Annotated in this window: 97 protein-coding genes and 2 pseudogenes (2 of these 99 cut by a window edge); 52 read left to right on the top strand and 47 right to left on the bottom strand. The window is 64.0% G+C overall.

Features of this window, described 5'->3' with window-relative positions:
- From QZ497_RS04310 to yaaA, 14 genes are all read right to left on the bottom strand, one after another.
- A protein-coding gene (locus QZ497_RS04310; RefSeq protein ID WP_295471368.1) for a hypothetical protein crosses the window boundary here: on the bottom strand, positions 1-224 show its 5' portion. 142 nt of this gene lie to the left of the window's left edge; the window shows 224 of its 366 coding nt (coding positions 1-224); its start codon is at positions 222-224; its stop codon lies off the left edge, out of view.
- 232 nt (positions 225-456) lie between these two features.
- Positions 457-1,908 (bottom strand): mannose-1-phosphate guanylyltransferase/mannose-6-phosphate isomerase, encoded by a 1,452-nt coding sequence (locus tag QZ497_RS04305; RefSeq protein ID WP_295471366.1) that lies wholly within the window; start codon positions 1,906-1,908, stop codon positions 457-459.
- 161 nt (positions 1,909-2,069) lie between these two features.
- Positions 2,070-2,753: an alginate O-acetyltransferase AlgF gene (locus QZ497_RS04300; RefSeq protein WP_295471365.1), complete on the bottom strand. Its 684-nt coding sequence runs from the start codon at positions 2,751-2,753 to the stop codon at positions 2,070-2,072.
- 13 nt (positions 2,754-2,766) lie between these two features.
- Positions 2,767-3,942 (bottom strand): alginate O-acetyltransferase, encoded by a 1,176-nt coding sequence (locus QZ497_RS04295; protein ID WP_295471363.1) that lies wholly within the window; start codon positions 3,940-3,942, stop codon positions 2,767-2,769.
- A 10-nt stretch (positions 3,943-3,952) separates the two neighbouring features.
- On the bottom strand, positions 3,953-5,506 hold the full coding sequence (locus tag QZ497_RS04290; protein ID WP_295471361.1) for an MBOAT family protein: 1,554 nt from the start codon (positions 5,504-5,506) through the stop codon (positions 3,953-3,955).
- A 109-nt stretch (positions 5,507-5,615) separates the two neighbouring features.
- Positions 5,616-6,743 (bottom strand): mannuronate-specific alginate lyase, encoded by a 1,128-nt coding sequence (locus tag QZ497_RS04285; RefSeq protein ID WP_295471359.1) that lies wholly within the window; start codon positions 6,741-6,743, stop codon positions 5,616-5,618.
- Positions 6,744-6,751: 8 nt separating this feature from the next.
- Positions 6,752-8,194 (bottom strand): alginate O-acetyltransferase, encoded by a 1,443-nt coding sequence (locus tag QZ497_RS04280; protein ID WP_295471357.1) that lies wholly within the window; start codon positions 8,192-8,194, stop codon positions 6,752-6,754.
- 14 nt (positions 8,195-8,208) lie between these two features.
- Positions 8,209-9,816 carry a mannuronan 5-epimerase AlgG gene (algG, locus tag QZ497_RS04275; RefSeq protein WP_295471355.1) on the bottom strand — a complete coding sequence of 536 codons (1,608 nt, stop codon included), beginning with the start codon at positions 9,814-9,816 and terminating at the stop codon, positions 8,209-8,211.
- A gap of 26 nt (positions 9,817-9,842) precedes the next feature.
- The gene (locus tag QZ497_RS04270) at positions 9,843-11,351 is read right to left on the bottom strand and encodes an alginate export family protein (RefSeq protein ID WP_295471353.1); all 1,509 of its coding nucleotides are present in this window, start codon (positions 11,349-11,351) and stop codon (positions 9,843-9,845) included.
- Positions 11,348-12,790, bottom strand: a complete 1,443-nt coding sequence (gene algK / locus QZ497_RS04265) for an alginate biosynthesis TPR repeat lipoprotein AlgK (RefSeq protein WP_295471351.1) — start codon at positions 12,788-12,790, stop codon at positions 11,348-11,350. Before algK ends, QZ497_RS04270 begins: the two co-directional genes overlap by 4 nt.
- 2 nt (positions 12,791-12,792) lie before the next feature.
- Entirely contained in the window at positions 12,793-13,965 is a 1,173-nt protein-coding gene (locus QZ497_RS04260) for an alginate biosynthesis protein Alg44 (RefSeq protein WP_295471349.1), read from the bottom strand.
- 40 nt (positions 13,966-14,005) lie between these two features.
- A complete protein-coding gene (alg8, locus tag QZ497_RS04255; RefSeq protein WP_295471347.1) occupies positions 14,006-15,490 on the bottom strand; it encodes a mannuronan synthase in 1,485 nt (494 codons plus the stop codon).
- A 120-nt stretch (positions 15,491-15,610) separates the two neighbouring features.
- The gene (locus tag QZ497_RS04250; RefSeq protein ID WP_295471345.1) at positions 15,611-16,927 is read right to left on the bottom strand and encodes a nucleotide sugar dehydrogenase; all 1,317 of its coding nucleotides are present in this window, start codon (positions 16,925-16,927) and stop codon (positions 15,611-15,613) included.
- Positions 16,928-17,748: 821 nt separating this feature from the next.
- Positions 17,749-18,528: a peroxide stress protein YaaA gene (gene yaaA, locus QZ497_RS04245; protein ID WP_295471343.1), complete on the bottom strand. Its 780-nt coding sequence runs from the start codon at positions 18,526-18,528 to the stop codon at positions 17,749-17,751.
- Between the two features lie 164 nt (positions 18,529-18,692).
- Between yaaA and QZ497_RS04240 the strand changes: the two are divergent.
- The 5 genes and pseudogenes from QZ497_RS04240 to moaE all read left to right on the top strand — a co-directional run.
- A pseudogene (locus tag QZ497_RS04240) lies at positions 18,693-19,811 on the top strand (polysaccharide deacetylase family protein); the annotation flags it as partial.
- Positions 19,812-20,288: 477 nt separating this feature from the next.
- Entirely contained in the window at positions 20,289-21,683 is a 1,395-nt protein-coding gene (locus QZ497_RS04235; protein WP_295471342.1) for a PhoH family protein, read from the top strand.
- Positions 21,684-21,784: 101 nt separating this feature from the next.
- Positions 21,785-22,267: a cyclic pyranopterin monophosphate synthase MoaC gene (gene moaC, locus QZ497_RS04230; RefSeq protein WP_295471340.1), complete on the top strand. Its 483-nt coding sequence runs from the start codon at positions 21,785-21,787 to the stop codon at positions 22,265-22,267.
- Positions 22,264-22,509, top strand: a complete 246-nt coding sequence (locus QZ497_RS04225; RefSeq protein WP_295471339.1) for a MoaD/ThiS family protein — start codon at positions 22,264-22,266, stop codon at positions 22,507-22,509. The genes moaC and QZ497_RS04225 overlap by 4 nt, the downstream gene beginning before the upstream one ends.
- 2 nt (positions 22,510-22,511) lie before the next feature.
- On the top strand, positions 22,512-22,961 hold the full coding sequence (moaE, locus tag QZ497_RS04220) for a molybdopterin synthase catalytic subunit MoaE (protein ID WP_295471338.1): 450 nt from the start codon (positions 22,512-22,514) through the stop codon (positions 22,959-22,961).
- A gap of 109 nt (positions 22,962-23,070) precedes the next feature.
- Here moaE and rhlB read toward each other — a convergent pair whose 3' ends face one another.
- Positions 23,071-24,555, bottom strand: coding sequence for an ATP-dependent RNA helicase RhlB (gene rhlB / locus QZ497_RS04215; protein ID WP_295471336.1), 1,485 nt, complete (start codon positions 24,553-24,555; stop codon positions 23,071-23,073).
- A gap of 125 nt (positions 24,556-24,680) precedes the next feature.
- Positions 24,681-25,337: an alpha/beta hydrolase gene (locus QZ497_RS04210; protein ID WP_295471334.1), complete on the bottom strand. Its 657-nt coding sequence runs from the start codon at positions 25,335-25,337 to the stop codon at positions 24,681-24,683.
- A 486-nt stretch (positions 25,338-25,823) separates the two neighbouring features.
- On the opposite strand from QZ497_RS04210, the gene QZ497_RS04205 reads away from it, so the two are divergent.
- The 8 genes and pseudogenes from QZ497_RS04205 (at position 25,824) to QZ497_RS04170 (ending at position 33,274) form a co-directional block, all read left to right on the top strand.
- Positions 25,824-26,852, top strand: coding sequence for an amino acid ABC transporter substrate-binding protein (locus tag QZ497_RS04205; RefSeq protein ID WP_295471333.1), 1,029 nt, complete (start codon positions 25,824-25,826; stop codon positions 26,850-26,852).
- Between the two features lie 73 nt (positions 26,853-26,925).
- Positions 26,926-28,107, top strand: a complete 1,182-nt coding sequence (locus tag QZ497_RS04200) for an amino acid ABC transporter permease (RefSeq protein WP_295471331.1) — start codon at positions 26,926-26,928, stop codon at positions 28,105-28,107.
- A gap of 10 nt (positions 28,108-28,117) precedes the next feature.
- On the top strand, positions 28,118-29,215 hold the full coding sequence (locus QZ497_RS04195) for an amino acid ABC transporter permease (RefSeq protein ID WP_295471329.1): 1,098 nt from the start codon (positions 28,118-28,120) through the stop codon (positions 29,213-29,215).
- Positions 29,216-29,225: 10 nt separating this feature from the next.
- Positions 29,226-29,990, top strand: coding sequence for an amino acid ABC transporter ATP-binding protein (locus tag QZ497_RS04190; protein ID WP_295471327.1), 765 nt, complete (start codon positions 29,226-29,228; stop codon positions 29,988-29,990).
- Positions 29,991-30,274: 284 nt separating this feature from the next.
- A pseudogene (locus QZ497_RS04185) lies at positions 30,275-31,432 on the top strand (CynX/NimT family MFS transporter); the annotation flags it as partial.
- Positions 31,433-31,498: 66 nt separating this feature from the next.
- Positions 31,499-31,990 carry a nuclear transport factor 2 family protein gene (locus QZ497_RS04180; RefSeq protein ID WP_295471324.1) on the top strand — a complete coding sequence of 164 codons (492 nt, stop codon included), beginning with the start codon at positions 31,499-31,501 and terminating at the stop codon, positions 31,988-31,990.
- Positions 31,983-32,285: a GIY-YIG nuclease family protein gene (locus QZ497_RS04175; protein WP_295471322.1), complete on the top strand. Its 303-nt coding sequence runs from the start codon at positions 31,983-31,985 to the stop codon at positions 32,283-32,285. Before QZ497_RS04180 ends, QZ497_RS04175 begins: the two co-directional genes overlap by 8 nt.
- Positions 32,286-32,338: 53 nt before the next feature.
- The gene (locus tag QZ497_RS04170; RefSeq protein WP_295471320.1) at positions 32,339-33,274 is read left to right on the top strand and encodes a glutathione S-transferase family protein; all 936 of its coding nucleotides are present in this window, start codon (positions 32,339-32,341) and stop codon (positions 33,272-33,274) included.
- A gap of 45 nt (positions 33,275-33,319) precedes the next feature.
- Here QZ497_RS04170 and QZ497_RS04165 read toward each other — a convergent pair whose 3' ends face one another.
- Both QZ497_RS04165 and yejK read right to left on the bottom strand, forming a co-directional pair.
- Positions 33,320-33,670 carry a glutaredoxin family protein gene (locus QZ497_RS04165; RefSeq protein ID WP_295471318.1) on the bottom strand — a complete coding sequence of 117 codons (351 nt, stop codon included), beginning with the start codon at positions 33,668-33,670 and terminating at the stop codon, positions 33,320-33,322.
- 4 nt (positions 33,671-33,674) lie between these two features.
- On the bottom strand, positions 33,675-34,676 hold the full coding sequence (gene yejK, locus QZ497_RS04160; RefSeq protein WP_295471316.1) for a nucleoid-associated protein YejK: 1,002 nt from the start codon (positions 34,674-34,676) through the stop codon (positions 33,675-33,677).
- Between the two features lie 353 nt (positions 34,677-35,029).
- On the opposite strand from yejK, the gene QZ497_RS04155 reads away from it, so the two are divergent.
- Positions 35,030-35,311 carry an HU family DNA-binding protein gene (locus QZ497_RS04155; RefSeq protein WP_295471314.1) on the top strand — a complete coding sequence of 94 codons (282 nt, stop codon included), beginning with the start codon at positions 35,030-35,032 and terminating at the stop codon, positions 35,309-35,311.
- Positions 35,312-35,768: 457 nt separating this feature from the next.
- On the opposite strand, the gene rlmF is transcribed toward QZ497_RS04155, so the two are convergent.
- The 5 genes from rlmF to QZ497_RS04130 all read right to left on the bottom strand — a co-directional run bounded on the left by rlmF (position 35,769) and on the right by QZ497_RS04130 (position 42,242).
- Positions 35,769-36,770 (bottom strand): 23S rRNA (adenine(1618)-N(6))-methyltransferase RlmF, encoded by a 1,002-nt coding sequence (rlmF, locus tag QZ497_RS04150; protein WP_295471312.1) that lies wholly within the window; start codon positions 36,768-36,770, stop codon positions 35,769-35,771.
- A gap of 109 nt (positions 36,771-36,879) precedes the next feature.
- Positions 36,880-39,726, bottom strand: a complete 2,847-nt coding sequence (locus QZ497_RS04145) for a valine--tRNA ligase (RefSeq protein ID WP_295471310.1) — start codon at positions 39,724-39,726, stop codon at positions 36,880-36,882.
- 132 nt (positions 39,727-39,858) lie between these two features.
- Complete coding sequence (locus tag QZ497_RS04140) at positions 39,859-40,263, bottom strand: DNA polymerase III subunit chi (RefSeq protein ID WP_295471308.1); 405 nt, start codon at positions 40,261-40,263, stop codon at positions 39,859-39,861.
- Positions 40,264-40,270: 7 nt separating this feature from the next.
- Positions 40,271-40,699, bottom strand: a complete 429-nt coding sequence (locus QZ497_RS04135; protein WP_295471307.1) for a DNA polymerase III subunit chi — start codon at positions 40,697-40,699, stop codon at positions 40,271-40,273.
- 52 nt (positions 40,700-40,751) lie between these two features.
- Entirely contained in the window at positions 40,752-42,242 is a 1,491-nt protein-coding gene (locus QZ497_RS04130) for a leucyl aminopeptidase (RefSeq protein WP_295471305.1), read from the bottom strand.
- A gap of 302 nt (positions 42,243-42,544) precedes the next feature.
- Here QZ497_RS04130 and lptF point away from each other — a divergent pair, with 302 nt between their 5' ends.
- On the top strand, positions 42,545-43,666 hold the full coding sequence (lptF, locus tag QZ497_RS04125) for an LPS export ABC transporter permease LptF (protein WP_295471303.1): 1,122 nt from the start codon (positions 42,545-42,547) through the stop codon (positions 43,664-43,666).
- Positions 43,659-44,720, top strand: a complete 1,062-nt coding sequence (gene lptG / locus QZ497_RS04120; RefSeq protein ID WP_295471301.1) for an LPS export ABC transporter permease LptG — start codon at positions 43,659-43,661, stop codon at positions 44,718-44,720. Before lptF ends, lptG begins: the two co-directional genes overlap by 8 nt.
- A gap of 44 nt (positions 44,721-44,764) precedes the next feature.
- Here lptG and QZ497_RS04115 read toward each other — a convergent pair whose 3' ends face one another.
- The 13 genes from QZ497_RS04115 to gap form a co-directional block, all read right to left on the bottom strand.
- Entirely contained in the window at positions 44,765-45,256 is a 492-nt protein-coding gene (locus QZ497_RS04115) for an RDD family protein (protein ID WP_295471299.1), read from the bottom strand.
- Positions 45,257-45,365: 109 nt separating this feature from the next.
- Positions 45,366-45,578 carry a cold-shock protein gene (locus QZ497_RS04110; RefSeq protein WP_285861563.1) on the bottom strand — a complete coding sequence of 71 codons (213 nt, stop codon included), beginning with the start codon at positions 45,576-45,578 and terminating at the stop codon, positions 45,366-45,368.
- Between the two features lie 399 nt (positions 45,579-45,977).
- Positions 45,978-47,102 (bottom strand): glycine cleavage system aminomethyltransferase GcvT, encoded by a 1,125-nt coding sequence (gene gcvT / locus QZ497_RS04105; RefSeq protein ID WP_295471296.1) that lies wholly within the window; start codon positions 47,100-47,102, stop codon positions 45,978-45,980.
- A 69-nt stretch (positions 47,103-47,171) separates the two neighbouring features.
- Positions 47,172-50,036, bottom strand: coding sequence for an aminomethyl-transferring glycine dehydrogenase (gene gcvP / locus QZ497_RS04100; protein WP_295471294.1), 2,865 nt, complete (start codon positions 50,034-50,036; stop codon positions 47,172-47,174).
- A 10-nt stretch (positions 50,037-50,046) separates the two neighbouring features.
- A complete protein-coding gene (gene gcvH / locus QZ497_RS04095; RefSeq protein ID WP_295471293.1) occupies positions 50,047-50,430 on the bottom strand; it encodes a glycine cleavage system protein GcvH in 384 nt (127 codons plus the stop codon).
- 272 nt (positions 50,431-50,702) lie between these two features.
- Positions 50,703-52,211 carry a sigma-54-dependent transcriptional regulator gene (locus QZ497_RS04090; protein WP_295471291.1) on the bottom strand — a complete coding sequence of 503 codons (1,509 nt, stop codon included), beginning with the start codon at positions 52,209-52,211 and terminating at the stop codon, positions 50,703-50,705.
- A 118-nt stretch (positions 52,212-52,329) separates the two neighbouring features.
- On the bottom strand, positions 52,330-52,689 hold the full coding sequence (locus tag QZ497_RS04085; protein ID WP_295471289.1) for a DUF5064 family protein: 360 nt from the start codon (positions 52,687-52,689) through the stop codon (positions 52,330-52,332).
- 61 nt (positions 52,690-52,750) lie between these two features.
- Complete coding sequence (locus tag QZ497_RS04080; protein WP_295471581.1) at positions 52,751-53,221, bottom strand: YbaN family protein; 471 nt, start codon at positions 53,219-53,221, stop codon at positions 52,751-52,753.
- A 1-nt stretch (position 53,222) separates the two neighbouring features.
- Positions 53,223-53,825, bottom strand: coding sequence for a biliverdin-producing heme oxygenase (locus QZ497_RS04075; protein ID WP_295471288.1), 603 nt, complete (start codon positions 53,823-53,825; stop codon positions 53,223-53,225).
- Positions 53,826-53,934: 109 nt separating this feature from the next.
- On the bottom strand, positions 53,935-56,511 hold the full coding sequence (locus QZ497_RS04070; RefSeq protein WP_295471286.1) for a TonB-dependent receptor: 2,577 nt from the start codon (positions 56,509-56,511) through the stop codon (positions 53,935-53,937).
- A 145-nt stretch (positions 56,512-56,656) separates the two neighbouring features.
- Entirely contained in the window at positions 56,657-57,553 is an 897-nt protein-coding gene (locus QZ497_RS04065; protein ID WP_295471284.1) for a FecR domain-containing protein, read from the bottom strand.
- 106 nt (positions 57,554-57,659) lie between these two features.
- On the bottom strand, positions 57,660-58,178 hold the full coding sequence (locus QZ497_RS04060; RefSeq protein WP_295471283.1) for a sigma-70 family RNA polymerase sigma factor: 519 nt from the start codon (positions 58,176-58,178) through the stop codon (positions 57,660-57,662).
- 117 nt (positions 58,179-58,295) lie between these two features.
- Positions 58,296-59,297: a type I glyceraldehyde-3-phosphate dehydrogenase gene (gap, locus tag QZ497_RS04055; protein WP_295471281.1), complete on the bottom strand. Its 1,002-nt coding sequence runs from the start codon at positions 59,295-59,297 to the stop codon at positions 58,296-58,298.
- 219 nt (positions 59,298-59,516) lie between these two features.
- Between gap and edd the strand changes: the two genes are divergently transcribed.
- The 18 genes from edd (at position 59,517) to urtE (ending at position 83,839) form a co-directional block, all read left to right on the top strand.
- Entirely contained in the window at positions 59,517-61,343 is a 1,827-nt protein-coding gene (gene edd, locus QZ497_RS04050) for a phosphogluconate dehydratase (protein WP_295471279.1), read from the top strand.
- Positions 61,340-62,350: a glucokinase gene (locus QZ497_RS04045; RefSeq protein ID WP_295471278.1), complete on the top strand. Its 1,011-nt coding sequence runs from the start codon at positions 61,340-61,342 to the stop codon at positions 62,348-62,350. The genes edd and QZ497_RS04045 overlap by 4 nt, the downstream gene beginning before the upstream one ends.
- Before the next feature lie 49 nt (positions 62,351-62,399).
- Positions 62,400-63,131, top strand: coding sequence for a response regulator transcription factor (locus tag QZ497_RS04040; RefSeq protein WP_295471276.1), 732 nt, complete (start codon positions 62,400-62,402; stop codon positions 63,129-63,131).
- 49 nt (positions 63,132-63,180) lie between these two features.
- Positions 63,181-64,581: an ATP-binding protein gene (locus QZ497_RS04035; RefSeq protein ID WP_295471579.1), complete on the top strand. Its 1,401-nt coding sequence runs from the start codon at positions 63,181-63,183 to the stop codon at positions 64,579-64,581.
- 172 nt (positions 64,582-64,753) lie between these two features.
- Complete coding sequence (locus tag QZ497_RS04030) at positions 64,754-66,046, top strand: ABC transporter substrate-binding protein (protein WP_295471275.1); 1,293 nt, start codon at positions 64,754-64,756, stop codon at positions 66,044-66,046.
- A 129-nt stretch (positions 66,047-66,175) separates the two neighbouring features.
- Positions 66,176-67,084, top strand: coding sequence for a carbohydrate ABC transporter permease (locus QZ497_RS04025; protein WP_295471273.1), 909 nt, complete (start codon positions 66,176-66,178; stop codon positions 67,082-67,084).
- A complete protein-coding gene (locus QZ497_RS04020) occupies positions 67,077-67,907 on the top strand; it encodes a carbohydrate ABC transporter permease (RefSeq protein ID WP_295471272.1) in 831 nt (276 codons plus the stop codon). Before QZ497_RS04025 ends, QZ497_RS04020 begins: the two co-directional genes overlap by 8 nt.
- Before the next feature lie 16 nt (positions 67,908-67,923).
- Positions 67,924-69,090, top strand: a complete 1,167-nt coding sequence (ugpC, locus tag QZ497_RS04015; RefSeq protein WP_295471270.1) for a sn-glycerol-3-phosphate ABC transporter ATP-binding protein UgpC — start codon at positions 67,924-67,926, stop codon at positions 69,088-69,090.
- A 167-nt stretch (positions 69,091-69,257) separates the two neighbouring features.
- The gene (locus QZ497_RS04010) at positions 69,258-70,547 is read left to right on the top strand and encodes a carbohydrate porin (RefSeq protein WP_295471577.1); all 1,290 of its coding nucleotides are present in this window, start codon (positions 69,258-69,260) and stop codon (positions 70,545-70,547) included.
- A gap of 100 nt (positions 70,548-70,647) precedes the next feature.
- Positions 70,648-71,499 (top strand): D-hexose-6-phosphate mutarotase, encoded by an 852-nt coding sequence (locus QZ497_RS04005; RefSeq protein ID WP_295471268.1) that lies wholly within the window; start codon positions 70,648-70,650, stop codon positions 71,497-71,499.
- A 451-nt stretch (positions 71,500-71,950) separates the two neighbouring features.
- Positions 71,951-73,753 (top strand): allophanate hydrolase, encoded by a 1,803-nt coding sequence (gene atzF, locus QZ497_RS04000; protein WP_295471267.1) that lies wholly within the window; start codon positions 71,951-71,953, stop codon positions 73,751-73,753.
- A 19-nt stretch (positions 73,754-73,772) separates the two neighbouring features.
- On the top strand, positions 73,773-77,399 hold the full coding sequence (gene uca / locus QZ497_RS03995; RefSeq protein WP_295471265.1) for an urea carboxylase: 3,627 nt from the start codon (positions 73,773-73,775) through the stop codon (positions 77,397-77,399).
- Position 77,400: 1 nt separating this feature from the next.
- Positions 77,401-78,123: a GntR family transcriptional regulator gene (locus QZ497_RS03990; RefSeq protein ID WP_295471264.1), complete on the top strand. Its 723-nt coding sequence runs from the start codon at positions 77,401-77,403 to the stop codon at positions 78,121-78,123.
- A 73-nt stretch (positions 78,124-78,196) separates the two neighbouring features.
- Positions 78,197-79,462, top strand: coding sequence for an urea ABC transporter substrate-binding protein (urtA, locus tag QZ497_RS03985; RefSeq protein ID WP_295471262.1), 1,266 nt, complete (start codon positions 78,197-78,199; stop codon positions 79,460-79,462).
- A 70-nt stretch (positions 79,463-79,532) separates the two neighbouring features.
- The gene (urtB, locus tag QZ497_RS03980; protein WP_295471260.1) at positions 79,533-81,110 is read left to right on the top strand and encodes an urea ABC transporter permease subunit UrtB; all 1,578 of its coding nucleotides are present in this window, start codon (positions 79,533-79,535) and stop codon (positions 81,108-81,110) included.
- Entirely contained in the window at positions 81,110-82,189 is a 1,080-nt protein-coding gene (gene urtC, locus QZ497_RS03975) for an urea ABC transporter permease subunit UrtC (RefSeq protein ID WP_295471259.1), read from the top strand. Before urtB ends, urtC begins: the two co-directional genes overlap by 1 nt.
- Positions 82,186-83,046, top strand: coding sequence for an urea ABC transporter ATP-binding protein UrtD (urtD, locus tag QZ497_RS03970; RefSeq protein WP_295471257.1), 861 nt, complete (start codon positions 82,186-82,188; stop codon positions 83,044-83,046). The genes urtC and urtD overlap by 4 nt, the downstream gene beginning before the upstream one ends.
- Before the next feature lie 94 nt (positions 83,047-83,140).
- Positions 83,141-83,839, top strand: a complete 699-nt coding sequence (gene urtE / locus QZ497_RS03965) for an urea ABC transporter ATP-binding subunit UrtE (RefSeq protein ID WP_295471256.1) — start codon at positions 83,141-83,143, stop codon at positions 83,837-83,839.
- 157 nt (positions 83,840-83,996) lie between these two features.
- Here the strand turns inward: urtE and QZ497_RS03960 are convergent, their stop codons facing one another.
- A complete protein-coding gene (locus tag QZ497_RS03960; protein WP_295471254.1) occupies positions 83,997-84,863 on the bottom strand; it encodes a MurR/RpiR family transcriptional regulator in 867 nt (288 codons plus the stop codon).
- 206 nt (positions 84,864-85,069) lie between these two features.
- Between QZ497_RS03960 and zwf the strand changes: the two genes are divergently transcribed.
- The 4 genes from zwf to QZ497_RS03940 all read left to right on the top strand — a co-directional run bounded on the left by zwf (position 85,070) and on the right by QZ497_RS03940 (position 89,049).
- Complete coding sequence (zwf, locus tag QZ497_RS03955; RefSeq protein WP_295471252.1) at positions 85,070-86,539, top strand: glucose-6-phosphate dehydrogenase; 1,470 nt, start codon at positions 85,070-85,072, stop codon at positions 86,537-86,539.
- A complete protein-coding gene (gene pgl, locus QZ497_RS03950; RefSeq protein WP_295471250.1) occupies positions 86,526-87,239 on the top strand; it encodes a 6-phosphogluconolactonase in 714 nt (237 codons plus the stop codon). The genes zwf and pgl overlap by 14 nt, the downstream gene beginning before the upstream one ends.
- 17 nt (positions 87,240-87,256) lie before the next feature.
- On the top strand, positions 87,257-87,931 hold the full coding sequence (locus QZ497_RS03945; RefSeq protein WP_295471248.1) for a bifunctional 4-hydroxy-2-oxoglutarate aldolase/2-dehydro-3-deoxy-phosphogluconate aldolase: 675 nt from the start codon (positions 87,257-87,259) through the stop codon (positions 87,929-87,931).
- Between the two features lie 200 nt (positions 87,932-88,131).
- Complete coding sequence (locus QZ497_RS03940; protein WP_295471246.1) at positions 88,132-89,049, top strand: pyridoxal-phosphate dependent enzyme; 918 nt, start codon at positions 88,132-88,134, stop codon at positions 89,047-89,049.
- 101 nt (positions 89,050-89,150) lie between these two features.
- Here the strand turns inward: QZ497_RS03940 and QZ497_RS03935 are convergent, their stop codons facing one another.
- Positions 89,151-89,378 (bottom strand): DUF3820 family protein, encoded by a 228-nt coding sequence (locus QZ497_RS03935; protein WP_295471244.1) that lies wholly within the window; start codon positions 89,376-89,378, stop codon positions 89,151-89,153.
- A 42-nt stretch (positions 89,379-89,420) separates the two neighbouring features.
- Positions 89,421-89,870 (bottom strand): helix-turn-helix domain-containing protein, encoded by a 450-nt coding sequence (locus QZ497_RS03930; RefSeq protein ID WP_295471242.1) that lies wholly within the window; start codon positions 89,868-89,870, stop codon positions 89,421-89,423.
- A 140-nt stretch (positions 89,871-90,010) separates the two neighbouring features.
- Between QZ497_RS03930 and QZ497_RS03925 the strand changes: the two genes are divergently transcribed.
- From QZ497_RS03925 to QZ497_RS03915, 3 genes are all read left to right on the top strand, one after another.
- The gene (locus QZ497_RS03925) at positions 90,011-91,276 is read left to right on the top strand and encodes an MFS transporter (protein WP_295471240.1); all 1,266 of its coding nucleotides are present in this window, start codon (positions 90,011-90,013) and stop codon (positions 91,274-91,276) included.
- Positions 91,276-92,172 carry an EamA family transporter gene (locus QZ497_RS03920; RefSeq protein WP_295471238.1) on the top strand — a complete coding sequence of 299 codons (897 nt, stop codon included), beginning with the start codon at positions 91,276-91,278 and terminating at the stop codon, positions 92,170-92,172. The genes QZ497_RS03925 and QZ497_RS03920 overlap by 1 nt, the downstream gene beginning before the upstream one ends.
- Positions 92,173-92,443: 271 nt before the next feature.
- A complete protein-coding gene (locus QZ497_RS03915; protein WP_295471237.1) occupies positions 92,444-92,914 on the top strand; it encodes a PA2169 family four-helix-bundle protein in 471 nt (156 codons plus the stop codon).
- 61 nt (positions 92,915-92,975) lie between these two features.
- Here the strand turns inward: QZ497_RS03915 and QZ497_RS03910 are convergent, their stop codons facing one another.
- From QZ497_RS03910 to QZ497_RS03890, 5 genes are all read right to left on the bottom strand, one after another.
- Positions 92,976-94,502 carry a sensor domain-containing diguanylate cyclase gene (locus tag QZ497_RS03910; RefSeq protein WP_295471236.1) on the bottom strand — a complete coding sequence of 509 codons (1,527 nt, stop codon included), beginning with the start codon at positions 94,500-94,502 and terminating at the stop codon, positions 92,976-92,978.
- Between the two features lie 155 nt (positions 94,503-94,657).
- Positions 94,658-96,025 carry a heavy metal sensor histidine kinase gene (locus QZ497_RS03905; protein ID WP_295471235.1) on the bottom strand — a complete coding sequence of 456 codons (1,368 nt, stop codon included), beginning with the start codon at positions 96,023-96,025 and terminating at the stop codon, positions 94,658-94,660.
- Complete coding sequence (locus QZ497_RS03900) at positions 96,015-96,692, bottom strand: heavy metal response regulator transcription factor (protein WP_295471234.1); 678 nt, start codon at positions 96,690-96,692, stop codon at positions 96,015-96,017. The genes QZ497_RS03905 and QZ497_RS03900 overlap by 11 nt, the downstream gene beginning before the upstream one ends.
- A gap of 10 nt (positions 96,693-96,702) precedes the next feature.
- On the bottom strand, positions 96,703-99,816 hold the full coding sequence (locus QZ497_RS03895) for a multidrug efflux RND transporter permease subunit (protein WP_295471233.1): 3,114 nt from the start codon (positions 99,814-99,816) through the stop codon (positions 96,703-96,705).
- Entirely contained in the window at positions 99,813-100,970 is a 1,158-nt protein-coding gene (locus QZ497_RS03890; RefSeq protein ID WP_295471232.1) for an efflux RND transporter periplasmic adaptor subunit, read from the bottom strand. The genes QZ497_RS03895 and QZ497_RS03890 overlap by 4 nt, the downstream gene beginning before the upstream one ends.
- Before the next feature lie 415 nt (positions 100,971-101,385).
- Between QZ497_RS03890 and QZ497_RS03885 the strand changes: the two genes are divergently transcribed.
- From QZ497_RS03885 to QZ497_RS03865, 5 genes are all read left to right on the top strand, one after another.
- Positions 101,386-101,970, top strand: coding sequence for a fimbrial protein (locus tag QZ497_RS03885; protein WP_295471231.1), 585 nt, complete (start codon positions 101,386-101,388; stop codon positions 101,968-101,970).
- A gap of 60 nt (positions 101,971-102,030) precedes the next feature.
- Positions 102,031-102,780: a molecular chaperone gene (locus QZ497_RS03880; RefSeq protein WP_295471230.1), complete on the top strand. Its 750-nt coding sequence runs from the start codon at positions 102,031-102,033 to the stop codon at positions 102,778-102,780.
- A 381-nt stretch (positions 102,781-103,161) separates the two neighbouring features.
- Positions 103,162-105,618, top strand: a complete 2,457-nt coding sequence (locus QZ497_RS03875; protein ID WP_295471575.1) for a fimbria/pilus outer membrane usher protein — start codon at positions 103,162-103,164, stop codon at positions 105,616-105,618.
- Positions 105,615-106,370, top strand: coding sequence for a molecular chaperone (locus QZ497_RS03870; protein ID WP_295471229.1), 756 nt, complete (start codon positions 105,615-105,617; stop codon positions 106,368-106,370). Before QZ497_RS03875 ends, QZ497_RS03870 begins: the two co-directional genes overlap by 4 nt.
- 2 nt (positions 106,371-106,372) lie before the next feature.
- The gene (locus tag QZ497_RS03865) at positions 106,373-107,365 is read left to right on the top strand and encodes a fimbrial protein (RefSeq protein WP_295471573.1); all 993 of its coding nucleotides are present in this window, start codon (positions 106,373-106,375) and stop codon (positions 107,363-107,365) included.
- Position 107,366: 1 nt separating this feature from the next.
- On the opposite strand, the gene QZ497_RS03860 is transcribed toward QZ497_RS03865, so the two are convergent.
- The 3 genes from QZ497_RS03860 to QZ497_RS03850 form a co-directional block, all read right to left on the bottom strand.
- Complete coding sequence (locus tag QZ497_RS03860; protein WP_295471228.1) at positions 107,367-108,104, bottom strand: YkgJ family cysteine cluster protein; 738 nt, start codon at positions 108,102-108,104, stop codon at positions 107,367-107,369.
- Between the two features lie 97 nt (positions 108,105-108,201).
- Positions 108,202-108,516 (bottom strand): hypothetical protein, encoded by a 315-nt coding sequence (locus tag QZ497_RS03855; protein ID WP_295471227.1) that lies wholly within the window; start codon positions 108,514-108,516, stop codon positions 108,202-108,204.
- Positions 108,517-108,608: 92 nt separating this feature from the next.
- Positions 108,609-109,502: a chemotaxis protein gene (locus tag QZ497_RS03850; RefSeq protein WP_295471225.1), complete on the bottom strand. Its 894-nt coding sequence runs from the start codon at positions 109,500-109,502 to the stop codon at positions 108,609-108,611.
- A 574-nt stretch (positions 109,503-110,076) separates the two neighbouring features.
- Here QZ497_RS03850 and QZ497_RS03845 point away from each other — a divergent pair.
- From QZ497_RS03845 to cyoE, 6 genes are all read left to right on the top strand, one after another.
- Positions 110,077-110,601: a disulfide bond formation protein B gene (locus QZ497_RS03845; RefSeq protein WP_295471224.1), complete on the top strand. Its 525-nt coding sequence runs from the start codon at positions 110,077-110,079 to the stop codon at positions 110,599-110,601.
- Positions 110,602-111,038: 437 nt separating this feature from the next.
- Positions 111,039-111,983, top strand: coding sequence for a ubiquinol oxidase subunit II (cyoA, locus tag QZ497_RS03840; RefSeq protein WP_295471222.1), 945 nt, complete (start codon positions 111,039-111,041; stop codon positions 111,981-111,983).
- A gap of 3 nt (positions 111,984-111,986) precedes the next feature.
- Positions 111,987-113,999: a cytochrome o ubiquinol oxidase subunit I gene (gene cyoB / locus QZ497_RS03835; RefSeq protein WP_295471219.1), complete on the top strand. Its 2,013-nt coding sequence runs from the start codon at positions 111,987-111,989 to the stop codon at positions 113,997-113,999.
- A 1-nt stretch (position 114,000) separates the two neighbouring features.
- Positions 114,001-114,624: a cytochrome o ubiquinol oxidase subunit III gene (gene cyoC, locus QZ497_RS03830; protein ID WP_295471216.1), complete on the top strand. Its 624-nt coding sequence runs from the start codon at positions 114,001-114,003 to the stop codon at positions 114,622-114,624.
- A complete protein-coding gene (gene cyoD, locus QZ497_RS03825) occupies positions 114,625-114,960 on the top strand; it encodes a cytochrome o ubiquinol oxidase subunit IV (protein ID WP_295471215.1) in 336 nt (111 codons plus the stop codon).
- 11 nt (positions 114,961-114,971) lie between these two features.
- On the top strand, positions 114,972-115,343 hold the 5' end (the start) of the coding sequence (gene cyoE, locus QZ497_RS03820) for a heme o synthase (protein WP_295471213.1). Its footprint extends 516 nt past the window's final position; the window shows 372 of its 888 coding nt (coding positions 1-372); the start codon lies at positions 114,972-114,974; its stop codon lies off the right edge, out of view.

The raw sequence follows: 115,343 nt of genomic DNA, 5'->3' as shown, positions 1-115,343 counted from the left end.
CCCTGGGTGTCGATGTCGGCTTCGGCCTGCAGGCTCCTGCTGGCGTCCGGTGTGGCCAGCAGGACCAGCCGGACCCGGTCATACGCTTGCGGGTCGACGGCGGGAAGCTGTACGCGCAGGAAGGCGGCGTCGAGGTTGATGAGCTGGTCGGTGCTGTCCACCAGGATCGGCCGTGGCAGTGAGTCATCCGGTTCGGCAGTGTACAGATCAATGTCGTCAGTCATGTCGGCGTTCTCCTCATACCGGGCCTCATGCCAGGCCCAGGGGCGATTCTCTTCCACTTTAGGCGGCTGGCCGGCCATACGGCACTGGCAGAACTGTCAGTGGGCGACCGGTGGACACGCCATACGTCACTTGCTGCGCCGGGCCGCCAGAGGCATGAACGACGACGGCCCCGCCCCTGTCGCGCAGCAGCCAGTGCGCGACAGGGGCGGGGCCGTCAGGCCTGCGCCGGGATCAGCGAGCGATGGTCTGGGTACGCACACCCGACTCGACCGAATCGGTACGCCCGTAGACGTCTTCGAAGCGTTCGATGTCGTCTTCGCCCAGGTAGCTGCCCGACTGCACTTCGATGATTTCCAGCGGGATCTTGCCTGGGTTCTTCAGGCGGTGCACCGAGGCGATCGGGATGTAGGTCGACTGGTTCTCGGTGAGCAGGAACACGTTCTCGTCGCAGGTCACCTGGGCTGTGCCGGACACCACGATCCAGTGTTCGGCGCGGTGGTGGTGCATCTGCAGCGACAGGCTGGCACCCGGCTTGACCGAGATGCGCTTGACCTGGAAGCGGCCGCCCATGTCCACCGAGTCGTAGGAACCCCACGGACGGTAGACTTCCAGATGGCTCTGGGTCTCGCTACGGCCCTGCTCGTTGAGGGTGTTGACCATCTGCTTGACGCCCTGGACCTTGTCCTTGTGGGCGATCATCATCGCGTCCTTGGTTTCCACGACCACGATGTTGTCCAGACCGATCACCGACACCAGCTTGCCGTTGCCGTGGATCATGCAGTTGCGGCTGTCCTGGATGACCACGTCGCCCTTGGTGACGTTGCCGTTCTCGTCTTTCTGGTGAACGTCCCACAGCGACGACCAGCAGCCCACGTCGCTCCAGCCGGCAGTCAGCGGCACCACGCAGGCGCGCTGGGTCTTTTCCATCACCGCGTAGTCGATGGAGTTGTCCGGGCAGCAGGCGAAGGTGGCTTCGTCGATCTCGATGCCGCCGTCTTCATGCTTGCTGCGCTCAAGGGTCAGCACGCAGGTTTCGTAGATGTCCGGATCATGCTTTTTCAGCTCTTCGAGGAAGCGGCTGGCGCGGAACAGGAACATGCCGCTGTTCCAGTAGTAGCCGCCGGCCTCGACGAATTCCTGGGCACGTTTTTCGTCAGGCTTCTCGACGAAGCTCTGCACGCGGCGCACGCCTTCAGGCAGCAGCGAGTCGCCAGTGGACTTGATGTAGCCGTAGCCGGTTTCCGGCTTGGTGGCCGGCACGCCGAACAGCACCATCTCGCCACGCTCGGCGGCCACGGTGGCCAGGGCCAGGGCGCGCTGCAGGGCCTTCTGGTCTTCGATCACGTGGTCGGCCGGCAGGACCAGCATCAGATCGTCTTTGCCTTCGTTGACCATCATCATCGCGGTCAGGGCCACGGCCGGCGCTGTGTTGCGGCCGAAGGGCTCCATGATCACTGCCTGGGTCTCGAGGTTCACTGCCGCCAGCTGCTCGTTGACGATGAACCGGTGCTCCTTGTTGCACACCACGATGGGCAGTTCCATGCCTTCGAACACCAGGCGCTCGAGGGTCTGCTGGAACAGGGTGTGTTCACCGGTCAGGGCCAGGAACTGCTTGGGGAATTGCTTGCGCGACAGTGGCCAGAGTCGAGAACCGCTACCGCCTGACAGGATGACTGGAATCATTTTGTGTCTCTCCGAAAACGTTCAAAAAGGGGCTGTACGGGTTACTGCCATTTGCGTCTTGTCATTGTTTCCTGGGTCCTGCACGGCGCCGGTATTTCCCGCCGGCCTGCCATGCAGTTCCCCGGTGCCCGGTGGTCGAGCCGACCGGGCACACGCATCACTTAGCGGGTTTCGACCGGTGGCTTGACCCACACCGGCGACAGGTTGCTGCCGCTGCCGGTGACGTACAGCACGGCTGCTTCGCCGCGCTCCAGGGCGACCGGCTTGACGTCAGCGACTTTCTTGTCGCCGCTGTACAGGGCCAGGCTGACCTTCACCGGGTTGATTTCACGCTGGCCGGTGCCCTTGGCGGAGACGGCCTGGACCACGTCGGTCTTGCCATCGGCGGTCTTCAGGGTCAGCGACTGGTCGCTGAGGTTCTGCAGGCGTACCAGGGACTTCTGCTTGTTCTTGAACGGTGCTTCCTCGACCAGCAGCGGCTTGCCGCTGGCAGGGTTGACCAGGGTGTAGTAGTGGTCGCCAGCCAGCTTCACCGGCATGCTCTGGCTGCCCACCTTGGCGGTGTAGTCGCCGCCAGGCATGAAGCTGAACGCGGTGCTGCCCAGGGGCGCGACGTCGTTGAGGTTGGTGTTGCCGACGGTGGCGCTGACTTCGCTGTTGCTGGCGTTGTACACGCGGATGAAGGTCGAGCCTTTCGGCGCGGTCGGGCCGTACAGCGCGGCGTCACCGGCGGCATAGGTCGGCAGGGAAACCATGCCCAGACCGAGGCTCAGGCCCATGGCCAGGGCGCAGCGCTTGATCAGGGTGTTTTTGGCCGAACGATTGGCAGTGTTCTTCAAGGTCATAAGGACAGTCCTCTCAGTTTTGCGCCCGCTCGGGCGACTCGGATGGTTGGGTGTTCAGGGCCAGGTTGTCCTGGCTGCCAGGGGTTTTCTTCAGCTGAGCGATCCAATTGGCATCGAATTCGCGCAGGTCGTTGTGGGCCGGCAGGTAGCGCTCGGGGAATTCCCAGATCACCACTTGCGGCGGGTTGTTCTTGAAGTCGTCGGTCTGCAGGTACTTGAGCATCGGCAGGATCGGACCATGGCCGTCTTCGGCGTAGTTCACCACGTCGCTGCGCAGGGCCTGCTTGAGCGCGCCGACGAAGTTCCAGTTGGGGTTGGCGCTGTAGCTGGTGCCGACCAGGCCGACCGGAATGTCGCTGTCGGCGAACAGCGCGTCCTCACCCTCGCCAGTGCCGCCGGCCGCTTCGGTGGTGCGCTTGTCCAGGGCGTCCGGCTTGGGCAGCAGGTTGCTGAACAGCGGGTCGAGCGGCAGGAAGTTGGTCAGGTCGCCCTTGTAGGGCTCGGTGCCCTTGTCGGCGGTGACGAAGGTCTGCGGCTCGGCTTCCAGCGGTGCCTGGCTGGCGATGGTCTGGCCCAACTGCTGCGCCGCCACCTCGGCACCCATCGGCGTCCAGTGGGTGTCGGTGCGCAGAAACACCTGGCCACGTTGCTTGGCGTCGCGCAGCGGTTGCAGCAGGTCAGGGGCCAGGATACCGGCCTGGGCCGCTTGCTCGTGGAAGCGCTGGTACAGGTCCTGGTGCAGGCGCGCCGGGGTCTGCTCGCCGATGTGCTCCGGGTACAGGCGGGTCTTGGCCGGAATGATCGCCAGCACCAAGCGGGTACCCTGTTTGTTCAGGGTCTCCTTCACACCGCGCACCAGGGCCAGGTTGTCGGCCATGTTCTGCTCGCCGTGGGCGATGGCGTCGAACTCTTCATCGGTATACAGCCACTGGTCCTTGCCCAGTACCACGCCAGGGCGACCTTCGTTGAACAGCTTGTAGTCCAGCGCGGCCCAGAGGTTGGTGCCCAGGCGCTTGATGGGAAACTCATCGTCGTAGTGGGTTTCCACGGCCTTGGTCCAGCGCCCGTTGAGCACGGTCTGCTCCGGGGTCTTGGTAAAGCTGCCGAAGCTGCGCAGCGACCAGATGCCCAGCACCAGCAGCAGGCCCATGAAAGTCACGACGTAGAGGATGCGTAATGAACGGGTCATGTCTGGCTCCTCAGAACTGGAAGTACAGGAACGGCGAGAAGCTCTGCGCCGACAGTTTCAGGATCGACGCCACGAACAGCAGCAGGATCAGCACGCGCATGGCGTAGCGTGGCCAGTCGGCCTGCCAGGTGGCCGCCTGTACCTGGGCTTCCTGGCCCACGATGTAGCCGGGCTGATGGATGCTGCCAGGCGCATCGCCAGGCACGGCCTTGATGGTGCCGGGCTGCTCGGTGGCCGGGCCGTCGGCACGGGCCTTGCCCTGGTTGGCCGGACGATCGGTGTAGAAGTCGCGCAGGCCGAAGAAGGCCAGGGTGGCGTAGGCCACGACCAGGGTGGCGATCTGCAGGCCGGTCAGGTTGGCGCGGGTCAGTTCCGACAGCTGCCAGTCGCCGAAGCTGAACATGGCGCCGTACATGCGGGTGGCCACGTGCAGGTTCTCGGCACGGAAGATCACCCAGCCGATGACCACCAGCAGGAAGGTCAGGGCCCAGCGGATGATGTTGAAGCTGTGTGGCTTGGTGTTGATGCCCACGGCTTTTTCGATGGCCAGCCACATGCCGTGCCAGGCGCCCCAGATCACGTAGGTAATGTTCGCACCGTGCCACAGGCCACCGAGCAGCATGGTCAGGAACAGGTTGCGGTAGGTGGCGACCTTGCCGCCGCGGTTGCCGCCCAGGGTGATGTACAGGTAGTCACGCAGCCAGGTCGACAGGCTGATGTGCCAGCGCCGCCAGAACTCGGTGATCGACTGGCTGATGTACGGCTGCTTGAAGTTCTCCATGAAGCGGAAGCCCATCATCAGGCCCAGGCCGATGGCCATGTCGCTGTAGCCGGAGAAGTCGAAATACAGCTGTGCGGTATAGGCCAGCGCACCCAGCCAGGCGTCGCCGGTGGTGGGGTTCTCCAGGGCGAAGCAGTGGTCGGCGACCACCGCCAGGGTGTCGGCGATGAACACTTTCTTGATGAAGCCCTGCATGAAGCGCGTGCAGCCTTCAGAGAACTTGTCCAGGGTGTGGGTACGGTTGTTGAACTGGTCGACCAGGTCACGGAAACGCAGTACGGGGCCCGCGATCAGGTGCGGGAAGATCGCCACGAACGCCGCAAAGTCGATCAGGTTGCGGGTAGCCGGAGTATCGCCACGGTAGACGTCGATGATGTAGCTGATGGACTCGAAGATGTAGAACGAGATACCGATCGGCAACAGCACGTGGGTCAGGATGAAAGGCTCCAGGCCCATCGAGGTCATGATGGCGTTGAGGCTGTCGACACCGAAGTTGGCGTACTTGAAGTAGCCCAGGATGCACAGGTCGACTGCAACACCCAGCAGCAACCAGCGCTGCGCCTTCTTGGTCCGCACGCCGGCGGCGCCCACCTGCAGGCCGATCAGGTAGTTCCATACCGTTACAGCGATGAACAGGCTGAGGAAGTCCACACGCCACCAGGCGTAGAAGACATAGCTGGCGATCAGCAGCAGCAGGTTGCGATAGCGTTGCCCGCTCACGTAGTACAAGCCGAGGAAGATCGGCAGGAACAGGAACAGGAACACGTTGGATGAGAACACCATCCTTCTTTACTCCGTCAGTCCAGCGATAAGGGCCAAAGCCCCCCCAAACCCCCCATCCATGTGGGAGGTTGCAGAAGCGGCCGCAGCCGCTCCTACGGTGTTACGAACGTTACTTGTTGTGATCCTTGTCGTGACTCGGGTCATAGACCCGGGTCAGGTCGCCGCCAAGACGGAAGGTCTTGAATGGCTGTTTCTCGTGCTTTTCCTCCAGCACCTGCTGATCGCAGTTGTAGAGGCTGCAGTAAGGCTCCAGCCAGGCGAATTTCGGATCTTTCTTGAGGTCGGTCATGTCCTGCTTCTCGCCGCCTTTGGCAGCGAATTCGTCAGGGTCACGCACGCCTTCGAGCACCCGGTCGGCGAGGCGCTTGAGGGCGCCGTTGTTTTCCTGACGCAGGTCCACACCGTTGGCCTGGGCGAAGCTGGCGATCATCGCCAGAGGTGGCAAGGCGTAGTTGTGGTAGGCCAGGGCACGCTGGCGACGCTTGACCTCGTTAGGCAGGAAGCCCTGCGGGTCGACCTGATTGGCGGCGACCTTGAACTCCTTCACCGCCCAGTCGAACAGGTCACGACGATTGGTGGCCACGGCGGTGGACATCACCGACCAGGCCGCCCAGTAGGAGTGGTTGTTGATCTTTTCCAGCGGCAGGTTGCTCCAGTCGACGATCACCTGGTCGGCCAGCTTGCTGAACCAGGCTTCGATTTCCCGGGCCTGTTCCTGGTGGTTGGCCAGCGGGCGCGAGTCGGAGAACTTCAGCCGCAGGTAGGCCGAAGACAGACTGCCCAGCGCCCATTTGCGCATCGATTTGCCGGTGTGGTTGTAGTCCTGGGACTCCAGGGCGTCGGCCTTGGCCCAGGTGGTCATCATGTTCAGCGCGCAATCGAGCTGTTCAGGACGGCCATCACGCATGTACTGCATGACCACCTTGCTCACGCCGCGCTCCAGGTCGGTGATGTCCTTGGTGGAGTCGCGGAAGGCCTCTTCGGCACGCAGGTTGAGCGTGGCACGGGCCTTGTCCGAGCCTTCGTACTTGCTGCGGAATACCAGCGAACCGGTATAGGGCTGCGGAACCGGGCCGCAGCGGAAGTCGTTGTCACCCGTCTTCATTTTCTCGATGGGCGCCGAGTAGCCCTGGGGCGGAATCAGCGGTGCGGCCGCCGAAGCCGTGCCGCCCCATGCCAGCGTGGCCACGATGGCCAGCGACAGCAGGGCAGGGCGCATGGGTTTGCGAGTCTGCATGGGTCACCTCATTGTCCGGCTTGCGCAGTGTGCTGCGCGGAACCAGGCAGTGCATTGCGTCTGCACACCTGAGCTTTGACTTTCTGTGGTTCGCTACCTGCTTCGGGTCCTTCGATTTCCACGGCCAGCAACTGCTGGCTGGCCCAGTCTTCGTCTTCACGCAAATCGAAGGCGAAGCGTCCATTGGTGTCGGTGGTTTCCGGCTTCTCCAGCTTGAGGTCTTCGTGACGACCGTTCATGTACCAGAGGCGTGCCTTGAGGGTTTTCACCGAGGTGTCTTCGAACTGGATATCCACGCGGTTGGCACTGTTGCGGATGTCCTTGATGCCATTCTTGCCGTTGACCAGTACTTCGGTGGTGCCGCCTGGCTTGACGGTGGCTTCGCCGCTGAGCACCACTTGCTTGTCGTCGCAACCCTCGTCGAGCAGGGCGAACATCTGGCGCCAGATGCTTTCCTGGTCGAGGCGGTACAGCGGCGAGAATTCCCAGATGATGATCTTGGGCGGGTTGTTCTTGAATTCGTCGCTGGCCAGGTACTCGATCATCGAACCTTCCAGACCGCCACCGGGGAAGGCCACGTTGAGCACGTCGGCGCCGATGTACTGCTGCAGGAAGCCGCTGAAGTTGTAGTTCTTGCCACTGTGGCTGGTACCCACCAGGGTGATCTGCGGGTTGCCGGAGTCGCCGAACAGATCACCGTCGCCGGCTTCACCCTTGGGCTCGGTGGCGAACTGGTCCATGTACTGGATCGCGTAACTGGTACCGCACAACTGACCGGCCATGTTGTGCAGGGTGCCGGTCTTGCCCATGCGGCCGATCTTGTGGGTCTCGAACTCACGCTTGGGAATGTCGCTGAACCCCGGGATCTTCTTCACCGTCTCGGCCACCACCTTGGCGGTGCGTTCGGCGCCGTAAGGGGTCCAGTGCTGGTCACCGCGGAAGTAGAAGTCGTGGGCTTCGTTCTCGTTGGTCAGCGGCGACAGGTCCGGTACCCAGTAGCCCATCTTGCTGAAGCGACCGAGCATGGCCTGGTAGTTCTTCATGGCCTTGTCGTAGTCGAAACCGGCCTTGTCGGCAGCGAACAGCTTGTTGCGGTCGACCATGCCGCGGGTCGGCTGGTAGACCACGACCAGGTCGATGCCCTTGCGCTTGAACGCCCGTTGCAGTTCCTGCAGACGCTTGTAGCCCGCTGGCGTGGTGTCGAACTCGGTACGCAGGTCTTCGCGGGTCCGGAACAGCCAGTCACCTTCGGCCTGGATCAGCGTGGTGAAGTTCTGCTGGTAGCGGGTGGTGTAGTTGCTCGCGTCGTGCGCGGCCGGGCACAGCTGGCAGCATGGCTCGGCGGTGAAGCTCGGCGGTGCGGCCTGGTCGGCACGGGCCGCTCCGGCTGCGGCCATCAGGCCCAGGGTCAGGCCGGACAAGCCCAGGATCTTGAACAGGTGTGTATGCATGGAAATTCCTCGGCTCATTGGCGCAGCTCGCTCTGGCTTTCAACCGGGTCGATCAGTACGGCTTTCTTCTGGCGCACCAGCAGATCGAGGATCTGGCTCTGGTGCTCGCCCAGTACGCCGTTGAAGCTGATGCCGCTGCTCTTGGTCGGAGCCAGCATGGACACGTCGTAGAGTTCCACGCTCAGCGGCGAGTCGATCGACAGCGGGCCGGACTTGTTGCCTGCCAGTTCGCCGCCTACCACGATCAGCGAGACTTCGGCGTCGAAGGGGTCGAGCTCGATGTCGCGGTCGGTGTCGGTGAGGTCCTTGATGTGGCCATAGATGCCCATCAGACCGTTGGCCATGGCAAAGTTCTCGTAGAGCTTGATATTGGTGCTGTTACGCACGCGGATGCCATGCCGACGGTTGGCGACCACGCGGTTGCCCCACAGCAGGTTGTCACCGCTCTCGTACAGGGTGATGCCGTCGGTGTGGTTCTGGTAGATGTCGTTGTAGGCGACGATGTTGCCCACGCTGTTACGGTCCAGGACCACGCCAGACAGTTTGTTGTCGTAGCTCTTGTTGCGGAAGATGAAGCTGCGGTCCACCTCGCGGGAGATGATGATGCCGTGCTTCTTCTTCGTGCCATGCACCGTGTTCTCGGCAATGATCAGCCCGTGCGAACGGTCGTGCGGGTCGATGCCGTAGACGATGTTGTCTCGGTAGGTGTTGCCCTTGATCACGAAGTCGCGGGTTTCATAGCAGTAGAAGCCGTACCACAGGTCGGAGAACTCCGAGTCGATGATCCAGCCGGTCGGCTCGGGACGGTTGAGGACCTTCGCGGTGTTCGGCGTGTACTGGGAAATACTCACGCCATAGGACTTGCTCTGGTCGTAGCCGAGGCTGGCCATCTTGGTGTTGGCGATCCAGGTTTCCGAGCCGCCCCAGGTCAGCAGGAACGGACGGAACTCGCTCGGCTTGCGGAAGGTGGCCGGGCCGTTGCGGCTTTCGCTCCAGCCGTTGACCTGGCTCTGGGTGATCAGCAGCTTGCCTTCGCTGACGATGAACGAGCCTTTCTCCTGGGACAGGCGCAATTCCTGGGTGCGCTTGTCGATTTCCAGAATGCCGCTGTCCTTGACCAGGATCGGCAGGCGCGCCACGTAGACGCCGGGCGAGACTTCGCTGAGGAACTGCTTGGGCACCTGGCGGGCGACGTCCTGCAGGCTCACATAGCCGTCCTGGATGATGATCGCGTCAGGGATGCCGTGCTGACGGGCTACCCATTCGGCCATCTTGTTGTCACCGCCGATGAATTCCTTCAGGCCGGTTTCTTCCATCATCCGCGACACCCGCACCTTGCCGGGCTTGCTGCGGTCGATCTTCTTCAGCGCTGCTTCCAGGGTGTAGCCCGAGAGGTCCGGCAGCTTGGGCTTTTCCATCGCCAGCGGCTCGACGGCCGGGCTGGTGATGTTGTAGCTGTTGGTTTCCTGCAGGTCCTTGACCACGATCTTGGCCGCTTCGGACACCGCTGGCGTATTGGCCAGCGCAACACTGGCCATCAGCAGGGCACCACCGAACACCGCGCTTTCCAGCAGGGTGTGCGGCCAGGTGCGCCCGCGGGGATTATTGATCTGACGATTCATCTCATCGCACTCCTTTCGCGGCTGCCTCAGAAGCGCCAGATGACGTCGACCATGGCCCGGTGCATGTAGCTGTCGACCTGGTCGTGGTAGGCGTCGCCGGGCTTGAATACACCCGCACGCAGACGGATCAGCGCCGAAGGCTCATCCACCGACTGGCTGAGAGCGGCAGGCAGCAGGCCCTGCTTGAAGTACTTGGTGACCACCAGGTCCATCTCCTGACCCAGGTCCTTGCGGCCGTCTTCCAGCGGCAGGGAACTGAAGGTGTTGGTCGGTACGCCATCGGCGTCGACCACTTCGCGGGTCGGGTTGATGCCGGCGTTGCCGATGCCCGAGTTGCCGTCCACGCGACGGAACTTGTGGTAGATCAGCGAGGCGTCGTACTCCTCGTTGAACTGCCAGGAGGCGAACAGCGAGGCGGTTTCCACGTTGGCCATCTCGCCCTGGAAGGCTTCACCGAAGCGATGGATGCGCGAGCGGGTGCCGGTCCAGTTCGAGCGGTTGCTCTCCAGGCCGTTCTGTTCGTAGTCCTTGCTGGCGCGCGCATAGGCGGCACCGATCTGCCATTGCGGGTCCAGACGCAGGCGCACGCCCAGGTCGGTGGCCCAGCCGTTGACGTTCTGGCCAACTTTCTGCCCGGCCAGGTACTGGTCGGTGGCGCTGTCGTAGTTGGCACCGATGCGGTCACGGTCACCGGTCAGCCAGGTCAGGCTGCCCCAGTAGTTGACGGTATGGGTGTTGCGATGGTTGTAGGCATCGCTGTCGACGTTCAGGCCGATCCAGGTCAGGTCGCCATTGGCGGTCTTGTCCAGGTCATCGAGCCGTTCGCCGGCGTTCTTCAACTTGCCGTCGTCGTGGCTGTGGTGGGCACGAATGCCGGCCCAGTGGCCGGGAGTCCACTGGTAGGCCGCCGAACCGAACAGGTGCTGGCGGTCTTCGTCTTTGGGGTCCAGCTCGGTCAGGTCGGTGCGGTACTCGCTGAAGCGCTGGGCGGCGCCCAGTTCGGCACGCAGCAGGGTGGTGTCGAAGCTCCAGTTGACGGCCTCGATGTTGGTGTCATGCCATTGGCCGTCGTCGTTGCGCAGACGCTGGCGACCGACCTTGAGGATCTCACCGGGGTAGGGCGTGAAGCCGCTGTAGCCGACCCAGAACTCACGCAGGGCGGCGTAGGTCTTGTCGACCTTGCGCTCGCTGGCGTTGCCACGCGAGGTGCGGCTGCCGATCTGGCCATCGCTGTCGGTGGTGGTCTCGTCCAGCGGGTCGGTCTGAATGGTGTCGGTGGCGGTCACCACCTGGCCCATCGCGTAGCCGCTCCAGTTGCCGCGCTCGCCGTACACCCAGGGACGCAGGTCAAGGCCGAGACCGTTGACGTCGCCACCGGAGCGGGTGCCCAGGTCGCGGTCGTCTTCGCTTTGCCCGGTGATCTTCACTTCCAGGCCGAAATTCTGCTGCTCGGTCAGTGCGGCCAGAGTCGGGCATGCCCAAAGCAGGGTGAAGCCAAGGCCCATGCCGGCGGCCATCAAGGGTTTCAACTTCATAGTGCTTCCTCACCGTCATCTTTTTCCAGGGTCTGGATCACCAGCGCGGTCTGGCTGGCTGAAGTACCCCGGGCCTGTTGTTCGCGTTGCAGCAACTGTTGGGCAGTGGCGAGTTGTTCGGGTGGCAGCTGTTGGGCGATCTGCTGAGCCAGTTCGCCGGACTGCGGTGTCGGGTTGTGGCTCTGTGCCAGCTGGCTGAAGACCCACGCGTTGACCATGTTCGGCTTGATGCCACGGCCGCCCGAGTACAGCTGTGCCAGGGCGAAGTCGGCGCTGGCCTGGCCACCACGGGCGGCGAACAGCAGCTCGTCCACGGCTTTCTGCGGGTAGACCTGGCCCAGGTAGCCACGACGGTACAGCTGGCCCAGGTAGTAGTGCGCGGACAGCTCGGTGGGCGCGGCCTTGAGCAGGTGTTGCTCGGCCTGCTGGGCATCGGCGGGCAGCAGCTTGCCTTCGTAGTAGATGCGCCCCAGCAGCAGTTCGGCGCGCGGTTGGTCGGCGGCACGGCCGTTGTCCAGGTACTCCATCAGCTTGTCGACATCGCCCTGCTCGGGGAAGTCGTAGAGCAGCTGGGCCAGGGTGACCCAGGAAGCCGGGTAGCCGGGTGCGATCTCTTCGAGCATTTGCTGGGCGGTCTGCGGGTCGGGCGTGCCGATCTCCGAGTTGCCCAGTACCCGCGCCACGCTGTCGACGCGCTGGGCGCCGACACGGCCGGAGGCATGCGCGCTCTTGAGCTGGTCGATCAGGGCCTTCTGCTGCTCGGCCTGGCCGCTGGTCTGGTACACGGTGGCCAGCTCGACATAGCACATGTCGGTGGTGTTCAACGCCTGCTTGCAGATGGTTTCCACTTCGTCCAGGTGCTGGTCGTAGGTGCCCTGGGTGCGGTACAGAACGATCTGCGCCAGGCCCGCCTCGGCGTAGCCCTGGCTGCGCCACTGGCTGATTTTCTGCTGCGCGTTGACCTCGGGGAAGGTGTGCGGGTATTGCAGATACATCAGTGCCAGGGCCAGCAGGCTGCCCGACTCGCCATTGGCGAAGGCTTGTTGCAGCAGGCTCTCGGCTTCACGGCGTTCGGCGTCAGTGGCGTCCGGCTTGACGGCCAGCAGCTTGCCCAGGCGCGACTGGGCGCGGGGCGACGTGGCAGCGGCAGCGCGGTAGGTGGCTTCGGCTTCCTTGAGCTGCGCCGGGTCGCCACTGGCCACCTGGATATCGGCCAGGCCGACCTGGGCGTCGGTGTAGCCAAGCTCGGCCAGTTGCCGATAGTTGCGTTCGGCCAGGGCCGTGTCACCGTTCTGCAGGGCCTCGTTGGCCAGGCGCTGGTCCGGCAGGCCGGCACAGCCGCCGAGCCCCAGGGCCACGGCCAGGCCAAGGACCTTGGGCGTGAACCGCGTGGGGAACATCAGCGTGGGAGTCGACGGGCGTCGAAGCGCGCGGTTCATGGTTACAGACCTGCAGCCACGGCTTTATCGACCAGCCAGTTCATGGACGGGCCACGGTCGCTGACCACTTCCACTGGGCGGCCGATCAGCGAGCTGTTCAGCGACTCGTCAGGCTTGATCTGCACGCGGATGTCGGTGGACAGGTCTTTGTCGGTCAGGTTGGTGCTGCTGATCACGCGGCCGGTGCGCACCTGGTCTTCGCCAGCGATCTGGAAGCTCACCGCAGTACCTGGCTTGACGTCGCGGAACTGGCGGTAGGTGAAGCGCGCTTCGACGGTGGCCGGGGTATTGCGGGGCACCAGTTGGAAGATCACCTGACCCTTGGCGGCGTACTGGCCGTCGGCGACCAGCTGGCGGGCCACGACGCAATCGCATGGGCTGGTCAGGGTGCCGCTCAGTTGCTTGCCGTACAGCTCTTCGATTTTCGCCGGCTGCAGGTCGTCGCCGGTCAGGCCGCCCTTGAGCAGTTCCAGCATGTTGGTATCGAACGAGGCCAGCGGCGCGCCTTTCTCGGCCACCTGGTTGACCGGGATCAGGCTCTTCACGGTGCCTTCGCGCGGCATGGTCACGTCCATGCTCGGTACGGTGACCAGGCCGGCGGAAGCGTGGCTGACGAAGTACAGGTCGTAGACGGTCTTGGCGATGAAGCCGAAGGCGCCGATACCGACCACGAAGATCCCCAGGCTGAAGCCCACGGCACGCACGCGGCCGAAGAAGCCCATCGAGCTGTCGCCGCCCTTGTTCTTGCGCGCCTTGGTGAAGTTGTCACGCTGCAGGGTCGCCAGCACTTCGCCCATGCTGACCAGGTCGCCGGCCAGGTGCGAGGTGATCAGGTGGCGCAGGGTGGAGATGTCCTGGGCGTCGAGGTTCTGGAATTGCGTGCCGACACGGCCGGTCTTGCTGTCGATGGTGCGGATCTGCAGTTCGACATCCATGGACAGGCCGAGGTTGTCGATCAGGAACTGCAGGCGTGCCTTGACGATCTCGCCGACGCGCAGCGCAGCCGGATCGGGCGCGACGAAGCTCAGGCCACCGGCTGACAGGTCTTCGACCTTGACCACCGGGGCGTTTGGCGCACCGTTGAGCAGGCGCAGCTTGGCAGGCAGCTTGACCCGCGCATGCTGGCGCTGGGCTTCGGATTCATGCACGACATTGGCGTTCACGGCTGTATTCATGGTGAGTTTTCCTGATTGATCGATTGATTCAGAGGACCGGTCAGACCATGGTCAGCAGCACGGCGACAAAGATGCTGCCGGCTGAAAAGGTCATGGTTCGGGACGACCAGGTGTTGAACCAGCCTTGGAAGCTGGCCATGTCGCGGCTGAGTTTGGTGTCCTGGCGAGTCCAGGACTGGCGGTCGAGGCGGAAGAACACGTAGATCTTCATCAGCGCGCCGACGATCTGGTTGTAATAGAGAATCACCGGATAGGCCGGGCCGATGCGGTGCCCCGAGCAGGACAGCAACAGGGTCAGGATCAGGCGGGTGATGCCGATCCACAGCAGATACATCAGCAGGAACTGGCCGCCGTACTTGACGCTGGCGATGATGGCCACGGTCAGGCCGAGGATCGAGGTCCACATCGACACGCGCTGGTCGAACAGCACGATGCTGGTGAACAGCCCCAGGCGACGGATACCCAGCCCCAGGGCCCGGGAGTTCTGCCGCAGGTTGTTGCCGTACCAGCGGTACATCAGCTTGCGGCTGGCCTTGAAGAAGCTTTTCTCCGGCGGGTGCTCCACGGTGTTGATCGCGGCGTCCGGCACGTAGAAGGTGTCGTAGCCCAGGCGCATCAGGCTGAACCAGCTGGACTTGTCGTCACCGGTCAGGAAGCGGAAGGTGCCCAGGCGCCAGTGGTGCAGCGAGTCGGCTTCGACGTCGGCGATGAATTCCGGGTCGGTGACCACGGTGGCGCGGAACATCGACATGCGCCCGGTCATGGTCAGTACGCGCTTGGACAGGGCCATCGAGCACATGTTGATGTGCCGCTGGGCGAAGCGCAGCTTGTGCCATTCGCTCATGACGTAGCCGCCCAGTACTTCGCAGAATTCGTTGGTGGTCAGGCCACCGACGTTCGGGAACAGGTGGAACCATGGCACCGTCTTGGTCACCACGCCTTCGTTGAGCACGGTGTCGCCGTCGATCACCGCCACCACTGCACGCTCGTCGGGCATGTGCCGGGAAATGGCGCGGAAGCCGTAGGCCAGGCCGTCACGCTTGCCGGTACCGGGAATGCGCACGAAGTCGAGGGTGACGCGGTCTGGCGGATTGAGGCGTTCCCACAGGCTCTTGACCAGCAGTTCGTCGGACAGCTCCACCAGCGAGCAGACCACGGTGGTCGGCAGGCCGCAGTTGATCGCTTCCTTGATGACCGAGCTGTACACCTGGGCGGTGGTCGAGGCATCGATACGGAAGCTGGTGACCATCAGGAACACGTGCGACGGATCGGCGTCCTTGCCCAGCTTGCGCACCTTGCGGCGCAGGTGGGGGTAGACGATGTAGAGGAAAATCATGCCGCGCACGAAATGCGTGGCACCCATCGAGTAGCGCCAGATACCGACGATACCGATGAGGAAAATGAAGTTCTTCGATTGCGAATCGAAGATGCTGGTTGGCAGCGCAGTGATCAGCGCACCCAGCAATGTCAGGTAAAACAGCCAACCGGCGGCCTGCAGAAGGCCGTTCTTGAGCCTGTCCATCAAAGAATCCTTCGGAAGAGTTGCAAGGTTCAAGCGGCAAGCCGCGAGTCGGGAGCCAGTGGCTCCGGACCCGGGCTTGATGCTGACAACTTGAAGCTTGTCGCTTGCAGCTTGCCGCTGGGTTTACCAGCAGATGCCTTCGGCGCGGCCGTGCTCGTGGGTCGGCTTGGACATGAAGCCCACCAGGTCGACGACACGCTTGCCTTCTGGCGCCTTGTCGGCCAGGGCGCGGAAGCGCTCGTCACCGTTACCGAGGATGATGACGTCGGAGTTGTTGATGACTTCGTCGAAGTCGGCGTTGAGCAGGGACGACACGTGAGGAATCTTCGATTCGATGTAGTCCTTGTTCGCACCGTGAACGCGGGCGTATTCGACGTTGCTGTCGTAGATGCTCAGCTCGAAGCCCTTGCCGATCAGCATCTCGGCCAGTTCAACCAGCGGGCTTTCACGCAGGTCGTCGGTACCGGCCTTGAAGCTCAGGCCCAGCAGGCCGACCTTGCGGGTGTCGTGGCTGGCGACGATGTCGAAGGCGTTCTGTACCTGGGAAACGTTGCTGCGCATCAGCGAGTTGAGCAGCGGGGCTTCCACGTCCAGGCTGCCGGCGCGGTAGGTCAGGGCACGAACGTCTTTTGGCAGGCAGGAACCGCCGAAGGCGAAGCCTGGGCGCATGTAGTACTTGGAGAGGTTCAGTTGTTTGTCCTGGCAGACCACTTCCATCACTTCACGACCATCGACGCCGACGGCCTTGGCGATGTTGCCGATCTCGTTGGCGAAGGTCACCTTGGTGGCGTGCCAGACGTTGCAGGTGTACTTGATCATTTCGGCGACGGCGACGTCCTTGCGGATGATCGGCGCGTCGAGTTCTTCGTAGAGGGACTGCAGCAGGTCACCGGAGGTCTTGTCGAATTCCCCGATGACGGTCATCGGCGGATGGTCGTAGTCCTTGATCGCGGTGCTTTCACGCAGGAATTCCGGGTTGACCGCCACGCCGAAGTCGACGCCGGCCTTCTTGCCCGAGCAGTCTTCCAGAATCGGGATGACCACGTTGGCGACGGTGCCTGGCAGCACGGTGCTGCGCACCACGACGGTGTGGCGCGAGGTCTTGTCGCGCAGCACGTAGCCGATTTCACGGCATACCGATTCGATGTATTCCAGACCCAGATCGCCGTTCTTCTTGCTTGGCGTGCCGACGCAGATCATCGACAGGTCGGTGTCGCGGATGGCTTCGGAAAAGTCGGTCGTACCGCGCAGTTTGCCGGTGCGAATACCTTGTTCCAGAAGTTCGCCCAGGCCGGGTTCGACGATGGGGGACTTGCCGCTGTTGATCAGGGCGATCTTGTCGGCGGAGATGTCCACGCCCACTACATCATGACCCCGTGCAGATAGGCATCCGGCACAGACTGCACCGACATAACCCAAACCAAAAATGCTGATACGCATCGCACTCTCCTCGATTGTTCACGCCATAAGTTGGCTGGATATAAATTTTGGCCAGCAGTTGCCACACGTCACGCAGCGACAGCTTATTTAAGCCGTGCAACTAACGGAGGCATGTTTAATAGGTGAGTTGCCGAATAGGGCGCCGCTCACTCAACTGACATCAAATACGAACGGCAAGTATCCGGCCCGAGCGGGCGGGGGTCTTGCTCTGAGATTTGTGTATCACCTTGCGAAGGCGCTCAGCAGCCCATGTGATCAGAAAACCCTTGATTCAGAGCCTTGGGCATTGCTGTCTTGTCCTGTCTGGAGCATTCCTTCGACACACGTCATGGTCAGATTAACCAACTTTGGTGTGATTCCTTATTCGATGCACAACAGCGATTTGTTAGTAGTCTGCAATGTCATCGAACGAGTCCGGTAATAACTTCATCAGCTTCTCATCCTTGTGTAAGCCATCGCCTACATGAAGGGCGAGAATTGTTACGCGATGTAGGAGCCTGGGTGTTACGAAATAGTTCCGGGCCACTCGTCCTCTTTTTGGGAATTTTTCACATCGCGGCGCGCGGCGGGCTAGTTGCAAAATGATGGCAGCTCTTGGAGGCGCCCTTGTGTGGCGGGGGTTTTCGCTAGTTGGATGCTTAGTTGCCAGCATCGGGGCAGGGCAGGATGCCAGCTTGTAAAAAAATCGTTTTTTTTTGCGGAACTCGGTGAGCGTTACATGTTGATGATGGAATTGACTTGTTTATGGCGCCAGAAATACGGCGAAGCGTTACAGCGAGTTGACAGCGGCCGGCGCAGCGAGGGGCTGCACCGGCCGACGATCAGGCGTCGGGGGTATCGCGCAGGAATACCAGCTTGTCGGGCGAGGACTGTTCGGCACTGTAGTAGTAGCCCTGCACGTCGAAGCGCTTGAGCGCCTCGGGTGAGTCGATGCGCTGGTCGATCACGAAGCGGGCCATCATGCCGCGGGCCTTCTTGGCGTAGAAGCTGATGATCTTGTACTGACCGTTCTTGAAGTCTTTGAACTCGGTGTCGATGACCCGGGCCTTGAGGGCGCTGCGCCTGACCGCCGAGAAGTATTCGGTGGAGGCGAGGTTGAGCAGCAGGTCGTCACCCTGTTCGGCCAGCGCCTGGTTCAGCCATTCGCTGATTCGCGTGCCCCAGAAGGCGTAGAGGTCCTTGCCGCGGGCATTGGCCAGGCGGGTGCCCATTTCCAGGCGGTAGGGCTGCATCAGGTCCAGGGGGCGCAGCAGTCCGTACAGGCCCGAGAGCATGCGCAGGTGCTTCTGCGCGTAGTCCAGGCCAGCGTCGTCGAGGGTTTCGGCGTCCAGGCCGGTGTACACGTCACCCTTGAAGGCCAGCAGCGCCTGCTTGGCGTTGTCCAGGTCGAAGGCTGGCGTCCAGCTGCCGAAGCGCGCGGCATTAAGGCCGGCCAGTTTGTCCGACAGGTGCATCAGTTCGCCCATCTGTGCGGGCGTGAGTTCGCGCAGTTGGGCGATCAGTTCCTGGGAGTGGTCCAGGTACTCGGGCAAGGTATGGCGCGTGGTGGTCGGCGGGGTTTCGTAATCGAGGGTCTTGGCGGGCGAAATCACCATCAGCATGGCAGGCTCTCCTGGAATCGTCGGGGGATTCTAGGGGCTGACGATGGCTGACTCCAGCTATGAAGGTCATAGCCGCGCTACCTTCCTGACACATGAAGCGGGCGTCGAATCGGCTATAGTGCCGCGTTGAGCGGATTCGGAAGCATGTCGAGGGAGCATTGGGTTTGCGTATCGTTCTGGCTGTTTGCGCGTGTCTGGTGGGGTTGAAGGTGCATGCGGCGGTGCCGGATGTCGCCTTGGTCGATCGCAGTATCTGGCCTGAGCGCCTCGAAAGCCCGGTGCTGTTCGACGTGGCTTCGCGCGCGGAAATCCTTGGCTTCGCGCATGCCTTGTGGCTCAGCGAGCAGCAGAGCGAAGAGGCGCTGAAGGCGCGCCTGGGGCTGCGCTACATCAATATGGCGTCGATCAACCTGATGCGTCATCGCCTGTGGGTACGTCTGGTCGAGAATTTCCGCCAGGCGCGCAAGAGCTGCACCGAGGACGCCAACTTCTGCGTGTACGCCCAGGACATGGAGCAACTGCGCCAGCGTGCCGAAGAGTTCAATATCGCCCCCGACTCCTTCTATGCCGCCTGGAGCGAGCCCAGTGCACTGTTCCATCGGCGCTACCTGGATGAGCTGTTGTACAAGGCAGCGTTGTTTCCACAGACCAGCAGCGAGATCGCCCGCTACAACTCTGACGAAATGAGTGGCGACGAGCTGCCCGACCGGACCTTCATGCTCAACTTCGAGGGCGGCCCCAGCGCGGCCAATGGCGATACCGACTGGCTGGCCGATTTCATGCGCCAGCAGAAGATGACCGCCACCTTCTTCGTCCAGGGCAAGTTGTTGCAGGAGCGCCTCGACGCCAGTTCGCCCGCTGCCCTGCAGAATCTCTACCGCCAGCAATGCGTGGGTATCCAGGGCTGGGAGTACCGCTCGCACAGCCAGTGGCGCGACTGGCAAAGCTCGGTGCAGCGCAGTGCCGAGCTGGTCGAGCGAGTACTGCCGGACAACATGGTGCCGCTGTTTCGGCCGCCCTATGGGCATCGTCGTCCGGACAGTGGCGAGTTCTTCCGTGCCCATAACCTGCGCGTCTCGCTGTGGACCATCGATGCCCAGGACAACCTGGGGCGCCTGAGTTCGGCGCAGATCAGCGACCGGGTGCAGACTCTGATGCTGCTGTGGCGGCGTGGCACGGTGGTGTTCCACGACTCGGGCTACCGCGCGCAGTCGGCCTTGCCGCTGCTGCTGGCCAACAGTGCGCAGAGCGAGTTGACCTGGGAGGACTGTCGCAACCTGTCGCGGCTGCAGGATCCTGAAGAAGACGAAAGCGTTCCGGAGGACGAGTTGCCGGACGACTCGCAAGAGCCGCAGCAGATGCCGGAGGAGGACCAGCCTGCCCAGGACGGGGCGCAGCCGGTGCAGCGGGTGGAGCCCAGCCAGATGCAGATGCAGGGCGCCGAGCAGGGCCCCGGTGAGGAAAAACCGGAGCAATCGGAAACGGTCAATTAGCGAATGTAAACGCCTTGGCAGGGCGCGCCAAGGGCTTTTCGTCATCCTGTGAAATAAACTTCAAAAAACTGTCAAAGAGCTTTTTTCTGTCATCTGTTTTGCGGTATTACCTGAGGCAGACCGCCGAAACCTGCAACACAGGTGGCGTCACACAAGACCCATCTTGAGCTCCCGCTGTCCTGCCGCAAGGACAGCACCCGGCGGCCTTCCCGTGGCGCGGGATCGCATCGATCCCGCGTCGCCAGGCATCTACAAAGGTGAGCGAGTATGGATGACCACGGACGCAGCCCTTCCAACAACCAGCCAATCCTTTACGTGCTCGATACCAATGTATTGATCCATGATCCAAATGCCCTGCTGAACTTCGAAGAACACCACGTCGCCATTCCCATGACCGTCCTGGAGGAACTGGACAAACTCAAGGATGGCAAGCATTCGGTCGCCGCCGAGTGCCGTCAGGCCATTCGCTTGATCGACAAGACCCTGGGCGAGGCCTGCCCCGAGGATGTCGAGAAGGGCGTGCCCATCGACCGCGGTACCGGAATCTTCAAGGGGCACCTGTCGATTCTGATGAGCCGTCACGACGAACCCAACAGCCCGCTGCCTGAACACCTCAACGACAACATCATCATCAACCAGCTCATCGACCTGCATGCGCGTAACAAGGAACGCGACGTGGTGCTGGTCACCAAGGACATCAACATGCGCCTGAAGGCGCGTGCCTGTGGCATCGCCGCCGAAGACTACAGCACCGACCAGCTGGTCGATGACGTATCGCTGCTGTCGCGCGGTTATCACGAACTCAGCGGTTCGTTCTGGGAGCGTGTCAACAAGGTCGACACCCGCCAGGATCATGGCCGTACCTGGCACCGGGTGCAGCTCAACGAGAACCTGCCTTCGGTACACATCAACGAGTTCATCATCGATGAACAGGGCTTCGTCGGCTGGGTCAAGGGCGTGCGCAACGACGAGCTGATCATTCTCGACATGCACCAGGAGCCGTTGCTGCATCAGGAGGCGTGGGGGCTGAAGCCGCGTGATATCCACCAGGCGCTGGCGCTGTTCGCGTTGCTCGACCCGGATATCCACCTGGTCAACCTGTCCGGTGCCGCCGGCTCCGGCAAGACCATCCTGGCCCTGGCCGCCGCCATCGAGCAGACCATGGTCACCAAACGCTACCGGCGCATCATCGCCACCCGCAGCGTGCAGGGGCTGGACCAGGAGATCGGCTTCCTGCCGGGTACCGAGGCCGAGAAGATGGAGCCCTGGCTGGGGGCCATCACCGACAACCTCGAAGCCTTGCACATGGAGGACGAAAACACCCACGGCAGCGTCGACTACATCCTCAGCAAGGTGCCGCTGCAGTTCAAATCCCTCAACTACATCCGCGGGCGCAGCTTCCAGCAGAGCCTGATCCTGATCGACGAATGCCAGAACCTCACGCCGCACCAGATCAAGACCATCATCACCCGCGCCGGTGCGGGCTCGAAGGTCGTGTGCCTGGGTAACCTGGCGCAGATCGACACCCCCTACCTGTCGGCCACCAGTTCGGGGCTGACCTACATGACGGAGCGCTTCAAGGACTTCCCCAACGGCGTGCACATCACCCTTCAGGGCGTGCCACGTTCCATTCTCGCCGAATACGCCGAGAGCCACCTGTAAGCGGCAAGCCGCAGGCCGGAGCCTTACCGTCCGGCCTGCGGCTGGTAGCTTGTCGCTCGTCGCTTGCCTACAATCCTCACTCCTGTTCCGGAGTGAAGGCTGTGCTGACTCATCTCGATTCCCAAGGCCATGCCAACATGGTCGACGTCACCGACAAGGCCGTGACCTTCCGCGAAGCGGTCGCCCAGGCGCGTGTGCGCATGCTGCCCGCCACCCTGCAGATGATCGTCGCCGGTGGCCACCCCAAGGGCGACGTATTCGCCGTGGCGCGCATCGCCGGCATCCAGGCGGCGAAGAAAACCAGTGACCTGATCCCCCTTTGTCATCCGCTGATGCTCACCGGCGTCAAAGTCGAGCTGCGCGCCGATGGCGACGACGCGGTGCTGATCACCAGCCGCTGCAAGCTGGCCGGGCAGACCGGTGTGGAAATGGAAGCGCTGACCGCCGCCAGCGTCGCGGCCCTGACGATCTACGACATGTGCAAGGCGGTGGACCGCGGCATGGTCATCGAAGCGGTGCAACTGCTGGAAAAGCTCGGCGGCAAGAGCGGCCACTTCATCGCCGGTCAGGAGTCCCAGGCATGAGCCTTACCGTGCAGTATTTCGCTCGTTACCGTGAAGCGCTGGGACTCGATAGCGAAGAGCTGGCTGCCTCTTTCGCCAGCCTCGCCGAGGTGCGCGAACACCTGCTGGCACGCGGCGCTGCCTGGCAGGTGCTGGCCGAGCCCGGCCTGATGTGCGCGCGTAACCAGGAGCTGTGCTCATTGGCCGAGCCCGTGCAGGACGGCGACGAGCTGGCATTTTTCCCGCCCGTGACCGGAGGCTGAGCATGGTCGTGAGGGTGCAGCAGGCGCCGTTCGACGCCGGTGCCGAGGTCAATGCGCTGCACGCCGCCAACCGTGGCGTCGGGGCGGTGGTCAGCTTCGTCGGCTATGTGCGGGATTTCAACGACGGCAATGCGGTGTCGGGGATGTTCCTGGAGCACTACCCCGGCATGACCGAGAAGGCCCTGGGGCAGATCGTCGAGCAAGCGCGTGAGCGCTGGCCGTTGCTGGGGGTCGAGGTGCTGCACCGCGTCGGCCAGCTGGAGCCTGGCGAGCCCATCGTCTTCGTCGGCGTGACCAGCGCACATCGCGGCGCTGCCTTCGAGGCCTGTGAGTTCATCATGGATTACCTGAAGACCCGCGCGCCCTTCTGGAAGCGCGAAGACACCCCTGCCGGCCCGCGCTGGGTCGACGGCCGCGCCAGCGACCAGCAGGCCGCCAAGCGCTGGGAATAGCCTCGCCAGGCATCTGGCTGAAGCCTGTGCGTTCGGTCTGGCGTTGCGTGGCTCGGCAAGCGGCGTCAACCGCGAATAGGCCGGTCCTGCCGGCCCATTCCCATTCCGCTCAGGAGCGCTGGCGTACCACTGGGCGCAGCAGTTCGGTGGGTGGCATCTCGCAGCTGATCTTGCGCCCCAGCTTCTCTTCGATGGCTGGCAACTGGTAGGAGTCGTCTTCGCCGGCAAAGCTGATCGACACGCCATCGGCGCCCGCACGGCCGGTACGGCCGATTCGGTGCACGTAATCGTCGGGCACTTCGGGCAGGGTGAAATTGATCACATGGCTGATGCCGTCGATATGGATGCCGCGACCGGCCACGTCGGTGGCCACCAGCACGCGGATCTTGCCTTCCCGGAAGCCTTCCAGGGTCTTGATACGCTTGTGCTGCGGCACGTCGCCGGACAATTGCGCGGCATTCACGCCGTCGCGTACCAGACGCTCTTCGATGCGCCGTACTTCGTCCTTGCGATTGGCGAAGACCATGACCCGCTCCCAGCCATTGTCGTTGACCAGGTTGTACAGCAGCTTGTACTTGTCGGCCGAGGCCACGGCATATACATGCTGCTCGACGTTCTTGTTGGCCACGCCTTCGGCTTCGATCTCGACGATGGCCGGCTCGACGGTCCACTGGCGTGCCAGGTTCATCACGTCGTCGGTGAATGTGGCAGAGAACAGCAGGGTCTGGCGTTCGCCCTTGTAAGGGGTCTGGCGGATGATCTGGCGCACCTGCGGGATGAAGCCCATGTCGAGCATGCGGTCGGCTTCGTCCAGCACCATGACCTCGACCATGTCCAGGTGCACTTCGCCGCGCTGGTTGAAATCCAGCAGGCGGCCTGGCGTGGCGACCAGGATGTCGCAGAAGCGGGCTTCGAGCTGTTTGAGTTGCTTGTCGAACTCCATGCCGCCGACGAAGGTCATGACATTCAGCCCGGTGTAGCGGGTCAGCGCTTCGGCGTCCTTGGCGATCTGTACCACCAGCTCGCGGGTAGGCGCGATGATCAGTGCTCGCGGCTCACCCATGTAGCGTTCCGCCGGGGGCGGGGTCTGCAGCAGCTGGGTGATGGTGGAGATGAGGAACGCGGCGGTCTTGCCGGTGCCGGTCTGGGCGCGACCGATGGCGTCCTGGCCCTTGAGGGTGTAGCCCAGTACGCCGGCCTGGATCGGTGTGCAATACGGGAAGCCGAGGTCGTGGATGGCGTGCATCAGCTCGGGGGCGAGCTTGAAGTCGTGGAAACGGGTCTTGCCTTCCTGTGGCTCGACGACGAAGTCCTCGAGCTTCCAGGTGTCTACAGGCTTGGGTGACCGCTCACGGCGCGGGTTGGGCTGCGCCGGTTTGTCGCTCCTGGCTTTCTCGGTTCTTTCGGTCTTGGCCGCTTTCTCGGCCCTGGGCGCACGCGGGCGTTCGGGCTCGCTGGCCTTCGCCACTGGCGCTTCAGGGGCGGCTGGCGGGGCAGGGCGGTCTTCGCGGATCACGGCGGCGGATGTTGTCGGAGCAGGCTCGAATGGCTCGGCGGCGCTTTTTCCGAACATCTTCTTGAGTGCTTTGAGCACGGTCTTCTCGTCAATTGGTCAAGGAATGTACGCCCAGCAGTGTAAAGCAAGTTGCTGGCTCGGCGTAGTGGCATGCAAACCTGGCTACAGGCTGCCTGGCGAAACGGTCCAGACAGCCTGTGCTGTTACCGCAGCCTGTCACTCAGCCAGGTGCGAATGTCGGAAATCTCCTGGGGTAACACTTGGTGGCCCATGGGGTACTCCTGCCACTGCACATCGACGCCCAGCGACTTGAGGTATTCATAGGCGGTGCGGCCCATGGCATTGAGCACCACTTCGTCGTGGTAGCCATGCAGGCAATATGCCGGAATGCGCTGCTGGCTGGCCGAGAGGGTCATGGTATCGGTGAAGGTCGGCGCATAGGTCGATAGCGCCAGGACTCCGCCCAGCGGACCCTGCCAGCGGCGATAGGCGGTGTGCAGCACCACGGCGCCGCCCTGGGAAAAACCGGCCAGGAAGATGCGCGCCGGGTCGATGCCGCCGTCGCGCTGGGCTTCGATGAGGTCCATCACGGTCTGTGCCGACACCTCCAGTTCGTCATGGTCGATGGCCCGTGCCGGACTCATTGCCTTGATGTCGTACCAGCTGGGCATCTGATAGCCGCCGTTGATGGTAACGGGGCGATGGGGCGCCTGGGGTAACACGAAGCGTGTACTGCTCAGCGACTCCTGCAGGGCTTCGGCAACCGGCTCGAAGTCATGGCGGTCGGCACCCAGGCCGTGCAGCCAGATCACACAGGCGTCCGCCGGGCGGGAAGGTTCCAGGATCAAAGGTGTGGTCATGTGTGCTCCATATATGTGCGCAGCGTTTCCGAGCGTGCATTCAATGGGTGCGTGGTCAGCGCAGTTGCTAGCAAATCTGAACGAAGATGTCGCAAGGGTACAAGTTTTGAACTTGACCTGCCGGTTTATCGAATCAGCTCCCAGTATGGTACGCGGTTTGCTATGCAAGACGCGGAGTCAGAGCGCTCACATCGACCGGTAACACTATTGCGCCATTATCACCGACGTCGAAGGCAAAGCGGGAATCCCAGCTACAGGATACCCGTACGATTCAGTCCGCAACTCAGGCTGCGGAACAATCAGGGAGCTTCGGTCCGCGGGACTGAGGGTAACGGTTACAGGCGGGTGCCAGGGATATCCTGAGCCCCTCATGGACAGACCCAACGTCGCATGACCCAAAAAAAAGCCAGCACGGGTCATTGATGCCTCACAAGGGTGCGACGTGACTGAGGCTCCAAACAACAAAGAGCAAACCGGAGGTTATGAATGAAGATGTTGAAATCCACCCTGGCTGTAGTGACCGCTGTAGCCGCACTGGGCGTAACTGGTGTGGCCAATGCCGGCGCGACCCTGGATGCCGTACAGAAGAAGGGCTTCGTACAGTGCGGCGTCAGTGACGGTCTGCCAGGTTTCTCCGTTCCGGATGCCAAGGGCACCATCACCGGTATCGACGCGGACGTCTGCCGCGCCGTGGCCGCTGCCGTATTCGGCGACGCCACCAAGGTCAAGTTCAGCCAGCTGAACGCCAAGGAGCGCTTCACCGCCCTGCAGTCCGGCGAGATCGACGTGCTGTCGCGCAACACCACCTGGACCAGCTCGCGTGACTCGGGCATGGGCCTGGTCTTCGCTGGCGTGACCTACTACGACGGCATCGGCTTCCTGGTGAACAACAAGCTGGGCGTGAAGAGCGCCAAGGAACTGGACGGCGCCACCATCTGCATCCAGGCCGGTACCACCACCGAGCTGAACGTCTCCGACTACTTCCGCGCCAACGGCCTGAAGTACACCCCCATCACCTTCGACACCTCCGATGAAAGCGCCAAGTCGCTGGAAAGCGGCCGTTGCGACGTACTGACCTCCGACCAGTCGCAGCTGTACGCACAGCGCAGCAAGCTGGCCAGCCCTGACTCCTACATCGTTCTGCCGGAAGTGATCTCCAAGGAGCCTCTGGGCCCGGTCGTGCGTAAAGGCGACGAAGAGTGGTTCTCCATCGTCAAGTGGACCCTGTTCGCCATGCTCAACGCCGAAGAAGCCGGCATCACTTCGAAGAACGTCGAAGCCGAAGCCAAGAGCACCAAGAACCCTGACGTCGCCCGTATGCTGGGTGCCGACGGTGAGTACGGCAAGGACCTGAAGCTGCCGAAGGACTGGGTCGTCAAGATCGTCAAGCAGGTCGGTAACTACGGTGAAGTGTTCGAGCGCAACCTGGGCGAGAACACCCCTCTGAAGATCAAGCGTGGCCTGAACGCCCTGTGGAACAAGGGTGGCATCCAGTACGCTCCACCAATCCGCTGATATGACCCTGCGCCCGGCCGCCTGAACAGGCCGCCGGGCGTTCTGTACTGTTCCATCTCTTCCGGGGCATTTCATGCAAAACAACATCGACGCACCCAAGCAAAGGCTCACCCTGAGCGACCCCAAAGTGCGCGCCTGGCTATTCCAGATCATCACCGTCGTGGCGGTGGTCTCCCTGGGCTGGTTCCTGTTCGATAACACTCAGAACAACCTGGAGCACCGCGGAATCACTTCCGGCTTCGGTTTCCTGGATCGCAGCGCAGGCTTCGGTATTGCCCAGCACCTGATCGACTACACCGAGGCGGACAGCTACGCCCGGGTCTTCCTGATCGGCCTGCTCAATACCTTGCTGGTGTCTTTCATCGGCATCGTCCTGGCGACTCTGCTGGGCTTCATCATCGGTATCGCACGTCTGTCGTCCAACTGGATGGTCAACAAGCTGGCGACTGTCTATGTCGAAGTCTTCCGTAACATTCCGCCGTTGCTGCAGATCCTGTTCTGGTACTTCGCGGTGTTCCTGACCCTGCCGGGTCCGCGCGCTGCGCATGGCTACTTCGACATGTTCTACGTCAGCAGCCGCGGCCTGAACATGCCCAAGGCGCTGGCCGCCGAAGGCCTGACCCCCTTCCTGGTCAGCGTACTGGTGGCCATCGTCGCCACTGTGTTCATGAACCGCTGGGCCAACAAACGCTTCGAACTCACCGGCGAACCTTTCCACAAGTTCTGGGCCAGCCTGGCCATCCTGATCGTGGTTCCCGGCCTGAGCATGGCGCTGTTCGGCGTTCCCGTGCACTGGGAAATGCCCGAGCTGCGTGGCTTCAACTTCGTTGGCGGCTGGGTGCTGATTCCCGAGCTGCTGGCCCTGACCCTGGCCCTGACCGTCTACACCGCGGCGTTCATCGCCGAGATCGTACGCTCGGGTATCAAGTCGGTCAGCCATGGCCAGACCGAAGCGGCCCGTTCGCTGGGCCTGCGCCCCGGCCCGACGCTGCGCAAGGTGATCATTCCCCAGGCCCTGCGGGTGATCATTCCGCCGCTGACCAGCCAGTACCTGAACCTGGTGAAGAACTCTTCGCTGGCGGCCGGTATCGGCTACCCCGAGATGGTCTCGCTGTTCGCCGGTACCGTACTCAACCAGACCGGTCAGGCCATCGAGGTCATTGCCATCACCATGAGCGTGTACCTGGCAATCAGCATCAGCATCTCCCTGCTGATGAACTGGTACAACAAGCGCATTGCGCTGATCGAGCGGTGAGGAAACGCGCATGAGCACACATATCTTCAAACCCAACCTGGCGCCGCCCAAGACCACCGTCGGCGTGGTCGGCTGGATGCGCTCGAACCTGTTCTCGAGCTGGTTCAACACCCTGCTGACGCTGTTCTCGCTGTATCTGGTGTGGCTGATCGTACCGCCACTGATCAGCTGGGCCATCCTGGATGCGAACTGGAGCGGCACCACCCGCGCCGACTGCACCAAGGCTGGCGCCTGCTGGGTGTTCATCGAGCAGCGTTTCGGCCAGTTCATGTACGGCTACTTCCCCAGCGAACAACGCTGGCGCGTCGACCTGACCGTGATCCTGGCCATCGTCGGCGTCGCCCCGCTGTTCATCAAGGCCATGCCGCGCAAGCTGGCCTACGGCCTGGTGTTCCTGGTGGCTTATCCGATCATCGCCTTCTACCTGCTGCGTGGCGGCGCCTTCGGCCTGACCCCCGTGGCGACCAGCCAGTGGGGCGGCCTGATGCTGACCCTGGTGATCGCCACCGTGGGCATCGTCGGTGCCTTGCCGTTGGGTATTCTGCTGGCGCTGGGGCGGCGTTCGAACATGCCGGCGGTGAAGGTGGTCTGCGTGACCTTCATCGAGTTCTGGCGTGGCGTGCCGCTGATCACCGTACTGTTCATGTCTTCGGTGATGCTGCCGCTGTTCCTGCCTGAGGGCATGAACTTCGACAAGCTGCTGCGGGCGCTGATCGGCGTGATCCTGTTCCAGTCGGCGTACATCGCCGAGGTGGTGCGCGGTGGCATGCAGGCCATTCCCAAGGGCCAGTACGAGGCCGCTGCGGCCATGGGCCTGGGCTACTGGCGTGCCATGGGCCTGGTGATCCTGCCGCAAGCCCTGAAGCTGGTCATTCCCGGCATCGTCAACACCTTCATCGCCCTGTTCAAGGACACCAGCCTGGTGATCATCATCGGCCTGTTCGACCTGCTCAACAGCGTCAAGCAGGCTGCGGCCGACCCGACCTGGCTGGGCATGGCCACCGAAGGCTATGTCTTCGCGGCCCTGGTGTTCTGGATTTTCTGTTTCGGTATGTCCCGCTACTCCATGCATCTGGAGCGCAAGCTGGACACTGGCCACAAGCGTTAGGAGTTTCGTGATGAGTGAAGCAGTCAAAAAGCCTCTGGGCCCTGAAGGCATGATTCGCCTGGAAGGTGTCCACAAGTGGTACGGCCAGTTCCATGTGCTCAAGGACATCAACCTGAACGTCCGTCAGGGCGAGCGTATCGTGTTGTGCGGGCCGTCCGGCTCGGGCAAGTCGACCACCATTCGCTGCATCAACCGCCTGGAAGAGCACCAGCAGGGTCGGATCATCGTCGACGGGACGGAGCTGACCTCCGACCTGCGGCAGATCGAGACCATCCGCCGCGAGGTGGGCATGGTGTTCCAGCACTTCAACCTGTTCCCGCACCTGACCATTCTGCAGAACTGCACCCTGGCTCCGATGTGGGTGCGCAAGATGCCGAAGAAGCAGGCCGAAGAGATCGCCATGCACTACCTGCAGCGCGTGCGTATTCCGGAGCAGGCCAACAAGTATCCAGGCCAGCTGTCCGGTGGCCAGCAGCAGCGTGTGGCGATCGCCCGCGCCCTGTGCATGAAGCCCAAGATCATGCTGTTCGACGAGCCGACCTCGGCTCTCGATCCGGAAATGGTCAAGGAAGTACTGGACACCATGGTCAGCCTGGCCGAAGAAGGCATGACCATGCTCTGCGTGACTCACGAGATGGGCTTCGCCCGCACCGTGGCCAACCGCGTGATCTTCATGGACCGTGGCGAAATCGTCGAACAGGCCGCGCCTGACGACTTCTTCGACAACCCGCAGAGCGACCGCACCAGGCTGTTCCTCAGCCAGATCATCCACTGATCGGCCGAACCTGCAGCGTAGAAGAACCGGGCCTGGCGCCCGGTTTTTTTATGCCTGGCGCAGGGGCCTCGGATGCACGCCGGGGCCAGGCAATTGCGCTGAACCTTGTCAGCCGCCGCCTTCTCCAACAGGATAGCTGCCCCCCTTACTGCCCGAGGGGCCTGACTGTTCCTGAGGATTCAATGACTGCCCAGCTTCCCCGCCAGCCCGATCACCCGTCCAGCTCGGACGCAAGCCAGAGATCCGACCCGGCCAAACCCGGCGTCAGCGCGCGGCGCAGCGGGTTGTTGCTGCTGGGCCTGGTGCTGGTGGCGCTCAACTTGCGGCCGGCGTTGTCGAGCATCGCGCCGCTGCTCAACGATGTTTCCGCCGCCCTGGGCCTGTCGGCCGCCGAGGCGGGCTTGCTGACCACGCTGCCCGTGCTGTGCCTGGGGCTGTTCGCACCGCTGGCGCCGTTGTTGGCGAGACGTTTCGGCAGCGAGCGGGTGGTGCTCTGGGTGCTGTTGTTGTTGGCCAGCGGCGTGCTGCTGCGCAGTAACCTGGGGGCGTTCGGGCTGTTCGCTGGCAGCCTGGTGGCAGGCGCCTGCATCGGCATCATCGGCGTGCTGTTGCCGGGCATCGTCAAGCGCGATTTCCCCCACCAGGCCGGCACCATGACCGGTGTCTACACCATGGCTTTGTGCCTGGGCGCGGCCACGGCGGCGGCCAGCAGCGTGCCGTTGAGCCAGGCGTTCGGCGACCTGTGGACGGTCGGCCTGGGCTTCTGGGTCGTCCCGGCTGTACTGGCTGCAGTGGTCTGGTGGCCGCAGGCGCGCAGCGCCCATGCCCTGCAGCAGGATCGCTACCGGGTCATCGGTTTGTGGCGTGACCGCCTGGCCTGGCAGGTCACTCTGTACATGGGGCTGCAGTCATCGCTGGCCTATATCGTGTTCGGCTGGCTGCCCTCGGTACTCATCGATCGCGGACTGGCCCCGGCGCAAGCCGGCCTGTTGCTGTCCGGTTCGATCCTCGTGCAACTGGTCAGTGCGTTGAGCGCACCTTGGCTGGCCACCCGAGGCAAGGACCAGCGGCTGGCGATCATCCTGGCCATGCTGCTGACCCTGGCGGGCCTGTTCGGCTGCCTGTATGCGCCGCTGCAGGGGCTGTGGGGCTGGGCCATTCTGCTGGGCCTGGGGCAGGGCGCGGCATTCAGCCTGGCCTTGGCGCTGATCGTGCTGCGCGCGGGCAATTCGCAAGTCGCCGCCAACCTGTCGAGCATGGCTCAGGGTGTGGGCTACACGTTGGCGTCCATGGGGCCTTTCGCCGTGGGGGTGGTGCATGACCTGACCGGCAGTTGGCAGGCCATCGGCTGGATCTTCGCCTTTCTGGGCTGTGGTTCGATGATCGCCGCGCTGGGCGCGGGCAGGGCGCGCCAGGTACAGGTCAGCTGTGAAAAGGTCTGATATGCCCCATGACAAATGCTGGCCTACTGCTTATCGTGCTCGGATCCCATTCCCGCGAGTCATTCCATGAGCGACGATCCGCAAAGCCAGGCCAACGCCGACCTCATCACCGCTTTCTACCAGGCCTTCGCGCGCCTGGATGCCGAAGCCATGTGCGCCTGCTACAGCGACGACGTGCTGTTCAGCGACCCGGTATTCGGTGAATTGCGCGGCGCACAGGCCAAGGACATGTGGCGCATGCTCACGTCTCGGGCCAAGGAATTCTCCGTGCGTTTCGACCAGGTGCAGGCCGACGCGCATACGGGTTCGGCGCACTGGGTGGCGACCTACCTGTTCAGCCAGACCGGCAACACCGTGGTCAACGACATCCAGGCGCGTTTCGTGTTGCGTGACGGCAAGATCGTCGAGCACCACGATCACTTCGACCTGTGGCGCTGGTCGCGCCAGGCCTTGGGTACCAAGGGGCTGCTGCTGGGCTGGACGCCACTGGTGCAGAACGCCATCCGTGCCCAGGCGCAAAAGGGTCTGAAGGCCTTCTCCGGGCAACGCAATGCCTGAAAGCCTGGCCACGGCCGATGGCAAGCCCTGGTTCGTGTATCTGGTGCGGGCGGCCAACGGTTCGTTGTATTGCGGTATCAGCGATGATCCGCAGCGGCGTTTCGCCGCGCACCAGAGCGGCAAGGGCGCGCGATTCTTCCGCGCCAGCCCGGCGGTGGCCCTGGCCTACGTGGAGTCCTGGCCCAGCAAGGGCGAGGCGCTGCGCCACGAGCGGATGATCAAGAAGCTGCGCAAGAGTGCCAAGGAAGCCCTGGCCCGTTCCGACTGGCAGGCGAGCGTCGCGCTACCCGCCTGAGTCAAGGGCGGGCGGCTACTCTGTGAGTTTGCCCATTCTTCAAGAGGTGACCGATGTCCGAACTGATTCTGCACCATTACCCCGCTTCGCCCTTTGCTGAAAAAGCCCGCCTGATGCTCGGTTACAAGGGCCTGTCGTGGCGTTCGGTGTTCATCCCGCCGGTAATGCCCAAGCCCGACCTGATGGCCCTGACCGGTGGCTACCGCAAGACACCCGTCTTGCAGGTGGGCGGGGATATCTATTGCGACACCGCGTTGATCGCCCGCCGTCTGGAGCAGGAGAAGGCCATTCCGGCGCTGTTTCCACAGGGTCAGGAATTCGCTGTTGCGGGCTTGGCAGCCTGGGCCGATGCCACGTTGTTCCAGCATGCGGTGAGCCATATCTTCCAGCCCGAAGTGCTGGCCGCGCGTTTCGCCAAACTGCCGCCCGAAGCGGTCGAGGCCTTCAAGGTCGATCGCGCCGGGCTGTTCAGTGGCGGCACCGCTACACGCCTGCCGCTGGAGCAGGCCAAGCACCAATGGCCGGTGTTCATGTCGCGCCTGGACCAGCAGTTGCAGCGTAATGGCGATTTTCTGTTTGGCGAGCCGTCCGTCGCCGACTTTGCTGCCGCCCATTCGCTGTGGTTCCTGCGTCAGACGCCGCATACCGCGCCGGCCGTGGATGACTACCCGAACGTGGCCGCCTGGCTGAAGCGGGTCGAAGGCTTCGGCCACGGGGCCTTGACGCCGATGAGCAGTGCCGAGGCTATCGAGGTGGCTCGTAATACCACCCCAGTGGCTGTGCCTGTGGAAACCTTCACTGACCCTAACGGCTTCGCCGTGGGCGACCGGGTGGCGATTGGCGCGATCGACTATGGTGTCGATGCCGTGGAAGGGGAGCTGGTCTTCGCCGGCACCGAAGAATTGATTCTGCGCCGCGAAGACCCGCAGGCCGGCACCGTGCACGTGCATTTCCCGCGCCTGGGCTTCCGTATCGAAAAGCGCGGCTGAGCCGACGCCGGGCGGGTAGGCTGGCCCGAGCCTGCTCCTGGCCCTTCAGCGCAGCGCGTTCTCGACCTGCTCCGGGCTGAAATCGCGCAGCAGCCTGCCATTGACGTCGAGTAGCGGAATGCCGCGCCCTCCCAGGGCTTCGTAGGCCTGACGGCCTTCCTGGGAGGTTTCGATGTCGTAGTCGCGGTAGGCGATGCCCTTGCTGTCGAGCCAGCGCCGGGTCTGCTTGCAGTAGCCGCACCAGGACGTGGAATACATCACCACCCGGGCCTGGCTGTAGCGCTGCGCATCGGCCTCATCGGGCGGGTCGATGAGGTGCTCGATGCGTCCCCAGTTCTGATAGGTCACCACCACCAGCAGGATCAGGGCGACCTTTTTCAGGGTTCGCTGCAGCATGCGTTCAGCGGCGCTTCAACTGGTCGGTAAGCTGGGTGGGCAGGCCACGGATGATCAGGGTGCCGGCCTCCTCGTCATACTCGATGCGCTCACCCAGCAGGTGCGCCTCGAAGCTGATCGACAGGCCTTCGGCGCGACCGGTGAAGCGGCGGAACTGGTTGAGGGTGCGTTTGTCGGCCGGAATCTCCGGCGACAGCCCGTAATCCTTGTTGCGGATGTGATCGTAGAAGGCCTTGGGGCGTTCTTCGTCGATCAGCTCGGAGAGTTCTTCCAGGCCGATGGGCTCGCCCAGCTTGCTCTGGCTGCTGGCGTAGTCGACCAGGGCCTTGGTCTTTTCACGGGTGGCCTCTTCGGGCAGGTCTTCGCTCTCGACGTAGTCGCTGAAGGCCTTGAGCAGGGTACGGGTCTCGCCAGGGCCGTCGACGCCTTCCTGGCAGCCGATGAAGTCGCGGAAGTACTCCGAGACTTTCTTGCCGTTCTTGCCCTTGATGAACGAGATGTACTGCTTGGACTGCTTGTTGTTCTGCCACTCGGAGAGGTTGATGCGCGCGGCCAGGTGCAGCTGGCTGAGGTCCAGGTGCCGCGAAGGGGTCACATCCAGCGAATCGTTGACCGCCACGCCTTCGCTGTGGTGCAGCAGGGCGATGGCCAGGTATTCGGTCATGCCCTGCTGGTAATGGGCGAACAGCACATGGCCGCCGGTGGACAGGTTGGATTCTTCCATCAGCTTCTGCAGGTGCTCGACCGCGATGCGCGAGAACGCCGTGAAGTCCTTGCCGCCATCCAGATACTCCTTCAGCCAGCCGCTGAAGGGGTAGGCACCGGATTCACCGTGGAACAGGCCCCAGGCTTTGCCTTGCTTGGCGTTGTAGCTTTCGTTCAGGTCCGCCAGCAGGTTTTCGATGGCCACGGACTCGGCCAGTTCGCTGTCACGGGCGTGCAGCACAGCAGGGGTGCCGTCGGGTTTCTTGTCGATCAAATGGACGATGCAATGACGGATCGGCATGGAGGTCTCGGCTGAAAAGGGTGAAAAGCAATGCAGTCGGCAAGTGTACCGCAGGGCCGGGATAAATGAGGTGACCTGGTGATTTTTCGAGCGGTAAAGAATTTTTTACGGTTTTTTTCGCCGCAAAGCCCGCAAAACCTGACCAAAAGGCTCGGCGGAGGCGGATATTTGCCCGGCTCTGTGCTAGTTTTGCGCCGTCCTGCGCACTCCAGCTCGCCAGGCATGCAGTTTGTGCACGTGCTGGCCGAACCAATTCATGGTTTCAGTATCTACATTTCGCGATTGATCGTGGCTGCCAATGGCCGACGTTGCACTCTGCAATCCATATGAATTTTATAGGGAAGGAACACCACATGGCTCTTACCAAAGACCAGTTGATCGCCGATATCGCAGACGCTATCGACGCGCCAAAGACTACCGCGCGTAACGCTCTCGAGCAGTTGGGCCAGATCGTTGCTGATCAGCTGGAAAACGGTGCTGAAATCACTCTGCCAGGCATTGGCAAGCTGAAAGTCAGCGAGCGCCCGGCTCGTACCGGCCGTAACCCGTCGACTGGCGCCGCCATCGAAATCGCTGCCAAGAAAGTGGTCAAGTTCGTACCAGCCAAAGTGCTGAACGACGCGATCAACAAGTAAGCATCCGCTTGCTGCGAAAAGCCGCGCTCTGGACCACCAGGCGCGGCTTTTTTTATGGGTGGGTGTTTTTGCCAGGAGCGGCTTGCGCCACGAAAGGCTTCCCGGCTGAAGCCATTACTGTTCGCTTAAGCGGCATGTGGCCCGGTGGGAGCGGCTTTAGCCGCGAAAGCGCCAGGAAATTCACTGCATCTGTTGTGAGCAGGCGGTCGCTTCGCGGCTGAAGCCGCTCCTACCCGGTCTAACTGACCTGTATGGCGGCTAAAGCCAATACTGTTCGGTTAAGCGCTTTACGGCTTGGTGGGAGCGAGCTTGCTCGCGAAAGCGCCAGGAAATTCACTGCATCTGTTGTGAGCAGGCGGTCGCTTCGCGGCTGAAGCCGCTTACCCGGCCTAACTGACCAGTATTGCGGCTGAAGTCGGTCCTGCTGGGTCAAGGCGGCAGCGGGTGGCCAGCGGCCTCAACGCCAATGCGCGGCGCGCCAGGCTTGCTGTTCGGTGTGGTCCTGGAAGGTCCAGGCGACGAAGCGGCTTTGCTTCTGACCCTGCCCCATTTCCACCACCTGCACGTCGAAGGCACCGATCCTGTTCAGGCGTTGGCGGATCTCGGGCAGGTTGGCGGCCTTGGACACCAGGGTGCTGAACCACAGCACCTGTTCGGGGATCTGCGCGCTCTCCTCGATCAGCCGCAGCACGAAGGCAATCTCGCCGCCCTCGCACCACAGCTCCTGGGCCTGGCCGCCGAAGTTCAGTACCGGCAGCTTGCGACGCGGGTCGAGCTTGCCAAGGTTCTTCCATTTGCGCTGGCTGCCCCGTGTGGCCTCTTCCAGGGAGGCATGGAAGGGTGGGTTGCACAGTGTCAGGTCGAAGCGCTCCTGGGGCGCTACAAGGCCGCTGAGGATCTTCTGGCGGTCTGCTTGCTGGCGGATCTCGATGGCCTTGTCCAGGCGGTTGGCCTTGACGATGGTGCGCGCTGCGGCAATCGCCGTGGCGTCGATCTCCGAACCGACGAACTGCCAGCCATAGTCGGCATGCCCCAGCAGCGGGTAGATGCAGTTGGCGCCGGTGCCCACGTCCAGCACCTTGACCGCCGCTCCGCGCGGAATGGCTCCGGCATTGCCGCGTGCCAGCAGGTCGGCGAGAAAATGCAGGTAGTCGGCGCGGCCAGGAATCGGCGGGCACAGGTAGTCGGCCGGGATATCCCAGTGCGCGATGCGGTATTGGGCCTTGAGCAGGGCGCGGTTGAAGGTCCTCACCGCCTGTGGGTTGGCGAAGTCGATGCTTTGCTTGCCATAGGGGTTGAGGATGACGAATTCGGCCAGCTCCGGGCTGCTCTTGATCAGCGCCGGGAAGTCGTAACGACCCTGGTGTCGGTTGCGTGGGTGCAGGGTGGCCTTGGCGGCCGCAGCAGCCGGTTTGCCGGGCTTGGCTTTTTTGCGCGGTGGTTTTGCTGTGTCGGTCATGTGCAGGTCCTGCGGTTCGCAAGCAGGCTTGCGCCTACGGCGACAGGGTGGGGTCGCGGCAATAAAAAAGCCAGCCCGCGAAGGGGCTGGCTGTTTGCGTCAGGCGGCTTCAGAGGCTGCTGATGCGGGCGTGCTGCTCGGCCAGTTTGCCCAGCGCCTGTTCGGCCTCGGCCAGTTTGGCGCGTTCCTTGGCGATGACGTCCGCCGGGGCCTTGTCGACGAAGGCCGCGTTGGACAGCTTGCCGCCCACCCGCTGCACTTCACCTTGCAGGCGCTGGATTTCCTTATCCAGGCGCGCCAGCTCTGCGCCCTTGTCGATCAGGCCGGCCATCGGCACCAGTACCTGCATTTCACCTACCAGGCCAGTGGCCGACAGCGGTGCTTCGGCGCCCGGCTGCAGAACGGTGATGGACTCCAGCTTGGCCAGCTTCTTGAGCAGGTGCTCGTTGTCGTGCAGGCGGCGCACGTCTTCGGCGGTGGTGTTGCCGAGGAACAGTTGCAGCGGCTTGCCCGGGCCGATGTTCATCTCGCCACGGATGTTGCGCACCGCGAGCATCAGGCCCTTGAGCCATTCGATATCGCCTTCGGCGGCTTCGTCGATGCGCGTTTCGTTGGCCACCGGCCACGGCTGCAGCATGATGGTCTTGCCCTGGATGCCGGCCAGCGGTGCCAGGCGCTGCCAGATTTCCTCGGTGATGAACGGCATGAACGGATGTGCCAGGCGCAGTGCCACTTCCAGCACGCGCACCAGGGTACGGCGGGTGCCGCGCTGGCGCTCGATGGGCGCGTTTTCGTCCCACAGCACCGGCTTGGACAGTTCCAGGTACCAGTCGCAGTACTGGTTCCAGATGAACTCGTACAGCGCCTGGGCAGCCAGGTCGAAGCGGAACTGGTCGAGCTGGCGAGTGACCTCGGCCTCGGTGCGCTGCAGCTGCGAGATGATCCAGCGGTCCGGCAGCGACAGCTCATAGGCTTCGCCGTTCTGGCCGCAATCTTCGCCCTTGTCCAGCACGTAGCGAGCGGCGTTCCAGATCTTGTTGCAGAAGTTGCGGTAGCCCTCGACACGGCCCATGTCGAACTTGATGTCGCGACCTGTGGAGGCCAGCGAGCAGAAAGTGAAGCGCAGGGCATCGGTGCCGTAGCTGGCGATGCCTTCCGGGAATTCGGCCTTGGTCTGCTTGGCGATCTTGTCGGCCAGCTTGGGTTGCATCAGGCCGTTGGTGCGCTTTTCCAGCAGGGCGTCGAGGGTGATGCCGTCGACGATATCCAGCGGGTCAAGAACGTTGCCCTTGGATTTGGACATCTTCTGGCCCTGGCCGTCGCGCACCAGGCCATGCACATAGACGGTCTTGAACGGCACTTGCGGCGTGCCATCCTCGTTCTTCACCAGGTGCATGGTGAGCATGATCATCCGCGCGACCCAGAAGAAGATGATGTCGAAGCCGGTGACCAGCACGTCGGTGGAGTGGAAGGTCTTCAGCGCTTCGGTCTTCTCCGGCCAGCCCAGGGTGGAGAAGGTCCACAGGCCCGAGCTGAACCAGGTGTCGAGCACGTCGTTGTCCTGGCTCAGCACCACATCGGCAGCCAGGCCGTGCTTGGCACGCACTTCGGCTTCATCGCGGCCGACGTAGACCTTGCCGGACTGGTCGTACCAGGCCGGGATGCGGTGGCCCCACCACAGCTGGCGGCTGATGCACCAGTCCTGGATATCGCGCATCCAGGAGAAGTACATGTTCTCGTACTGCTTGGGCACGAACTGGATGCGACCGTCTTCCACGGCGGCGATGGCCGGCTCTGCCAGAGGCTTGGTGGACACGTACCACTGGTCGGTCAGCCACGGCTCGATGACGGTGCCGGAGCGGTCGCCCTTCGGTACTTTCAGGGCGTGGTCGTCGATGCTGACCAGCAGGCCGGCGGTCTCGAAGGCGGCGACGATGCGCTTGCGCGCTTCGAAGCGGTCCAGGCCGGCGTATTCGGCGGGCAGGGTGGTATCGACGCTGTCGTTCAGGCTGCCGTCGAGGTTGAACACCTGAGCGCTGCCCAGAACGCTGGCGTTCTTGTCGAAGATGTTGATCAGCGGCAGGTTGTGGCGCTTGCCGACTTCGTAGTCGTTGAAGTCGTGGGCCGGGGTGATCTTCACGCAGCCGGTGCCGAACTCGGGGTCGCAGTATTCGTCGGCGACGATCGGAATGCGGCGGCCGATCAGTGGCAGTTCCACGAACTGGCCGATCAGTGCCTTGTAGCGCTGGTCTTCGGGGTGAACGGCCACGGCGGCGTCGCCGAGCATGGTTTCCGGACGGGTGGTGGCGACCACCAGGTGGTCCTTGCCTTCAGCGGTCCTGGCGCCGTCGGCCAGCGGGTAGCGCAGGTTCCACAGGTGACCTTTCTCGTCGTGGTTTTCCACTTCCAGGTCGGAGATCGCCGTGTGCAGCTTGGTATCCCAGTTGACCAGACGCTTGCCCCGGTAGATCAGGCCGTCTTCATAGAGACGCACGAAGGCTTCCTTGACCGCTTCGGACAGGCCGTCGTCCATGGTGAAGCGCTCGCGGGTCCAGTCCACCGAGGAGCCCAGGCGGCGGATCTGCCGGCTGATGTTGCCACCCGACTCGGCTTTCCATTCCCAGATCTTGTCGAGGAATTTCTCGCGGCCCAGCTCGTGACGGTTCAGGCCCTGGCCTTCGAGGCGACGCTCGACCAGCATCTGGGTGGCGATGCCGGCGTGGTCGGTGCCCGGCTGCCACAGGGTGTTGCGGCCTTGCATGCGGCGGAAACGGATCAGGGCGTCCATGATCGCGTTGTTGAAGCCGTGGCCCATGTGCAGGCTGCCGGTCACGTTCGGCGGCGGGATCATGATGGTGTAGGAGTCACCCGCGCCCTGCGGAGCGAAATAGTTCTCGGACTCCCAGGTCTGGTACCAGGAAGTTTCGATGGCGTGCGGCTGGTAAGTCTTGTCCATGCGCGGCGGGAACCTGTGGCCTTGATTCGGAAACCGGCAAGTATACCCTTGCCGGGGATCAGCAGGCCACAAGCTGCGAGCGGGCGGGGGGAAGGGCGCTGGTTAGCGGGACTTCGCCCTTCCGGAATGGGCTCAGCCCTTGCCGCCAGCGGCGGCGATCAGGCGTTCCAGCCTGGCTTCCAGGCGGCGCTTGATCTCGTTCTCGATGTGCGGGGCGAAGTCGTTGATCACGTCCTGCATGATCAACTGCGCGGCAGAGCGCAGGTCGGCGTCCAGGTGCAGCAGGGTGTCGACGCTCGGTGGCGCGCCGGCCTCGGCGGGCGGTGCGTCGGGTGTCGGTGGCGGCAGCGCTTCGACGCTGGCGGCTTGCGAAGGCGGCTGGCTGTCGACCACGTCGAACAGCAGTGGGATCTGCTCCTCGCGGTGGACCGTTTCGGTCAGCAGCGGCGGCTGCAGGTTTTCTTCTTCGAGCAGCTTGCGGATCGACTCCAGGTCATCCAGCAGGTGCGCGGATTCGGCTTTTTTCGAAGTATCCATCGGTCACTCAAAAGCGCTGTAGTCGGTGGTCTTGCGGAGCATAGCCCTGTTCACGATAGCTACGGAAGTTGTCGCGGGCGCTCTGGCGCACCGCCGGGTCTTCGATGACCAGTTCAGCCACCCGCGCGAAGCGCTTGAAGAACGCCGGGATGCGCAGGTCGAGGTTGATCAGCAGGTCCTGGTGGGCGCCAGGGTCGTCACCCAGGCCGAGTACCACGGGGGCAACCTCATCGCTTTCGGCATCGCCATGCGGCACGAAGCTTTCGCCCTTGAAGCGCCACAGCCGTTCGTCCAGGTCGTCGCGCTGGGCGGCGTCGCTGCAATGCAGGTAGACCCGGTGCCCGAGGCGCCAGGCCTTGTCGGCCAGCTTGCAGGCGAAGTCCAGCCGCGCTTCGTTGGCGGGGCTGGGCAGAATGTAGAAATCGACTTGGGTCATGTACGTTCCGCTGGCGGCCATGTCCCGCGACATGCGGGGCATGGGGTAGGGATCAGACGCCGGCGCGATCCAGCAGGTACTGGGTCAGCAGCGGTACCGGGCGGCCCGTGGCGCCCTTGTCCTTGCCGCCGCTCAGCCAGGCGGTGCCGGCAATGTCCAGGTGCGCCCAGTCGTAGGCCTTGGTGAAGCGCGACAGGAAGCAGGCGGCGGTGATGGTGCCGGCTTTCGGCCCGCCGATGTTGGCGATGTCGGCGAACGGGCTGTCCAGCTGTTCCTGGTACTCGTCGAACAGCGGCAATTGCCAGGCACGGTCGTCGGCCAGCTTCCCGGCGTCCAGCAGTTGGTTCATCAGCGCGTCGTTGTTACCCAGCAGGCCCGAGGTATGGGCGCCCAGGGCGACTACGCAGGCGCCGGTCAGGGTGGCGATGTCGATGACCGCCTGCGGATTGAAGCGCTCGGCATAGGTCAGGGCATCGCACAGCACCAGGCGGCCTTCGGCGTCGGTGTTGAGGATTTCCACGGTCTGGCCGCTCATGGTGGTGACGATGTCACCTGGCCGGGTGGCGGTGCCGCTGGGCATGTTCTCGGCGGCGGCGACGATGCCCACCAGGTTGATCGGCAGGTTCAGCTCCAGCACCGCGCGTACGGTGCCGAACACGCTGGCGGCGCCACACATGTCGAACTTCATCTCGTCCATGTTGGCCGCCGGCTTGATGCTGATGCCGCCGGTGTCGAAGGTGATGCCCTTGCCGACCAGCACGTAGGGCTTGTCGCTCTTCTTGCCACCCTGGTACTGCATGACGATCAGGCGCGGTGGCTGGGCGCTGCCCTGGCCCACGGCCAGGAACGAGCCCATGCCCAGCTCCTTGATTTTCTTCTCGTCGAACACTTCGACCTTGAGGTTCTTGTGCGCCTTGCCCAGTGCCTTGGCTTGTTCGCCCAGGTAGGTCGGGTGGCAGATGTTCGGTGGCAGGTTGCCCAGGTCGCGGGTCAGCGCCATGCCGGTGGCGATGCCGTGGGCATGGCTGACGGCGCTTTCGACTTCGGCGACGCTGGCCTTGGCGGTCAGCAGGGTGATTTTCTTCAGGGGGCGGGCTTCGGCCTTCTGGCTCTTGAAACGGTCGAACACGTATTCGCCGTCGAGCAGGCTTTCGGCCAGCAGGCGGGTCTTGCCATAGGTTTCGCGGTGTTTGACCTTGACGTCGTCCAGCGCCAGGGCCGCATCGCTGCCGCCCAGGCTCTTGAGGGTCGAGAGCACGCCGGCGATGACCTTGCGCAGCTGGCGGTCGGACAGCGCTTCATCCTTGCCGACACCGACCAGCAGAACGCGCTCGGCCTTGAGGTTGGGCAGGTTGTGCAGCACCAGGCTCTGGCCGACCTTGTCGGCCAGGTCGCCGCGCTTGAGCACGGCGCTCAGGGCGCCGCCGCTCAGGGCGTCGAGGCTCTTGGCCGCCGTGCCCAGAACCCGGCCTTCGCTCACGGCGACGACCAGGGTGGCGGTTTTCAAGGTTTCTGGATTGACGCTTTTGACAACCAATTCCATGTCGGGTCCCCGAATGACTGAGCTTTGCGAAAAGAAATCTGTGCGGCGAGGCCCGTCTGCGGGCCTGGCGTATGAGCGGACCCGCAGTTTGACCCTGCCGGGCGACCGCTGACAACCCCACGGGACGTTCGTAGGACATGGATGACCGAACTATCCCCGACGCGAAGTGACAGAAGCAGTCAATCACAGGATAATGCCGCATATTTTTGCCGGAGCGCGCAGTCCCTCTGCCGCCTCCTTTACCGTGGCTCGTCTTTTTCCTTGTCCGGCAGCCGCTGCCTGGCAAATCTGGAGTGTCTGGTTTGATCGTCTTTCGTTATCTGTCCCGGGAAGTGCTGGTTACACTGAGCGCCGTCAGCGCCGTGCTGCTGGTCATCATCATGAGCGGGCGCTTCATCAAGTACCTCGCGCAGGCGGCGTCCGGGGCCCTGGACCCTGGCGTACTGTTCATGATCATGGGCTTCCGCCTGCCCGGCTTCCTGCAACTGATCCTGCCGCTGGGGCTGTTCCTGGGCATCCTGCTGGCCTACGGCCGGCTGTACCTGGAAAGCGAAATGACCGTACTGGCCGCCACCGGCATGAGCCAGCAGCGTCTGCTGGCCTTCACCATGGGCCCGGCGCTGGTGGTGGCGCTGCTGGTGGCCTGGCTGAGTTTCAGCCTGGCCCCGCAGGGCGCCGCGCAGTTCGGCCTGCTGATCAACAAGCAGGACGCCCTGACCGAGTTCGACACCCTGGTGCCGGGGCGCTTCCAGGCGCTGCGCGACGGCACGCGAATCACCTACACCCAGGAGCTGTCCGAAGACCGCACCCAGCTGGGCGGTGTGTTCATTTCCGAGAAGCGCCTTGGCGCCGATAAAAAGAATGACGGCAGCATCACCGTGCTGGTCGCCGAGAAGGGGCGCCAGGAAGTGCGCCCCGATGGCAGCCGCTTCCTGGTTCTGGAGAACGGCTACCGCTACGACGGCAATCCCGGCCAGGCCGACTACCGCGCCATCCAGTACGACACCTATGGTGCGCTGCTGCCCAAGCCGGAAATCAGCGAGGAAGTGACCGAGCGCGATGCGATCCCGACCCGCGAGCTGTTCGGCAACGACAACCCGCGTTACCAGGCCGAGCTGCACTGGCGTATCTCGCTGCCGATCCTGGTGTTCATCGTGACCCTGATGGCCGTGCCCCTGGCCCGCGTCAATCCGCGCCAGGGTCGCTACCTGAAACTTCTGCCTGCGATCCTCCTGTACATGGCCTACCTGACGATTCTGATCGCCGTTCGTGGCGCGCTGGAAAAGGGCAAGCTGCCCATGGCGCTGGGCATGTGGTGGGTCCACGCCCTGTTCCTGCTGATCGGCCTGGGGCTGATCTATTGGGAGCCGCTAAGGTTGCGGCTGGCGGGGCGTCGCGCAGGTGTGGAGGTGAGCCGTGGTTAAACTCGACCGCTACATCGGCAAGAGTGTCTTCATGGCCATTCTGGCGGTGCTGGGCATCATCCTCGGCTTGGCCTCGCTGTTCGCCTTCATCGATGAGATGGGCGACCTGAGCGACAGCTACACCCTGCTCGACGCCGGCTCTTTCGTGCTGTTCACGGCCCCGCGACGGGTTTACGACATGCTGCCCATGGCCGCACTGATCGGCTGCCTGATCGGCCTCGGCACCCTGGCCAGCAGCAGCGAGCTGACCATCATGCGCGCGGCCGGGGTGTCCATCGCGCGCATCGCCTGGGCGGTGATGAAGCCCATGCTGGCGCTGATGCTGGTGGGCATACTGGTCGGCGAATACGTTGCCCCCGCTGCCGAGAGCAAGGCCCAGGCCGACCGCTCCCTGGCCCAGGGTACGGGCGATGCGCAAAGCGCCAAGCACGGCATGTGGCACCGCCAGGGTGACGAGTTCATCCACATCAACAGCGTGCAGCCCAACGGCCTGATGTACGGCGTGACCCGCTACCGTTTCGACGAGCAGCGCCACATGCTGAGCGCCAGTTTCGCGCGCCAGGCCAAATACCACGAAAACTACTGGGAGCTGACCGACATCAGCACCACGCATTTTCGCAAGGATCACACCGAGGTCATCCAGGAGCCGAGCGAGCGCTGGGACGTTTCCCTCAGCCCGCAGTTGCTCAGCACCGTGATCATGCCACCCGAATCGCTGTCGATCAGCGGCCTGTGGAGCTATTCCCATTACCTGGCCGACCAGGGCCTGAACAATGGCCGCTACTGGCTGGCGTTCTGGACCAAGGTGCTGCAGCCGGCGGTTACCGTGGCCCTGGTGCTGATGGCCATTTCGTTCATCTTCGGCCCGTTGCGATCGGTGACCCTCGGCCAGCGAGTGTTCACCGGTGTGCTGGTGGGTTTCACCTTCCGCATCTTCCAGGACCTGCTGGGGCCTTCCAGCCTGGTGTTCGGCTTCTCGCCGCTGTTCGCGGTGTTGGTGCCGGCCAGTATCTGCGCCCTGGCGGGTGTCTGGCTGCTGCGCCGCGCGGGCTGAGGCTTGCGTATCCACGGGGCCTGGTCCAAGGCCCCGTGGGCTGATCAGGCTGCCGTACGCCGTGGCAACCTGACCAACTGGCTATTGGAATAGATGTCGTGCCAGGTACGCCCTTGCTTGTCGTACAGGCACCAGAGAAAGCCCAACCCCAGGCACAACGCCGAAGCGATGGCCACCATGAAGCGCAGCAGCGCCTGGGTGAGGCTGATCGCGCTGCCGTCGGCATTCTGCACCCGCACACCCCATACCTGCATGCCCAGCGTCTGCCCGCCATGGGTCCAGAACTTGGCGAAGAATCCGAAGGTCACCAGAAGCAGCAGCGATGACAGCAGCGGGTCGCCGTCCGTGGCGCCGGCATCGCTCAGCTCGCGCAGACGGGCCTCACCCACGAATGCCATCCAGATGAGCTTGTAGACGAAGGCGGTGACGATCTGCACGGCCAGGCACAGCAGCAGGTCGTAGGCGATGGCTGCCAGGCGGCGCAGCAGGTGCGCAGGCGCGAAGTGGCCTTGGGGTTGTAGCGGGCGGGAGGGCATATCGAGGTCTCGCTGGCTGGGCAGTGGGAAGTGCCATGGTACCGGGAGACAGAAATCAAAAAGCCCCTGGTACGTCAATACCAGGGGCTTTTGGCGATCACGCAGCTGCTTAGGCTTCTGCGATGACTTCGTCAGCTTGCATGCCTTTCTGGCCTTGCACGGCGATGAAAGTCACTTTCTGGCCTTCTTTCAGGCTCTTGAAGCCGCTGCCCTGAATCGCGCGGAAATGCACGAACAGATCCGGACCGCTCTCAGGAGTGATAAAACCAAAACCTTTTTCGTCGTTGAACCACTTGACGGTGCCGCTCTGACGTTGAGACATTTTCTTATTTCCTTGACGCTTGAATTTAATGACAGCCTTTTACGGCATTGGAGCCGCAAGAGTACTGGAGCTGGTTGCAGGAAGTAAGAAACGTAGAACGGGATGTAGCAAGTCTTTGAGCTACTGCCCAGGTCCCGATTCAGCGACCTTTGCAAACACAGTCAGGGAACTCTACGCCAACTCTCGTTACAAAAACAAGCCCCGCGAAACCCCGTATTTCAAAGGGCTGAGGCAAGGCACACGGAATGCACACCGCCTTGGGGCACGGCTCATGCCTGGTCTGATTCCTGCACTTTCACGGTGCATGAATCAGGCCGACAGAACTGTTGCATCGTCATGAAAGAACATCGACAGAACCGTGACGATTTTCTTCCTCGAGCTGTTTTATTGACGCCTTTATCAGCCCCTGAAATAACGTGGCGTCACGAAAGGCATTTTTGTCACTTTCATCGGCACTTTCTTGCCGCGCACCACCGCCCAGACAGTGGTCGCCAGCGCGCTGTGATCGCTGTCCAAATAGCCCATTGCCACTGGCGCGCCCAGGGTCGGACCGAAGCCGCCGCTGCTCACCTCGCCGATAGGACGGTCCTGCTCGTCGACGATCTGCGCGCCTTCGCGCACCGGAACGCGTTCCTGAGGCAGCAGGCCGACGCGCTTGCGCGCCACGCCGTCCTGCTGTTGGGCAAAGATCGTCGCCGCGCCCGGGAAGCCGCCGGCCCGCGCGCCATCGCTGCGCCGCGCCTTGGAGATCGCCCAGAGCAGGCTGGCCTCTACGGGAGAAGTCGCAGCGTTCATGTCGTGGCCATACAGGCACAGGCCTGCTTCCAAGCGCAGCGAGTCGCGGGCGCCCAGGCCGATGGCCTCGACTTCCGGCTCGGCCAGCAGGCGGCGGGCGAATGCGTCGGCTTCGGCGGCGGGCACGGAAATTTCGAAACCGTCTTCACCGGTGTAGCCCGAGCGGCTGACGTAGCAGTCGCTGCCGAGAATGTTCCGGCGGGCGAACTGCATGAACGTCATGCCGGCCACCTCGGGTGCCAGGCGCGCCAGCACGGTAACCGCTGCCGGGCCCTGCAGGGCGAGCAGGGCGCGGCTCTCGAACAGTTCTTCGATCTGGCAGCGGCCTGACAGGTGCTGGCGCAAGTGCGCCAGGTCCTGTTCCTTGCACGCCGCGTTGACCACCAGCAGCAACTGGTCGTCGGCCAGGCGCGCGACCATCAGGTCGTCGAGAATGCCGCCGGCCTCGTTGGTGAACAGTGCATAGCGTTGCAGGCCTACCGGCAGATCGACGATATCCACCGGCACCAGGCTTTCCAGGGCGCTGGCGGCCTCGGCGCCGCCGAGCAGGATCTGGCCCATGTGCGACACGTCGAACAGGCCGGCCTGTTCGCGGGTGTGCAGGTGTTCCTTCATGACGCCAAGGGGGTATTGCACCGGCATTTCGTAGCCGGCGAAGGGCACCATCTTCGCGCCCAGTTCACGGTGCAGAGCGTGCAGCGGGGTCACCCGCAGGGATTGCTCGGACATGATCGACTCCACAAGAGATTCGCAGGGCCTGCCCGCGCAGGGCGGGCAGGCTGGCGTGAGGGCGAGAGGTCAGGCTTGCTGGTAGCTCTCGATGGACGGGCAGGCGCAGACCAGGTTGCGGTCGCCATAGACGTTGTCGACACGACCGACCGGTGGCCAGTACTTGCCGTCCACCAGCGAGGCCACCGGATACACCGCCTGTTCGCGGCTGTACGGATGACTCCACTGGCCGACCAGTTCGGCCGCGGTGTGCGGTGCGTTCTTCAGCGGGTTGTCTTCCTTGTCCAGGGTGCCGTTTTCCACCGCGCGGATCTCTTCGCGGATGGCGATCATCGCGGTGCAGAAGCGGTCGAGTTCTTCCTTCGACTCGCTCTCGGTCGGCTCGATCATCAGTGTGCCGGCCACCGGGAAGGACATGGTCGGCGCGTGGAAGCCGAAGTCGATCAGGCGCTTGGCCACGTCGTCCACGGTGATGCCGCTGCTGTCCTTGAGCGGGCGCAGGTCAAGGATGCACTCGTGGGCGACCAGGCCGTTGCTGCCGGTGTACAGCACCGGGTAGTGCTCTTCCAGGCGGCGGGCGATGTAGTTGGCATTGAGAATGGCCATCTGCGAGGCACGCTTGAGGCCTTCGCCACCCATCATGCGGATGTACATCCAGGTGATCGGCAAAATGCTCGCGCTGCCGAACGGCGCGGCGCATACCGCGCCTTCCTGGCGCTCCATGTGCGCATGGCCGGGCAGGAACGGCGCCAGGTGCGCCTTGACGCCGATCGGGCCAACGCCCGGGCCGCCACCGCCGTGAGGAATGCAGAAGGTCTTGTGCAGATTGAGGTGCGAGACGTCGCCACCGAACTTGCCGGGGGCGCACAGGCCAACCATGGCGTTCATGTTGGCGCCGTCGATGTACACCTGGCCGCCGTTGTCATGCACGATGGCGCAGATCTCGCGAATGCCTTCTTCGAACACGCCGTGGGTCGAAGGGTAGGTGATCATCAGCGCGGCGAGGCGGTCGCGGTGTTCTTCGGCCTTGGCGCGCAGGTCTTCGATGTCCACGTTGCCGCGGGCGTCGCAGGCGGTCACCACCACGCGCATGCCGGCCATCTGGGCGGTGGCCGGGTTGGTGCCGTGCGCCGAGGAGGGGATCAGGCATACGTCGCGGTCGTTGTCGCCACGGCTCTGGTGATAGGCGCGGATCGCCAGCAGGCCGGCGTACTCGCCTTGGGAGCCGGCGTTGGGCTGCAGCGACACGGCGTCATAGCCGGTGGCGGCGCAGAGCATGGCCTGCAGCTCGTCGGTCATGGCCTTGTAGCCCGTGCTCTGCGACGCGGGGGCGAACGGGTGCAGGCTGCCGAACTCGGCCCAGGTGACCGGGATCATTTCGCTGGCGGCGTTGAGCTTCATGGTGCAGGAACCCAGCGGGATCATGCTGCGGTCCAGCGCCAGGTCCTTGTCGGCCAGCTTGCGCAGATAGCGCATCAGCTCGGTTTCCGAGTGGTAGCGATTGAATACCGGGTGTTCGAGGATCGCCGACTCACGCAGCAGGCTATGCGGCAGGCGCGAGTGGGTGCTGGCGGCCAGGGCGTCGAAGTCCGGCAGCGTCTGGCCGTCGTCGGCGAACAGCGCCCACAGGGCCTTGACGGCTTCGACGGTGGTGGTTTCGTCGAACGACAGACCCAGGCGCTGGCTGTCGATCACCCGCAGGTTGATCTGCTGGGCTTGGGCGCGGGCATGCAGGTCGGCGGTGCGTGGGCCGCTGGCCAGGGTCAGGGTGTCGAAGAAGAACGCCTGTTCCACCTCAAGGCCCAGCTGGGCGACGCCGGCAGCGAAGATCGCGGTCAGGCGGTGCACGCGGTTGGCGATGCGGGTCAGTCCCTGGGGGCCGTGGTAGACGGCGTACATGCTGGCAATGTTGGCCAGCAGCACCTGAGCGGTGCAGATGTTGCTGGTGGCCTTCTCACGGCGGATGTGCTGCTCGCGGGTCTGCATGGCCAGGCGCAGTGCCTGCTCGCCGTGGCGGTCGACGGAAACGCCGACCAGACGGCCTGGCATGTCGCGCTTGAAGGCATCACGGGTCGAGAAATACGCGGCGTGCGGTCCACCGAAGCCCAGCGGCACACCGAAGCGCTGTGCCGTGCCGATGGCCACGTCGGCGCCGAATTCGCCGGGCGGGGTCAGCAGGGTCAGCGCCAGCAGGTCGGCGGCGACCGCGACCAGGGCGTTGCTGCCGTGGAAGCGTTCGATCAGTTCGCGGTAGTCGAACACGTCGCCGTTGCTGGCCGGGTACTGCAGCAGGGCGCCGAAGTAGTCGCTGATATCGCCCAGCTCGTTCTCGTCGGCGACCACCACGGTAATGCCCAGTGGCTCGGCACGGGTGCGCAGCACGTCGAGGGTCTGTGGATGGCAATGGCTGGAGGCGAAGAAATGCTGGCTGCCCTTGTTCTTGCTCAGGCGCTTGCAGAAGGTCATGGCTTCGGCGGCGGCGGTGGCTTCATCGAGCAGCGAGGCGTTGGCGATGGGCAGGCCGGTCAGGTCGCTGATCAGGGTCTGGAAGTTCAGCAGGGCTTCCAGGCGGCCCTGGGAAATCTCTGGCTGGTACGGGGTGTAGGCGGTGTACCAGGCCGGATTCTCCAGCAGGTTGCGCAGGATCGGCGCCGGCGTGTGGGTGTTGTAGTAACCCTGGCCGATGTAATGGGTAAACAGCTGGTTGCGGCCGGCGATGGCCTTGAGCGAGGCCAGGGCGTCGGCTTCGCTCTGTCCGGCCGGCAGGTCCATTACGCTGGTGCCCTTGATGCTGTCGGGGATCACGCTGGCGCTCAGGGCCTCCAGCGAATCGAAGCCCAGGGTCTGGAGCATGGCCTGCTCGTCTGCCGCCCGTGGCCCAATGTGGCGGGCGATGAATTCGTTGGCAGTGTCCAGCTCGAAACGATCACTCATGACGTGCTCCTCAGGCTTGCGCGTTGGCTTGGATCAGGCGGTCATAGGCGTCCTGATCGAGCAAGGTGTGGATGGCATCGGCGTCGGCAGGCACGAAGCGGAAGAACCAGCCTGCGCCCAGGGCATCCTCGTTGACCAGCTCGGGGGTGTCGGACAACGCGTCGTTGACCGCGACCACTTCACCGTCGAGGGGCATGTAGATGCTGCTGGCGGCCTTTACCGACTCGACCACCGAGACTTCGGCGTGTTGAGTGTAGGCCTGCAATTCGGGGAGCTGTACGAAGACCACATCACCGAGGGAATTCTGGGCATAAGGAGTGATGCCGACCGTGATGCTGCCATCGGTTTCGGCCCTCAGCCATTCGTGTTCTACGGTGAATCGCAACTCGCTCATAAAGACTCCTAGGGGGCAGGTGCATGCTGCATGGGCATGCGTTATGAGTCTGATTAAGCAAATTTGCGGCCAGAACCTTTTATTCCTTGTTTATCAATGGCTTGGGTTGATTCTGCAGAAGCCGAGGGGTGGGTCGCTGTAACGAAATCGATACGGATCGCCAGGCACGGGGAAATGGCTGGAGGATCAACGCCTTGATCGACGTGAGGCAGCCTGCAATGGAATGAATTCGATACGGTGTATTGAATTCATTCCGTTTGGTGTGCAGCGCGTCAGGCTCGGGCGCCGATACCGTATTTGCGCAGCCGGTGGGCGATGGCCGTATGCGAGGTGCCCAGGCGTGCGGCCAGCTGGCGGGTCGAGGGATAGTCGCTGTACAGGCGGCTGAGCAGGTCTTTCTCGAAGCGCTCCACGGCATGCTCCAGGCTGTCGACCGTCTCGGACGGTTGTCTGGCCGCCACGCCCGCCGCGATATCCAGGTCGGCCAGGCCGATCTGGTTGCCGTCGCACACCGCGGCAGCGCGGAAGATCACGTTCTGCAACTGGCGCACGTTGCCCGGCCAGCGGTGGCCGAGCAGGGCGGCCTGGGCGTCGGCGGCCAGGTGGCACAGCGGGCGCTGGATCTGCGTGCAGGCCTGCTGCATGAAGAAGCGCGCCAGCAGCAGGACGTCCTGGCCACGTTCATACAAGGGTGGCACCTGCAGGTTGAGTACGTTCAGGCGGTAGAACAGGTCTTCGCGGAAGCTGCCCTCGGCCACCATCTTTTCCAGGTCGCGGTGGGTGGCGCTGATGATGCGCACGTCGACCTTCACTTCGCGGTCACCGCCTACCCGGCGGAAACTGCCGTCGTTCAGAAAGCGCAGCAGCTTGGCTTGCAGATACGGCGACATCTCGCCGATCTCATCGAGAAACACCGTGCCACGGTTGGCCAGCTCCATCAGGCCCGGCTTGCCGCCGCGCTGCGCACCAGTGAACGCCCCTGGTGCGTAGCCGAACAGCTCGCTCTCGGCGAGGTTTTCCGGCAGCGCGGCGCAGTTCAGCGCCAGGAAAGGTTCGCCATGCCGGGCGCTGCCAGCGTGGCAGGCCCGCGCCACCAACTCCTTGCCGGTGCCGGTCTCGCCGCCGATCAGCAGCGGCGCATCGAGGGCCGCCACCCGTTGGGCGCGGGCCTTGAGGGTGCGGATCGCCGCCGACTCGCCGAGCAGGGCGTCGAAGCCTTCGGCATGGTCATGATGCAGCGCCGACAAGCGTTCGCCGATGCGGCTGGGCGGGTAGAGGGTCACCAGCCCACCGGCTTCGGTGATGGGCGTGGCTTCCAGCAACAACGCCTGGCCGGCCAGGGTGATCTCGCGCATCGGCAGGCGGAAACCGTTGTCCAGCAAGGCGGCCTGCAGGTCGGGGTCGTCGAGCAGCGTACCCAGCGATTCGCCGGCCGGCTCGCGGCCGATCAGCGCCACCAGCGCCGGGTTGGCCAGCAGCACCTGGCCCGCGCTGTCCAGGGCCAGCACCGGGTCGGTCATGGCGGCCAGCAAGGCATCGAGCTGCAAGTGGCGGCGCTGGCCGGGGAGGATGTCGACCACCGTGATGGCCTCGACGCCCCGCACGCGAAACAGCGCGTCCTTGAGTTCTTCGAGCATCTTGTGGCTGAGCGTCGGTGCATCGATGTACACGTTCGGCGGCACCATCTCCACTGCATCGAGGTTCAAGTTGCGGCTGCCAAGGATGGCCAGCACTTCCTGGGTTATTCCGACACGGTCGATGAAACAGACATGGATGCGCATGGCGGGCTAAAGAGGGCAGCCGAAGAGGACGCCAGTATGCCTTGGCGCGACGGGCAAGTCCTGTACCGATGCTGTCTGGTTATCGCGTGGTGACGACTTGTCGACCGGTCCGTGCGGATCAGCGCTCCAGGTGTTCGGGCTTCACCGGTTCGCCGGACCTGGCATGCAATTGGGCGCGAATGTCTTCGAACATCCGGTCGTAATCCGCGTGCTGGGCAATGGGCAGCCCGGCGGGATTGGGCAGGCCATGGCGGATGGCGATGCGGCTGGCTTCGTGGGCGAAGTTGAAGGCCAGGTCGCGGGGCAGCACGAAGGTCTCGTTGAACGCCTTGCCGTCGATCTCGCCCTGCATGTCGAAGCTCATGCAGGTGCCTTCGGCGGGATCCTCGACTTTCTGGTAGCGCAGATGAATGTCGAAGCTGTGATCGGTCTTTTGCAGTGCGCTGTGGACGATATGCAGATGGCCAGGCTCGAACATGGACGGGCTCCCACGCGGGCAGGTGTATGTGTCGGGGTAGACACTACCCTGCCGGGCGGGTTCAGCGATTGTCGTCGGTCAGTTGCGGCTGCCTGGGGGGCTCTGGCCGCGACCAGATCCACAGGTTGCCCATGGCCATGCCGGCGATCGCCAGGTACAGCCACCAGACATGCTTGAGCAGGCACAGCATGAGGATGGCGCAGGCCAGCATGCTGATCGTGGCGCTGATCTTGCTGGCCCGCGAGACCAGGCGGCCATTGCGCCAGTTGCGCAGCATCGGCCCGAACAGCCGGTGGTTCTCCAGCCAGGCATTGAGCCGCGGCGAGCTGCGCGTGGCTGCCCAGGCCGCCAGAAGCACGAACTCGGTGGTGGGCAGGCCGGGCACGAAAATGCCGATGATGCCTATACCGAGGCTGGTATAGGCGAGGATGCCGAAGAGCAGGCGCGAGAGTCGTGAGCCGGGTGGTCTGTAGGTCATGGTCATGATCGGTGGACTTGAAAGCCCGGCAAGCTTAACAGGCTGGTCGCCAATGTCATGCCTGGACCGTCTCGGCCTGTGGCGCGTCGGCATAGGCATGCTCCAGCAGAACGGTAAAGCGTTCGAAGGCCGCCAGGGCGCCCCGGTCCAGTTCGGCCTCCTGCTCGGCCGTCAGCGGCAGGGTGTCGAGCATACGCGTGAAGCTTTTCCAGCCGGCTGCGCGGCCGCCTTCGGGTTCGCCCAGGTGACGGGCGCCGAAGCTTTGGCTCAGGCCCAGGGCCTCGGCGCGCTTGATGAGAAAGGCTGCGCCGAGCTTGGAACCCTCGGACACGAACAGCCAGCCCAGCGCCTCGGCCTGGCTCGGCTGCTGTACGGCGCCTGGCAAGCCGGCCGGCAGCGCCGCGTTGAGGTCTGCCAGGTCGGCGGCGGCCTGGGCGGCGCGACAGCGTTGCGGCAGGTCGCCGATCAGGATGGCCAGTTGCGGGTCGCGATAAAGGGCCTGCAGTTCGTTCTGGAACAGGTACTGGGCCTTCACGAAGCGCGTATAGCCGGGCAGGCTGGCGAAGGGCGCGTGGGCCTTGACCAGCTGGTCGAGGCGCGCATGCGGTTCGTGGGTGATCTGGTTCAGGCGTTGCGAGCGAAGTTCGGTGCTGCTCATCGAATCATCCTTGTAGGGGGCAGGTGGGCTGTTGACTAGACGAATGGGCGCCGGCTGGCGCGTAAAAAAAGCGTGGGCCGCGCCAGCTGCGCGACCCGCTGTGGCGTGCTCAGATGTCCCACACCAGGTTGACGCTGAAGTTGCGCCCAGGCTGGGTCAGGCGATCCAGATTGGCCGGAGCGGTCACCCCGGCTTCGCCTACGCCGTCGTAGCCGCGCACGTCATCCCATAGCCAGTATTTCTTGTCGGTCAGGTTGTACAGGCCGGCGCTGAGGGTCAGGTCCTGGCTGAGCTTGTAGTAGCCGCTGAGGTCCAGCACGCCGAAGCCTGGCGTCTTGAACTGGCTGGAGACGCCATCGGGGGTGTGGAAAGTGCTGTCGTCCACGCGGGTCTTGCGCTTGACCAGCGTCCAGCTCAGCAGCCCGCCGTAGGTGTCCTGCTCGTAGCCCAGGCCGAATACTCCGGTCAGCGGGTTGATGCTGTTGAGCGGCTGGCCGCTGTCATCGTTGCGGCCATGCAGGTAGGTCAGCGCCGCCTGGGTATACAGGCCTTGTGGTGCGCCAAGGCCTGCCAGTTCCAGGCGGCCCTTGAGTTCCACGCCCTTGATGGTGGCGTGGCGGATGTTGCTGGACTGGAAGGTCACCTGATCGTAGCCCGGGCTCAGGGCGTCCTCGTTGATGAAGTCGCGGTACTTGCTATAGAACACCGCGACATCGAACGAGGCTGTGTCGAAGCGGCCCCGCAGGCCGGTTTCCAGGCTTCTGCTCTTTTCCGGGTCGAGGTTGGGGTTGGGCGCGACCGAGTAGCCCAGGCTGGGGTTGTCGAAGCGTCCATACAGTGCCTTGGCCGACGGCGTGCGGAAGCCTTCGGCGTATTGCCCGTAGCCGGTGTAGTGCTTATCGAAGGCGTAGGTCACGCCGAACTTGGGCGATACCCGGTGCCAGGTCCGCTCGCTTTCCTGGACCTGGCTGCGGTCTTCGGCGCTCAGCGAATTGAGAAATTCCGGGGTCAGCTTCGGTTCCAGGCGCGTGTGGTCGTAACGCAGTCCGGGGGTGAAGGTCCAGGCGTTCCAGGCGATCTGGTCCTGGATGAACAGCGCACGGCTGGTGAGGGTCGGGTCCGGGAAGTCGCTGGTCGGCAGCAGGCGATCGCCGGGGCTGTCGGCGCCCACCGCGCGGCAGGAACCGAACACCCGTGCGCAGGTGCCGAAGCCGCTGCGCAGCCCGGTGACCTTCTGCTGCTTGAGGGTGGCGCCGTAGGTTAGCTGATGTTCGGTAGCGCCCAGGCTGAAGGCCTTGTCGGCCTGGAGGTCGAAGATCCACTGGCGTTCCCGGTAAGTGGTCTCGCGGGTGCGATAGACATCCCGGGAGAACGGGAAATAGCGCTCGTCGGTGGACTGGTCGGTCTTGGCATTCTGGTAGTTGAGGCTCCACTTCAACTGGTCGGCCAGCCGGCTGTCCAGGGCCAGGCGTTGGTCGATGCCGAAACGCTCGCGGCTGATGGTGTCGTTGCCCAGCCGTGACTGATACATGCCCAGGCCACTGCCGGCGTTGAAGGGGCCACCGACCGCGCTGCGCAGGTTGGTGTCGCGGTCATCCTTGTAGCGCTCGTAGGTCAGGCCCAGACGGTCGTCGTCGGCGTAGTTCCAACCCAGCTTGGCCAGCACGTTGGTGCTGCGCACGTCCTGCGGGTTGGCCTGGGTGCGCGTCAGGCCGTCGCCGCCGCGGCCGCCGTGCGATTCGGTCTCGTGACCATTGCGTTGGCTGAGGTGCAGCAGGGCGTCGACGTCATCGTGGCGCCCGGCCAGGGTCGCCGAGGTCAGCCAGCTGTCGTCGGCGGAGCTGTAGCCGGCCTTGAGCCGCGCGCCGGAGTCCCGGCCCGCCTTGATGATGTCGTCGGGGTCCAGGGTGTAGTAGCTGACCACGCCGCCGATGGCGCTGCTGCCATACAGGGCCGAAGCCGGGCCACGGAGGATTTCCACGCGCTTGACGATTTCCGGGTCGACGTAATTGCGCTGGGTCTGAGCGTAGGGGCCGCTGAAGAAGCGGTCGGGCACCTCGACGCCGTCGACCTGGGTGAGGATGCGGTCGCCGTCGATACCGCGGATGTTGTAGCCGCTGGTACCGGCACGCTGGCCGGCGCCGCCTACCGAAACCCCCGGTTCGTAGCGCACCAGGTCGCGGATGCTGTTCACGTTGTCGCGGTCGAGCTGCTCGCGGCCCTGCACGCTGACGGTGCTGCTGACCGCCGTGATGTCCTGGGCCTGGCGGGTGGCGCTGATGGTGGTCTGCTGCAGTTCCAGCATGCCGTTCGCCGCACGGCGCTGCAGGATGACGTTCTGCGTGCCGGCGCGGCGATAGCTCAGGCTGGTGCCGGCCAGCAGCCGCTCCAGTGCCTGTTCGGCGGAAAGCTGGCCTTCTGCGCCGGGCGAGGTGGTGTTGCGGGTCAGGTCCGACGTGGCGCCCACCTGCCAGCCGGTGACCCGACTGAATTCGTTGAGGGCGGTGGCCAGCGGTTGTTGAGCGATGTTGAAGCGATACTGGCCGGCGCTGTGCTGTGCGACCGGCGCGGCTTCCGCGGCGAACGCCGGAAACACTGGCAATCCTGCGGCCAGCAGGGCCAAGCCGAGCAACGATGGAGCGAACCTGGCGCAAGGATGAGCAGAGGATGAAACGGCGGATGGCATCGGAAAGGGCTCCCTGTCGTGCATCTTTTTTGAGTCATGGCTGATGGCTTGTAATGCGAATCAGTTGCATTGGCCATGACTAGACGAACGACCGCCGCAAACCACGTAAAAAGATTTCGATTGGGGAGTGCGCCGCAGCGGGATTTCAGTTGAGGATCAGCAGCCTGGGCAGCTCGTGAAGGCTCGCCGAGGTGACCTGCGCCAGTGAGCGCACCACATCCAGCGGGTCATCGAGGCGGTAGTTGCCGGTGACGTTGACCTTCGCCAGGGTCGGGCTGGCCGTGACGATCAGGCCGGGGTAGTAGCGGCGCAGCTCGTCGAGGACCTGGCCCAGCGGGCAGTTGTCGAACACCAGGCGTCCCTGCACCCAGGCCAGGTCGCGAGCCGGGTCCAGGCGCTGGCGCTGGCCGAGCCCGTCCGGCCCGAGGCTGACACTATCACCGGCCGCCAGGCGCAGGCGCGCGCCCCCCGAGGCGGCATGGATATCCGCCGCCCCGCGTTGTACCTGCACCCTGGCCTGGCCATCCAGGTAACGCAGCGACAGCGCCGAACCCTGGGTGCTGACGCGTAGCGGCCCGGCGGCGATTTCCAGGGGCAGGCCCCGGGCTTCGGGAACGTCGAGGAAGGCTTCGCCCTCGTACAGGCGTGCTTCGCGATGCTGGCTGTCGATCTGGCTGGAGAATGCCGAGCGGGTATTGAGCAGCACGCTGGAGCCGTCGGCCAGTTGCAGGCGCTGGCGCTCGCCGGCCACGGTGAGGTGGTCGGCTTGCAGGCGTAGCGGCAGGTCGATGCCGTAGCCGATGCCAAGTAGCACGGCAGCCGCGACCATCGGCCGAATCCAGGCGCGCAGGCGCTGCCGGCGTGAGGTGCGGGTGCCCAGGGCATTGGCCGTGTCGCGTATCACCTGGCCGTTCCAGATCGCCTCGGCCTGGGCGAAGGCTTCGGCATGCGCCGGGTCGGCGCGCAGCCAGGCCTGGAAGCGCGCCTGCTGGACGGCATCGGCGCTTTCCAGTTCGATCAGCCAGTCCAGGGCCTGATCCATTGCGCGCTGGTCCGCTGCCCGGGCGGCAGGTCCTTGCGGGCGATGAGGGGGTACGGCCACGGTCATCCTCGGAGAAGCTTGAATGGAGGGCAGTTTTGGTGAGCGCTCAGGCGGGGTCAAGCCTGGCGATGACGCCGATGCAGATCGCCATGATCAGCTTCAGCTCCTTCTGCACGGTGCTGGGCGAGACATTCAGCGCATCGGCGATTTCCTGGTAGCTGCAACCGTGCAGGCGGCTGAGCACGAAGATCCGCTGTTGGCGTGGGCTGAGCTGGCCGAGGCGCGCGCCCAGGCTGTCGAGCAGGCGCCGGGCATGTGCGCAGTCCTCGGGCGAGCCCAGCTGCGCCGCGACGCTCTCCAGCTCCTGGGGCGACACGTCCTCCACCAGGGTGCGCTGACGGACGCGCCGGGCGCGCAGGTGGTCGAGGGCCAGGTTGCGGGCGGTCTGGTAGACGAAAGGTTCGAGGTGCTCGACACCGCGCTCGTTCAAGGCACGGGTGACGCGCAGCCAGGTTTCCTGCAGCAGGTCTTCGGCGGTGCTGCGGCTGCCGACCATCCGCTGCAGGATTTTCAGCAGCACGTCGCGTTGGGACTGAAACACAGCGTTGAAGCGAGAGTGGGGCACGGGAAGGCTCGCACGGAAAACGAGCCGATGATAATGCTTATCAATAGCGTAAGTTTCAAGCTGCAAGTTCAAGTGCTTCGCACAGGCGGCGACTCACTCTTGCTTGCAGCTTGCCGCTCAGGAAGCGTTGTGCAGCGCCAGGCAGTTGTCGAGCATGCGGTTGGAGAACGCCCATTCGTTGTCGTACCAGGCCAGCACCTTCAGCAGGCGTCCGCTGACCTTGGTGTGGTTGGCGTCGAAGATCGACGACAGCGGGTTGTGATTGAAGTCGTGGGACACCAGCGGCAGGTTGTTGTAGCCCAGCACGCGGGAGTGTTGACTGGCTTCTTTCATCAGCGCATTGACTTCATCGGCAGTGGTATCGCGCTGCAGTTGCACGGTGAGGTCGACCAGCGAAACGTTGATAACCGGTACGCGCACCGCCATGCCGGTGAGCTTGCCGGCCAGCTCCGGCAGCACCAGGCCCACGGCTTCGGCGGCGCCGGTCTTGCTGGGGATCATCGACTGGGTGGCGGAACGGGCACGGTAAGGATCGGTGTGGTAGACGTCGATCAGGTTCTGGTCGTTGGTGTAGGCATGCACGGTAGTCATCAGGCCGCTTTCGATGCCCAGCTCACGATGCAGTACCTGGGCCACGGGGGCCAGGCAGTTGGTGGTGCAGGAGGCGTTGGAAATGATCTGGTGCGACTGGCGCAGCACGTCATGGTTGACGCCGTAGACCACGGTGGCATCGGCACCCTGGGCCGGTGCGGAGATGATCACCTTGCGGGCGCCGGCGGCGATGTGCGCGGCGGCCTTTTCGCGGCTGGTGAACAGCCCGGTGCACTCGAACACCACATCGACCTGCTGGGCCTTCCACGGCAGTTCGGCAGGGTTGCGGATGGCGCTGACCGCAATACGGTCACCGTTGACGGTCAGGCTTTCGCTGTCGCATTCGACGGTGCCGGCAAAGGCGCCGTGGACGGTGTCGAAGCGCAGCAGGTGGGCGTTCATCTCGCTGTTGCCCAGGTCGTTGATGGCGACGACCTGCAGGTCTTGCCTATAACCTTGGGTATAGAGTGCGCGCAGGACGTTACGACCGATGCGGCCAAAACCGTTGATTGCAATGCGAAGAGCCATGAAGTCGTCCTCAGTCGATTTGTTGTTTGAATTACAAGATTATTCTCATGAAAATAGAAAACAAGCCTTTTTGGTGGCAATATTTTCATAAACCTACAAATACAAACCTGTAAGGTCCACTGTCATGTCCCTGGTCGTGCCGCTTTCCGTCCTGCCGCAGACCGGTGAATGTCCGCATCCTTTACGGGTAACCATAGACCCGAGCCTGGAGTTCATCACATGCATCCCCGCATCCTAGAGGTCACCCAACGGCTGATCGAACGCAGCCGCCCGACCCGCCAGCGCTACCTGCAACTGATCCGTGACGCGGCCAGCGACGAGCCCATGCGCGCGCGGCTGCAATGCGCCAACTTCGCCCACGGCGTGGCGGGTTGCGGGGCCGACGACAAGCAGACCCTGCGACTGATGAACGCCGCCAACGTGGCCATCGTCTCGGCCTACAACGACATGCTTTCCGCCCACCAGCCCTATGAACACTTCCCGGAGCGCATCAAGCAGGCACTGCGCGAGGTCGGCTCGGTCGGCCAGTTCGCCGGCGGTGTGCCGGCCATGTGCGATGGCGTGACCCAGGGCGAGCCGGGCATGGAGCTGGCCATCGCCAGCCGCGAGACCATCGCCATGTCCACCGCCGTGGCGCTATCGCACAACATGTTCGACGCCGCGCTGATGCTCGGCATCTGCGACAAGATCGTGCCGGGTCTGATGATGGGCGCGCTGCGCTTCGGCCACCTGCCGACCCTGCTGGTGCCAGGCGGGCCGATGGTTTCGGGGCTGTCCAATAAGGAAAAGGCCGACGTGCGCCAGCGCTACGCCGAGGGCAAGGCCAGCCGCGAGGAACTGCTGGACTCGGAAATGAAGTCCTACCATGGGCCGGGCACCTGCACCTTCTACGGCACCGCCAACACCAACCAGCTGGTCATGGAGGTGATGGGCCTGCACCTGCCCGGCGCGTCGTTCGTCAACCCTTACACGCCGTTGCGCGATGCGCTGACCGTCGAGGCCGCGCAGCAGGTCACGCGCATGACCCGGCAGAGCGGCAACTACATGCCACTGGGCGAGATCGTCGACGAGAAGGCCATCATCAACTCCATCGTCGCCCTGCACGCCACCGGCGGTTCCACCAACCACACCCTGCATATGCCGGCCATCGCCCGCGCGGCGGGCATCCTGCTGACCTGGCAGGACATGGCCGAACTCTCCGACGTGGTGCCGACCCTCAGCCACGTCTATCCCAACGGCAAGGCCGACATCAATCACTTCCAGGCCGCTGGCGGCATGTCGTTCCTGATTCGCGAACTGCTCGATGCCGGCCTGCTGCACGAAGACGTCAACACCGTGGCCGGCCACGGGCTGCGTCGCTACACCCAGGAACCGTTTCTCGAAGACGGCCAGTTGGTGTGGCGCGAAGGTCCGCTGCACAGCCTCGACGAGAACATCCTGCGCCCGGTGGCGCGGCCATTCTCGCCGGAAGGCGGCCTGCGGGTGATGGAAGGCAACCTGGGCCGCGGGGTGATGAAGGTTTCGGCGGTGGCACCCGAGCATCAGGTGGTCGAGGCGCCGGCGCGGGTCTTCGAGGACCAGCAGGCGCTGGCCGATGCCTTCAAGGCCGGCGAACTGGAGCGTGATTTCGTCGCCGTGATGCGCTTCCAGGGGCCGCGCTGCAACGGTATGCCCGAGCTGCACAAGATGACGCCCTTCCTTGGCGTGCTGCAGGACCGCGGCTTCAAGGTGGCGTTGGTCACCGACGGGCGGATGTCTGGTGCCTCGGGCAAGATTCCGGCGGCCATCCATGTATGCCCCGAGGCCTACGACGGCGGCCCGCTGGCCCTGGTGCGCGACGGCGACCTGATCCGCGTGGATGGGGTCAAGGGAACATTGCAAGTTCTGCTCGAACCGGGAGAATGGGCCGCCAGGACACCGGCCACCGCGCAGATCGACAGCAGCGTGGGTTGTGGCCGTGAGTTGTTCGGTTTCATGCGCCAGGCCTTCAGCTCTGCGGAGCAGGGGGCCAGCGCCTTCACCGCAAGCCTGGAGGGACTCAAGTGAAGCTGGCTCTGGTAGGAGACATTGGCGGGACCAATGCGCGTTTCGCCATTTGGGAGGATGACCGGCTGCACTCGGTGCGGGTATTCGCCACCGCCGATTATCCCGGCCCGGAACAGGCCGTAGAGGTGTACCTGCAGGACCTCGACCTGCAGCGCGGCGATGTCAGCCATGCCTGCCTGGCGGTCGCCGGGCCGGTGGACGGCGACGAGTTCCAGTTCACCAACAGCGCCTGGCACTTCAGCCGTGCCGGCTTCTGTTCGCACCTGAACATCGAACAGCTGCTGCTGGTCAACGATTTCACCGCCATGGCGCTGGGCATGACCCGCCTGGGCGACGACGAGTACCTGACCATCTGCCATGGCAAAGGCAAGCCGGAGCGGCCCTTCGTGGTGATCGGCCCGGGTACCGGCCTGGGCGTCGGCACCCTGCTCAAGACCGGCGGCGGTCGCTGGATGGCACTGCCCGGCGAGGGCGGGCATGTCAACCTGCCGATCGGCACGGCCCGCGAAGCCCTGTTGTGGACGCGCCTGATGGCGACCCACGAGCATGTCAGCGCCGAGACCGTGCTCAGCGGCGCCGGTCTGCTGAACCTTTACCGTGCCAGTTGCGAGCTGGACGGTATCGAGGCGCAGCTCAAGTCGCCGGCGGCGATCACCAAGGCGGCCCTGGAGGGCGACGCGGTGGCGGCGGCGGTGCTGGAGCAGTTCTGCGTGTTTCTCGGCCGGGTGGTGGGCAACAACGTGCTGACCCTCGGCGCCCTGGGCGGGGTGTATATTGCCGGGGGCATGGTGCCGCGCTTCACTGAATTCTTCCGCAACAGCGGCTTTCAGCGCGCCATGGGCGAGAAGGGCGTGATGAGCGACTATTGCAAGGGCTTGCCGGTATGGCTGGCCACCGCTGAATATCCGGGGCTGACGGGCGCGGGCGTGGCCCTGCAACAGGCCTTTGGCGACAGCGATGCCATCGAGCGGCCCGCCGAGGCGGCGGACCTGCCTGGCCAGGCGTAAGGCCCAGAGTGCCCCATAACAGAAACCATGGTTAACAGGGACGACTCTCTTGAGTGCTGCCAACAAGACCATTCTCCTGGTCGACGATGACCAGGAGATTCGTGAGCTGCTCGAAGCCTACCTGAGCCGCGCCGGGTTTCTGGTGCGCGCTACGGCCAATGGCGCGCAGTTTCGCCAGGCCTTCGACGAGGCGCCGGGTGACCTGCTGATCCTCGATGTGATGCTGCCCGACGAAGACGGCTTCAGCCTGTGCCGCTGGGTGCGCCAGCATCCGCGCCAGCCCCATGTGCCGATCATCATGCTCACCGCCAGCTCCGACGAGGCCGACCGCGTCATCGGCCTGGAGCTGGGCGCCGACGATTACCTGGGCAAACCCTTTAGCCCCCGCGAGCTGCTGGCCAGGGTCAAGGCGCTGCTGCGTCGTGCGCAGTTCGGCCAGGAGCGCCCGGCTGGCGAGATCCTGGTCTTCGACGACTGGCGCCTGGACATGGTCAGCCACCGGCTGTTCCACAACGATGGCGAAGAAGTGATTCTCTCCGGCGCCGACTTCGCGCTGCTCAAGCTATTTCTCGACCACCCGCAACAGATCCTCGACCGCGACACCATCGGCAACGCCACCCGTGGCCGCGAGCCGATGCCGCTGGAGCGCATCGTCGACATGGCGGTCAGCCGCCTGCGCCAGCGCCTGCGTGATACGGAAAAACCACCGCGCCTGATCCGCACGGTGCGCGGCAGTGGCTACCTGCTGGCCGCCACCGTCCAGCCGGGCCACGGCCATTAAGCTGTTCGGCGGGCGGCGCCTGCCGCTGCCGCGCTCGCTGCTCGGGCGCATGCTGTTGCTCACCCTGCTGGCGGTGCTGCTCGGCCAGGCGCTGTCCAGCGTCATCTGGCTGTCGCAGCTGCGGGCCACGCAGATGGAAGGGCTGCTCAACAGCGCGCGCAGCCTGGCCTATTCGATGGCTGCCAGTGTCAGTTACTTCCGCTCCCTGCCGGTCAGCTACCGCCCCCTGGTGCTGGACCAGTTGCGCAGCATGGGCGGTACGCGCTTCGTGGTCTCGCTCAACGAACACCCGCTGGACATGCAGCAGCTGCCCGCCACGCCGCGCAAGGACGCGGTGATCCAGACCGTCGACGACGTGTTGCGTCAGTCGCTGGGGCGGCAGTTGCGCATCGCCGTGTGGTTCGTCGGCCCGGACGACCTGCGGCTGTTCAACAGCGGCCTGAAGCTTGATGAACTGCCGCGCTCCTGGGCCCACTACGCGCTGACCCTGGAGCCGGTCAATCCGCCGGTGCTGGTCACCCAGATCGAAATGGCCCCCGGTGAGTGGCTGTACATCGCTTCGCTGCTGCCCGAGCCCTACACCCTGCTGGAAGATCCCCAGCCACCGGTGCAGCAGGTCTGGTCCATCGCCCTGACCAGCGCCTTCCTGCTGCTGTTCATCGGCCTGCTGGTGCACTGGCAGAGCCGGCCGCTCAAGCGCCTGGCGCGCGCGGCCCGCGACCTGTCCCTGGATGTCGACAGCGCGCCGCAGATCGAAGGCGGCGGCAGCGAAGTGCAGGAGGTCAGCCGCGCCTTCCACACCATGCGCAACCGCATCAGCCGCTATCTGACCGAGCGCGGGCAGTTGTTCAGCGCCATTTCCCATGACCTGCGCACGCCTATCACGCGCCTGCGCCTGCGCGTCGAACTGCTCGACGACCCGGCCTTGCAAGCACGTTTCGAACGCGACCTCGACGAGCTGGAGCTGCTGGTCAAAGGTGCCCTGCAGTGCGTCAAGGACACCGACATCCACGAGAACATCGAGCCGGTGGACCTCAACCATCTGCTCGACTGTCTGGTCGAGCCGTATCTGCTGCCCGGTGGGGAGGGGCGGGTGATCGTCTACGGCACCGCGCAGGCGCCGTATGCTGGCAAGCCCCTGGCGCTGCGCCGCTGCATCGGCAATCTCATCGACAACGCCCTCAAGTACGGCCATCGCGCGCACCTGCGCATCGAGGACAGCGACGAGGCCTTCGTCCTGCATGTCGACGACGAAGGCCCCGGCGTGCCGGAGCAGCGCCTGGAACAAGTGTTCGAACCCAGCGTGCGGCTGGCCTCCAACCAGCCCGGCTACGGCCTGGGCCTGGGCATTGCACGCAACATCGCCCACAGCCATGGCGGCGAGGTGAGCTTGCAGAACATTCGCGACGGCGGTCTGCGCGTCACCCTGTGCCTGCCGCGCATCGAGTAGGCGCCTTTGCGGCTGCGGCCGCTTTTGCCGAGATATCCAAACGCTATCAAATGTCACAATTCGGTGACCATCGCGCATCCCTTCGTTACCAAAGAGGAATATCCGCTTGGCTAGACTGCCTTCACGCGCAGGCAAAGATCTGCACCCGCATAACAACAAAAAGGTTGAACCGATGAATTCTCTGTCCCAGCTCGCTGCTGCTGTCGCCCTCGCATCCCTGTTTCCTCTCACCGCCATGGCCGCCGACCCCAAAGGTTCGGTGGAAGTCGTGCATTGGTGGACGTCCGGCGGTGAAAAGGCCGCTGTCGACGTCCTGCGCGCACAAGTCGAAAAAGACGGTTTCACCTGGAAAGACGGCGCCGTGGCCGGCGGTGGCGGTGCCACTGCGATGACCGTGCTCAAGAGTCGTACCGTGGCGGGTAACCCGCCTGGCGTGGCGCAGATCAAGGGGCCGGACATTCAGGAGTGGGGCGCCATGGGCCTGCTGTCCACCGACACCCTGACCGAGGTTGCCAAGCAGGAGAAATGGGACGAGCTGCTCGACAAGACCGTCTCCGATACCGTCAAGTACGACGGCGAGTACGTCGCCGTGCCGGTCAACATCCACCGCGTCAACTGGCTGTGGATCAACCCGCAAGTCATGAAAAAGGCCGGCGTGGACAAGGCGCCGACCACCCTCGACGAATTCTACGCTGCCGCCGAAAAACTCAAGGCGGCGGGCTTCATCCCGCTGGCCCATGGCGGGCAGCCGTGGCAGGACAGCACCGTGTTCGAGAACGTGGTGCTTTCGGTAATGGGCGCCAAGGGCTATCACCAGGCGCTGGTAGAGCTGGACGACAAGGCTCTGACCGGCCCGGAAATGGTCAAGTCCTTCACCGAGCTGAAGAAGATCGCCACCTACATGGACCCCAACCGCGCCGGTCGTGACTGGAACATCGCCGCCGCCGACGTGATCAACGGCAAGGCCGGCATGCAGATCATGGGCGACTGGGCCAAGAGCGAGTGGACTGCCGCCAAGAAGATCGCCGGCAAGGACTACCAGTGCGTAGCCTTCCCTGGCACTGACAAGGCTTTCACCTATAACGTCGATTCCCTGGCGATCTTCAAGCTCAACGCCGATCGCAAGGGCGACATCGCCGCCCAGCAGGACCTCGCCCGCGTCGCCCTGGGCGAAGACTTCCAGAAGGTCTTCAGCATCAACAAGGGTTCGATCCCGGTGCGCAAGGACATGCTGGCCAACATGACCAAGTATGACTTCGACAGTTGCGCCCAGGCCTCGGCCAAGGACTTCCTGGCCGATGCCGGCAACGGTGGCCTGCAGCCGAGCATGGCGCACAACATGGCCACCTCGCTGGCCGTGCAGGGTGCGATCTTCGATGTGGTGACCAACTACATCAACGATCCGAAGGCCGACCCGGCGCAGGCGGCCAAGAAGCTCGCCGCGGCGATCAAGGCCGCCCGCTGAGTGCCTGATGCAGGAGTGGCCAGGCCGCTCCTGCGCAATGCAGTTCTCCATGCAGTCAGTGACGCCAGCACCTCCTGTGGGGCGCTGCGGCCAGCTGCTGCCTGAAATCGACCCGACCGGATGTTTACGATGAGTTCTGTCGCTGTGTTCAACAAGGCTTCACCGCTCGATGCGCTGCAGCGCTGGCTGCCCAAGCTGGTACTGGCGCCGAGCATGGTCATCGTGCTGGTGGGCTTCTATGGCTACATCCTGTGGACCCTGGTGCTGTCGTTCACCAACTCGACCTTCCTGCCGTCCTACAAGTGGGCGGGGCTGGCGCAGTACGCGCGGCTGATGGACAACGACCGCTGGTGGGTGGCGAGCAAGAACCTGCTGCTGTTCGGCGGCCTGTTCATCGGTATCAGCCTGGTGGTGGGGGTGATCCTCGCCGTCCTGCTGGATCAGCGCATTCGCCGTGAAGGTGCGATCCGCACCATCTACCTGTACCCCATGGCGCTGTCGATGATCGTCACCGGCACCGCCTGGAAATGGCTGCTCAACCCTGGTCTGGGCCTGGACAAGCTGCTGCGCGACTGGGGCTGGGAAGGCTTTCGCCTCGACTGGCTGGTCGATCCCGACCGCGTGGTCTACTGCCTGGTGATCGCTGCGGTGTGGCAAGCCTCCGGCTTCGTCATGGCGCTGTTCCTGGCCGGGCTGCGCAGCGTCGACCAGTCGATCATCCGTGCCGCGCAGATGGATGGCGCCAGCTTGCCGCTGATCTACTGGCGCGTGGTGCTGCCGAGCCTGCGCCCGGTGTTCTTCAGTGCGGTGATGATCCTCGCGCACATCGCCATCAAGAGCTTCGACCTGGTCGCGGCAATGACCGCCGGTGGCCCTGGCTACTCCTCGGACCTGCCGGCGATGTTCATGTACGCCTTCACCTTCAGCCGCGGGCAGATGGGCATGGGCTCGGCCAGTGCGATTCTGATGCTCGGCGCGATCCTCGCCATCCTGGTGCCTTACCTGTACTCGGAACTGCGGAGCAAGCGCCATGCATAACACCTTCTCGTTCAACCGGCTGCTGATCCACGCCGTGCTGCTGCTGGCTTGCGTACTGTACCTGGTGCCGCTGGTGGTGATGCTGCTGACCAGCTTCAAGACCCCCGAGGACATCGGCAGTGGCAACCTGCTGAGCTGGCCGGCGGTGGTCACCACCATCGGCTGGGTCAAGGCCTGGGACATCGTCGATGGCTACTTCTGGAACTCGATCCGCATCACCTTTCCGGCGGTGATCATCTCCACCGCTATCGGTGCGCTGAACGGCTACGTGCTGTCGATGTGGCGCTTCCGGGGTTCGCAGCTGTTCTTCGGGCTGCTGCTGTTCGGCTGCTTCCTGCCGTTCCAGACCGTGCTGCTGCCGGCGTCCTTCACCCTCGGCAAGCTGGGCCTGGCCAGCACCACCCCCGGCCTGGTGCTGGTTCATGTGGTGTACGGCCTGGCGTTCACCACGCTGTTCTTCCGCAACTTCTACGTGACCATCCCCGACGCCCTGGTGCGTGCGGCGCGGCTGGATGGCGCGGGATTCTTCACCATCTTCTGGCGCATCGTGCTGCCGATGTCGACGCCGATCATCATGGTCTGCCTGATCTGGCAGTTCACCCAGATCTGGAACGACTTCCTGTTCGGCGTGGTGTTCTCCAGCGGCGACTCGCAACCGATCACCGTAGCCCTGAACAACCTGGTCAACACCAGTACCGGGGTCAAGGAATACAACGTAGACATGGCGGCGGCGATGATTGCCGGGCTGCCGACCCTGCTGGTCTACATCCTGGCTGGCAAGTACTTCCTGCGCGGCCTCACCGCTGGCGCGGTCAAGGGCTGACTGAAAAGGTTTAAGCATGGCGACTCTCGAACTGCGAAACGTAAACAAGAGCTACGGCAGCGGCTTGCCGGATACCCTGAAAAACATCGAACTGAAGATCAAGGACGGCGAGTTCCTCATCCTGGTCGGGCCTTCGGGCTGCGGTAAGTCGACCCTGATGAACTGCATCGCCGGCCTGGAAAGCATCACCGGCGGGGCGATCCTCATTGACGGCCAGGACGTCAGCAGCACCAGCCCCAAGGATCGCGACATCGCCATGGTGTTCCAGTCCTACGCGCTGTACCCGACCATGAGCGTGCGCGAGAACATCGAGTTCGGCCTGAAGATCCGCAAGCTGCCCAAGGCCGAGATCGACGAGGAAGTGGCGCGGGTGGCGCGGCTGCTGCAGATCGAGCACCTGCTCGAACGCAAGCCGGCGCAGCTATCCGGTGGTCAGCAACAGCGTGTGGCGATGGGCCGGGCGCTGGCGCGGCGGCCGAAGATCTACCTGTTCGACGAACCGCTGTCGAACCTCGACGCCAAGTTGCGCGTCGAGATGCGCACCGAAATGAAACTGATGCACCAGCGCCTGAAGACCACCACGGTGTACGTCACCCACGACCAGATCGAGGCCATGACCCTGGGCGACAAGGTGGCGGTGATGAAGGACGGCATCGTCCAGCAGTTCGGTACGCCGCGGGAGATCTACAACGACCCGGCCAACCAGTTCGTCGCCAGCTTCATCGGTTCGCCACCGATGAACTTCATTCCCCTGCGCCTGCAACGTCGCGATGGCCGCCTGCTGGCGCTGCTCGACAGCGGCCAGGCGCGCTGCGAGCTGCCGTTGGGGATGAACGATGCGGGGCTGGAAGACCGTGACGTGATCCTGGGCATTCGCCCCGAGCAGATCGGCCTGGCCAGCGGCGATGGCCAGGGCCAGGGCCTGCCCAGTGTGCGCGCCGAGGTGCAGGTGGTGGAGCCCACCGGGCCGGACACCCTGGTGTTCGTCAACCTCAACCAGACCAAGGTCTGCTGCCGCCTGGCGCCGGACCAGGCACCGCAGGTGGGCGAAAGCCTGACCCTGCAGTTCGATCCGGCCCGGGTGCTGCTGTTCGATGCGGCCACCGGTGAGCGCCTCGGCGTGCTGGGCCGTGCCGCCGGGGCCGAGCGCGGCGGCAACGTCACACAGTTGAGCCGCAAGTGATCCTCCGCGGCTGGCCGGGCTGCCAGCAGCCAGCCGTGGTTGCAACCAAAGGAAGTCGCAAGACCCAAAGCAATAACAATAAATCGAGGACCAGAACAATGAGCAACAGCAAAGCGCAATCGCGTCCACGCCTGAACTGGGCGCACAAGCTGTCGGTGGTCGGGGCCATGGCCCTGGCCGGCAGCGCCCAGGCGGCCGACGCCTTCAGTGCCGATTCGCCCTGGATGACCGGTGACTGGGGTGGGACGCGCACCGAGCTGCTGGACAAAGGCTATGACTTCTCCCTGGAGTACGTTGGCGAAGCGGCGAGCAACCTCGATGGCGGCTACAACGACAACACCACGGCACGCTACAGCGACCAGTTCGCCTTCGGCCTGAAGGTCGACCTGCAGAAAGCCTTCGGCTGGCACGACGCCGAGTTCAAGCTGGCGATCACCGAACGCAGCGGGCGCAACATTTCCAACGACCGCATCGGCGACCCGCGTGCCGGTACGCTCAGCTCCTCTCAGGAGGTCTGGGGCCGTGGCCAGACCTGGCGCCTGACCCAGATGTGGATCAAGCAGAAGTACTTCGACGGTGCCCTGGACCTCAAATTCGGTCGCTACGGACCGGGTGAGGACTTCGCCTCCTTCCCTTGCGACTTCCAGAACCTGACCCTGTGCGGCGCACAGACCGCCAACTACGTGAACACCTGGTACAACTGGCCGGTCAGCCAGTGGGGTGGGCGGGTCAAGTACAACCTGACCCCTGAGGTCTATGCGCAGGTCGGCGTGTTCGAGCAGAACCCCTCCAACCTGGAAATCGGCAACGGCTTCAAGCTCAGCGGCAGCGGCACCAAGGGTGCGTTGATCCCGGTCGAGTTGGTGTGGACGCCCAAGGTCAATGCGCTGCCCGGTGAATACCGTGTCGGTTACTACTACAGCACGCCGAAGGCTGACGATGTCTTCGAGGGCGCCGATGGCCGTCCGCAGCCGGTGTCGGGCGGCGACTTCAAGACCCATGGCAGCAAGCACGGTTTCTGGGTCGCAGGCCAGCAGCAGCTGACCACCCACAACGGCGATGCGTCGCGGGGCCTGAGCGTGTTTGCCACGGTCACCATCCACGACAAGGACACCAACTACATCGACAACTTCCAGAACCTCGGCCTGGTCTACAAGGGCCCGTTCGATTCGCGGCCCAAGGATGACATCGGCATCGGCGTGGCGCGCATCCACGTCAACGATGACGCCCAGGATCGTCGCCGTCTGGTCAACCAGCTCAGCGGCATCAGCGACTACGACAACCCTGGCTTCCTGCCGGTGCAGGACACCGAGTACAACTCCGAGATCTACTACGGCTTCCATGTCACCAACTGGCTGACCGTGCGTCCCAACCTGCAGTACATCCGCCATCCGGGCGGTGTGGACAAGGTGGACGATGCGCTGGTCGCGGGCCTGAAGATCCAGTCCAAGTTCTAAACGCGTTCGTGTGTGCTTGCGGGCAGCCTGGCTGCCCGCTTTTTTTGTGCGGGTGACGGCCCATGGCCGGCGCTCGCGGTGAACCGATCGGGACAGGGCGATGGACGAACATCCTTTGCAGCGATTCTTCAGCGCACGCCGGCCGCGTGCGACGTTCGAGTGGGAGCGCTACCAGGCCCATGAGGTGCTGCTGATCGATCACCCGCGTTGTCAGGCGGCGTTCAGCCGCCAGGGCGCGCAATTGGTGCATTTCCAGCCCCGCGATCAGAAGCCCTGGTTGTGGTGCGCCACGCACTGGCCGGCGGTGGGGGCGATTCGTGGTGGCGTGCCAGTGTGCTGGCCGTGGCATGGCCGGCACCCGGAGGAGAGCGGCTGGCCGGCGCATGGCTGGGCCCGGCTGCTGAACTGGAAACTGCTCGACAGCCAGGCCGAGGAGCACGGCGTACGCCTGCACTGGCGCCTGCAACTGTGGGACTGGCAGGCGGATCTGCATGCCGAGCTGGGCGACACCCTGCGCCTGGACCTGAGCACCCGGCACCAGGACAGCGAGCCGTGTCATTTCAGCCAGGCCTTGCATGCCTATTGGCGCATCAGCGATGTCAACGAAGTGGCCCTGCAGGGCCTGGATGGCGCGCCCGGTTATGACCAGTTGCGTCGCCAGAGCTGTCGGCAGAGCGGCGAACTGCGCGTTCAGGGCGCCTGCGAGCAGGTCTTCGAGCACGAAGGTCGTGTGCGCCTGCAGGACCCGGGCTGGCAGCGCGGGCTGAATATCGATGTCGACGACAGCCCCAAAACGGCCGTGTGGCACCCTGGCAAGCGGCCTTTGCTGGGCCTGGGCGGCAACGAGGTGCAAGGCTTCGTACGCGTCGAAGCGGCCGGCAGCCACGGTCCGCGGCAAGGTCTGCAACCGGGCGAACAGGCTCGCTTGAGCCTGCAGGCCAGCCTGGCCTGAGCCCGTTATGAACGGACCGTGCCTTGTCCGGCTGAAGCGGCTTGCGCCGCGAAAAGCTTCCCGGCTGAAGCCGGTCCCACCGGCCACTGCCCGGCACCGCGTGCCTCTGCGAAATTGTGTTCACCCGGCAGAAGCGGCTTCAGCCGCGAAAAGCTTCCCGGCTGAAGCCGGTCCCACCGGTCACTGCCCGGCACCGCGTGCCTCTACTAAATCGCGTTCAACCGGTAGGCGCGGCTTCAGCCGCGTACAGGTTCTCATCGGGTCAGGCCAGGGCGGCTGTTGCACCGCATTCAGGCGTGCTGCGCGAAAAGCGTGCGCCATCGAGGCTGCGACAAGGGGGCGAAAAGCCCGCGAAAATTCGCTAAATATATGAATTTATTAGGTAAATGAATTCTGGCATTGCCCTTGCTCTGTCGATTCCAAACTTGGATACAAGATGGAATCTCAGTGTATGTCCCCAGCACCTGTCGCCTGCACCCTTGCTGACTGGCAAGGTTTCTACCGTAACGCTCAACAGCCCCGTGAGCTGCTCCATGCCCTGCTGGGCAGCCTGAGCCAGGACGATGCCGCCTGGATCACCCTGGCCAGCCCGGCGCTGCTGGAGGCCCAGCTCGATGCCTTGCAGGCACGCCTGGACGCGGCGGGTGGCAACCTGGACAGCCTGCCGCTGTACGGCGTGCCGTTCGCCATCAAGGACAACATCGACGCCGCCGGCTGGCCGACCACTGCGGCCTGCGAGGCCTTCGCCTACATGGCCGAAGCCGATGCCACCGTGGTGCAGCGCCTGCGCGCCGCCGGTGCGGTGCTGATCGGCAAGACCAACCTCGACCAGTTCGCCACCGGCCTGGTCGGCACCCGTTCGCCGTTCGGTGCCGTACCCAACAGCTTCAATCCCGACTACGTCAGCGGCGGCTCCAGCTCGGGTTCGGCCAGCGTCGTAGCGCGCGGCCTGGTGCCGTTTTCACTGGGCACCGACACCGCCGGGTCCGGACGCGTGCCGGCCGGCTTCAACAACATCGTCGGCCTCAAGCCGACCAAGGGCTGGCTGCCCAACACCGGCCTGGTGCCGGCCTGCCGCTCGGTGGACTGCATCTCGGTGTTCGCCCTGAGCGTCGACGACGCCGAAGCGGTGGCCAAGCTCGCCGGCGGCTATGACGCCGCCGACCCCTACAGCCGTCAGAACCCATACCGCGCGCCGGTGGCCATTGGCGCCGCACCGCGCCTGGCGGTGCCCGACAGCCTGGAGTTCTGCGCCGATGAGCAGACCCAGGCCGTCTTCGAACAGGCCCTCAAGGACCTGCAGGCCCTGGGCGCGCAGCTGGAAACCATCGACTTCAGCCCGTTCCGCACCCTGGCCGAGCAGCTTTACCAGGGCCCTTGGGTGGCCGAGCGTACCGTGGCGGTCGAGGGCGTCGACCCCGAGACCATGGACCCGGTGGTGCGCGGCATCGTCGAGGGCGGCAAGCGCTACAGCGCCTGCGATGCCTACAAGGCCGAATACCTGCGCGCCGAGCTGTCGCGCCAGATCAACGACAGCCTGGCCGGCTTCGATGCCCTGGTGGTGCCGACCTCGCCGACCATCCGGCGCATCAGTGAAATGGCCCGGGAGCCAGTGCTGTTCAACAGCCAGTTCGGCACCTACACCAACTTCACCAACCTGGCCGATCTCTCGGCCCTGGCCGTACCGGCCGGCCTGCGTGGCGACGGCCTGCCGGCCGGCATCACCTTCCTCGCGCCGGCCTGGCACGACCTGGCCCTGGCCAGCCTGGGCAAGCGCTGGCAGCAATCGCTGGACCTGACCCTGGGCACCACCGGGCGCCGCCTGCCGGCTCCGGCACCTGTGGTGCAGGCGCCGGGCAGCGTGCGGGTGGCGGTGGTTGGTGCGCACCTGACCGGCATGCCGCTGAACTTCCAGCTCACCAGCCGCGATGCGGTGCTGGTGGAGCAGACCCTCACCGCCAGCGATTACCGCCTCTACGCGCTGCCCGGTACCGTGCCGCCCAAGCCGGGCCTGGCGCGCAGCCAGGAGGGCAGCGCGATCATCGTCGAGTTGTGGGACATCCCGCTGGCGCGCTTCGGCGAATTCGTCGCGGAAATCCCGCCACCGCTGGGCATCGGCAACCTGCAGCTGGCCGACGGCCGCTGGGTCAAGGGCTTCATCTGCGAGCCGCTGGCGATCCAGGGTGCCCGTGACATCACCGCTTTCGGCGGCTGGCGCGCCTTCATCGCCAGTCTGTCTGCCACCGCCTCGTAACGCGCACAAGGAGCCCGTCATGTTCGATACCGTACTGATCGCCAACCGCGGTGAAATCGCCGTACGCGCCATTCGCACGCTCAAGCGCCTGGGCGTACGCAGCGTCGCGGTGTACTCCGACGCCGACCGCAATGCCCAGCATGTGCGCGATGCCGATGTGGCCATTGCCTTGGGCGGTGACAAGCCGGCCGACAGCTACCTGCGCACCGACAAGATCCTGGCTGCCGCTCGGGAAACCGGTGCCCAGGCGATCTATCCGGGCTATGGCTTCCTGTCCGAGAGCGCCGAGTTCGCCGAGGCCTGTGAACAGGCCAGTATCGCCTTCGTCGGCCCGACCCCAGGGCAGATCCGTGAGTTCGGCCTCAAGCACCGTGCCCGTGAGCTGGCCGCCGAGGCGGGCGTGCCCATGGCCCCCGGCACCGGCCTGTTGCAGAGCCTGGAAGAAGCCGTCGAGGCGGCGGCCGCCATCGGCTACCCGGTCATGCTCAAGACCACCGCCGGTGGTGGCGGTATCGGCCTGACCCGCTGCGCCGACGAACCATCGCTGCGCAGCGCCTATGAAAGCGTCAAGCGCATGGGCGAGCAGTTCTTCAGCGACGCCGGGGTGTTTCTCGAACGTTTCGTCGACCAGGCGCGCCATGTCGAAGTGCAGATCTTCGGCGACGGCCAGGGCCGTGTCGTGGCACTGGGCGAGCGCGACTGCTCGCTGCAGCGGCGCAACCAGAAAGTGGTCGAGGAAACTCCGGCGCCGAACCTGCCGCAGGCCACCCGCGAACGCCTGCATGCCGCAGCGGTGCAACTGGGCCAGTCGGTGAGCTACCGCAGCGCCGGCACCGTGGAGTTCATCTACGACGCCGCCCGCGACGATTTCTACTTCCTCGAAGTGAATACCCGCCTGCAGGTCGAGCACCCGGTCACCGAGATGGTCACCGGCCTGGACCTGATCGAATGCATGCTGCAGGTGGCAGCCAGCATGACGCCGGACTGGCCGGCCCTGGAGCGCGCGCCGCAGGGTGCGGCCATCGAAGTACGCCTGTACGCCGAAGACCCGCTGAAGAACTTCCTGCCCAGCCCCGGTGTACTCACCGATGTGTATTTCCCTGACGACGTACGCGTGGATGGTTGGGTCAGCACCGGCAGCGAAGTGTCGGCCTTCTACGACCCGATGATCGCCAAGCTGATCGTGCATGGCCGCGACCGCGCCGAGGCCATCGAGCGTATGCGCGCCGCCCTGGCCGCCACGCGCCTGCACGGCATCACCAGCAACCTCGACTACCTGCGCCAGGTGGTGGCCGACGAGCGCTTCGCCCGTGGCCAGGTGTGGACCCGGCTGCTCGATGACTTCGCCTTCCAGGCCAGCGTCATCGAGGTGCTGGAGCCGGGCACCTATTCCAGCGTGCAGGACGCACCGGGCCGCCTCGGCTACTGGGACATCGGCGTGCCGCCGTCCGGGCCGATGGACGAATATGCTTTCCGCCTGGCCAACCGCATCGTCGGCAACCATGCCAGTGCCGCCGGCCTGGAGTTCACCCTGCAGGGCCCGAGCCTGCGCTTTCACTGTGATGCACTGATCGCCCTGACCGGTGCCGATTGCCCGGCCGAGCTGGATGGCCAGGCCATCGACTACTGGCAGCCGGTGGCGGTACGCGCCGGCCAGGTGCTGCGCCTGGGCCGTGCGCGCAGTGGCTGCCGTACCTACATGGCGGTGCGCAATGGCCTGGACGTGCCGCTGTATCTGGGCAGCCGTTCGACCTTTGCCCTCGGCCAGTTCGGCGGGCATGCCGGGCGCATCCTGCGTACCTCCGACATGCTCGCGGTGTCGCAACCGGCGTTGCCGGCCTGCACCACACCCGCGCCAGTCAGCGTGCCGCAGGCGGTACACCCGGAGCTGATCCCCCGCTACGGCACCACTTGGGACATCGGCGTGCTCTACGGCCCGCACGGTGCTCCGGATTTCTTCACCCGCGAAGCCATCGAGCAGTTCTTCGCTGCCGAATGGGAGGTGCATTACAACTCCAACCGCCTGGGTGTGCGGCTGTCCGGCCCCAAGCCGAGCTGGACCCGTGCCGACGGTGGTGAGGCCGGTCTGCATCCGTCCAACGTGCACGACTGCGAATACGCCATCGGTGCGATCAACTTCACCGGCGACTTCCCGGTCATCCTCACCAAGGACGGCCCGAGCCTGGGCGGTTTCGTCTGCCCGGTGACCATCGCCAAGGCCGAGCTGTGGAAGGTCGGCCAGGTCAAGCCGGGCGACCGCCTGCGCTTTCACCCGATCAGCTTCCAGCAGGCGCAGAGTCTGGAGCAGGCGCAGCTGGGCTGCATCGAAAGCCTGGCGCCGATCAGTGCGCTGCCGCTGCCGGCCCCGGCTCTGGCGCCTGCCGGCACCGCGTCGGCAACCATCCTGGCCGAGCTGCCGGCCGCAGGCAGCCGCCCACGGGTGGTCTATCGCCAGGCCGGCGATGCCTACATCCTTCTCGAATACGGCGACAACGTGCTCGACCTGGCCCTGCGCCTGCGCGTGCACCTGCTGATGGAGGCGCTGAAGGCCGAGCCGCTGCGCGGCCTCGAAGAACTGGCGCCGGGCGTGCGTTCCCTGCAACTGCGCTACGACAGCCGCGTGCTGCATCAGCAGGCGCTGGTCGAGCACCTGCTGGCGTTGGAGTCGCGCCTGGGCGATGTCGCCGGGCTGAAGATTCCCACGCGCATCATTCATCTGCCGATGGCCTTCGAAGACAGCGCCACCCTCGGCGCGGTGCAGCGTTACCGCGAGACGGTGCGCAGCGAAGCGCCATGGCTGCCGAACAACGTGGACTTCCTGCAGCGCATCAACGGCCTCGACGACCGCGAACAGGTACGCCAGATCCTCTTCGATGCCAGCTACCTGATCCTCGGCCTGGGTGACGTCTACCTCGATGCACCCTGCGCGGTGCCGGTGGACCCGCGTCATCGCCTGCTCAGCTCCAAGTACAACCCGGCGCGCACCTACACCGCCGAAGGTACGGTGGGCATCGGCGGCATGTACATGTGCATCTACGGCATGGACTCGCCCGGTGGTTACCAGCTGGTCGGTCGCACCCTGCCGATCTGGAACAAGTACGTGAAGAACCCGCAGTTCGCCAATGGCCAGCCCTGGCTGCTGCACTTCTTCGACCAGGTGCGCTTCTACCCGGTCAGCGAGGCCGAGCTGGACGCGTTCCGCGAGGCGTTCCGCGAAGGGCGTGCCGAAGTGCGCATCGAGCACTCCGAGTTCGATTTCGCCGCCTACCAGGCGTTTCTGGCTGACAACGCCGAAAGCATCGCGGCCTTTCAGGCGCGCCAGAAGGCGGCGTTCGACAGCGAAGTGCAACTGTGGCGGGACGATGAGCCCGAGGCACCCAAGGCCGCTGCTGCGCAGGAAGACGCCGCCGACCTGGAAGGCCACCTGGTCAGCGCCGAGATGTGCGGCAGCGTGTGGAAGGTGCTGGTCGAGCCTGGCCAGCGCGTCGAGGCCGGGACGCCGCTGCTGGTGGTCGAGGCGATGAAGATGGAACTGTCGGTGGTCGCGCCGGTGGCCGGAGTGGTCAAGTCGGTGCGTTGCCAGCCCGGCAAGGCGGTGACGCCGGGCGATGCCCTGTTGCTGCTCGACCCGGAAGAGGCCGCCTGAGATGCAACTGCTCGGCCCGGCGCCGCGTGGCAAGGAGCGCCCTGAAAGCCTTGCCGAGCGCATCTATGCGCAGCTCAAGGATGACATCTTCGAGTTTCGCCTGTTGCCGGGCGACCGCTTCTCCGAAAGCGAGATCGCCGTGCGCATGTCGGCCAGCCGCACCCCGGTGCGTCTGGCGCTGTATCGCCTGGAACGCGAAGGCTACCTGGAGGTGTATTTCCGCAGTGGCTGGCAAGTACGGCCGTTCGATTTCCAGCACTTCGAAGAGCTGTACGACGTGCGTGTGGTGCTGGAGATGGAAGCGGTCAAGCGCCTCTGCGAATGGCCCGATACCTGTTGGCCCGAGGCCCTGCAGCAACTGGTGCAGACCTGGCAGGTGGCGCCCGCGGCGCGCCTGCAGGACGGTGCCGAGGTGTCGCGGCTGGACGAACGCTTCCATTGCCAGCTGCTGGAGGCGGCGGGCAATCGCGAGATGGCCCGCCTGCACGCCGAGGTCAGTGAAAAGATCCGCATCATCCGGCGCCTGGATTTCACCCGCCAGCCGCGCATCGAACTCACCTACGAGGAGCATGCGCGAATTCTGGAGGCGATCCTGCGTCGGCGCTGTGAGCAAGCCCAGTCGTTATTGAAGGCCCACATAGAGGTCAGCAAGGCCGAAGTCCGCAAGGTCACCCTGCACATGCTGCACAACGCCCGGCAACGGGCGCTGGCCGGGCAGGGCTGAAGGGGAGGACTGTTTCGATGCTGCCGCCCAACCGTCACGCGTTAACAATCGAATCTGTCAATGGAGAGTTCCTATGCGCCGTCGTAGCCTGATCAAGGCCTTCACCCTGTCCGCTTCCATCGCCGCCATGGGCATGAGCTGGACCATCCAGGCCGCCGACACCATCAAGGTCGGTATTTTGCACTCGCTGTCCGGCACCATGGCCATCTCCGAGACCTCGCTCAAGGACATGGCGCTGATGACCATCGACGAAATCAACGCCAAGGGCGGCGTCAACGGCAAGCAGCTGGAGCCGGTGGTGGTCGACCCGGCTTCCAACTGGCCGCTGTTCGCGGAAAAGGGCCGGCAGCTGCTGACCCAGGACAAGGTCGCTGTGGTGTTCGGCTGCTGGACCTCGGTGTCGCGCAAGTCGGTGCTGCCGGTGTTCGAGGAGCTCAATGGCCTGCTGTTCTACCCGGTGCAGTACGAAGGTGAAGAGATGTCGCCGAACGTGTTCTACACCGGTGCGGCGCCGAACCAGCAGGCGATTCCGGCGGTGGAATACCTGATGAGCGAGGACGGCGGTGCGGCCAAGCGCTTCTTCCTGCTGGGCACCGATTACGTCTACCCGCGCACCACCAACAAGATTCTGCGCGCCTTCCTGCACAGCAAAGGCGTGAAGGACAGCGACATCGAAGAGGTCTACACGCCGTTCGGCCACAGCGACTACCAGACCATCGTCGCCAACATCAAGAAGTTCTCCGCCGGCGGCAAGACCGCAGTGATCTCCACCGTCAACGGCGATTCCAACGTGCCGTTCTACAAGGAGCTGGCCAACCAGGGCCTGAAAGCCACCGACGTACCGGTGGTGGCCTTCTCGGTGGGTGAGGAAGAACTGCGCGGCATCGACACCAAGCCGCTGGTCGGTCACCTGGCCGCCTGGAACTACTTCCAGTCGGTGGATAACCCGGTCAACAAGAAGTTCGTGGCCGACTGGAAAGCCTACGCCAAGAAGAAAAACCTGCCGGGTGCCGACAAGGCAGTGACCAACGACCCGATGGAAGCCACCTACGTGGGCATCCACATGTGGGCCCAGGCGGTGGAGAAGGCCAAGTCCACCGATGTCGACAAGGTCCGCGAGGCCATGGCCGGGCAGACCTTCGCTGCGCCGTCGGGCTTCACCCTGACCATGGACAAGACCAACCACCACCTGCACAAGCCGGTGATGATCGGCGAGGTCGAGGACAACGGCCAGTTCAACGTGGTCTGGCAGACCAAGGAGCCGATCCGCGCCCAGCCGTGGAGCCCGTACATCCCGGGTAACGACAAGAAGCCGGACCATCCGGTGAAGAGCAACTGAGGCCGTTTCCTTTTTTACCCTTATGGCTGTGGGAGCGAGCGTGCTCGCTTTCACGGCTCAGGTCATTGCCATGCCCAATTCCCTATTGCGTCTGCTCCTGATCCTGGCCTTGCTGCTGCCTGCGCTGGCGCGGGCCAGCGATGCCGGTGATTTCGTCGCCGGCAATTCCACGCAGCAGGCCGACCTGCTGGAAAACTGGGCCGCCAACCCGGTGGCCGAGCGCCTGCCCCTGCTCGAGGCCTTGCGCGATGGCCGTGTCGCGGTCGACGACTGCAAGCGGGCCTATATCGAAAGTGGCGAACGCTACGTCGCCGTGGAGGCCGATGCGTCGGCCGCTGCCACGGATGAACTGCGCAAATTGCGCCTGAACAACCGCCTGCGCGGCCTGGTGGACACCGCGCTGGCCACTCATCAGCTTACTGCCGCCGATGCCAGCCTACGCCTGGCCGCCGCGCAGCTGCTGCAACGCACTGCGCGCCCGGCGCTGCTGGGCGTGATCAGCCATCAGGTCGCCAGCGAACAGGACAGCCAGGTGCGCGACGCTCTGCGGCTGGCGCAGGCCAACCTGCAGTTGACCGACGGCAGCCCGAGCGTGCGCCTGGCCGCCGTGCGCCTGCTTGGTGAAACCGGTGACCCGCTGGCCCGCACACGCCTGGAGACGCTGCTGGAGCCGGGCGTGGAGCCCGATGCCACGGTGCGCATCGCCGCACAGACCAGCCTGGCGCAGGTCAAGCGCAAGCTGCTGATCGGCGACCTGCTCGGCCAGGCGTTCTCTGGCCTGTCGCTGGGTTCGATCCTGCTGCTCGCCGCCCTGGGCCTGGCCATCACCTTCGGTCTGCTGGGGGTCATCAACATGGCCCACGGCGAGATGCTCATGCTCGGCGCCTACACCACTTACGTGGTGCAGTTGTTGTTCCAGCGCTATGCACCGGGTGCTCTGGAGTTCTACCCGCTGGCCGCGCTGCCGCTGGCTTTCCTGACCACCGCGCTGATAGGCATGGCCCTGGAGCGCACGGTGATCCGCCACCTGTATGGCCGGCCACTGGAAACCCTGCTGGCCACCTGGGGTATCAGCCTGATGCTGATCCAGGCGGTGCGCCTGATCTTCGGTGCGCAGAACGTCGAGGTCGCCAACCCCGGCTGGCTGTCCGGGGGTGTGCAGGTGCTGCCGAACCTGGTGCTGCCGTACAACCGCATCGTGATCATCGGCTTCGCGCTGTTCGTGGTGGCACTGACCTGGCTGCTGCTCAACCGCACGCGCCTGGGTCTGAACGTGCGCGCCGTGACCCAGAACCGCAACATGGCCGCCTGCTGCGGCGTGCCCACCGGGCGTGTCGACATGCTCGCCTTCGGCCTGGGCTCGGGCATCGCCGGCCTGGGCGGTGTGGCCCTCAGCCAGATCGGCAACGTCGGCCCGGACCTGGGCCAGGGCTACATCATCGACTCGTTCCTGGTGGTGGTGCTTGGCGGTGTCGGGCAGCTGGCCGGCAGCGTCCTGGCGGCGTTCGGCCTGGGCGTGGCCAACAAGGTACTCGAACCACAGATCGGCGCGGTGCTGGGCAAGATCCTGATCCTGGCGCTGATCATTCTGTTTATCCAGAAACGCCCCCAAGGGCTCTTCGCACTCAAGGGTAGGGTGATCGACTGATGAACCAGCCATTGATGATGACCGCCGTACAAAAGGCCGGCCCGCGGCTGTCCGTGGCCGTGGGCGCGATGGTGCTGGCCGTGCTGCTGGCCATGCCGCTGCTCTCGCTGCTGCCTGCCGACAGCCCGTTGCAGGTGTCGGCCTACACCCTGACCCTGGTGGGCAAGATTCTCTGCTACGCCATCGTCGCCCTGGCGCTGGACCTGGTGTGGGGCTACGCCGGCCTGCTGTCGCTGGGCCATGGCCTGTTCTTCGCGCTGGGCGGCTACGCCATGGGCATGTACCTGATGCGCGAAGCCGCCGGTGACGGCCTGCCGGCGTTCATGACCTTCCTGTCGTGGACCGAGCTGCCGTGGTACTGGGCTGGCACCGAGCATTTCCTTTGGGCGCTGTGCCTGGTGGTGCTGGCGCCGGGACTGCTGGCCCTGGTGTTCGGTTTCTTCGCCTTCCGCTCGCGAATCAAGGGCGTGTATTTCTCGATCATGACCCAGGCCCTGACCTTCGCCGGCATGTTGCTGTTCTTCCGTAACGAGACCGGTTTCGGCGGTAACAACGGCTTCACCAACTTCCGCAGCATTCTGGGCTTCTCGATCAGCGCGCCAGGCACCCGGGCGGTGCTGTTCCTGGCCACGGTACTGCTGTTGGTGGCCAGCCTGTACCTGGGCTGGCGCCTGGCGCGCAGCAAGTTCGGCCGGGTGCTGACCGCGCTGCGCGATGCCGAGAACCGCCTGATGTTCTGCGGCTACGACCCGCGCGGCTTCAAGCTGTTCGTCTGGGTGCTCAGTGCGGTGCTGTGCGGCCTGGCCGGTGCGCTGTACGTGCCGCAGGTGGGCATCATCAACCCCAGCGAGATGTCGCCGACCAACTCCATCGAGGCCGCCGTCTGGGTCGCCCTGGGTGGTCGCGGCACGCTGATCGGCCCGTTGCTCGGCGCCGGGGTGGTCAACGGCATGAAGAGCTGGTTCACCGTGGCCTTTCCCGAGTACTGGCTGTTCTTCCTCGGCGCGCTGTTCATCGTCGTGACCCTGTACCTGCCCAAAGGCGTGATCGGCCTGCTGCACAGAAGGAGTGAACCATGAGAACCCAGCCCAGCCCGGCCTACATGCCCAACCCGGTGCTGCCGCCGAACGCCGACGCCGGCACCAGCCGTGAATCCCTGGGGCTTGGCGGGCGCGCCGGCCAGGGTCTGGACACCCGCCACGGGACCATCCTGACCCTGGAAGACATCAGCGTCAGCTTCGATGGCTTCAAGGCGCTCAACGACCTGAACCTGTACATCGGCGTCGGAGAGCTGCGCTGCATCATCGGCCCCAACGGCGCCGGCAAGACCACTCTGATGGACGTGATCACCGGCAAGACCCGGCCCACCGAAGGCGCGGCCTGGTTCGGTGAGACCCTCGACCTGACGCGCATGAGCGAGGTGCAGATCGCTCAGGCCGGCATCGGTCGCAAGTTCCAGAAGCCCACGGTGTTCGAAGCGCTGAGCGTGTTCGAAAACCTCGAACTGGCGCTCAAGACCGACAAGTCGGTGTGGGCCAGCCTGCGCGCGCGGCTTGGCGGCGAACAGCAGGCGCGTATCGACGAGGTGCTGCAGACCATTCGCCTGGAGCCCTCGCGGCATCGGCCGGCCGGGCTGCTGTCGCACGGCCAGAAGCAGTTTCTGGAGATCGGCATGCTGTTGGTTCAGGAACCGCAACTGTTGCTGCTCGACGAGCCGGTGGCGGGCATGACCGATGCCGAAACCGAATTCACCGCCGAGCTGTTCAAGGGCCTGGCCGGCAAGCATTCGCTGATGGTGGTGGAGCACGACATGGGCTTCGTCGGCGCGATCGCCGACCACGTCACCGTGCTGCACCAGGGCAGCGTCCTGGCCGAGGGCTCGCTGGCCGACGTGCAGGCCGATGAGCGGGTGATCGAGGTTTATCTGGGGCGCTAGCGCCAGCTGCAAGCGACACGTTACAAGCTGCAAGCTCAGAGCGCGTGCGGGTCGGGCCGCTTGAAGCTTGAGGCTTCACTTCCGAGGGTTTCACATGCTCCACGTAAGCGATTTGCACCAGTACTACGGCGGCAGCCACATCCTGCGCGGGCTGTCGTTCCAGGCCCGGGTCGGCGAAGTGACCTGCCTGCTGGGCCGCAACGGCGTCGGCAAGACCACCCTGCTCAAGGTGCTCATGGGGCTGCTGCCGGCCCGCGAGGGCTCGGTGCAATGGGAAGGGCAGGGCATCAATGGCTTCAAGCCGCACCAGCGGGTCCAGGCAGGCATTGCCTACGTGCCCCAGGGCCGGGAGATCTTCGCTCGCCTGACCGTCGAAGAGAACCTGCTGATGGGCCTGTCGCGTTTTCCGGCGGCCGAGGCCCGCGAGGTGCCCACATTCATCTACGAACTCTTCCCGGTGCTGCTGCAGATGAAGCACCGCCGTGGCGGCGACCTGTCGGGCGGCCAGCAACAGCAACTGGCGATCGGCCGCGCCCTGGCCAGCCGCCCGCGCCTGCTGATCCTCGACGAGCCCACCGAGGGCATCCAGCCGTCGGTGATCAAGGAAATTGGCGCGGTGATCAAGCGCCTGGCGGCGCAGGGCGACATGGCGATTCTGCTGGTCGAGCAGTTCTACGACTTCGCCGCCGAACTGGCCGACCAGTACCTGGTCATGTCGCGCGGCGAGATCGTCCAGCAGGGGCGTGGCAGCGACATGGAGGCCGACGGCGTGCGCGGCCTGGTGACCATCTGAAGCCGGGAGGCCTCTCTTGCTCAGTTAGACCGGGTAGGAGCGGCTTCAGCCGCGAAGCGAGCGCATGTTCACAGCAGATGCAGTGAATTTCCTCGCGCTTTCGCGGCTAAAGCCGCTCCCACCGGGCCACATGCCGCTTAATCGAAGAGTCTTGTGCCTAGCCCTGGTCGTCCAGCGGGTAGCGGCTGTCGTTGAGGCTTTCCTTGATCTTGCGCAGATGGGGCTGGAAGTCCACGCCGCGACGCAAGGTCATGCCGGTGGCCAGCACGTCCAGCACGGTGAGCTGGATGATCCGTGAGGTCATCGGCATGTAGATATCGGTGTCTTCGGGCAGTGGGATGTGCAGGCTGACCGAGGCGACCTTGGCCAGTGGCGAGTCGGCGGCGGTCAGGGCCAGCACCGAGGCGCCGTTCTCCCGCGCGATGCGCGCCACTTCCACCAGGTCGCGGGTACGCCCGGTGTAGGAAATGATCACGAACAATTCCCCGGTGTGCGCCACCGAGGCCAGCATGCGCTGCATCAGCACGTCGGCATGGGCGCTGACCGCCAGGTTGAAACGGAAGAACTTGTGCTGCGCGTCGAGGGCCACGGGTGCCGAGGCGCCAAGCCCGAAGAAGTGGATCTGCCGGGCCTGGATCAGCATGTCTACGGCGCGGCTGATCTGCCCCGGGTCGAGCTGCTGGCAGGCGCTGTCCAGCGAGGCGATGGCGCTGCCGAAGATCTTCTGGGTGTAGGCCTCCGGGTTGTCGTCCGGCTCTACCGCACGGCTGACATAGGCCGCACCGCTGGCCAGGCTCTGCGCCAGTTGCAGCTTGAGTTCCGGGTAACCACTGACACTGAACGACCGGCAGAAACGGTTGACGGTCGGCTCGCTGACCTTGGCCGCCTGGGCCAGGGCGGCGATGCTCAGGCGCGTGGCCATCTGCGGATTGAGCAGGATGACTTCCGCCACCTTGCGTTCGGCCTTGTTCAACTCCGGAAGACGGCTCTGGATCTGCTCCAGGAGGTTGCGTGTGCGGTCCATTACGGAATCCTTGTCGGGGGCTGATCACCCGTGGTTCGAGCGGCTCTTTAGCCTGTAGCAAAGGTGGCCTATCGTACTGAGAGGCCGGGTGAATCACCACTGATATAAGGCTAACGATAAGATGTTGTGGTTATTACTACATTTGGCCTTGAGGTATACCTTGAAAAAAGGTATTTGTAGTCAATCTTGATAAAAGAACCAACATTATGCCCCTGATTACGGTTGAACCGTGCACGCTGGCCCTGTTCGGCGCCCTTGGCGACCTGGCAGTGCGCAAGCTGTTCCCGGCGCTTTATCAGCTCGACCGAGCCGGCTTGCTGCACCAGGACACGCGCATCATTGCCCTGGCTCGCGAGCCGGGTGACGAGGCCAAGCACCTGGCCTACATCCAGCAATCCATGCGCCGTTTCATTCCCGACGCGGAGCTGGAAGCCGGCCATGTGTCGCGCTTTCTGGCGCGGCTGAGCTACCTGCACCTAGACTTCGTGCAACCTGATGGCTACCCGGCCCTGGCGGAAAAGGTCGGCGACGCGCAAACCCTGATCGCCTATTTCGCCACCCCCGCTGCGGTGTACGGCGCGATCTGCGAGAACCTCGCGGCGGTCGGGCTGGCCGAGCGTACCCGCGCCGTGCTGGAAAAGCCCATCGGCCACGACCTGGCCTCGTCGCGGCGGGTCAACGACGCGGTGGCGCAGTTCTTTCCCGAGAACCGCGTGTATCGCATCGACCACTACCTGGGCAAGGACACGGTACAGAACCTCATTGCCCTGCGCTTCGCCAACAGCCTGTTCGAAACCCAGTGGAACCAGAACCACATCTCCCACGTGGAAATCACCGTGGCCGAGAAGGTCGGTATCGAGGGCCGCTGGGGCTATTTCGATCAGGCCGGGCAGTTGCGCGACATGATCCAGAATCACCTGTTGCAGCTGCTCTGCCTGATCGCCATGGACCCACCCAGCGACCTGTCCGCCGACAGCATCCGCGACGAGAAGGTCAAGGTGCTCAAGGCCCTGGCGCCCTTTACCCCGGAGCGCCTGGCCACCCAGGTGGTGCGCGGCCAGTACACCGCCGGCTTCAGCGAAGGCAAGCCGGTACCCGGCTACCTGGAGGAAGAAAACTCCAACACCGAGAGCGACACCGAAACCTTCGTGGCGCTGCGCGCCGACATCCGCAACTGGCGCTGGTCCGGCACACCGTTCTACCTGCGCACCGGCAAGCGCATGCCGCAGAAACTGTCGCAGATCGTCATTCATTTCAAAGAGCCGCCGCATTACATCTTCGCCCCGGAGCAGCGCCTGCAGATCAGCAACCGTCTGATCATCCGTCTGCAACCCGACGAGGGCATCTCGCTGCAAGTGATGACCAAGGACCAGGGCCTGGACAAGGGCATGCAACTGCGCAGCGGTCCCTTGCAGCTGAACTTCTCCGACACCTACCGCAGCGCCCGGGTCCCGGATGCCTACGAGCGCTTGCTGCTGGAAGTGATGCGCGGCAACCAGAATCTGTTCGTGCGCAAGGATGAAATCGAATACGCCTGGCAGTGGTGCGACCAGTTGATCGCCGGCTGGAAGAAGGCCGGTGACGCGCCCAAGCCCTATGCGGCTGGGTCCTGGGGGCCGATGAGTTCCATCGCCCTGATCACTCGAGATGGGAGGGCCTGGTATGGCGACATGTAATCTGCAACTGCCCGAGGGCATCATCGCCCACGACTTCGACGACGCCGTGCAACTGGCCGATGCGCTGGCCGCCCACGTGGCCGAGCGCTTGCGCCAGGCCATTGCCAGCCAGGGCCGCGCGACGCTGGTGGTCTCCGGCGGGCGTAGCCCGGTGGCGTTCTTCGAGCGCCTGGCCAACCAGCCGCTGGACTGGGCCCAGGTGGTGGTGACCCTGGCCGACGAGCGTTGGGTGCCAAGTGAGCACCCGGACAGCAACGCCGCGCTGGTCAAGCGCCACCTTCTGCAAGGACCGGCTGCGGCGGCGCGTTTCGTCGACCTGTACAACCCTGCAGCGAGCCTGGAAGAGGCGGCCGAACAGACCGACCGGGTGCTCGCCGAGCTGCCACCGATCGATGTGCTGGTGCTGGGCATGGGTGACGACGGGCATACCGCGTCGTTGTTTCCGGCCAGCCCCAACCTGCGTGAAGCCCTGAACCTGGGCGACCAACGCCGCTGCCTGCCGATGCTGGCGCCCAGCGCGCCGCACCAGCGCCTGACCATGACCCGCTCGCTGCTGGCTTCGGCCAACCATACCATTGTGTCGATTGCCGGCCCGTCCAAGCTCGACACCCTGCGCACGGCGCTGAAGGGCGATGATGTCGCCGCTCTGCCGATTCGTGCCTTTCTCAACCCGACACTGGAAATCTACTGGTGCCCCTGAGCCAAGGAAATCTCGCCATGACCCAGAACGAAACTCTTCAGCCGCTCAACAGCATGGCGAACAAGACTGCCCGCATCGACGCGCTTTGCGCCCAGGCGAAGATCCTGCCGGTAATCACCATCGCCCGTCAGCAGGACGTCCTGCCGCTGGCCGACGCGCTGGCCGCTGGCGGCCTGACCGTGCTGGAGGTCACCCTGCGCTCGGCTTTCGGTCTGGATGCCATTCGCCTGCTGCGCGAGGCGCGCCCGGAGCTGTGCACCGGCGCCGGCACCGTGCTGGACCGCCATACCCTGGCGCAGGCCGAAGCGGCGGGTGCGCAGTTCATCGTCACCCCCGGCAGCACCCACGAACTGCTGCAGGCTTCGGCTGAAAGCGACGTGCCGCTGTTGCCGGGTGTCGGCAGCGCTTCGGACATCATGATCGGCTATGCCTTGGGCTACCGACGCTTCAAGCTGTTCCCGGCCGAGGTCGCCGGTGGCGTGGCGGCGCTCAAGGCGCTGGGCGGGCCGTTCAACGAAGTGCGCTTCTGCCCCACCGGCGGGGTGAATGCGCAGAACCTGAAGAACTACATTGCCCAGCCCAACGTCATGTGCGTGGGCGGCAGCTGGATGATCGACAGTACCTGGGTCAAGAACGGCGACTGGGGGCGCATTCAGGAGGCTACGGCCGAGGCGCTGGCGTTGTTCGACTGACCGCATTTCGGGTGCAAAACGATCCGGTGCCCGCGAGGGCGCCGGATTTTTTTTGCCTGGTGTCCCGGTTGGTTTTTTTCAGTTTTGCTTGTAGGTTGCAACGCTGAGTCGGCGTGACCCGGGTCATCCCTCAGCATCACCCCAAAGCATTTAGCGCCCACGGCGGAGCCCTGGCAGCGCGTTCACCACGGAGCCGCAACATGCCCATGCACATCCACACCCCGCTGATCGAATCCCGTCCGCTGGGTGCCCTGTCCGGGGCGGCGGTGTGGCTCAAGCTCGATGCCTTGCAGCCCTGCGGCTCGTTCAAGTTGCGTGGCGTCGGCCATGCCTGCGAGGTGCGGTACGCCCAGGGGGCGCGGCATTTCGTCTCGTCGTCGGGCGGTAACGCCGGGCTGGCGGTGGCCTATGCCGGGCGCCAGCTGGGCGTACCGGTAACGGTGGTGGTGCCGCAGACCACCACCGAACGCGCCAAGGAGCTGTTGGCCCTGGAAGGCGCCGAGGTGATCGTCCACGGCAGCGCCTGGCACGAGGCCAATCAACTGGCTCTGACGCTGTTGCGCGACGACAGCGCCTTCATCCATCCCTTCGACGACCCGCTGCTCTGGGAGGGCCATGCCACGCTGGTCGACGAAGTGGCCCAGGCCGGGCTCAAGCCCGATGCCGTGGTGCTGGCGGTCGGCGGTGGCGGGCTGTTGTGTGGCGTGGTCCAGGGTTTGCGACGCAACGGCTGGCACGACGTGCCGGTGCTCGCGGTGGAAACCGAAGGCGCCGCCTCGCTGCACGCCGCCAGTCTGGCCGGGCAGGCCGTGGAGATCGAGCGCATCACCTCGGTGGCCACGTCATTGGGGGCGAAGAAAGTCTGCGAGCAGGCCGCACGGCTGCTGCAGGAACATCCCGTACACAGCCTGGTGGTTTCCGATGGTGCAGCCCTGGACGCTTGTGAGCGTTTCCTGCTCGACCATCGCGTGCTGGTTGAACCCGCCTGCGGCGCGGCCTTGGCGGTGGCCTATGAAGGACCGGCGCTGGCGGCCTACGAGAACGTACTGATGGTGGTCTGCGGCGGGGCCACCGCGACCCTGGAGCAGATTCGCCAGTGGCGCGCCCAGCAGGGTTGAATGCGCTGCCCGCTTAAAGTTCAGGCCCGACCGAGTCCGGTGGGACCGGCTTCAGCCGGGAAGTTTTTCGCGGCTGCGGCGTGCCTGCCCGGCCCGCTGCTCTAGCGACGACGGTGCTGGCGTTCGCGTAACGGATCAAGCAACGCGCCAAGGCCGTTGTGGTCGATCTCGTGCATCAGCGCCAGCAGGGCGCCCAGCTCGCCTTTGGGAAAGCCCTCGCGGGCGAACCAGTTGAGGTAATGGCCGGGCAGGTCGGCCAGCAGACGGCCTTTGTATTTGCCAAAGGGCATCTCACGGGTGACCAGCAGTTTCAGGGCTTCGGGATTCATGGCTCGTGGGTCGACAGAGGGAAAAGGGGCCGGGGGCATGGATCAGCGGGTGACGCGCTGGCGATGGCAGTCCTGCGGGGCCAGCAGCTTGCCGTGGCGCGAGCGTACCTGGAGACTGACAACGGGCTCGTGATGTTCGTTGTCCAGCAGCACTGAATGGGTTTCACCGGGTTCGAACAGGTGCTGCTCGCCCCATTGCCGCAAGCTGACCACGATGGGGAATACCGAGCGGCCCCGCTCAGTGAGCACGTATTCCTGGTAAGCGCTGCCATCCGAGGCCGGGCGAAGATCGAAGATGCCCAATTCAACCAGTGCTTTCAAGCGTGAGGCGAGGATGTTCCTGGCCAGGCCAAGGCTTTTCTGAAAATCGCTGAAGCGCCGAATGTCATCGAATGCGTCACGAATGATCAGCATGGACCAGCGGTCACCAATCGCTTCGAGCGCTCTCGCTACGGGGCATTCGCTGGTTGCCAGCGCCTGTTGTCTTGCCATTTGCATCACCTTCGTGCGGGGACGGCGTTATCCAGGGCGCAAGGATATGCCAAAAAACTGGTTGCAGTTTGAAACTTGAATGGCTACAAGATGTTTGTTCGGTTTCAAAATACAACCAGATTACTTGCCAAGGATGACTCATGACCGCCTGTACCGACACAGATGCTCAGCCACGATCCAGCCCCTGTGCTGCGCATGTCGATGTCCGTACGGCGCCGGTACTCTCGCGCCCGCTGATCCTGCTGCTGTCCATGACTTGCGCACTGGCGGTGGCGAATGTCTATTTCGCCCAGCCACTGCTCGAAAGCATGGCCAGTAGCCTGGCCGTACGTCCCGGCCTGATCGGCGTGGTGGTCACTGCCACCCAGTTCGGCTATGCACTGGGCTTGCTGTTCATCGTTCCGCTGGGTGATCTGCTCAACCGTAAGCGGCTGATCGTCAGCCTGATGCTGTTATCCGCTGCTGCCTTGCTGGTGGTGGCATCCGCACGGCAGTGGTCGGTGTTGCTGGCAGCGATGATTCTGGTCGGACTCATGGCGGTGGTGGTGCAGGTGGTGGTGGCCTATGCCGCTTCGCTGGCAAACGCCGCGCAGCGTGGGCAAGTCGTCGGCAGTGTGACCGGCGCGGTGGTCCTGGGCATTCTGCTGGCGCGCCTCGTTTCCGGGCTGGTGGCGGATCTGGCCGGCTGGCGAGCGGTGTATTACCTCTCAGCCGGGTTGATGCTGGGCATGGCCTTGCTGTTGTACAGAGCGCTCGCAGCGGTCGAGCCAGTGCGGCTTGATGCTTCTTACCCGGGCCTGCTGCTTTCGGTGTGGACGCTGTTGGTCACCGAGCCCGTGCTGCGTGTGCGGGGTGTTCTGGCTTTACTGGGTTTTGCCGCATTCAGTGTGCTGTGGACCGCCATGGTGCTGCCCCTGAGTGCTCCGCCGTTATCGCTTTCGCATACCCAGATCGGTTTGTTCGGCCTGGCCGGGCTGGCCGGTGCGCTGGCGGCTCGCCGCGCCGGACGCTGGGCTGACTGCGGCCATGCGCAGCGCACCACCGGCATTTCCCTGGCACTGCTGGTGCTTTCCTGGCTGCCGATGGCCTGGGCCGAAAGCTCTCTGCTGGCGTTGATCGTGGGGGTGGTGCTGCTCGATTTCGCCGTGCAGGCCCTGCACGTCACCAATCAGAGCCTGATCTTCGCCGCGCGTCCCGACGCGCAGAGCCGTCTGGTTGGCGCCTACATGTGCTTCTACTCCATCGGCAGCGCGCTCGGTGCTGCGGCGGCAACCCAGGTCTATGCGCTGTGGGGCTGGCCTGCGGTGTGCGCGCTGGGCGCTGCGATCAGCCTGCTGGCCGGGTTGTTGTGGATGGCAAACCGATTCACACCTGCTCATGACCTGACCGAAGGAAACCCACGTTGATGAAACTGCAGCATCTGCTTCTGGCGATTTTGATCACCGCGATCTGGGGGCTCAATTTTTCGGTCATCAAGTTGGGCCTGGTGTCCGTCGACCCGCTGATTCTGGCGGGTATCCGCTTCGCACTCTGTGCGCTGCCGGCCATCCTGTTCATTCCCCGGCCGAACGTGCCGTGGCGCTACATCATCGGCTATGGCCTGGTGTTCGGCATCGGCCTGTGGGGTGTGGTCAACCTCGGCATCAAGTCCGGGCTGTCGGCCGGCATCGCCTCGCTGGTGCTGCAGTTCAGCGCCTTTTTCACCCTTGTGCTGGGCGGCTGGGTATTCAAGGAGAAGCTCACGCGGTACCAACTGGGCGGTATCGCCATTGCCCTGTGCGGGCTGCTGAGCATCATCTTCATCGTGGATGGTTCGGTCACCCTGGCCGGTCTGGGCCTGGTGCTGGCGGGCGCCGTTGCCTGGAGTGTGGCCAACATCATCAACAAGAAGGCCCGGACCACCCAGGTTTTCGCCTTTCTGGTCTGGTCCAGCGCCTTTGCACCTGTGCCGCTGTTTCTGCTCGGCTATGCGGTCAATGGCGCCCAGGGCTACACGGCACTGGCCACCCAGCTCGACTGGCGTGCCGTGTCGTCGATTCTGTTCCAGGTCTATCCCAATACCTTGTTCGCCTACTGGGTCTGGAATTCGTTGCTCAAGCGGTATCCGGTTTCCACGGTCGCGCCGTTGTCGCTGCTGGTACCCCTCTTCGGCATGCTTGGTTCGGTACTGATCTTCAACGAGACGCTGTCACTGACCAAGGTCATGGCGGTGGTGCTGATCGTGGCCGGCCTGGTCGTGGGGTTGTATGGCGAGCGTATCGGCCATGCATGGCGGGCACAGGCTGCACGCTCGTCGGTGTAAGTCGCGCTGCGTGAAAGGGCCTGCCGCTTTCAAGGCAGGTCGACGATGGAACACCCGTTCTTCAATCAGGGAGGTGGCCGATGGCCAAGGCTTGCACTCTGCATGCTGGCAAAGTGTCCTTTCATGCAGAACGCAACTTCCTGGGAAGTTCAAAGTAATTTAAGTTGTTGAAATATAAGAATTTAATGTGATTTTTAAAGCTGGCATGAGCGCTGCAATATTCCAGGCAGTAACACTCGATTGGTATTAACTGCCTAGGAAGGATAGTGAAATGACTGACATCAACAAAGAGTCGATCAACCTGCTCAACGATCTTATCGAAGTCAGCAAGGACGGCCAGAAAGGTTTCGAGACCAGCGCTGAAGACCTCAAGAACCCGGAGATCAAGCGCTTCTTCCAGGCCCATGCCGCCGACTGCGCTACCGCCGTGCGTGAGCTGCAAGCCGAGGTTGGCGCCTTGGGCGGCGACCCGGAAACCTCCTCCAGCCTCAGCGGTACCCTGCACCGTGCCTGGGTCGACCTGAAGTCGCTGGTGACCGGCAAGAGCGACGAGGCCATTCTCAACGAAGTAGAGCGCGGCGAAGACAATGCGCTGAAGAATTATCGCGAAGCGCTGGCCAAGGCTCAGGAAAAGGCACTGCCTGCCAATGTGGTCAGCCTGATCCAGAAGCAACTGGAAGGCACCCAGCGCAATCACGATCAAGTGAAGGCACTGCGTGATCAGGTACGTCGCCAGGCCTGATCCCCTGCGGCTGTACCACGGCCTGGCGTGAGCCGCCAGGCGCTCGACGAACCGCCCACCCTCAGGTGTCGGCGGTTCGTTGCGTATTGAAGGCCATGAATTCCACCCGGTTGCGCCCCTTGTGCTTGGCCTCATAGAGCGCCTTGTCGGCGGTGTCGATCAGGCTGGCGGAATAGTCCAGGGGGCGAACCTGGGCGCTGCTCACGCCGATGCTCACGGTCAGCGCCTGCTGGCCGGGCTCGAAGGGCGGCAGGGCCATCACCGCACGACGAATGTTTTCCGCCAGGTTCAGGGCGCCCTGGCGGTCAGTCGCCGGCAGCAGCACCAGGAATTCCTCTCCGCCATAACGGGCGGCGAAGTCGGTGTGCCGATGAATGCTGTCGGCAATGCATTTCGCCACCAGGCGTAGCGCCTGATCGCCGCCCAGGTGTCCGTGGCGTTCGTTGAAACGCCGGAAATGATCGACATCCACCATCAATACGGCCAGGACGTCACCCGAGCGCTGCGCGCGTGCCCACTCCGAGGCCAGCACCTTTTCCAGCTGGCGACGGTTGGGCAGCCCGGTCAGGCCGTCGGTGGCGGCCTGACCGGCCAGTTCGTTTTCCGCTCGCTGGCGAAGGCGCAGCTCGCGGATCAGTTGCAAGGTCAGCCAGAGCCACCCCAGGCACAGGATGCCGGTGGCGCCGCCGACCAACAGCGCATTGCGTCGCCAGGCGGCATAGACCCCGGATTCCGGCTGAGTGATGACCACGATCAATGGCAGCCCCTTGACCCGGCAGAAGCTGTACACATGGTTGTGGCCGTGTTCCGCCGCGTAACCGATGAAACTGCCTTCGGGGTGTTCCAGGATGCGCTGGTAGTTGGCGTCGCCGGAGAGGTCGGTGCCGGTCTGATCGCGCTCGTCTTTGTCGGGTTCGCGGACCAGCAGGGTGGCATCGGTATTGATCAGGCTGATGCTGCTGTCGGCGCCCAGTGACTGGCTGCGAAACAGTGGCCGGAAATAGGCCAGGCGCATGGCGGCACTGGCCACGCCGAGGAACTCGCCGTCCGCTGCGCTGAGGCGGCGGCTGAAGCTGATGCTCCAGTCCTTGAAGCCCCAGCGCGCCTTGAACGGTCGGCTGACGTACAGCTCCTGGGTGTTGCTGTCCTGGTGATAACGAAAGAAATTGCGGTCGGCGAAATTGTCCTGGCGCGGGGTGCCCGGCAGGGCCTCGGCCAGCACAGCCCCGTGTTTGTCGAGCAGGACCAGGTCGCCCATGTAAGGGGCCGTGCTGGCGCGGTCGAACATCACCAGGCGACGCAGGTCGGTTGGCAAGGCCATGATGTCCGGGCGTCGCCAGGCTCTGATCATGCCCAGGAGCGAGGCGTCATACAGTTGCGCGGTACGCTGCACGTCGGCTTCGATCAGGCTGATGATATTGAACGCCGAACGCGAGGCGCTGAGCATCGCATCGGCGCGCTCGCGGGCCAGAAGCGAAGCGACGATTGTCAGGATGGCCAGCATCGACAGCAGGCTGCCGCCGATCAGTAGAACTTCGGAGCGCGTCCATCCGGCACTGGAGCGATGCTGGAGTGCGGGTGCGTTCATGACCACCACTCGATTGGATAGGTAACGGCGATTCCTGAGACCGCTAAGGTGGGTGCCGTCGGGCCTGGTATATCAGGTTTTCGGCAGCCTGCTGAAGATCAAGAGGGGCGGCCGGACCTTTGTTCGAGTGAGTTCGCGCCTTGTGCTCGAAGGCGTCAGCGGCTCGGCAGGCTGATGCCGAAACGGTTGACGCCGGCGTTGCTGCTGGCGAATACCGAGCCGCCGTGCATCAGCGCGATGGCCTTGACGATGGCCAGGCCCAGGCCATGGTTGGCACCGCTGTTGCTGCGCGAAGCGTCGACCCGGTAGAAGCGCTCGAAGAGCATGGGCAGATGCGTTTCGCCAATGGCGGGCCCAGGGTTGCTGACGCTGACATGGACCTGGGCGTCGACGGTGTCGATCTCGACACGGATGGTCTGTCCCGGCGAGGTGTGTTGCACGGCATTGTGCAGCAGGTTGATCAGCGCCCGGCGCAGCAGGGCCTTTTCCACCGGGGCGCTGGCATCGCCTTGCACTTCGACGCTGACCTGGGCGTCTTCGAGGATGAAATCCAGGTAGTCCAGGGTGGTCGCCACTTCGTCGGCCAGGGGCGTACAGGTCAGCTCCCTGGCCTTGCTGCCCTGGTCGGCACTGGCCAAGAACAGCATGTCGTTGACGATCGAGCGCAGGCGTTCCAGTTCTTCGAGGTTCGACTGCAGCACCTCGAAGTAGTCTTCGGCCGAGCGCCCGCGGGTCAGCACCACCTGGGTCTGGCCGATCAGGTTGGTCAGTGGCGAGCGCAGTTCGTGAGCGACATCGGCATTGAACGACTGCAGGCGCGAGTACGCCTGCTCGACCCGCGCCAGGGTGGCGTTGAAGGCCTGGACGAAGCGCGCCAGCTCCGGTGGCAGCGGCGACAGCTGCAAGCGCTGGGAAAGGTTGGGGGGCGACAGCTTGTCGGCTTCCTGGGACAGGCTGGTCAAAGGTCGCAAGCCGATGCGTGCCACCCAGTAGCCCAGCAGCGAGGCGAGCAACACGCCCAGTGCCGCCAGACCCACCAGGGCCACCAGCAGGGCGTGCTGGGTCTGGCGAAACGGGCGGGTGTCGATGGCGGTGAGAAAGCGCAGGGCAGGGCGCTGGTCGCGGGCCGCGAACTCGCTGACCAGCACCTTGTAGGGAAAGGGTTGACCGGGCAGGGTCAGGTCGCGCATGCCCGGCGCGCCCTGGGCGAAGCGGCGAATCTCGGCGTCGGGGTGGCCGTACTCATAGGTCGGGTCGGGGCTGACTACCCAGAAGCGGATGCGTTTGTCTTCTGCGCTGAGCAGGTTGAGCTTGTTCTTCAGCTTGCTCCAGTGTTCGGCATCGCCGAAGCGCTTGATGGTCGACTCCAGCACGCTGTAGCGCGCGTCGACCTCCGCCTCGGGCAGCAGGTCGAGGTGCTTGTCGACCTGCAGGTACAGGGCCCAGCCGATCAGCAGGAACACCCCGAAGGCGACCAGGGCGAACAGGCCGGCCAGGCGCAGGGCGATGGAGTCAGCCCGCACGGCGGTCCTCCAGCACATAGCCCATGCCGCGGATGGTATGCAGCAGCTTGTGCTCGCAGGGGCCGTCGAGCTTGGCACGCAGACGCTTGATGGCCACTTCGACGACGTTGGTGTCACTGTCGAAATTGATGTCCCAGACCAGCTCGGCGATTGAGGTCTTGGAGAGAATCTGCCCCTGGCGACGCGCCAGGACACTGAGCAGGGCGAATTCCTTGGCGGTCAGTTCCAGGCGCACACCGGCGCGGCTGGCCTTGCGGCTGAGCAGGTCGATGCGCAGGTCGGCGATGCTGATCTGTACCGGCTCCTGGGCGCTGCTGCGGCGGGTCAGGGCCTGCAGGCGGGCGACCAGTTCAAGAAAGGAAAAGGGTTTGCCCAGGTAGTCGTCGGCGCCTTCCTGCAAGCCGCGGATGCGATCGTCGACCTGCTCGCGGGCGGTGAGCATGATCACCGGGGTCTGCTTGCGCGCCCGCAGGGCACGCAGCACACCAAAGCCGTCCAGGCCGGGCAGCATCACGTCGAGGACGATCACCGCGTATTCGTTTTCCAGGCTCAGGTGCAGGCCTTCGATACCGTCGCCGGCCAGGTCGACGCTGTAGCCCTGTTCGCTCAGGCCGCGGTGCAGATAGTCGGCGGTCTTGCGTTCGTCTTCGATAATCAGCACGCGCATGCCGGGCCTCTCAGGAGTGCGCCGCCTGTGGCGCGGCGGGCGCGCTGCGGCGATGGAACAGGCGTTCGAGTTGCAGGTAGATCACCGGCGTAGTGAACAACGTCAGCACCTGGCTGAGCAACAGGCCACCGACCACGGCGATGCCCAGCGGCTGGCGCAGTTCGGCGCCGACCCCGAAGCCGAGCATCAGTGGCAGAGCGCCGAACAGCGCCGCCAGGGTGGTCATCATGATCGGCCGGAAGCGCGTCAGGCAGGCCTGGTAGATCGCTTCCTGGGGCGACAGGCCCTGGCCGCGCTGCGCCTCCAGGGCGAAGTCGACCAGCAGGATGCCGTTCTTCTTGACGATGCCGATCAGCAGCACCACGCCGATCAGCGCCATGATCGAGAAGTCCTGGCCCATCAGCCACAGCAACAGCAGGGCGCCGATACCGGCCGAGGGCAGGGTGGAGATGATCGTCAACGGGTGTACGAAGCTCTCGTAGAGCACGCCGAGGATGATGTACACCGCCACCAGCGCGGCAAGGATCAACCAGGGTTGGTTGGCCAGCGAACTCTGGAACGCCTGCGCTGCGCCCTGGAAGTTGCCGATGATCGAGGTGGGCATGGCGATTTCCGCCTTGGCCTCGTTGACCATGCGTACCGCGTCGCCCAGCGCGACGCCGGGCGCCAGGTTGAACGACAGGTTGGCGGCCGGGAACATGCCGTCGTGGCTGATCGAAAGCGGCCCCATGACCGGCGCGCTGACGCGGGCCACCGCCGACAGCGGCACCATGTCACCGCTCAGTGGCGAGCGCAGGTAGAAATAGCCGAGGCTTTCGGCGCGGCCACGCTGGCGTACGTCGAGTTCGAGAATGACCTTGTACTGGTTGGTGTCGGTCTGGAATTCGCTGATCTGCCGCTGGCCGAAGGCGTCGTAGAGTGCCTGGTCGACGTCGGCGGTGGTCAGCCCGAAACGCGCGGCGGCGCCTCGGTCGATGTCGATGTGGGTGACGCTGCCGCCCAGTTGCAGGTCGTTGGACAGGTCGCGGAACGCCGGGTTTTCCCGCAGCTTGTCGGTCAGGCGCTGGGTCCACAGGTTGAGCAGGTCACCGTCGTTGCTCTTGAGCACGTACTGGTACTGGCTGCGGCTTGGGCCGGGGCTGAGGTTGATGTCCTGGCCGGCCCGCAGGTACATGACGATGCCGGGCACCTTGGCCAGCTTCGAACGGATGCGGTCGATGAACTGGCTGGCTGACACGTCGCGCTGCCCGCGCGGCTTGAGGGAAATCCAGAAGCGCCCGCTGGCCAGGGTCTGGTTGCTGCCCGAGGCGCCCACTGCATGGGAGAAGGCCTGCACCGCCGGGTCGGCGGCGACGATCTCGGCCAGGGCCTTGTGCTTGGCGACCATGTCCGGGTACGAGATATCGGCGGCGGCATCGGTGGTGCCCAGCACCATGCCGGTGTCCTGGATCGGAAAGAAGCCCTTGGGGATCATCACGTAGCTGGCCACGGCCATGGCCACGGTGAGCAGGAACACGCCGAGGGTGATGCGCTGGTGCGCCAGGGCCTGGCGCAGGCCGCGTTCATAGAGACTCAGCAAGCGCTCGCCGAAACCCGGTTTGGCGTGTTCGGCATGCTTGGGCGCGCGCATGAACAGCGCGGCCAGGGTCGGCGCCAGGGTCAGCGACACCAGCACGGAAATCATGATGGTGGCCGTGGCGGTGAGGGCGAACTCCTTGAACAGCCGACCGACCACGCCACCCATGAACAGCAGCGGAATGAACGCGGCCACCAGCGAGAAGCTGATCGATACCACCGTGAAGCCGATTTCTCCGGCGCCCTTGATCGCGGCCTCGCGCTGGCTCTGCCCGGCTTCCAGGTGCCGGTGGATGTTTTCCACCACGACAATCGCGTCGTCGACCACGAAGCCGACGGCGATGACGATGGCCACCAGGGTCAGGTTGTTGAGGCTGAAGCCGGCGATGTACATCATCGCGCAGCTGGCCACCAGCGAGACGCCCAGCACGCTGGTGACGATCAGCGTGGCCGAAAGCTGGCGCAGGAACAGCGCCATGACCGCCACCACCAGCAGTACGGCGATGCCCAGGGTCAGTTCCACTTCATGCAGCGAGGCACGGATGGTGCGCGTGCGGTCGTTGAGCACCGAGACTTCCACCGAGGCCGGCAGCATCGCGGTCAGGCGCGGCAGTTGGCCAAGCACGCGGTCCACGGTCTCGACGATGTTCGCTCCCGGCTGGCGGAACACTACCAGGCTCAGGCCGGGGCGTTGCCCGGACCAGGCCTGCACATAGGCGTTTTCCGAACCGTTGACGACCTTGGCCACGTCCTTGAGGTACACCGGCGCGCCGTTCTTGTAGGCGACGATCAGCTGCGCGTAGTCCTGGGCTTCGAACAACTGGTCGTTGGCCGACAGGGTCGAGACGCTGTCCTTGCCGTACAGCGCGCCCTTGGCCAGGTTGAGGCTGGTCTGTTGCAGGGCCTGGCGCACGTCGGAGAGGTTCAGGCCCAGCGCGGCGAGTTTTTCCGGGGCGGCCTGCACGCGGATCGCCGGGCGCTGCTGACCGGATACCGCGACCTGGCCGACTCCTTCGATCTGGCTGATCTGGCGCGACAGCAGGGTCTCGGCCAGGTCGCTCAGCTCGGTGCCGGGCATCAGGTCGGAGCTGACGCTGAGAATCAGCACCGGGCTGTCGGCCGGGTTGACCTTGCGCCAGGTCGGCAGGCTGGGCATGTCCGCCGGCAGACGCCCGGCGGCGGTGTTGATCGCCGCCTGGACTTCCTGGGCGGCGGTGTCGATGCTTTTGGTCAGCGAGAACTGCAGGGTCAGGTTGGTCGAGCCCAGGGCACTGCTGGAGGTCATCTGGGTCATGCCGGGAATGGCGCTGAACTGCACTTCCAGTGGCGTGGCCACCGACGAGGCCATGGTTTCCGGGCTGGCGCCGGGCAGCTGGGCACTGACCTGGATGGTCGGGAATTCGGCCTCCGGCAACGGCGCGACCGGCAGGCGCGGGAAGGCGATCAGGCCCAGCAGGACCAGGGCAAAGGTCAGCAGCAGGGTGGCGATAGGGTGGTCGATGCACCACGCCGATAGCGCACCCTGGCCTTTGTGCTGAGGGGCGCTCATGGCTGCACCGTGGCTTGCACCACGCCGCTGTTCTGGCTGGGGGCTGGCGAGGCGTCGACCCGGGTGCCGGCCTTGAGCCGCGACTGGCCGTCCTCGACCAACTGGTCGCCGGCGCTGGCGCCGCTGATCAGGGTCATGTCGCTGTTCTGGTACAGCACCTTGACCGGAACCACCTCGGCCTTGCCGTCACGGATGCGAAACACGTAGTGCTGCTCCAGCCCGCGCTGCACGACTTGCGGCGGCACCTTCAGGGCATCGCGCTCGATACCGGTCTGGATTTTCACGGTCACCAGTTGGCCGGGCCACAGCGCCTGGCGCGGGTTGTCGAAACGTGCCTTGGCGCGGATGGTGCCGCTGCCGGCCGACACCTGGTTGTCGATCAGGCTCAGTCGGCCGCTGCCCAGCAGCGTGCCGTTCATGTCATCGCCCAGCCAGGCCTGCACCGGCGCTTGCTCGGGTTGCGCCAGCAGACCCTGCAGGGTCGGCAGCATCTGCTGCGGCAGGGAGAATTCCACGGCGACCGGGTCGATCTGGGTCACCGAAAACAGCCCGTTGGCATCGCTGACGCGCAGGAAGTTGCCTTCATCGACGTTGCGGATACCGACCCGGCCGGTGACCGGCGAAAGGATACGGGTGTAGGAGAACTGCACCTGGGCCGCTTCCAGGGTGGCCTTGTTGGCCTGCACCGTGGCTTCTAGCTGCAGCACCTGGGCCTGTTGCTGGTCGAGGGTCTGCCGGGAAATGCCGTTGTCGCGGCTCAGGTCGCGATAGCGCTTGAGGTCCAGACGCGCGACGTCCAGCTGCGCCTGGCTCTGCGCCATCTGGGCCTTGGCCTGTTCAACGGCGGCGCGGATGGCGCGGTCGTCGAGGGTGGCGAGGAGGTCGCCGGCCTTGACCTGCTGGCCTTCCTTGACCTGCACCTTGGTGAGAATGCCGTCCACCTGCGGGCGAATCACCACGCTCTGCAGCGACTGCACGGTGCCGATACCCGTGACGAACAGGGGCACATCGGCGCTCTGCAGGCTGATGACCTTGACCGGCACCGGGGCAGGCGGCTGCTTGGGCGAGGCGGCCGGGCGGGTCAGCCACCAGGCGCTGGCGCCGATGGCAAGCAGGGCCGTGAGGGCCAATACGGTGCGGGTCGATCTGTGCATGGGCAATGGGCGTCGGGATGGCGGTGGGCGGGTGGCAGGAAGCTGTCTTCTTATAGCCTGCCGACCGGGTCAGCAGACTGACGCCTGGCTGTCAGGATTGTCAGAAAAGTCGCGACAGGCATTCTGACGTTTTTCTTCACCCAGAAAGTTCGGCACAGGCGTGGGTTTCTTGAGTCGCTGTCCATCGACACATGAAAGCCTGGCTTGAAGCTTATGTCGGACACTTCCGGTGTGAGCGTCGGTTTATGGCGCTTGCAAACAGGTTGCGTTTTTTCTTACAGAAACGGATTTCAGCTTGTAGGGAATGTTCTTTCCTTGTGTGCGTAATGGCCTGACAGCGGGTAAGTCGAGCCGAGCCTATAGTGCTCGCCGTCCTCTAGGGGCAATCCGGAATAACACAAGGAACGTTGTTAGCATGAAAAAACTGTCTCTGACTATGACCGTACTGGGCACCCTGGCAATGGGCCTGATGGGTACTGCCCACGCCGCCAACAACGGCAAGCTGATCTTCAATGGCACCCTCACCAACATGACTTGCGACGTGGGCGCCGGCAGCGGCGTCAGCCCGGGCAGCAACCCTGGTGAAATCAACGTCGACCTGGGCAATGTTTCGTTCGCGGACATCGGCCTGTCGAGCGAAAGCAAGCTGCAGACCGCAACGCCCATTCAACTGCTGGTCAACTGCAGTGCCGGAGCGGCGCAGTACAACACCGTGAAGATGCGCTTCGCCGCCCGTAACGGCAGCGGCCTGGACAACAACGACCAGAGCCTGCTGCGCACCACTGGCGCCGCCGATGGCGTGGGCATCGGCCTGATCAATGCCTCGAACGTCCTGATGGACCTGTCGGGCAGTGAAACCATCGACAAGCCGCTGATCAAGGATGGCACGGGGGGCGCCACGGCCCAGCTGGATTTCGGTGCGGTCTATGTGCTCAACGGTACGGCGACCAACCCAGGCAACGCCGATGGCTTCATGCCGTTCGTGATGGATTACGAGTGATGCCGACGGCAGGGCGAAGCACTTCGCCCTGCTGCTTTCCCAGCCGAGGCGTTAGCCAGCATGTTCTTTTCCTTCATTCGCCATGCGCTGTGCGTGGTGTGCCTGCTCGGCATTTGCACGGCGCAGGCAGGCATCGTGATCAATACCACCCGTGTGATCTACCCGGCCGCAGACCGCGAGGTCAGCTTCGGGGTTTACAACAATGGCAGCGGGGAAATCCTCTTGCAGTCCTGGCTGGAGCCCTATGGCCTTGCTGCCGAAGCGCCGCAGGGCGCGCTCGCGGACTTGCCGTTCATCATGACCCCCGCGTTGGCGCGCCTGGGCGGAGATGGCAAGCAACTGGTGCGGATCATTCATGCCGGGCGAGGGCTGCCCGCCGACCGCGAGTCGGTGTTCTGGATCAACGTTCAGGAAATTCCCCAGGTCGCGCGGGAAAACACCCTGCAGATCGCTGTGCGCCAGCGCATCAAGCTGTTCTTCCGCCCTCGGGAGCTGTCCGGTGATCCGGCGCGGGCGGCGGGCCAGTTGCAGTGGCGGCTGTTGCAGGGGGATCGCCTGGAAGTGTTCAACCCCGGGCCTTATCACGTGTCGATGCTGGGCATCGTGGTTCGCCAGGCAGAGCGGGAGCTGGCCAGGCATGAGAGCCGGATGATCGCGCCGCAGCAGCGCTGGCAGGTGTCGTTGCAACCACGCAGCGGATCGGCTGCGCTGGACTTGAGTTTCATCGCCATCAACGACTTTGGCGGGCAGGAGCCCTATGCGGCCAGGTTGCAGGGGGATGCCCTGGCGCAGGCCGGCAAGGTCCCCTGAGGCGCGCCCAGCTCAATACCTAAGGGTGAGGACCCGTAGAAGCGGCTTCAGGCCCGGTAGGAGCGGCTTTAGCCGCGAAAGCGTCAGGAAATTCACTGCATCTGCTGTGAACAGGCGGTCGCTTCGCGGCTGAAGCCGCTCCTACCCGGTCCAATCGAACGGTATTGCGGCTAGGCCGCACCCACAGACCGATCGAATTTTCATGCAGCGGGGCAAGGATGCCGCGAGGCACCCGCTACCCGAATAGAGTGAACACAGCTAATGGAATGGCTCACACAGAACAATAAGGGAACCCACGCCCGGCTGTTGCGTTGGCCGGGCAGACGCCTGGCCAGGTCGCTGGCCAGGCTGTCCGTCAAGCGCCGTTCGTTGCGCGTCGGAATGGGCCTGGGGCTGAGCGTTTCGTTCAGTGCCCTGGCCGACCCCGCGCAGGATCAGAGCCCTGCGCGGGCGCCACGTTTCAACACCGCTTTCATCCAGGGCAGCAGCCAGCCACCGGACCTGGAGGAATTCCTGCGTTCCAGTACGGTATTACCGGGCACCTACCGGGTCGACATTCTGGTCAATCGGGCGCTGAGCGGGCGCCGCGACGTCGACTTCCTGCGCAACCCGCGCAGCGGGCAGGTCGAGCCTTGCCTGAGCCTGGAAGTGCTCCGCGAGCTTGGCCTGGATGTACAAAAGTTGCCGGCTGACGACGCATCGGGCCAGGCCTGTTATGACCTGGCGGGGCAGGTCGAGTTTGCCCGGGTCGACTACCAGCCCGGCTCGTTGCGGCTGAACATCAGCGTGCCGCAGGCGCTGATGGCACGCAGTGCGCGGGGCTACGTGTCACCGCAACTGTGGGATGAAGGCGCGGCCGCCGGCTTCGTCAACTACAGCTACAACGCCACACGCCGCCGCGCTCGCGGGCAGACCGGCGAGCAGCACTACCTGGGCTTGCGCAATGGCGTGAACCTCGGGGCGTGGCGCCTGCGCAACGAGTCGTCACTGACCCAGGGCGACGCGCAGCCGTACCGCTTTCGCAGCAATCGCACCTTCGCGCAGCGCGATATCACCGCGCTTAAGAGCCAGCTCACCCTCGGCGAAACCTTCAGTGACGGGCAGATCTTCGACAGCGTGCGCTTTCGCGGCGCGGCGCTGGTCTCCGACGATGCCATGCTGCCGGACAGCGAACGCTTGTACGCCCCGGTGGTGCGTGGTGTTGCGCAGAGCAACGCCACGGTGGAAGTGCGCCAGAACGGCTTCCTGCTGTTCAGCGGCAACGTCTCGCCCGGCCCGTTCGAGATCACCGACATCTACCCCAGTGGTTCCAATGGTGACCTGGAGGTCACGGTGATCGAGGCCGATGGCCAGCAACGGCGTTTCATCCAGGCCTATGCCTCGCTGCCGGTCATGGTGCCGGCCGGCACCTGGCGCTACAGCCTCAATGCCGGGCAGGTCGACGACTATGCCGGGACGGCGGCGCCGAATTACCTGGCGGGTGCGTGGATCTACGGGCTGGGGGAGGCGCTGACCGGTTATGGCGGCGTGCAGTGGGCCGAGGACTACCAGGCGGCCAACCTCGGCGCCGGGTTCGGCACCGCGCTGGGCGCGCTGTCTGCCGACCTGACCCGTTCCAGCAGCCGTCTGCAGGGTCGCCAGCGCAGCGGCCAGAGCCTGCGCCTGCGCTACGCCAATACCCTGGACATCACCCGCACCACCCTGGCGGTTGCGGGTTATCGCTATTCCACCGAGCAGTACCGCAGCCTGAGCCAGCATGTCGAGGAGCTGGACAGTCGCACTGCCGTCATCCCGACCGGCCGTGCCCGTGAACGGCTGGAACTCAACCTGACCCAGGCATTGCCTGATATCGCCGCCAGCCTGAGCCTGACCGCTTCGGAGCAACGCTACTGGAACCTGCCAGGCAAGACCCGGCAGCTGTACCTGGCCTGGAATTCGTCCTGGCGCACACTGAGCTACAGCCTGTCGCTGGAGCGCAACCAGTCGTGGAGCCGGTTGGGTGAAGCGCTGACCGATAACCGCGTCGCGTTGAGCCTGACCCTGCCGCTGAGCGACACCGCCCGTGCCTCACGTCTGTCGCTGAACGCGGTGCGTGACAGCCGTGGGGAATCCAACTTGCAGGCCGGCCTGAATGGCCAGGTGCTGGATGACCGGGACAGCTTTTATTCGGTCCAGGGCGGTCACGACAGTCGCTCGGGCAGTTTCGGTTCGGGCAAGCTCAGCACCCTGGCCCGTTTCGGGCGCTTCGAGGCAGGCTACAGCCAGGGCCGCGATTACCAGAGCCTGGCGCTGGGAGCCGCCGGCTCGGTGGTGGTGCACGGCGGTGGTATCAACTTCGGCCAGACCCTGGGCGAGACCTTTGCGCTGGTCGAGGTCCCCGGCGTGCGCGGCGCCAGCCTGGCGTCATCCCGGCAAGTGGAGACCGCGGCCAATGGCTACGCGGTATTGCCTTACGCCCAGCCTTATCGCACCAACTGGGTCAGCCTCGACACCCGGCAACTGGGCGCCGATGTCGAGCTGGATAACGCCATTGCCCAACTGGTGCCGCGTCGCGGTGCCATGCCGGTGGTGCGTTTCCAGGCCTCGGTCGGGCGGCGGGTGCAGTTCGAGCTGCTGCGCGCGGATGGTTCGCCATTGCCCCTGGGCGCCAGCGTGGAGGACGGGCAGGGCAAGGTGTTGGCCAGCGTCGACCCGACCAGCCAGGCCCTGGTGCTGGTCGAGCAGGACAGTGGCCGCCTGACGCTGCGTTGGTCGGAGCAGCGTTGCAGCGCACCCTTCCAGCTACCTCCACGTGAGGCGGGGCGGGCCTATGACCGGCTCAAGGTGGTGTGCCAATGACGGCCCGCCGACACTGGCCGTGGCTGCTGCTGGTGATGGTCTGCGAGGTGCAGGCCGCGCTTTCGTTGGGTGGTACGCGGCTGATTCTGGTCGGCCGCGAGGCAAGCCTCGAGCTGCACAATGCGGCGAATCGCGAAGCCTTGGTACAGGCCTGGCTGACGCCTGCCACTGACGATCAGGCCCCCGGCGGCGCCGACCCGCAGCCGGCCTTGCCATTCGTGGTGACTCCGGCCTTGGTCCGCCTGCCGGCCCATGGTCGGCAACTGTTGCGCGTGCTGTACCACGGCCAAGGCATGCCGACAGGGCGTGAGTCGTTATTGCACTTGTACGTGCTCGAGGTTCCTCGACGGGGGGAGGCCGCACAGCAGCTGAGCATTGCCGTGCGCCAGCGCATCAACCTGTTCTATCGCCCGCCCGGCTTGCCGGGCGATCCGGCCGCGGCGGTCACCGGGCTGCGCTGGTCGTGGCGCCAGGCCGGGGACGGTCCCAGGCGCCTGCGAGTGGATAACCCGACGGCCTTCCACGTGGTCTTGCTCGACCTGAAGGCTGGCAGCCAATTGCTGCAGGCTCATCGGTTGCTGGCGCCAGGCCAGACCGCCGAATGGACTGCCAGTGGGCCGGCGACGCGTCGCCTGTCGTTCAGGTCGCTCACCGACTACGGCGGCCAGCGCAGCTATTGCGTACGTTTGACCGAACAGGTGCCTGCCAGGCCGCGCCTGTCGAATTCTCCCTCTTTCATGGAAGACTGCTGATGATCGGTTTCCTGTTTTCCCGCAGGCCGCTGCGTGCCGTGCTGCTGATGTTGTTGTTCAATCCCGCCCATGCCCTGGCCATGCTCTGCACGCTGCAAGGCACCAGCGACACCCAGGTGCGCGGCGACCTGGGCAGTCGCGTGGCCATTCCGGAGACCCTGGCCGATGGCGAGGTGGTGTGGCGCTCCGAGCGCTACAGCCTGATGGTCGAATGTGCCCGGGAAGGGCAGCAGGCCGTGGCGCAGGACGTGTTTCTGCACATCAACCCGGACCGCCTGGAGATCGGCCAGGGCATCCGCATGGGGGTGAACCTGAACGGGGGCGATCATTTCTCCGGGCGTATCGCCACCGGCCAGCAGATACCGGTTTGCCATGAGGGCGATTCGAACATCGGCGCCTGCCCACGGGTGCGCTTCAACCTGGGCTTTTCGCTGTTCATCCAGAAGTTCGGCGCGGTGCCGTCTTCAGGCGTGCCCGTGGATGTGCCCGATTATCGGATCTTCGAACTCAATGGCGAAAGCAGCGCGCCGGCCGGTAGGCCTGGCAGCCTGAGCTACGTGCTGGATAACCTCACGGGCCTGCGATTCGTGGCCTGCGACGCCCAATTGCAGGTCTTTCCGGAAGTCCTGGAGTTCGGTGCCCTGCCGATTCGCCAGGTGGTGGTCGGCAAGGTCTTCGAGCGCCGCCCGTTCACCTTGCAGACCCAGCGCAGTTGCGATTCACCGTTCAGCCTGGACGCGCGGTTTCGCCCATTAACGGGTCAGGTGGTGGATAACCTGCTGATTCCGGCGAACAACGCTTCGTTGGGCATTCGTCTGGTGCGCGCCGCCGACGCCCGGCCTCTGGGCTACAACCAGCTGTTTCATCTGGCTGATCTGCTGGGAGATGTACCGACCCAGACCACCGAGTTCAACGCGGAACTGGTCTGGCAGAGCACCCGGCCGATCGCGGGGCCCTTTGCGGCGGAAGTGATGATCGACCTGTTCTACAAGTGATTCACGCCGCCAGCGGAATGAACAGATAGGAGGGTGCTGCCGGGTCAGCGAGACGCGCGCCGGCCTGGCGCAGGGTGTCGAGCACCTCTTCGCCGGTGACATGGAACTGCCACTGCGCGTGGGTGGTTTCATGAGGCGCCTGTTCGACCGCTTCGCGAAAGGCGGCCATGTCTGGCAGATAGGCGACGAAGCCGTTGCCTTTGAGTGCCGTGGTGTTGATGCCCAGGTATTGGCAGATCGCTTGCTTGCGGGCGATGTCATCACGATCGGCCTGTCGCGAGGCTTCGATCAGCGCTTGCAGCTGCGGGTCGGCCAGTTGATTGCCGACGATCAGTTCCGGCCCCTGCTCCCAGGCATGCGGGGGACAGTCTTTGGCCTGTGGCCGCAGCGGAATGTGTGGGTTGATCTCCATCGGGTAGATGCGGCACACCAAAGGACGGCGTTCGTAGATGCGGCACAGCTTCTGCGCGTCAAGATTCCGGCAAGGCCCGACGTTGTAGGCGGCGAAGGTGATCGCCACGTGCGCCTGTGCCGTACCGCTGCCGACCTTGATCGAGCGCCGGGTGGCATGCAGCCATTGCTCCTGCGGCAGGCCGTAGCCGTTATCCAGGAAAGCCTCGGTCAGCACGATCAAGGCGCCGCCGTCTGCCGCCCACTGGGCCGCTTCGTCGAGGGTCAGGGGGACATGATGGTCCGTGCAGCAGTTGCCACAGCCCACGCAGGAGAACCGGGTATTCATCGCTTCAGGGTCATCCGCCGATCAATGATGCAGCGGAACCGTTTCCGCCAGCGTTGTGTTTTGCCCCTGACGGAAGCAAGGAGCATGCCAGGCGTTTTCAGCGTCGCTCGATGCTGTCCCACTCGGTAACGCTGGCCTGACCGCTTTGCCGGTGGAAGAGGCACAGCTCCGTGCCCCGGCGGTTGTTCATGTGCTTCTGCGGGTAGCGCCCTTCGAGCAGCAGGGCGTCATACCCCACCGTATCGGCAAAACGCGCGCTGTTGCCGATGGTCTTCACATCCTTGAGCTGGCTGGCTTTCAGGCATGCCGCCTGGGCGGTCTTGTCGAGCTGCTTCCAGGACTGTGGGGTGGACGCTTGGACCTGAGTGATACCCAGGGCCAGGCTGGCAAGCAGGAGCAAGGCGGGTTTCATGAACGCATCTCCGGGGAAGCATGGACAGTTGCCCGCCAGGCTACACAAGGCCACGGGCGTAAGACCAGTGGCAGGTGCCTGGCGGTGTCCGGCTAACGGGCGTTGATGGTACGGGCAGCCTCGACCAGACAGCGGGTCAGTTCCGGCGAGGAGAACTTGGTCAGTACCGCATCGGCACCCGCGCTGCTGGCCTTTTCGCTGTTCATCGCGCTGTCCAGCGAGGTGTGCAGCAGGATGTAGAGATCCTGGAAGTCCGGCGTTTCACGCAGGGTACGGGTCAGGGCGTAGCCGTCCATTTCGGACATCTCGATGTCCGAGACCAGCAGGTTGATTTCTTCCGGGGTGCCCTTGAGTTCCATCAGCACATCCAGCGCCTCCCGGGCGCTGCGCGCGGTGCGGCATTCCATGCCGACCTGGCGCAAGGTCAGGATCGACTGCTGCAGGGCCACCTGGCTGTCGTCCACCACCAGGATCTGGGTGGTGCGCAGCAGTTCCAGTTCGTCGTTGCTCAGCGTCTCTGGCTTGACCTCGATCTGCGCCGGGGCGATACCGTGGATGATCTTCTCGATGTCCAGTACCTGCACCAGCGTGCCATCGACCTGGGTCACGCCGGTGATGAACGAACGGTTGCTGGAACCATAGGGCGGCGGACGAATGTCGGTGGTCAGGCAGTGCACGATCTTGCTCACCGCCTGGACATGCAGGCCCTGCTTGCTGCGGCTTACATCGGTGACGATCAGGCAGCCGGCATCCGGGTCGGCCAGCGGGCGCTCGCCGATGGCGCGGCTCAGGTCGATGACCGACAGCGAAGCGCCACGCAGGGTCGCCACGCCTTTTACGTGCGGGTGCGATTCCGGCAGGTGGGTGAGGGGAGGGCAGGGAATGATTTCGCTGACCTTAAGCAGATTGATCGCCATCAGCTTGCCGCTGCGCAGGGTGAACAGCAACAGCGATAGGGAGTCTGCCCGGGCGTTCGTGGTGGACATAGGAACCTTCTGGCAAATGAAAAGCATCGACCGCGTATCCAGCCTGATGACACCAATGAACGATTATCTTCAGGGTTGTGCCAAGGATAGCTCCGAGTGGGAGCCCGGGCTGGGAGCCGCTTCACGGTTTCATGCATTGCCGTGCCAGGCACGGGGTCGACGGTACGCGAAGCGCAATAGTGGCAGTTGGACTTTATTGACGTCAAACCTTCGGATGCCGCTCTGTGGCAAATGGTCGCATCCTTCTATATATAGAAGCGCGTGCGACAATCCGGCGCAGGCTCCTGGAGCGTAGCGGGCATGCGACATAAGCGCGCAGTTCGCAGCGTTCGCCAAGGCGTGTGTCAGGACCTGGCGTCGTTTGCACGACGTGAAAACCAGCGTGCGACAAATAGACGCATCCTTCTATATATAAGGAAGGCGTTCAATAACCGGCAGCAGGATGCCTCGCCACCCCGATTCGACCGCCCGGGTGGCCAAAGGCTCCGTATGGCGGTGCGGCCCTTGAGCCCGACGCGCCAGGCCCCGATCATCCCGGCCGGCGAATCACCGCCCCCATTCGAAAGGTAAGTGAATGAGCGACAACACGTTGTACCTGCGGCGCGAGAAGCGCTTTCTGGTCTTGCTGGGAATCATCTGCCTGTCGTTGATCGGCGGCGCCCTGTACATGCAGATCGTGCTGGGCGAGGCACCGTGCCCGCTGTGCATCCTGCAACGCTATGCCCTGTTGTTCATCGCCTTGTTCGCCTTCATCGGCGCGGCGATGCCGGGGCGGCGCAGCACCACGCTGTTCGAAGGGCTGGTGGTGCTCAGCGCCATCGGCGGCATCGTGGCGGCGGGGCGGCATGTCTGGGTACTGGCCAATCCGGCGGTCAGCTGCGGCATTGACGAGTTGCAGCCGATCGTCGACGGCCTGCCCCTGGCTTCGATGTTTCCCCTAGGATTTCAGGTCAGCGGCTTCTGCTCCACCCCTTACCCGCCGGTTCTGGGACTGTCGCTGGCGCAGTGGGCTCTGGTAGCATTCGTGCTCACCGCTATGCTGGTTCCCCTGGGGATCATTCGTAACCGGCGTAAGCCCCAAGGTTTGCAAGGGCTTTAGCCGCAAAGTGCCTCGTCGTAACGAGGCACTTTTTCGTGATCTGGACAACAAAAATTTGCAATTGTTTCCAAATCTGAGATTAACTGTTACAAAATAAGGCATAGTCAATAAAAACTTACATATCTACAATCGCCGCAGTTTTCGTCTAGCCTGACTGGACGATGAGCTGATTTTCGAGGCCCTGGAGTGCCGCTCTGTACCCTGAACAGGCCGCGCAACGCTGGCCTCTGGCGCTTGGAACGGCCGCATTCGTCCTGCTGGCAGGCGATTTCCAGTCGTTCAGGATATGAATCCAAGCAAAAACCGGATTTGTCGTTTCGCTACCGCGTTCTGGCAGGCCCTTGTTCAATTCAAAAAAACATGCCGGCACTGGCAGGGTGAAGTGTTGGCGGTCGAAACCCAACAGCACCGCGAAAGCTGCTTTTAGAGGTCGTGAGATGAGTAAAAATAGGTACCCCAGGTTTTTTGGCTACTTGGCCCTGTTCAGCATGCTTCTGCTCAGTGGTTGTGATGGCTTTCCGCTGCTCGATCCGAAAGGGCAGGTGGGTATCGAGCAACGCAACCTGATCGTTATCGCCACCCTGCTGATGCTGATCGTGGTGATCCCGGTCATTTTCATGACCATCATCTTTGCGTGGAAATATCGCGCGTCCAACACGGCTGCCAAATACACGCCTGACTGGTCGCACTCCACCAAGATCGAAGTCGCGGTGTGGGGCGTCCCGATCATCCTGCTGATCTTCCTGGGCTACTTCACCTACGTTTCGACCCACCGCCTGGATCCTTACCGTCCGCTGGATTCCGACGTCAAGCCGGTCACCATCCAGGCGGTATCCCTGGACTGGAAATGGCTGTTCATCTATCCGGAGCAGGGCATTGCCACGGTCAACAAGATCGTCTTCCCGGCCAATACCCCGATCAATTTCCAGGTCACTTCCGACAGCGTGATGAACTCGTTCTTCATCCCGGGTCTGGGCGGCCAGATTTACGCGATGGCGGGCATGCACACCAAGATGCACCTGATCGCCAACGAGAATCACGAGTTCAACGGTATCTCCGCCAACTACAGTGGTGCGGGCTTCACCGGCATGAAGTTCAAGGCTATCGCGACCAGCCAGGCTGATTACGAGGCCTGGATCGCCGAGGTCAAGAACTCACCTAAACACCTTGACTCGGCTGAATACGCTGCGTTGCTCAAACCTAGCGAGCGTCACCCCGTAGAGCTCTATTCCTCGGTCACCCCTGATCTGTTCCAGATCATCATCGACAAGTACGAGGGCATGAACCACGGGCCGAGCAAGCAGAGCATCCGTGAGAAGCAAGTCACCGGTACCGATGGCGCGCAAAACAGCAAGAATTCAGCTGCTGGGGCAGAGGAGTAAACAATGTTAGGCAAATTAAGTCTGGAAGCGATTCCGTTCCACGAGCCGATAGTCATGGTGACCCTTGCCATGATCGCTCTGGGCGGTCTGGCCGTGGTCGGCGCGATCACCTACTTCAAGAAGTGGAGCTACCTGTACACCGAGTGGTTGACGACCGTCGACCACAAGAAAATCGGTGTGATGTACATCATCGTGGCCATGGTCATGCTGCTGCGCGGCTTCGCCGACGCCATCATGATGCGTACCCAGCTGGCCATGGCGCAGAACGGCGCCGAAGGCTTCCTGCCGCCAGAGCACTATGACCAGATCTTCACCGCTCACGGTGTGATCATGATCATCTTCATGGCGATGCCTTTCTTCACCGGCCTGATGAACATCGTCCTGCCGCTGCAGATCGGTGCGCGTGACGTTGCCTTCCCATTCCTGAACTCCCTGAGCTTCTGGCTGCTGGTTGCCGGCATGCTGCTGATCAACATCTCCCTGGGTGTTGGTGAGTTCGCCAAGACCGGTTGGGTAGCCTATCCGCCGCTGTCGGGCCTGCAATACAGTCCTGGCGTGGGTGTCGACTACTACATCTGGGCCTTGCAGCTTTCAGGTCTAGGTACGACATTGACGGGCGTGAACTTCCTGGTCACCGTGCTGAAAATGCGTACGCCTGGCATGAAACTGATGGACATGCCGATCTTCACCTGGACCTGCACCTTCGCCAACGTCCTGATCGTGGCTTCGTTCCCGATCCTGACCGCCTGCCTGGCGCTGCTGACCCTCGACCGCTACCTGGACTTCCACATTTTCACGAACGAACTGGGCGGCAACCCAATGATGTACGTGAACCTGTTCTGGGCCTGGGGTCACCCTGAGGTATACATCCTGGTACTGCCGGCGTTCGGCGTGTTCTCGGAAGTGGTTTCGACTTTCTCCGGCAAGCGTCTGTTCGGCCACAAGTCGATGATCTTCGCGTCCGGTGGTATCTGCGTACTGGGCTTCGTGGTCTGGCTGCACCACTTCTTCACCATGGGTGCAGGCGCGAGCGTCAACGCCTTCTTCGGTCTGGCGACCATGCTGATTGCCATTCCGACGGGTGTGAAGCTGTTCAACTGGCTGTTCACCATCTACCAGGGCCGTCTGCGCTTCACCGCGCCGATCATGTGGACCCTGGGCTTCATGGTCACCTTCTCGATCGGTGGTATGACCGGCGTTCTGCTGGCCATCCCGGGCGCTGACTTCGTGCTGCACAACAGCCTGTTCGTGATCGCTCACTTCCACAACGTGATCATCGGTGGTGCGGTATTCGGCTACATCGCCGGCTTCGCCTTCTGGTTCCCGAAAGCGTTCGGCTTCAAGCTGCACGAAGGCTGGGGCAAGGCTGCGTTCTGGTTCTGGATCACCGGCTTCTTCGTGGCCTTCATGCCGCTGTACGCGCTGGGCTTCCTGGGTATGACCCGTCGTCTGAACGCGACCGACATGCCTGAGTGGAACATCTACCTGAACGTTGCTCTGGTCGGTGCCTTCCTGATCGCTGCCGGTATCGCTTCGCAACTGATCCAGCTGTTCGTCAGTATCCGTGACCGTAACAAGAACCGCGACCTGACTGGCGACCCATGGAATGGCCATACCCTGGAATGGTCGACCTCTTCGCCACCGCCGTTCTACAACTTCGCTGAACTGCCGAAAGCCGACGATATCGACGCTTTCACCGAGGCCAAGCGCAACGGTACCGCGTACAAGGTGCCTGCCAAGTACTCGGAAATTCACATGCCGAACAACACTGCAACCGGTATGTGGATGGGTCTGCTGCTGACCGTCTTCGGCTTCGCCTTCATCTGGCACATCTGGTGGCTGGTAGGTGCGAGCCTGGTAGCAACCATCGCGGTCTTCGTCGCTCACGCTGCACGTGACGACCAGGGCTACATGGTGCCGGTCGATCAGATCGCACGTATCGAAGGTGAGCATCACAAGGTCCTGGTGGCCGAAGGTGCCTACACCCCTGCCAAGTCTTCGATGGAACAGGCCTAACATGTCGAATATTGCTATCAACTCCGGAGCCCATGGTCACGACCACGGGCACGACGATCACCACCACGACAGTGGTGAGATGAAGGTCTATGGCTTCTGGCTGTACCTGATGACCGACTGCGTGCTGTTCGCCTCGTTCTTCGCGGTGTTCGCCGTGATGGCGAACAGCGTGGCGGGCGGTCCGTCCGGCAAGGACATCTTCGAACTGCCGTTCGTGGCCGTCGAAACCGCGTTCCTGCTGATCAGTTCGATCACCTATGGCTTTGCCATGCTGGCCCTGTACAAGGGCAAGAAGAGCCAGGTCCTGGGCTGGCTGGCCGTTACCTGGCTGTGCGGTGCCGGCTTTATCGCGATGGAAGTCTATGAGTTCCATCACCTGATCGTTCATGGTCATGGTCCGGACAAGAGCGGCTTCCTGTCGGCGTTCTTCTCGCTGGTCGGCCTGCACGGTGCCCACGTGACCAGTGGTCTGATCTGGATGGCCATCATGATGTATCAGGTCAACAAGAAGGGCCTGACCAACACCAACAAGACCCGCCTGAGCTGCCTGAGCCTGTTCTGGCACTTCCTGGACGTGGTCTGGATTGGCGTGTTCACCATTGTTTACCTGCTGGGGGTGCTGTAAATGGCTAATCCACATAACACCCACGACGATCATGCTGGCCACGGCTCCGTGAAGGACTACATCATCGGCTTCGTGCTGTCGGTGATCCTGACCGCCATTCCGTTCGCCATCGTGATGTCGCCAGTGCTGCCGAAGGACACCACCATCTGGGTCATCATGGCCTTCGCGGTCATCCAGATCCTGGTGCACCTGCGTTACTTCCTGCACCTGGACTTCTCGAAAGGCCAGCGTAACAACGTGATGGCATTCGTCTTCACGTCGCTGGTGATCGTGTTCCTGGTAGGCCTGTCGGTGTGGATCATCTTCAGCATCCACCGCGAAATGATGGCGCAGTGAGGAAATACCCAATGTCACTGAAGCACTTTATCCAAATCACCAAGCCGGGGATCATTTTCGGTAACGTGCTTTCGGTGGCGGGTGGCTTTTTCCTGGCTTCCAAGGGTGATATCGATCTGGTCGTGTTCCTCGCGGCAGTGATCGGTACCTCCCTGGTCGTGGCATCGGGTTGCGTGTTCAACAACTGTATCGACCGCGACATCGACCAGCGCATGGAGCGTACCCGCGGCCGCGCACTGGTTCAGGGGCTGGTGTCCCTGAAGCTGGCGCTGCTGTACGGCGCCGTGCTGGGCGTAGCGGGCGTATGGTTGCTCTACACCTACGCCAACCCGCTGTCGGCATTCCTGGTACTGATCGGTTTCGTGGTGTACGTCGGCCTCTAC

The sequence above is a fragment of the uncultured Pseudomonas sp. genome (genome assembly GCF_913777995.1).
Taxonomy (GTDB): domain Bacteria; phylum Pseudomonadota; class Gammaproteobacteria; order Pseudomonadales; family Pseudomonadaceae; genus Aquipseudomonas.
Note: the sequence above shows the minus strand (reverse complement) of the source record. Positions and strands in the feature narration are given on the sequence as shown.

Coding starts and splice junctions, on each gene's coding strand:
- QZ497_RS03920 (WP_295471238.1), top strand. CDS start 91,276: ATGAAACTGCAGCATCTGCTTCTGGCGATTTTGATCACCGCGATCTGG.
- QZ497_RS04025 (WP_295471273.1), top strand. CDS start 66,176: ATGAGTTCTGTCGCTGTGTTCAACAAGGCTTCACCGCTCGATGCGCTG.
- QZ497_RS03960 (WP_295471254.1), bottom strand. CDS start 84,863: ATGGACCGCACACGCAACCTCCTGGAGCAGATCCAGAGCCGTCTTCCG.
- QZ497_RS03885 (WP_295471231.1), top strand. CDS start 101,386: ATGAAAAAACTGTCTCTGACTATGACCGTACTGGGCACCCTGGCAATG.
- gcvH (WP_295471293.1), bottom strand. CDS start 50,430: ATGAGCGAGTTGCGATTCACCGTAGAACACGAATGGCTGAGGGCCGAA.
- QZ497_RS04175 (WP_295471322.1), top strand. CDS start 31,983: ATGCCTGAAAGCCTGGCCACGGCCGATGGCAAGCCCTGGTTCGTGTAT.
- QZ497_RS03880 (WP_295471230.1), top strand. CDS start 102,031: ATGTTCTTTTCCTTCATTCGCCATGCGCTGTGCGTGGTGTGCCTGCTC.
- QZ497_RS04085 (WP_295471289.1), bottom strand. CDS start 52,689: ATGTTCGAGCCTGGCCATCTGCATATCGTCCACAGCGCACTGCAAAAG.
- zwf (WP_295471252.1), top strand. CDS start 85,070: ATGCCCCTGATTACGGTTGAACCGTGCACGCTGGCCCTGTTCGGCGCC.
- QZ497_RS04195 (WP_295471329.1), top strand. CDS start 28,118: ATGAGCACACATATCTTCAAACCCAACCTGGCGCCGCCCAAGACCACC.
- QZ497_RS04280 (WP_295471357.1), bottom strand. CDS start 8,194: ATGCATACACACCTGTTCAAGATCCTGGGCTTGTCCGGCCTGACCCTG.
- QZ497_RS04030 (WP_295471275.1), top strand. CDS start 64,754: ATGAATTCTCTGTCCCAGCTCGCTGCTGCTGTCGCCCTCGCATCCCTG.
- QZ497_RS04300 (WP_295471365.1), bottom strand. CDS start 2,753: ATGACCTTGAAGAACACTGCCAATCGTTCGGCCAAAAACACCCTGATC.
- ugpC (WP_295471270.1), top strand. CDS start 67,924: ATGGCGACTCTCGAACTGCGAAACGTAAACAAGAGCTACGGCAGCGGC.
- QZ497_RS04210 (WP_295471334.1), bottom strand. CDS start 25,337: ATGACCACACCTTTGATCCTGGAACCTTCCCGCCCGGCGGACGCCTGT.
- QZ497_RS04225 (WP_295471339.1), top strand. CDS start 22,264: ATGAGCCTTACCGTGCAGTATTTCGCTCGTTACCGTGAAGCGCTGGGA.
- QZ497_RS03845 (WP_295471224.1), top strand. CDS start 110,077: ATGAGCGACAACACGTTGTACCTGCGGCGCGAGAAGCGCTTTCTGGTC.
- QZ497_RS03940 (WP_295471246.1), top strand. CDS start 88,132: ATGCCCATGCACATCCACACCCCGCTGATCGAATCCCGTCCGCTGGGT.
- QZ497_RS04135 (WP_295471307.1), bottom strand. CDS start 40,699: ATGACCCAAGTCGATTTCTACATTCTGCCCAGCCCCGCCAACGAAGCG.
- QZ497_RS03860 (WP_295471228.1), bottom strand. CDS start 108,104: ATGAATACCCGGTTCTCCTGCGTGGGCTGTGGCAACTGCTGCACGGAC.
- QZ497_RS04070 (WP_295471286.1), bottom strand. CDS start 56,511: ATGCCATCCGCCGTTTCATCCTCTGCTCATCCTTGCGCCAGGTTCGCT.
- QZ497_RS04145 (WP_295471310.1), bottom strand. CDS start 39,726: ATGGACAAGACTTACCAGCCGCACGCCATCGAAACTTCCTGGTACCAG.
- QZ497_RS03900 (WP_295471234.1), bottom strand. CDS start 96,692: ATGCGCGTGCTGATTATCGAAGACGAACGCAAGACCGCCGACTATCTG.
- QZ497_RS04155 (WP_295471314.1), top strand. CDS start 35,030: ATGGCTCTTACCAAAGACCAGTTGATCGCCGATATCGCAGACGCTATC.
- algK (WP_295471351.1), bottom strand. CDS start 12,790: ATGAACCGCGCGCTTCGACGCCCGTCGACTCCCACGCTGATGTTCCCC.
- QZ497_RS04140 (WP_295471308.1), bottom strand. CDS start 40,263: ATGGATACTTCGAAAAAAGCCGAATCCGCGCACCTGCTGGATGACCTG.
- QZ497_RS04190 (WP_295471327.1), top strand. CDS start 29,226: ATGAGTGAAGCAGTCAAAAAGCCTCTGGGCCCTGAAGGCATGATTCGC.
- QZ497_RS04130 (WP_295471305.1), bottom strand. CDS start 42,242: ATGGAATTGGTTGTCAAAAGCGTCAATCCAGAAACCTTGAAAACCGCC.
- QZ497_RS03895 (WP_295471233.1), bottom strand. CDS start 99,816: ATGAGCGCCCCTCAGCACAAAGGCCAGGGTGCGCTATCGGCGTGGTGC.
- moaE (WP_295471338.1), top strand. CDS start 22,512: ATGGTCGTGAGGGTGCAGCAGGCGCCGTTCGACGCCGGTGCCGAGGTC.
- QZ497_RS04075 (WP_295471288.1), bottom strand. CDS start 53,825: ATGAGCAGCACCGAACTTCGCTCGCAACGCCTGAACCAGATCACCCAC.
- yaaA (WP_295471343.1), bottom strand. CDS start 18,528: ATGCTGATGGTGATTTCGCCCGCCAAGACCCTCGATTACGAAACCCCG.
- urtB (WP_295471260.1), top strand. CDS start 79,533: ATGCCCAATTCCCTATTGCGTCTGCTCCTGATCCTGGCCTTGCTGCTG.
- algG (WP_295471355.1), bottom strand. CDS start 9,816: ATGAATCGTCAGATCAATAATCCCCGCGGGCGCACCTGGCCGCACACC.
- QZ497_RS03935 (WP_295471244.1), bottom strand. CDS start 89,378: ATGAATCCCGAAGCCCTGAAACTGCTGGTCACCCGTGAGATGCCCTTT.
- QZ497_RS03915 (WP_295471237.1), top strand. CDS start 92,444: ATGACTGACATCAACAAAGAGTCGATCAACCTGCTCAACGATCTTATC.
- QZ497_RS04035 (WP_295471579.1), top strand. CDS start 63,181: ATGCTGTTGCTCACCCTGCTGGCGGTGCTGCTCGGCCAGGCGCTGTCC.
- QZ497_RS03910 (WP_295471236.1), bottom strand. CDS start 94,502: ATGAACGCACCCGCACTCCAGCATCGCTCCAGTGCCGGATGGACGCGC.
- QZ497_RS03855 (WP_295471227.1), bottom strand. CDS start 108,516: ATGAAACCCGCCTTGCTCCTGCTTGCCAGCCTGGCCCTGGGTATCACT.
- QZ497_RS04285 (WP_295471359.1), bottom strand. CDS start 6,743: ATGCAGACTCGCAAACCCATGCGCCCTGCCCTGCTGTCGCTGGCCATC.
- urtA (WP_295471262.1), top strand. CDS start 78,197: ATGCGCCGTCGTAGCCTGATCAAGGCCTTCACCCTGTCCGCTTCCATC.
- QZ497_RS04020 (WP_295471272.1), top strand. CDS start 67,077: ATGCATAACACCTTCTCGTTCAACCGGCTGCTGATCCACGCCGTGCTG.
- QZ497_RS04065 (WP_295471284.1), bottom strand. CDS start 57,553: ATGGATCAGGCCCTGGACTGGCTGATCGAACTGGAAAGCGCCGATGCC.
- QZ497_RS04305 (WP_295471366.1), bottom strand. CDS start 1,908: ATGATTCCAGTCATCCTGTCAGGCGGTAGCGGTTCTCGACTCTGGCCA.
- yejK (WP_295471316.1), bottom strand. CDS start 34,676: ATGCCGATCCGTCATTGCATCGTCCATTTGATCGACAAGAAACCCGAC.
- QZ497_RS04290 (WP_295471361.1), bottom strand. CDS start 5,506: ATGGTGTTCTCATCCAACGTGTTCCTGTTCCTGTTCCTGCCGATCTTC.
- QZ497_RS03990 (WP_295471264.1), top strand. CDS start 77,401: ATGCAACTGCTCGGCCCGGCGCCGCGTGGCAAGGAGCGCCCTGAAAGC.
- cyoA (WP_295471222.1), top strand. CDS start 111,039: ATGAGTAAAAATAGGTACCCCAGGTTTTTTGGCTACTTGGCCCTGTTC.
- rlmF (WP_295471312.1), bottom strand. CDS start 36,770: ATGACCGACACAGCAAAACCACCGCGCAAAAAAGCCAAGCCCGGCAAA.
- QZ497_RS04235 (WP_295471342.1), top strand. CDS start 20,289: ATGGATGACCACGGACGCAGCCCTTCCAACAACCAGCCAATCCTTTAC.
- urtC (WP_295471259.1), top strand. CDS start 81,110: ATGAACCAGCCATTGATGATGACCGCCGTACAAAAGGCCGGCCCGCGG.
- uca (WP_295471265.1), top strand. CDS start 73,773: ATGTTCGATACCGTACTGATCGCCAACCGCGGTGAAATCGCCGTACGC.
- QZ497_RS04110 (WP_285861563.1), bottom strand. CDS start 45,578: ATGTCTCAACGTCAGAGCGGCACCGTCAAGTGGTTCAACGACGAAAAA.
- QZ497_RS04250 (WP_295471345.1), bottom strand. CDS start 16,927: ATGCGTATCAGCATTTTTGGTTTGGGTTATGTCGGTGCAGTCTGTGCC.
- QZ497_RS03945 (WP_295471248.1), top strand. CDS start 87,257: ATGACCCAGAACGAAACTCTTCAGCCGCTCAACAGCATGGCGAACAAG.
- QZ497_RS03875 (WP_295471575.1), top strand. CDS start 103,162: ATGGGCCTGGGGCTGAGCGTTTCGTTCAGTGCCCTGGCCGACCCCGCG.
- QZ497_RS04010 (WP_295471577.1), top strand. CDS start 69,258: ATGGCCCTGGCCGGCAGCGCCCAGGCGGCCGACGCCTTCAGTGCCGAT.
- urtE (WP_295471256.1), top strand. CDS start 83,141: ATGCTCCACGTAAGCGATTTGCACCAGTACTACGGCGGCAGCCACATC.
- QZ497_RS04205 (WP_295471333.1), top strand. CDS start 25,824: ATGAAGATGTTGAAATCCACCCTGGCTGTAGTGACCGCTGTAGCCGCA.
- QZ497_RS04165 (WP_295471318.1), bottom strand. CDS start 33,670: ATGCTGCAGCGAACCCTGAAAAAGGTCGCCCTGATCCTGCTGGTGGTG.
- atzF (WP_295471267.1), top strand. CDS start 71,951: ATGTCCCCAGCACCTGTCGCCTGCACCCTTGCTGACTGGCAAGGTTTC.
- QZ497_RS04295 (WP_295471363.1), bottom strand. CDS start 3,942: ATGACCCGTTCATTACGCATCCTCTACGTCGTGACTTTCATGGGCCTG.
- gcvT (WP_295471296.1), bottom strand. CDS start 47,102: ATGTCCGAGCAATCCCTGCGGGTGACCCCGCTGCACGCTCTGCACCGT.
- QZ497_RS03890 (WP_295471232.1), bottom strand. CDS start 100,970: ATGCACAGATCGACCCGCACCGTATTGGCCCTCACGGCCCTGCTTGCC.
- edd (WP_295471279.1), top strand. CDS start 59,517: ATGCATCCCCGCATCCTAGAGGTCACCCAACGGCTGATCGAACGCAGC.
- cyoB (WP_295471219.1), top strand. CDS start 111,987: ATGTTAGGCAAATTAAGTCTGGAAGCGATTCCGTTCCACGAGCCGATA.
- cyoC (WP_295471216.1), top strand. CDS start 114,001: ATGTCGAATATTGCTATCAACTCCGGAGCCCATGGTCACGACCACGGG.
- QZ497_RS04170 (WP_295471320.1), top strand. CDS start 32,339: ATGTCCGAACTGATTCTGCACCATTACCCCGCTTCGCCCTTTGCTGAA.
- QZ497_RS03850 (WP_295471225.1), bottom strand. CDS start 109,502: ATGTCCACCACGAACGCCCGGGCAGACTCCCTATCGCTGTTGCTGTTC.
- QZ497_RS04090 (WP_295471291.1), bottom strand. CDS start 52,211: ATGCGCATCCATGTCTGTTTCATCGACCGTGTCGGAATAACCCAGGAA.
- QZ497_RS03925 (WP_295471240.1), top strand. CDS start 90,011: ATGACCGCCTGTACCGACACAGATGCTCAGCCACGATCCAGCCCCTGT.
- QZ497_RS03930 (WP_295471242.1), bottom strand. CDS start 89,870: ATGGCAAGACAACAGGCGCTGGCAACCAGCGAATGCCCCGTAGCGAGA.
- QZ497_RS04115 (WP_295471299.1), bottom strand. CDS start 45,256: ATGCCCTCCCGCCCGCTACAACCCCAAGGCCACTTCGCGCCTGCGCAC.
- gcvP (WP_295471294.1), bottom strand. CDS start 50,036: ATGAGTGATCGTTTCGAGCTGGACACTGCCAACGAATTCATCGCCCGC.
- QZ497_RS03870 (WP_295471229.1), top strand. CDS start 105,615: ATGACGGCCCGCCGACACTGGCCGTGGCTGCTGCTGGTGATGGTCTGC.
- QZ497_RS04005 (WP_295471268.1), top strand. CDS start 70,648: ATGGACGAACATCCTTTGCAGCGATTCTTCAGCGCACGCCGGCCGCGT.
- QZ497_RS04200 (WP_295471331.1), top strand. CDS start 26,926: ATGCAAAACAACATCGACGCACCCAAGCAAAGGCTCACCCTGAGCGAC.
- urtD (WP_295471257.1), top strand. CDS start 82,186: ATGAGAACCCAGCCCAGCCCGGCCTACATGCCCAACCCGGTGCTGCCG.
- QZ497_RS04270 (WP_295471353.1), bottom strand. CDS start 11,351: ATGAAGTTGAAACCCTTGATGGCCGCCGGCATGGGCCTTGGCTTCACC.
- QZ497_RS04180 (WP_295471324.1), top strand. CDS start 31,499: ATGAGCGACGATCCGCAAAGCCAGGCCAACGCCGACCTCATCACCGCT.
- cyoD (WP_295471215.1), top strand. CDS start 114,625: ATGGCTAATCCACATAACACCCACGACGATCATGCTGGCCACGGCTCC.
- gap (WP_295471281.1), bottom strand. CDS start 59,297: ATGGCTCTTCGCATTGCAATCAACGGTTTTGGCCGCATCGGTCGTAAC.
- pgl (WP_295471250.1), top strand. CDS start 86,526: ATGGCGACATGTAATCTGCAACTGCCCGAGGGCATCATCGCCCACGAC.
- QZ497_RS04260 (WP_295471349.1), bottom strand. CDS start 13,965: ATGAATACAGCCGTGAACGCCAATGTCGTGCATGAATCCGAAGCCCAG.